Source organism: Herbaspirillum sp. Her2 (assembly GCF_057961375.1).
This window is the reverse complement of sequence record NZ_CM176331.1, coordinates 1,656,407-1,769,783: the sequence shown is the minus strand read 5'-3', so window position 1 is coordinate 1,769,783 and position 113,377 is coordinate 1,656,407. Positions and strand designations below refer to the sequence as shown.

Below are 113,377 nucleotides of genomic sequence, written 5' to 3'. Positions count from 1 at the left end.
AGAAGGAGCACGAAGTCCGCATCCGCAACGGCATGCTGGCCTATGCCGCACTGACGCGATTGAAGTCCGGTGACAAGTCGCCCGAGGCGCGTGCCGAGTTCGACAAACTCAAGAAGGACCTGGGCTATGGCCTGCTGCTCAAGAAGTACACCAACAACGTCGTCGATGCCACTCCAGAGCAGATAAGACTGGCCGTCGATGACACTATCCCGAAGGTGGCACCGCTGTTCTGGTCCTTCCGTGGCATGGTGGGCCTCGGCTTCCTGTTCCTGTTCATCTTCGCGGCCTCGTTCTGGTTCCTGGCCAAGAAGCAGTTGGCCCCGCAGCGCTGGCTGCTGCGCCTGGCCGTGATCTCGATTCCGCTGCCGTGGATCGCCGCCGAGCTGGGTTGGATCGTGGCCGAATATGGCCGTCAGCCATGGACCATCGCAGGCATCCTGCCGACGCATCTGTCGGCTTCCTCCCTGCAACCGGGCAGCCTCTACTTCAGCCTGGCCGGCTTCATCCTGTTCTACACCTTCCTGCTGGTGGTGGAGATGATCCTGATGGTCAAGTATGCGCGCCTGGGACCGAGCAGCTTGCACACAGGACGCTACCACTGGGAGAGCGGTGATCAGCAAGGTCTGCAGACGGACCGCTTGCAGCAGCACGAGCTTGGCAAGATTCCCACAGACACAGCCTCCTGAGACCACCGTGACGGAATAAGGAAATTTGAAATGATCTTCGACTACGAAACACTCAAGCTGATCTGGTGGGCCTTCGTCGGCGTGCTCATCATCGGCTTCGCCCTTACTGACGGCTTCGACTTCGGCGTGGGCATGATGTTGCCCTTTGCTGGCAAGACCGACGAGGAGAGACGGGTACTGATCAACTCGATCGGCCCGACCTGGGAAGGCAACCAGACCTGGTTCATCACCGCCGGCGGTGCTACCTTCGCGGCCTGGCCGCTGGTGTATGCCACGGCGTTCTCTGGCTTCTATATCGCCCTGATGATCTTGCTGTTCTCGCTATTCTTTCGTCCAGTGGGATTCGACTACCGCAGCAAGGTGGCCGATCCGCGCTGGCGCAATGCATGGGACTGGGGCCTGTTCATCGGCGGTTTCGTTCCGCCCCTGATCTGCGGCGTGGCCTTCGGCAATCTGCTCCTGGGCGTGCCCTTCCACTATGACGACACCATGCGCGTGGAATACACCGGCAGCTTCTTTGCACTGTTGAACCCCTTCGGTCTGCTGACTGGCCTCTTGTCGGTGGCCATGTTGTTGATGCACGGGGCCGCATTTGCCTTCGTCAAGACCGAGGCCGCCGTGGCAGAACGTTCGCGCAAGACCATCATCGGTGCGGCACTGGTGACAGCGCTGCTGTTCGTGGCTGGTGGCTTCTGGGTAGCACAGCTGCCGGGATATCGCATCACCGCCATGCCTGACGCCAATAGCGCCTTTACGCCCTTGGCCAAGACGGTGGAAGTGGTCGCCGCAGCCTGGTTCGACAACTACGTCAAGTGGCCCGTGACCAAGCTGTTCCCGGTACTGGGCGTGGCCGGTGCGGTGCTGGCGGCCTTGCTGGCGCTGGTGCGCAGCGCGCGCCTGGCATTCATCGCCAGTGGCTTGTCGGTCACCGGCATCATCCTTACTGCAGGCAGCTCGCTGTTCCCCTTCATCTTGCCATCGTCACTGGATGCCAGAAGCAGTCTGACGGTCTGGGATGCCGTCTCAAGCCATAAGACCCTGGGGCTGATGTTCTGGATGGTACTGATCTTCTTGCCGCTGATCATCATCTATACCGGCTGGGTATACCGCGTGGTGAGGGGGAAGGTCACCATCCGCGATATCAAACAAAACGAACACACGGCGTATTGATTTTTCGCGCCTTCATTTGAACAAGGAGAGCATCATGTGGTATTTCGCCTGGATTCTTGGCATCGGGCTGGCATTGGCCTTTGGCATCATCAACGTCATGTGGCTGGAAGCCAATTACGCCTTCGGCCGTCGCAAGGCCGAAGAAACGCATGCCCGCTTCGCTGATGCCCGGGCTGCCGACCAGCAACGACGGCAAAGGCGTGGTAACTGATCACGTCAACATCGCAGTTTAGGTGACGTGTCGCCCTGCCTGGCGCAAGGCGCTCCGGTCGTCTTCCTGACGGGGCCATCTCCGCAATATTGTGGAGATGGCCTCTTCTCTTTCAGGCAGCCAGCTTTTCAGTCTCCCACTGCGCCGGGATCCTGCCCTGCATGAGTTGTTCCAGGACTTGTGCCAGCCGTGTCATCCAGAGCCGTTTCAGAGCAGCGTGAGCTTGCCCGTCAGTAGACAGGCGCAGACGATTGCCGAGCTGCCCCTGCACTGCGGCAAGGATGTCCGGCGGACATTCCATCGTCTTGAGCAAAGCTACAGCGGCACGTCGAAGGTCATTGGGAGTCCAGTCCGAAATGGGCAGGCGTGGCCGCTGATATTCAGGGCGGGAGTCGCAGTCCTCCCGTGCATTCCAGACGGCCACGCCGACATTCTTGGGATCAAAGCGTCCGCCCTTGCGTCCTTCGAAAAGATAGCCTGTCCCGCTGGCCAGAAGGCGACGCTGTACGATTTCCAGCGCCCGGCCCACCAGGGGAACACGAAAATCGCTCGCGGCACCGCGTCGTTGGGGACGCAGCTTTTCCTCCGGGATCGTCCACCACCAGCCATCTTGCTCCTGGCTGATCTCGCGGGCGTGCATGGCGCAAATTTCCTTTCCGGGAGCGCATGTCCAGGCAAACAGCGTCAGGATATCTTCGTTGGCGCTGGTGAAATGATGGAGCCACGGCAATAGAACCGCGAGCTCATTGACCGACAGCAGACGCTTTACGGGGCCGCGATGCACGCCCTTGATACGAACGCCTTTGCTCTTGAACTCACCACGCATGACGCTACGCCACACATTGACGCATTTGGCAGGAAGCAATCCATGCGCAATGGCGTAGTCCCAGGCAGCACCCAGTTCGCGTCGCGTGATAGTGCCTTGCGTGGGTCGGTCCAGAAAGCCACGAAGAAAGTCAGCGGCCATGTCTGCATCGACAGCCTGTGCAGGCAGGTTACCGAATTCACCCAGCGTACGCGCGAAAATACGCCATACTTCCTTGGCCCCTCTTTCGCCCCAATGATGCTTGACGTGTCCCTCGTAATAATGAAAGCCGATTTGCTGCACCGTCAGTTGCGCAGCGGACTCGGGCGACATTGATATGGAATCACGTTGTGGGCGTTCCGATTGCCGATGCACCGTTGAGGGATCGATCCCCTGATCACGCAAACTCTTGAGTTGCCGCCATTGGCGAACGGCCGAGCTCAATGACATGTTGGGCCATTCGCCCAGTTTGACCTGGCGAATCCTGCCATCATCCGGATTCTTGTAGCGATAAATCCAGTTGTACATGCTTTCGTTGGCACGCAAGCGCAAGCCACGATGCTTGGGGATGGTGAGATGCTTGCCAGCGGGCAGAGATTGAACTGCGATTACATTGAACATGTTTTCTTCTCCGTCAGAGCTATTCAGATGTCAGCCAATTCATTTGGCTTTGCCGATCATGTAATCGACCGCCAGTTTGATTTCAGCGTCGGAACAACTCGCACATCCTCCCTTGGGTGGCATGGCGTTGAGGCCTTCAAGCGCATGCTGGTGCAATGCAGCCGCTCCTTGAGCCAGTCGTCCAGACCAAGCCGTTTTATCCGCCAGCTTGGGCGCACCTGCCGCGCCACTGGCATGGCAAGCCATGCAGACTGCGCCATAGACGTTCTCTCCCGAGCGCACAGCGCTTGCCGCCGGCGCTGCGCTTTCCTCGACGCTCACGGTAGCCACAGGTCGGATCCGTTCGAGGGTCTGCAACGCCAACTCCGCAGTCTGGCCATTTTTCATGCGGCCTTGAAGGCTGAAATAGGCAGCGATATTGCTGATGTCATTATCGGAAAGTGGCTTGGCCATGGCCGTCATGGTCGGGTTTTGCCGTCCCTGACCATCCCGATAAGCTTTCAGAGCGTTTTCCAGATAAGTGCGCTCCTGCCCGGCCAGATGAGGTGTGCCAGGAATTCTTGAAATACCGTCCGCGTTGTGACATGCAAAGCAGACGGCGGCGCGTTTCTTGCCGGCACCGATATCGGGTGCCGCTGTTGGACGCGCCTGTGCTGCAGCCAACACCGGGATGGCAAGCAGCATGATGACGATACGAAAGATGAGTGCTCTCATGATGTCCTCTCAAGCAAAACTGTTACGTAGCCAGATCACGATGCCGTAACTGAAAAACACGGCAATCCAGAGCGCCAAGACCGCGACCGCCGCTGTCCCCAGACGGGCCATCGTTCCATTGGCCTGGTAGACACCGGAGACGCGCCCGGCACGATAGAGCAGGCTGAGATAGAAGCCGCCGACCAGTCCACCTACACCGAGCAACGTAGCGAAGAACAGAATCGTGGATGGCCAATCCGCGTGAACCTTGTAGTCGCTGATGTCATATCCGAAATGCTGCAGATAATCGATGCGGATGACTTCGCGCCAGATTGCCAGCAGAGCCAATACCGCCAGACTCATGCCAAGCGGCAGATAGGTGTGGTGAGAGGGTGTCAACCGGTACAAGAAGAGCACCATGGCCAAGATCGATAACAACAGTAGCCAGCCAAGTGGATGAGTGCTTAACGAGCTTGCGGCGGGATGGCTCCCCTGCCATAAAAGTAACAACAGACCGGAGATGGCGAAGCCAAATCGGGCGAGCCGACGTCCCAGCGTCCAGCAAAATTCCCGGTAGGCCGGATCGCGATCAGACCGTTGGCTGAAATAGCCGCAATACGCGATCAGAAAGACACCAACAGCCGGTACCGACAAGCTCATGATGAACAGGAATCGCGGCCATTGGATCGCATGCAGAGTCGCTCCGCGCGTATCAGGCACACCATTGGGCGCATACCATGACATCCATTGATCCGGCAGCAACGCCTGGTAGGACAAGACGTGCATGATCAGGCCATCGAGGAAAAAGAGTGCCAGCGCTATCCATGCATAAATGCCGATGTAGCGGCGAGCTCCTGCGTGGTTTGCGTAATAGAAGGAGAACCACGCGCAGTAGGCGACGATCAGCGTGAGAATGAATGAGATGGCCCAACGACCAGACAGCACATTGGAGGCATACCACTGCGGATCGTAGATTACCTGAGTGAACAAGAGCGGAGCCACGCCCAGCACGATGAGCAGTGAGACGCCGACCTTTGCAACCTTGGTCATCGCCATCGAGAGTTGCGCCCACCATCCACCGGCAGCACGCCGATGAAATGCATAGATGGCGAGACTCGCTGCGCCCAACGTCAGCTGGACAAAGGCAATATGCAAGACCCAGGTTGATACCATCAATACCTGGAACAACACGGGATGCGCAGGGACTCCGGCCGGATCCCGCATGCTATTCATGACGATTCCGATATCCATGATTTATTCCTTGGCTAGCCGCGCATCACCAGCGGCCAATTGTTGTTGCGCGATAAGTTGATTCACATCCGCTCCCGTGTTGGTAACAGCCAGGAAGTGCGCGATGGCACGGATCTCCCGATCTGGCAGATCGATGCGTGGCATATAGACCTGCGTACCATGCCGCAACGGACCGGCCAGGAAGGAGGCAATGAGATCTTCATCGGTGGCGCCATGAAACTTGTCGGGCAGGCTGCGCAATGGGCCCCCCTGCTCCAGGGCATGGCAATTCGCACACGCAATTTTTGTCAACAGCCGCCCTGCTTCCAGCCGATTGCCATCGGTGATGATGCGGAGGCGATCAGGGATGAAGGGATGCACCTGAGTCAGCCCTTTCTGGGCGATCAAGTCGACCTCGGCGACAATCCCCTTGCCCGGTACGTCACGTGCGATGATCTGATTGCCGTAGATGTATTGCCCTGCCACGAATGGCTTGCGCATCGACTCGCGCATGCGTTCCTCCGGCCATACTCCCACTACCGAGATGAACGCCAACATCGCCAGCGCCAACGAGGTATAGATCCGCTGGGGCTTCCACCAAGCAAATATCAACCAGGCTGTCGCTACCAGAAAGACAGCAACCATCCCTTGCGCGTAGATGGGCAGCAGATGACTGTTGAGCATCACGATGGCGTTCTCAGGCAAGGTGCGCAGGTAGTACAAGAACATCATCACCGCGAACAGGCCACCCGCCAGTCCCACGGGAGCGAGCATTTTGACCACGCTGCGGCGCAGGGACAGATCATCGACCCGACTCGCGACCAGCAAGCCAACTACTGCCGCCATCACCAGCATTGAACCGGTCCGTGTCCCCAGATGCGCAAAGAAGTTCATGTTGTAGAAGGCATCGTTGGTGGAGCCGGTCTGATACCAGTTCTCATGGCCTGGCCACATCATGAAGGAGAGGATCCCCACGATCAGCAACATGGTTGCCCATGAGGCCAGCGCAAAAGACCAGGTGAGCTTGAGGTGCGTTTTTGCATCAATCTTCCCGATCAGGTAGACCAGCGCATAGACTCCGAGCACCTCCACCGTGAAGTAGACCCATTCTGCGGCCCAGACCCAGACGAAGTTATGAATTAGCCCACCCACTCCTCGTGGACTGGCCACCGTGATCGCATACCAGATACCGGGACCGGTAATGGATCCGATGATGTAGGAAAACACCAGCAAGAACATGCCGTACTTGCGAATGAATTCCATGAGTTGAGGCTTGTCTTCCTTGTAGCTCTTGGTCTCCAGCAAAGCGAAAAGGAAAGAGGCTCCCACCGACGTGTGAGAGGCCACGACGTGAATGACGCCGATGATGCCCATGACCCATGCCGTTCCCACGGCCGGGACGTAGAACGTCGGATACATGCCCAGCATGTCCATACGTTACTCCTCGATAGTTATTGTTATTCAGGTGCGCGGTTGCCTGGCGCAAGAGCATTGCGGCATCCCGGCCGACTGTTATTTCGGGCTGTACCGGTGCAATAGCCAATGACGCAAACCTCTGTTTGAGAGGATTGCGGCTGATTCATGGGCTATTGGGGCCGACATTTCCGCTCACACCGAGCACGCGCGTACAGCCCCGCACGAGTCCGCGAAAAGGGCGGGTACAACACGTGGAATCAAGGGAATTGCGGGTAACCGGGAGGAGCGCGACAGCGATGTGCCGTGAGCGCCAAGGTTTGGGCGAAGGTAACGTCAGGAATGACGAAGACAGGATGCACCAGCACCGCCACAAGCAAAGTGATATTGAGCGTTGCAGATGGCGGTGTCGGAGCGTGCTGCTGAAGAACACAATATCCACAGTGCGTTCCGTCAGCCGGCATTTTCTCCTGCCCTGCTGTACTGTTTCCTGGTACGGCTACACGCTTGACGCCACTCGTGCTGCAGACTTCCATCCAGGTGACTTGACTGGTGGTGGCGAGGGTTCGAGAAATGGTCGGAGCGGCAGCGCCAAAGACCATCACGCATAGCGCCAGCCATGCGAGCAGTCGATGAAAGCGTGGGCTAAAACTCATGTTCAGCGATCCGAAACGTAGGCCAAGTGACGGCGAGGATACGTCATGATAAGCCCGCTCTTGCGACCGACGAGCAGCCATTCTTCTGGCTGCGTCAATTTGCCGCAGTGACGACATGTTCAACTTGCAGAATGTCCATCAGCGACACATACCTCATGCGAGCACCCTGAAAAACAGTCCAGGTGCCGATTGCGGTGTGGCATGAGGGTATCAACAGGTGCGGGAAATTTTTCCATCATTGAGGCCCACGCTGCTTTCACCTCAGGGGCCTTCGAGCGTTCAAGATGAATGGCGATCAGGACGTGAGCAACCGGAATGCCCGTTAGCTGGGCCACCTTCACTGCTGTCGCATCGCCGATACCACTTTTTCCGCTTTTCATGTGGCTGATCGCACTGCGCGTCACACCCAGTACGTTTGCCAATGCGTGGTCGGACTGCAGGTCGAGCTTTCTCTTTACCAATTCCAAATAATCATTCGTTTGCATATGGCCTCCTGGGGCCGGACAGGCCGGGGTAACAAACCTCGTGATGGACGTCTCGATTGGAGATCATGCAATCGGACGTACGTGTGTTGCGGCATCCTGAACGGAGCGTTCGCTGAATGGATCGGGAGGGAAATGAGAAAGCCTCCGCGCTGACTGCGCTCGCTTTCCCATTGTGATGAGCCGATGGCATGCATCCCTGCCTGGATGCATGCTGCTTGCTCATGTTCTGCCTTGCTGAACATCTGTGGTTAGACTGGCCAGGCACACAAAGACCTGCACAAGTCTGCGAAAGAGACCTGTGCAACACACATGATCTAGGCGATTAAACGAGACCCGGAGGCGCTCGACTGCGATGTGCCGTGGGAGCCAGAACCGCGACCACGGTGACGTCAGCAATGAAGAAGACAGGATGCGCGAGCAACGCAATCAGCGAGGTGATGCCGGGGGCAACAGAGGGTAGTGTCGGTGCGTGCTGCTGAAGGACACAATAGCCGCAGTGTGCTCCGTCGATGGGCACTTTCTCCTGCCCTGTCGTACTGTTTCCCGGTGCCGCGACGCGCTTGGTGCCACTGGCACTACAGACTTCCATCCAGGTGAGCTGGCTATTGGAGGCCAGCGTCCGCGAAATGGTTGGAGCGGCAGCACCAAACACCATCACGCATAGCGCAAGCCATGCGAGCAGTTGATGAAAGCGTCGGCTCAAACTCATGTTCGGAGGTCTGGAAACGAGAGGCAAAAATAGGATTTGGCGTCAGCTATGATAAGCCCGCATTCGCAGGTGCTGACGCTGCATGGACCTGGCTGCGTCAATTTGCCGCAGCCAGGTCATGTGCCATGCGACTTCCGTAGCATTGCTTGGCGTTGGAATCTCCCCGTCGGTTACTGATCAAATTCTCGTCAAAACAATCACGCCGTCCATGAAGTAAATTTCTGAAAACCAGCTTGAAGAACTTCTCGACTGATATGATCTTCAGGCAGGCCATTTCTGGCACAGGCTGCGCGGAGAAGATTCAAGGGTTACGCCATTTTTTCCCTTCGCGAACCAGGCGATGCAGTTGGCATGGCTTTAAATTTCAATAAGGCAACATCCTCATGAATCGACGAGAATTCAATTTGGCACTGCTTGCAGCGGCCACGGTTTCCAAGGCCGCGTTTGCGCAGCCGATCCGAGAGAACCCGCAACTGCTGCTGGACACGGCGCATTACAAACAGCAACAGGTAACGGTTGATGGCCAGGTCATCCAGGTACGCGCCTTCGAGGGCATCCCCTACGTGGCGCGACCGGTCGAGCCGGAGTACCAGGTACTCAATCTGTACATTCCCGAGACCTACTTTCAAGGCGGCCGCATCGGTAGCTTCGACGCGCGTAGCGCCCCGATTTTCTTTCCCAATGCGGTAGGCGGCTACATGCCCGCAAAACCAGGGACTCTTGCCGGACGCGGCTTTCCACCGGGACCGCCGGGTGGCCAACCTGGGCAGCAACACAATCCGCCGCCAGACCTGCCTCCGGGGGCCTTGCCACCTCCCCCTATGGGCACAAATACCGTCAGCGCCAGTGCCGTGGCCCTGGCGCGTGGATTCATCGTCGCGGCCCCGGGTGCGCGGGGACGCACTCTGCAAGCGAGCGATGGCCGATGGACCGGCAAGGCGCCTGCCGCCATCGTCGATCTCAAGGCGGCAGTGCGCTGGTTACGCTACAACGCTGGCCGCTTCCCCGGCAACCCCGAACGTATCATCTCCAATGGCACCAGCGCGGGTGGTGCCTTGTCAGCGCTGTTGGGTGCCAGCGGCAATCACCCTGACTACGAGGCTGAGCTCAACAAGCTGGGGGCAGCGCCGGGGCGCGACGATATCTTCGCCGTATCTGCTTATTGCCCCATTACCAATCTGGCGCATGCCGATGAAGCCTACGAATGGCAGTTCGAGGGCGTGCGAGAGTATCGCAACGTGGCTATCTCGATGCTTGATTACAAAATTCAGCGTCAGGAAGTCGTGGGGCAGCTCAGTGATGCGCAGTTGCAGCTGTCGGCGCAACTGCGTGCGGCATTTGTCGACTATGTCAATGCATTGGGCCTGCGTTCGCCGGAGGGAGGCACGCTCAGCCTGCAGGCCGATGGTCACGGATCATTGCGTGATCATATCGCCGGGATGTTGCTCGACTCGGCCCGCAAGGCCCAGGCGGGCGGCACTGACCTGGGTCAGCTGGCATGGCTTCAGCGTCGCGATGACAAGGTGGTAGCAGTCGATTTCAGTGCCTATGCACGTAGTGTCGGACGCATGAAGAGTCAACCAGCCTTCGATGGCCTGGCCCTGGAAACCGGCGAGAATCAGCTGTTCGGCGATGCGAACACCGACAAGCGCCACTTCACCGCATTCTCGGCGCAGCACAGCAAGGTCTCCGGTGCTGGCCTGGCTGAGCCACAGACGGTCAAGGCCATGGATGCGATGCAGGAAATCGCTGATGCGCGCTCCGTAGTGGCGCAACGCTGGCGCATCCGACAAGGCACGATGGATCGGGACACCTCGCTGGCGGTGCCAACGCTGCTCGCTGCAGCCGCAAGTCAGCGTGGCGCACAGGTCAATCTGGAGTTCGCCTGGAACCGCCCACATAGTGGCGATTACGACCTGGAGTCGCTGTTTGCATGGATCCAGGCGCAGGTGAGTTAGGCTGGGGAGACCGGATATCTCGGAACGCAAGAGCATGTGCTCAAGACGTCACGCTGCGGCGCTTTGCCGCAGTGGCAGCATTTTCAATTTGGCTGCAACATTCCCAGCCATGCCAGCAACATCAACGCAAACCAGGAGAGCAAAATTTCCGCCAGGGTCAGACGGCGTATCTGTCGCAGGGCATTGCGATGATGACGCATCGACGGTACCAGTACATACCTGTTGAACACGGCAATCGCCATCATTGCGCCAGCCACCAGGATCTTCATGCTCAACAGCGCTTGGTAGCGAAAATGGAAGTCCAACGGCAGTCGTCCAAGAATGAGGATGGTATTGAGCAAGCCTGTCAGGAAAACCAATGCCACCACTGCATGGCCGATATTTGAAAAACGCCGCAAGATTGTACTGACCAGATCCGGATGCGCGCGGCGATATTGGTCTGACAGGATCATCAAGACGACAGGCAACGCGCCTATCCAAGCGCCAACGCTCCACACGTGGAGAACGTCGTTTGCCTGATGCAGTACTCCCGCCCCTCCCTCATGCATGACGGCATGACCGGTCAGCGCCAGGCTCGTCAGTATGATGCCGCTACCCGCGATGCATGCAAACAGGCCCACGCGATCCGATTGCGTCACGCTGAGCAGGAGCAGGCAAACGGCGACCAGCTGGGTCCACCATGCCGTACCGATTGAGGTCCCGTTGGCTACCGCAGCGAGCATGTCAAGGTGCCAGGCATCAGCCCAGCCATCGCCAAGAATACTGGCTTGCACGGGCAAACTGGCAAGCACGGCAGTCAACAGGAGTCCGAACAAAAGACGTCGCCATACGCCCAGGCGTTGCCATAGCACGCTCCTGAGCGGCTCTGCCACCAGCACAAACAAGGTCAGGCCGGAGCCCCACAAAAACAGTGCCGCACCATCGAGTGACAGCCGGCAAAGCCCCAACAGAAGCGTGGGAGAAATCAAGGCGCTACGGAAAAGCTATAGCTGCCCTCGGTCTTGTGTCCATCCACGGACAAGGCATGCCATTGCACCGTGTAGGTGCCCGGTGCCAGTCGTGCGGGGATCCCCACCATGAATGACTTTCCCTCGTCCATGAGCATGGCTTCACCCAATTTGACTTCCTTCTGATCGGGGCCTGACAGCCTGACGCCGCTGAATTTCAGATTCAATCCCTCTGAGAAAGTGAGTGTCAGCTCTGCTGGTGAAGCCACTACCGCCTGATCGCCAGGAATGGCCGTCTTCAGGTGGGCGTGCGCCCAGACGAATTGCGCCAGGAAAAGACTGGAAAGGATCACTAGTGACAGGAAGCGCTTAACATTTTTCATTATCTTCAATTCCACTATGGGATCGGCTGAGGGGATGTACCTACTTTGATCGGACCGGTGATTTGATTCATGGAAGCTGACTGAGCCCGCATCCGGGCGCACATCTTCGCGGGCGACAAGTTTGCCACGACCAAGGCGCAGCACATGCGACATATTGTCGCAGACAAGCCGAATGTGCATCTGAAGAAAATCTTACAAATCCTTTACAGGCAAGGACTTCCTGTCTTTTTCTCACAGGAAGGCTTGATTTCCGTGAGCGGCCCGATCGGCTCCTTGGGCGTTAGAATCTGCGCCCATGAAAACTCGCCTTCCCCGCATACGCATGATCGCGTGGCTCACCATTGCTGCCCTGCTGGCAATGATGTGGTCGGGAGTGGTGCAAGCACGCATCGGTACCAAGCTTGCCTTACCTTGGAATGACATATGTTCCGTCTCCGATGATCCAGCTCCGACTTCAGGTGGAGCCACTGGCAAAACCGGGAATGTAGCCCATGCAGGGCACTGCATGTTCTGCGCAAAGCAGGATCTTGCCCACGCATTGCCGTCGCGGTTGGACCTGTCACAGCCTCCATTGCGGATATCGCGGGCCGTCGAGCTTGTCCAGGGAGCGCGACGGACAAACATGGCCTGGGCAACTGCCGCCCCACGCGGCCCACCGGGTCCACGCTATTGATTGACCCGATGCGGTCACTGTAGCCGGCATCCCCACCCTGACGCCCTCAAGAGGCGTTGAAGATGCTGTGTGCCGCGCGTGACTGGGTCTTTCTCAGTCACTCCACGATACCTTCCCCGAGACACTGACATGACAAAAAAATCCCGACCACGCCCCCTCGCGTATCCTGCCCGTTCGCTGCCAGCCCAGTTGCGCCGCACGATTGCATATGCTCCCTATGCACTGCCCTTGCTCTGCCTCGCCGCTCCTGTCCAGGCCGAGGAATCCGCCAGTGCGCTGCCCGCCATCACGATCAATGCCCAGAGTCCATTGCCGCTGCAAAATCAGGTATCGGTCGGTTCCAATCTGGATCTGACACCATTGCAGACGCCAGCCAGCGTCACCGTCATCAACCGCCAACAACTGGAAGAGCGCGGCGACGCCAGCATCACCGATGCCATCACCCCCGCACCCGGCTACAGCGCCATGGGCCACCCGGGCAACAGCGGCAGCGCGCTGTCGGCACGCGGCTTCACCGATGCCACCTCCGTGATGCGTCTCTATGACGGACTGCGCCAATACGGTGGCGTGGGCGTGAGCTTTCCGTTCGACACCTGGAACATTGACCGTATCGAAGTCCTCAGCGGACCTGCCTCGGTGATCTATGGCGATGGTGCCATCGGCGGCGTGGTCAATGTGACCCCCAAAAAGCCCACACGCGGGAAGATCGAAAACGAAATTGAAACTACCATCGGCACCCACAACACCCGGCGCCTGGGACTGGGCAGCGGCGGCGCCATCAACGAGATGCTTTCCTACCGGGTCGACATCGCGGGAGATCGCTCGGATGGCTGGGTCGATCGCGGCAACACGAACAACCTGAGCCTGTCCGGTGCGCTGCGCCTGGATGTCAATCGCGATCTGTTCGTGCAGCTGAGTTATGCCCAGGGGCATCAGCGTCCGATGGCCTATTTCGGTACGCCCCTGATCAACGGTCAACAAGTCGATGCGCTGCGCGAACGCAACTACAACGTGGCTGACGGCACCATCGACTACAAGGACCGCTGGGCGCAACTGGAAGCCCAGTGGACACCCGACGCCGATACCACGCTGCGCACCCGTCTCTATCAGATCAACAGCAATCGCTACTGGCGCAACGCTGAAAGCTATGTCTACAACAACGCGACCGGACTGGTCGATCGTGGCGATGCCACCGAAATCCGTCATGACCAGTCTCAGACCGGGGTAACTACTGATGCGACTTTCAAGGGACATCTGGCAGGCCTGAAGAATCAGGTCTCGGTCGGCTTTGATATCAACTCGACGTCTTTTACGCACACCAACAACACCTACAGTGGCAGCTTCAGCTCAGTCAATCCCTATAGCTTCGACCCGGGCAGCTATGCCAGCGGCGTGGGGATTCCGGCTTTCCTGCCTCGCTTCCGCGCGCGCGCCTCGCAGTATTCAGTCTTCTCCGAAGACAAGCTGGACCTGACCGAAAAACTGAGTGTGCTGGCCGGTCTGCGCTTCGATCACGCTGATGTCTCCCGCACCGATCTTGCCGGTGGCACGGGTGGCTTCGATCAAGGCTTCTCCAACTTGGGCTGGCGCTTGGGAACGGTCTATGCCATTACCCCTGACCTGAGTGTCTACGGCCAATACTCGAAGGCTGCCGCGCCCGTGAGCAGCATGCTCTTCATGAGCAAGGCCAACAGCAAATTCAAGTTGTCGACCGGACGACAGATTGAGGCGGGCATCAAGCAGGTGTTCTGGGACAAGCGCGGTGAGTGGACGCTGGCGCTCTACGATATCCGCAAGATCGATCTGCTGACCCGCGATCCGGCCAATCCCAGTGTGAGCGTGCAGGTCGGACAGCAGTCCTCGCGAGGGATCGAAGCCAGCCTGTCGCTGGCCTTTGCAGAGCAATGGAGACTGAACGCCAATGCCACCGTGCTGCGCGCACGCTTCGATGACTTCACCGAATCGGTCAGTGGCGCGGCTGTCTCGCGTGACGGCAAGGTACCCACCAATGTCCCCGAGCGTCTGGCCAATGTCTGGCTGAGCTGGAACTTCCTGCCGGCATGGACCGCCAGCGGCGGCCTGCAGTATGTCGGCCAGCGCTATGCCGACAATGCCAATACGATCAGACTGCCCTCCTACACCACCACTGACCTGGCGCTGCAATGGAAGGCCACGCAGGCCACCACGGTCACACTGCGTGCCAACAATGTCTTCGACAAGCGTTATTTCACCACGGCGTATTACACCACCACGCAATGGCTGTATGGTCCCGAGCGCGAAGTTCAGCTGACGCTGAATCATCGCTTTTGAGCTTGATGAAGAAATTGACAGGCAGCCTGCGGCGCTGGACCTATCTCACGCACCGCTGGTGCGGTGTCGCCGGCTGCCTGCTGATGGCATTGTGGTTTGTCAGCGGCATGGTGATGCTGTTCATCGGTTATCCCAAGCTCACCCCTTGGGACCGATTGGCAGCATTGCCAGCGTTGAGTGCCGCACCACAATTGCCCTCGCAGGTCATGGGAGATGGGACGGTCAGCCGACTGGTCCTCAACGCCGCTTCCGGGCAAGCGCGCTATATCGTGCAGCGTGCGGATGGCAGCCTGACCAGCGTAGATGGGTCCAATGGTGTGCCAGCAGACGGCTACGGCAGCGCTGCGGCACTGCATAGCGCCAGGGTGTTCTCAGGCGGAGCCAATGTTCAATACCTGGGCAGCATCGATGAAGACCGCTGGACCCATTCCGGCAGCCTCAACCCGCATCGCCCCCTGCACATGGTGCAGGTCGGCGATGTTGCGCAGACCTTGCTCTACGTTTCCTCCCGGACCGGTGAGGTGGTGATGCAGGCCAGCCGCTCTCAGCGCATGTGGAATTATGTTGGCGCGTGGCTGCACTGGCTTTATCCCTTGAAGAACCAGTCGCGCGATCCGGTCTGGAGCTGGACCGTTATTACGCTCTCGGCCGGCTGCGTTCTGGTTGCCTGCAGCGGCATCGTCGTGGGGCTTTGGCGCTGGCGCTTTGCGCGACCTTACAAATCCGGTTCCCGCTCGCCCTTCGCCCCGGGATGGATGCGCTGGCACCATCTGCTCGGTTTGGGCTTTGCTGCCATTACGCTGACATGGATCTTCAGTGGTCTGATGTCGATGAATCCACTGGGTATTTTTTCACCGACGCAATCGCCGAACCTGGCGCGCTACGACGGGGCCATTGTCTCCCGGCAGCACATGGATCGCACGCCAACGGACATCCTGCAGGCACTGCAGCGGGATGGTTTCCAGGCCGTCGAACTGGAGTGGAAGAATCTTGGCGGCCATTGCTTCGTGCTAGCACGGGATGCCGCAGATGGCACGCGCATCGTCACCACGGATGCACAGGGTCTGCTGGTGCAGCGGCGATGGCCACAGGCCGTACTGCAAGAGGCCGCTGCAATGCTGCTGCCCGCCAAACTCATGCAGGCAGAGCTGCTCGATGGCGGTGATGCCTATTACTACCGCCGTGCGCCGGAAGCCATGATGGGCGGCGCCGAGCGTCGCCTGCCGGTGCTCAGGTTGCGTTTTGATGATGCGGGTAGCACCCTGGTCTATATCGATCCAGCCACCGGGCAGATCGCTCTCACCGCTGACCGCGCGCAACGCGTGGGGCGCTGGCTGTTCAGCTTCCTGCATAGCTGGGACCTGCATTTCATGCTGGCTGCGGTCGGCTGGAGGGAGGCTGTGCTGATCCTGCTCAGTCTTGGAGGACTGGGGCTTTCTCTCAGCGGGATTGTCATCGGGGTGCGTCGTGTCGATAGAAAGATGAGAAGTGGCAACTAGAACTCGTTGAAGTCCCAAGGACAGCGATCTTTTGCTTGGCTGGCGGCTGACAGTTCAGGTGTCGCAGATGATCTGCTTAAGTCGTTCTTTGCATTAGCAATGGTATTTTTCTTCGTTGAAAGCCGGCGCGCCAACGGACAGACTGCCGCCTTTGACCGTGAGCACCTTTGCTCATCGCGCCCCTCCTTGCCGGCTTTTTGCATGAACGACTTCTTCACTCCCATTACCGGCTCGGTGCTACCGCGCTTCGCCGGCATCCCCACGCTGATGCGGCTGCCGCCGCTAACACTGGAGGACGCGCGTCTGGCCGAGCTCGACATCGCACTCGTGGGCGTCCCTTGGGACGGCGGCACCACCAACCGTCCCGGTGCACGGCACGGTCCGCGCCAGGTGCGCGATGCCTCCACCATGGTGCGCAACGTCAACCGTGCCAGCGGCATCAATCCCTTCGCGCTGTGCCACTGTGCCGATCTGGGCGATGCCCCCGTCAATCCCGTGGACCTGATGGATAGCCTGCAACGCATCGAGTCCTTCTTTGCCAAGCTGCATGCCGCCGAGGTGGCCCCGCTGGCCATCGGCGGCGACCATCTGGCCAGTCTTCCCATCCTGCGCGCACTGGGCAAGGAGGGACCGGTGGGGATGATTCATATCGATGCCCATACCGATACCTGGGACACCTACTTCGGCGGCCACAAATACACCCATGGCACAGGCTTCCGGCGGGCTATTGAAGAAGGCGTGCTCGATGCGCGCCGTACGGTGCAGATCGGCATTCGCGGTGCGCTCTACCACGACGCCGAAGATACCTGGGGTCAGCAGCAAGGCATCCGGGTCATCGATATCGACGAGTTCCATCAGCTCGGACTCGACGCCGTCATCGCCGAAGCACGGCGTGTGGTGGGTGATGGCCCGACCTACATCAGCTTCGACGTCGATGGCCTGGATCCCGTCTACGCGCCCGGCACCGGCACCCCTGAAATCGGCGGCTTGACGACGCTGGAAGCCCAGCGCCTGCTGCGCGGCCTGCAGGGTTTGCATCTGGTCGGCGGCGACGTCGTGGAGGTGTCGCCGCCCTTCGACCCCAGCGGCAATACCGCACTGGTGGCCGCCACGCTCGCCTTCGAAATCCTGTGCGTGCTGGCGCACAGCGTGCAAGCTCGCAAAGAGTCATCCGCGAAATCCGCATAAGGAACCGCGAAAACGGTCGTTGTGCAAGCCATGCGCGCTTTGCATACTCATCAACGACGCAAGCTTGCGCGCCCATTAAACCAAGAACAGGAACAGACCATGCACATCACAAGAAGAGTATTCAACACCGCCATCGCCGCCCTGCTGCTGACCGGAGCCACAGCCGCAGGTGCAGCCGACAAGCCCATCGTCGTCGGCTACCAGAGCGATGCCCTGCCCTCGTCGCTGGCCATCGCCAACGGCGAATTCGAAAAGGCCACCGGCAAGAAGATCGACTTCCGCAAGTTCAATTCCGGTGCCGACGTGATCGCGGCCATCGCCGGTGGTGATGTGCAGGTGGGCTATGTGGGCTCGAGCCCGTTGGCTGCAGCGGCTTCGCGCGGACTCGACGTCAAGGCCTTTTACCTGGCCTCCATCTCCGGGACCGATGAGGCCTTGGTGGTGCGCAATGGTTCGGGCATCAACAGCGTTGCCGACCTGAAGGGCAAGAAGCTGGCGGCCGCGCCCGTCTCCACCGACCATTACCAGCTGCTGGCGCTCATCAAGAGCCAGGGCTGGACAGAGAAGGATGTGAAGGTCTTTGCCATTCCCCAACCTGAAATCGTGGCCGCCTACAATCGTGGCGACATCGACGGCGGTTTCGTCTGGGACCCGGCTCTGACCGAACTGAAGAAAAACGGCAAAGTCCTGGTGACCTCCAAGGATGTGGCCGACAAGGGCGCGCCGACCTTCTCGGCGTGGATTGCCACCGGCTCGTTTGCCAAGGAACAGCCTGAATTCCTGAAGACCTTCAGCGCCGTGATCGACAAGGCCAGCCTGTCCTTCCAGAACGACAAGGCTGCCTGGAACAAGGATAGCGAGAACGCACGCCTGCTGGCCAAGTTGCTCGGCGGCACCCCGGCCGACCAGGCTTCGGGCCTGCAGAACCTGAACCTGGTACCGGTCAGCGCCCAAGCCTCGCCGGCCTGGCTGGGTGGCGGTGAAAACTCGGGCCTGGCCAAGATCCTCAAGGAAACCGCCGTGTTCCTGAAGGAACAGAAGAAGATCTCGGACGTGCTGCCCAGCTATGCCGCCTTCGTCACCCCAACGGCGGTGACTGGCCTGAGGTAAGCCTCCCCGTCGATACCGTCTGCAAGCCCGCCGTGCCGATAGCCACCCTGTCGCACGGCGCTTGCGTTTGAACGGTTTGGAAAGAACACACATGTTGAAAGTAGAAAACGCCAGCGTCTTCTTTGCCGGCCGGGACAAACAGGTGGTCCATGCGCTGGACCGGGTCTCGCTGGAGATTCCCGAACGCGGCTTCGTAGTCGCGCTGGGCACCTCGGGCTGTGGCAAGTCGACCTTGCTCAATGCCATGGCAGGATTCCTGCCGCTCTCCGAAGGCAGCATCACCCTCGACGGTAGACCGGTCTTCCGACCTGGTGCCGAGCGTGGCGTAGTGTTCCAGAAGGACAGCCTGCTGCCCTGGAAATCGGTGCAGGACAACGTTGCCCTCGGTCTGAAGTTTGCCGGCGTGCCGCGCAATGAAAGCCGCGACCATGCGCAGGAGTTGTTGCGCCTGGTAGGACTGCAGGATTTTGCCAAGGCTGCTCCCTACGAACTCTCGGGCGGCATGCGCCAGCGCGTGGGCCTGGCCCGCGCTTTGGCTCCGGATCCCAAGATCCTGCTCATGGATGAGCCCTTCGGTGCGCTCGACAGCATGACCCGCGAACAGATGCAGGAGCTGCTGGTGTCGGTCTGGGCGCGCACGGGCAAGCAGGTTTTCTTCATCACGCACTCCATCGAGGAAGCGCTTTTCCTGGGCACCGAGGTGATCGTGATGTCACCGCGCCCGGGCCGCATCGTGGCGCGTTTCGAGACCAATTTCGTGCGCCGTTTTGCCGCCGAAGGCGATGCCCGGGCCATCCAGACCGAACCTGCCTTTGCGCAATTGCGTGAAGAGATTCGCGCCATCGTCCACCAGTCCGAAGACCTCGTCACATCATGAGCGACCAAGTCCAACCCCTCCCCTTGCTCGATTCCCTGCGCGCAGGGACATCGGCTCCCCCCACGGCCAGTGCGCCGCCGCGCCTGGTCAAGATGCGCAGCTTCGGCATCGGCGAAGGCTCTACGGTGCGCATCAGCGTGGCCGCCGGCATCGCCATCCTGGCGCTGTGGTGGCTCATCGCGCAGACCGGCTGGGTGCCGCACCTGTTCCTGCCTACCCCTTCCAAGGTCATCAATGTGGCCCGGAGCATCTGGGAAGACGGCTACGCCAATGCCACCCTGACCGAACACGTGGGCGCAAGCCTGCTGCGCATCCTGACCGCCGGCGTCATTGCGGTTTCGCTGGGTATTCCGGTGGGCCTGCTGATGGGGCTCAATCGCTGGGTCAAGGGTGTGCTCGATACCCCGATTGAATTCTATTGGCCCCTGCCGCCGCTGGCTTACCTGCCCTTGATGATCATCTGGCTGGGCATCGGTGAGGCCTCCAAGATCACCCTGCTGACCCTGGCCATGTTTGCACCCGTGGTGCTGTCGGCGCAGGCGGGCGTACGCTCGCTGCCGCTGGAGCGGGTCAATGCGGCGCTCTCGCTGGGCGCGACGCGCTGGCAACTGCTGGTCGAGATCGTCCTGCCCTCGGCCCTGCCGGAAATCCTGACCGGCATCCGCATTGCGCTGGGCGTGGGCTGGAGCACCCTGGTGGCAGCCGAACTGATTGCAGCCAATCGCGGTATCGGCTACATGATCATGTCGGCCTCCCACTTCCTGGCAACCGATGCGGTCTTTGTCGGCATCGCCTTGATTGCCACCTGCGCCTTCGGCTTCAGCTATGGGATGCGCCTGCTGGAACGCGCGCTGGTTCCCTGGAAGGGCAAGAGCTGAGGCCTGCAAAATACGTCATGTACGCGCATTCAAGGAGCGATGGCCGGCACCGGCGGATCTTGATACGCCCGATCAATGCGCGCGCCCTTGCGCTGCCACTCCGTTTCCTTCTGCTGCCGATCTGCCAGCTCCAGCGCGAGCGCTTCCGGAAGACGCGTCTTCCATTCGCGTCTGTTCTGAGGGCCTACGTAGGCGCGCATCTCCTCATTCTCGGCCACCAGGTCATAGGTTAGGAAATACGCACCCGGCTGGTGAATGTCCGTGCGGTTTTGATCCCGGGTCAGGTTGATTCTGAAGTACGCATGATCGGCGTAGAAACACCAGCTGCTGCCAGCACCCAGCTTCATCCACTCTTCCAGATCAGGGACATAGTCCGGATCCAGGCAGCCCACCAGCGCCGCCTGAACGTAGCGCAGCGTGTCCTTTCCCTTGAGACGGGGAGCACCCCGCGAGATCGCATTGCGCCATCCGGCATCGCGAATGGATTGAATCAACCGGAAGAAAGCTTGCCGCGCTTCGTCGTGGCCCATCAGTTCGGGCGCCGTCAGACCGGCATAAATGTGCCATTCGGAGATGTTCTCCTCCGGATATCCGGTATCGTCAGTTCCGCTGATGCCGAGAACATACGGGATGGTCACCGCGTGGTCCGGCTGACCGATGACGATGCTCGCCAGGGCGTCCCGTGGCCAATCCATGCTGTAGAAATTCAGCCCTGCAGGGTGTCTGGCGACTTCAAGCTGCTTCGGATATTTTTCCATGAGCTCATCAGCGGCTTGATTCACCCGGATGGCAATGCCCTCTCTCACGAAACCGTCTCTGGCATCGCGCTCGCTGCAAATGAGCCACAGGCCCGCCGACAACAAGAGCAACAGCATTGGCAACAGCAATTTCCATGACCGAAGACGCATGCCCCATTCAACCCGAGTTCCGCAAAAGCCCTGATCTTAAAGCTTCAATGGCCAGGCTGCCAGCCCGGCACCAGGACGGCTATGCACCCAGCGCGCAAGCTAAGAAGAATTTCGCAGTTTGGTCCGGCGCTGCATGACCCTATGATGCCCTCATCCTTGCCATCCGCTGCAAGGCCGATTCCCGGACCTCTTCAGACACGACCTCATGAGCACAATCTCTCCCGACCTCCTGCAACGCATCGCCGACGGCGCTGCCCAGCGCGACGCCCAGCGCGAACAACCCTTTGACGTCATCGCCGAGGTCAAGGCCACCGGTTTCGGTGCCGGCCGCCTCGACGCCGACTACGGCGGTGGCGGCGCGAGCTTCGTCGAGACCCTCGATACGGCCATCCAGCTGGGTGCGGCCGATCCCAACGTCGCCCACATCTGGCGCAATCACCACGTCGCCCTCGAACGCCTGCTCAATGCACCTCTGCAGCATGCGGGCGTGCAGCGCCTGCGCGAGCGCGTGCGGGCCGGAGATCTGGTCGGCGCTTCCCACACCGAACTGGGCCAGCCCCAGATCGGCGGCAATGCGCCGCTGGCCACGCGCCTGGTGCGCCAGGGCGATCACTACGTACTCAACGGCCAGAAGTTCTACTCCACCGGTTCGCTCTTCGCCGACTGGCTGCACGTGACCGTGTCAGTCGAGGATGGCCGCCGCGCCGTCGTACTGCTGCCGCGCCAGCGTGAAGGCGTACAGACTGTCGACGACTGGTTCGGCATGGGCCAGCGCCTCACCGGCAGTGGTACGACCGTCTTCGAAAACGTGGTGGTGGCCGCCGATGAAGTGGTCCTGCCGGATCAGGTACCGGCGCGCCAGGCCGTCTTCGGCTCGACCATCGCCCAGCTCTTCCTGACCTCGGTGATCGCCGGGGTGGTCAGCGCCGTTGCCCGTGACGGCGCCGCCCTGCTGGGCAAGCGCAAGCGCAATTACTACTACGCCCCTACGCCCTCGGCTGCACAGGATCCCATCCTCCTGACCGCCCTGGGCGAACGCGATGCCGATGCCTTCGCCACCCGCGCCGTGGTGCTGGCCGCGGCCGCTGAAGCCGACCGCGCCTACGCCGCCCTGAAGGCCAATGCGTCTGATGCCGATGATCGCCTGCAAGATGCGGCCGCTGCCGCCGCCCGCGCCAAGATCACGGTGGACCGCATCGCCCATCACGCCGCCACGGCGCTGTTCGATATCGCCGGGGCCTCGGCCACGCTCGCCCAGTTCAACCTGGATCGCCACTGGCGCAATATCCGTACCATCTCCACCCACAACCCGACCTCGCACAAGGCCTATGCGCTGGGCAACCTGAGCGTGAACCAGGTCCGGCTGCCCACGCAAGGTTTCTTCTGAGCCTGACCCTGCCCGTAATACCCTGCGCCCGCCAGGGTTTTCATTTGGTTAGTTGTCCTATAAAGTAGACAAAAAACCAAATCAGGGACAGGCGCGGGCAGCATGAATCAACCAGCACCCACTCTGGCTGCAACAGGGGAGAAACCGGCCAGCGGTCGTCAAGGCAAGCCGGCCAGCGGCAACGCGTGGCGGCTTCCCCGTTCGTGGCAATGCCTGCTGAAACGGCTCGCACTGCTGGGCCTGTTGGCCGCTGGCAGCGTCTGCATGACTGCGCACGCCCAGCCGCCAGGCGCATCTGCCAAGCTGTTGACGGTCGGCGTCTATCAGAATCCCCCCAAGATCTTCTTCGACGGCGAAGGGACGGCCAGCGGCCTGCACATCGACCTGATCCGGCTCATTGCCGAGCGCGAGCACTGGCAATTGCGCTTCGCCCCCTGTGAGTGGCAGGCCTGCCTGAAGCAGCTTGAGGAGGGCCGGATCGACCTGCTGCCCGACGTGGCCTGGACCGAGCAGCGCGACAAGGTCTTCCAGTTCCCTTCCGTACCGGCGCTCTACAGCTGGTCCATCCTTTATCGCAGCCGCTCGGTGGCGATCAATTCCGTCTTCGATCTCAAGGACAAGCGGATCGGCCTGCTCGAAAACTCGGTGCAGGCCAGTTATTTCCGCAACCTGATCGACAACTCCGGCATCAAGGTCCACCTGGTCATGCTGCACAACGTCGAGAGCGGTTTCCGGATGGCGGCGGCGGGCGAGCTCGATGGCATCGTTGCCAGCCAGCAAGCGGGCGACATGCTGGCCGATCGTTATCATCTGACCGATACCAGCATCGTGTTCCAGCCGGTCAAGCTGTTCTTCGTCAGTGGCAAGCAAGAGGACCCGGAAGTGCTGGCCGCGATCGACCGCGCGCTCAGCCAATGGCAGGCCGATCCTGATTCCATGTATTTCCAGATCCTGCGCAAGTGGGGGCGCGGCAATACCAGCCTGCCCGCCCATGTCTGGTGGCTGCTGTGCGGCGCGCTGGCCTTGCTGCTGTGTGCCCTGCTGATTGCCGCCTACCTGCGGCGCGAAGTGGCACGCAGTACGGCACGGCTGCAGCAGAGCGAGACCTCGCTGCGCATCGCGGCGGCGGCCTTTCATTCGTCCGAGGCGATCTGGGTGCTCGACGCCGGGCGCAACGTGCTCGATGCCAATGCCGCCTTCATCGCCCTGACCGGTTACCAGCTGCACGAGCTGCCTGCGGAGGGGATGCCGCCCTGCCAGCGCGAGCAGGACCAGAAGGATTTTCGTGCCCGGCTATGGACGCTGGTCCAGCGCAACGGCAAATGGCAGGGAGAGGTGCGGGTCTGGCGCAAGAACGGCGAAACCTTCTGCGCCATGCTGACCCTGACCGCCGTGGCCGATCCGGCCGGACACATCACGCACTACGTCGGCACCCAGATCGACATCAGCGACCAGAAGCGCCTGCAGGACGAAACCCGGCAACTGGCCTTCTATGATCCGCTCACCGGCCTGCCCAACCGCCGCCTGCTGCTCGACCAGATCGCCGCCGCCAGCTATCTCGGCCAGCCCTCAGCGCTGTTCTTCATCGACATCGACAATTTCAAGGATCTCAACGATGCCCTCGGGCATTCCATCGGCGACCGGCTGCTCTGCCGGATCGCCACACGCCTGCAGGAACTGGCTGGCGGGGCCCTGGTCGCCCGCCTGGGCGGTGATGAATTCGTGATCCTGCAGCAGCAGCCCCTGGCCTCGCCAGCCCTCATCGAAGAGAGCGCCTGCGGATTCGCACAGCGCATCGTGGCGGCCATGGAGCAGCGCTTCGACCTGGACGGACTCAGTCATTTCGCGACCTGCTCGGTCGGCATCGCCCTCATGCACGGACAAGGCGCCAGCGTCGAAGACCTGTTGCGCCAGGGCGACCTGGCGATGTATGCGGCCAAGCAGAAGGGGCGCAATACCAGCTGCCTGTTTGACCAGGCGATGGAACATGCGCTGCATTTCCGCACCGGTCTGGAAAGCGACCTGCGGCGCGCCATCGGCAGCAGCGAATTCCTGCTGCACTATCAGCCGCAGCGCGACCAGGCCGGCAACCTGATCGGGGTGGAAGCGCTGGCGCGCTGGAACAGTCCTTTCCGTGGCAGCGTCTCGCCGGCCATCTTCATTCCGGTGGCCGAAGCCTCGGGATTGATCCTGCCGCTGGGCCTCTGGGTGTTCCAGCAGGCCTGCCGGCAGTCGGTGCGCTGGAACCGCGAAGGCCGGCGGGTGCCGGTGGTCATCGCCGTCAACGTCAGTGCTGTCCAGGTCCGCCAGCCGGACTTCGTGAAGTCCATTCTGGAGACTCTGCAAGCGACCGGAGCCGATCCCTGCCACCTCAAGCTGGAGCTGACCGAGTCGGCCATGGTCGAGGATGTGCAGGCCACCATCGAAAAGATGATGGAACTCAAGCAGCACGGCCTGGCCCTGTCACTGGACGATTTCGGGACGGGATATTCGTCGTTGTCGCTGCTCAAGCGGCTGCCAATCGACCAGCTCAAGATCGATCAGTCCTTCGTGCGCGAATTGCTGTTTGCGCCCAGCGACGTGGCCATCGCCAAGAGCATCATCACTCTGACTGATGCGCTGGGGCTGGAAGTCATTGCCGAGGGCGTGGAAACCCGCGAGCAGCAGCAGTTCCTGGCGGCGCTGGGGTGTACGCGCTATCAGGGCTACCTGTTCGGCAGGCCGGTGCCTGCGGAACAGTTTGATGACGTGATGTGAGGCATGGGTTGTCGGCTCGAATGAACGCTTGAATGAACGCCCGAATTCATGCGCGAATTCATGCGTGATTTCACCCCTGAATTCGCGCGTGTTGCCTCATTCAATGAGTGGCGCGACGCTCCGCCATGGTCAGGTATTCCGCATGCAGGTGCGCCGCTTCCAGCACCTTGCGGCATTTGGCGCGCTCTGCCGGCAAGGCCGCCAGTTCATGCTGCAGCAACTGTTCGATGATTTCGGCGGCCTCCATCGGTTCGGTTCCCGCCGTCTGCATGGCCAGCAGGCAGTTGCGAACCGTGGAGCGCACCAGCTCGCCGATCGGTTCATCCTGTTCCGACATCTCACACAGCCGCACGATGATGCCCAGATGACGCCGCGCGATGCTCATGGCATTGGTACACATGTCTCCCTCCTTGTTATGCAAACCAAGATAGGACGTGGCGATCCACACTGCCATCAGGCGTTTCCTGATTTCAACATCGACAAGCAGCGCGCATTCCCGGGCGATGAAAAGCCGGCCTTGCCCAATCTGCTGCCGTGATTTTTTGCATCGCGCTGCCGCCACCCTAAACAAGAACACGTCTCATTCGTCAACCAGAGAGCGGGCCCTTCGGCTCGCGCCAGCATCGCTGGCGATCCCTCATTGCGACCACGCTCCTGACCATGACGACAAGAAAAACCTGCCGCACTTCCCCGCACGCCCGCGCTCTCCTGCCCTCTCCCGTGGCCCGTCCGCGCCTGATGGTGCAGGCGCTGCGCCTGGCCTTGCTGGGCCTGCCCGCCGCCGCCCCCGCCTGGGCGCAGACCACCACCGATGCCTCGCTGCCCCAGGTCACCGTCACCGCCGGCCAGGAAGAACAGGCTACCGGCCCGGTCCACGGCTTCGTCGCCAAGCGCAGCGCCACCGCGACCAAGACTGATACCCCCATCACCGAAACTCCGCAATCGATCTCGGTCGTCACGGCGGACCAGATCGCCACCCAGCAGGCGCGTTCCGTTTCGGAGGCCCTGGGCTACAGCAGCGGCATCCAGGTCTCCAATGGCGCCTTCGCCATTTCCGAAACGGCCTCGCTGCTGCGCGGCTTCCCCATCAACAATGGTGGCTCGCTCTATCGCGACGGCACGCTCACCGCCTCCAACGCCAGCTACAGCCGCTATGCGCCCGAACCCTACGGACTGGAACGCATCGAGCTGCTGCATGGACCGGCTTCGGTGATGTTCGGACAGAACGCGCCGGGCGGCCTGATCAACGTGGTCTCCAAGAAACCGACCACCACCACCCTGCGTGAGCTGCAGCTGCAGGCCGGCAGTTTTGATCGCAAGCAGGTAGCCGGCGACTTCGGTGGCGCGCTCGATGAAGGCGGGGTCTGGTCCTATCGCATCACCGGGCTGGCGCGTGACGCCGGGACCCAGGTCGATGGCACCGTCGATCGCCGCCTGTTCCTGGCACCGGCCATCACCTGGCGTCCGTCCGACCGCACCGAATGGACCGGGCGCTTCGAATACCAGCGCAGCGAAGGCCTGTCCAACAACGTCTTCCCCGCCAGCGGCACGGTCACGGCCAATCCCAACGGGCAGATCCCGACCAGCACGGCTGTGGGCCGCAGCGCCGACAACAGCGAGCGCTACGAGAACTGGTCGCTCAGCTCGCAGTTCTCGCATCAGTTCAACGAGGTGTGGAGCTTCCGCCAGAACCTGCGCTATACGGATTACAACGGCACCCGCAACAGCATGCGCTTCGCCGCCTTCTATCCGGCCACGCAGTCGGCGACCGCCGCCCTGCAGCGCTGGCGACTGAGTACCGAGTCCGATACCTTCACCGCCGACAACCAGCTGCAGGCCGACTTCAGCACCGGTGCCGTGCAGCACAAGGTGTTGATGGGGGTGGACTTCCATCACACCGCAGGCACGGTACGCGGTTATGTCAGTCCCAATACGCTGGCCGGTTATGTGCTCTCCAATCTTTACACGACCAGCTACGGCAATCTGCCCGCCGTATCCGAGAACTACAATCTGCGCACCGTGGATGACCAACTGGGCTTCTATCTGCAGGACCAGCTCAAGATCGCCGAACGCTGGTTTGTCTCCGCCGGCATCCGCCACGACCGCTCGCAACAGACCGTCAGCAATGCCATCGCGCGCACCCGGACCGAGCGCAGCGACCGCGCCAACACGCGCAACCTGGGGCTGGTGCATGAACTGGCCAATGGCGTCTCACCCTACCTGAGCTACACCGAATCCTTCACGCCCACCACCGGCACCAGTTTCGGCGGCGACATGCTCAAGCCTGAACGCGCCAAGCAATATGAAGCCGGCGTGAAATACGCACCCGTCAATACCAATGCGCTCTTCACGCTGGCGGTATTCGACCTGCGACGCCAGAACGTGGCGACCACCGACCTGGCCCATGCCGGCTACTCGGTGCAGACCGGTGCGGCCCGCTCCAAGGGCGTGGAGCTGGAAGGCAAGCTGTCCCTCACCGAGGGCCTGAGCCTGACCTCCAGCTACAGCTATACCAACGCCAAGGTCACCAGCAACAACGCCACCAGCAGCAGCACCAACACCGAGGGCAAGTCCTTGCCCGGCGCGGCCAGACACAATGCAGGCGTGCTGGCGGACTATGCCTTCCAGCGCGGTGCGCTGGCCGGTGCGCATGTGTCGGCAGGCGTGCGCTACGTCGGGCGTTCCTACGGCAATGCGCTCAACACCTTCGAGGTGCCTTCGGTCACGCTGCTGGACTTCGGCGCGCGCCTGGACCTGGGCCGCATCAATGCGGACTGGCGCAACTTCGAGCTGGCCTTCAAGCTCAACAACGTGACTGATCGCGTCTACGCCTTCTGCTCGGAACTCTGCGAGTATGGCGCGCGCCGCACTGGTCTCGTGCAGTTGACCACGCGATGGTAAGCACGCTGTCCGCCTGGCTGTGTCGCCGTGCGCCACGCCGCCACCACCTGGTCCTGCTGCATCGCTGGACCGGGCTGGCCATCGCCTTCTTCCTGCTGGTGGCCTGCCTCACCGGCAGCCTCCTGAGTTTCGAAGAGGAGCTCGATACCTGGCTGGCACCCGAGCTGCACCTGGCGCAGCCGGGGCCGGGCCAGGCGGCCACTGCGATGCTCGATCCTTACCAGTTGCGCGCACGGGTGGAACGGGCGCTGGGACCGCAGGCACAGGTGAACCAGTTGATCCTGCATCCGCAACCGGGACGCACGGTTCGCTTCATCGCGGAACCGGCGCTGGATCCGGCCAGCGGCAAGCCCTATCGGCTCAGTTATGACGAAGTCTTCGCCAATCCCTACGATGGCAACATCCAGGGCGTGCGGGACCGCAACGCGATCAGCCTGCGGCCCGCGCAACTGATGCCCTTCCTGTTCAAGGTGCATCATTCGATGGCCCTGCCGCGCGTGCCGGGCGCACTGTTGATGGGCATCGTGGCGCTGCTGTGGACCCTCGACTGCTTCGTCGGCATGATCCTCACCTGGCCGCGCGCGCGGCCCTTCCTGGTGAAATGGAAACCGGCCTGGCTCATCAAGTGGCAGGCCGGTTTCTATCGCGTCAATCTCGATCTGCATCGTGCCTGCGGCCTGTGGCTATGGGTGATGTTGTTGCTGATCGCATGGTCCAGCGTGATGTTCAACCTGCGCGACCAGATCTATCTGCCGGTGATGTCGCAGATCCTGCCCTTCGATACCAGCTGGCGCGGCCGCCCGCCACTGGCCAGGCCGCTGGCGCAGCCGCCGCTGGAATGGCCGCAGGCCCATGCCATGGCACGTGCGGCCATGGCGCGCTTCGCGCAGGAACGTGGCCTGAGCATCGACTTCGAAGAAAAACTGAGTATGGACCGTCGCAGGGGCTTGTATGCATACATGGTCCACAGCAATGCAGACATCCGCAGCGACGCCGGCAATACCGGCTTGCTGATCGACCCCGCCACCGGCGATATCCGTGGCCACTGGCTGCCGCAGGGCGACCGCAGCGGCAATACCTTCAGCAACTGGATCGGCGCACTGCACATGGGCCAGGTGTTCGGCCTGCCATGGCGTATCTTCCTGGCCGTGCTGGGCGTGCTGGTGAGCGTGCTCACCGTGACCGGCATCGTCATCTGGTGGAAGAAACGCGCGGCGCGCGCTCCACGTCCGGTCAGGGCGGCGGTGTCAGGGCGAGGCACTGGCGGCAGCTTGCCTGGGCATCGCGGATCAGGAAGTTGACCAGCGTGACCGAGATGCCCAGTTCGGCTGCGATCTCGCGCTGGCTCAGTCCGGTCAGGCGATACAGTTCGAAGGCCCGCCGGGTACGGGCAGGCAAGCCGTCCAGCGCCTGGCTCACCAGTGCCAGGGTCTGGCGGCCAATGGCGATGGCCTCGGGACCCTGCGCTTCTTCGTGGATGTCTTCGCCGGCTTCTTCCTCGGCAAAGACATCGCTCTCAAAGCGGCAGCGGCGATGACGATCAATGGCCAGGTTGCGCACGATGCGCATCAGGTAGGCCTGGGGCTGGCGGATGGCGCAGCTTTCCTGTTCCTGCACTTCGCCGATCTTGAGGTAGGCATCCTGCACGACATCATCGGCACGATGCGGACATCCCAGGATGCGCTGGGCGGCCTCGCGCAGTCGCTGGCGCTGGCCGATGAAGTGCTGTTGCAGGCCGGTGGGTGCGGTGGCGTGATGCATGCGTCCGGGTCTCCTCGTGAAGTGCTACCAGCGATAGCGGGCGCTGAGCACGGCGGTGCGCTCCTCGGCCCAGAAACAGGTCAGCGTCGGTTCGGCCAGGCAGGAAGTGCTGCGGCGATTGGCCAGGTTGCTGACGTTGAGGGCATAGCGCCAATGGCCCTGGTCCAGGCGCAACATCGCGTCGAGCAGCACCGTGGCGGCGTTGCGCACGCTGTTGTCGGCATTGGCGTAACTGGCCCCCGTATAGCGCGCGCCGGCACCCATGCCCAGGCCGGGCAAGTCCTCGCCCGGCGTGTAGTCCAGCCACAGGCTGGCGGCATGGCGCGGCACCAGCATCGGCGTCTTGCCGACCAACGCCGGATCGGCATGGGCCGTATTGATGGCCTGCGTCCAGGTGTAGGCCGCCAGCAGGTTCAGTCCAGGTGACAGCGCACCGCGCGCTTCCAGTTCCAGGCCGCGCGAGCGTACCTGGCTCTGGTCGATCGAGAAATTGGCGTTCTGCGGATCGCTGGTGAGGACGTGATCCTTGGTGGTCTGGAACAGCGCAGCGGTGTAGAGCGCCCGCCCCGCCTCGGGCTGGAACTTGATGCCGGCTTCGATCTGACGTCCGTGGCTGGGGGAGAACGGCCGGCCCGCCACATCCTGCCCAGGCTGCGGCAGGAAGGACGTGCTCACGCTCAGATACGGCACCAGCGACGGCAGCAGCTTCAACGACACACCGGCGCGATGACTGAGCGCATGGGCCCGCGTGTCAGTGCGCACTGCGTTGCTCAGGTTGCGGGTGGTGTCGGTGACGCGGTCGTAGCGGCTGCCCAGCGTCCAGACCAGTGAGCCGTCACGAATCTGGTCCTGCACGTAGAGCCCGGTCTGCTGCATGTCCTCCTGCAAGCGCGCGACCAGTTGCGAGGCCATGGCGATGGGCACGCCATACACCGGTGCGTCCAGGTCCAGACTGGGTGCGCTGCCGCGATAACGCTGCTCGTCCTGATGCAGGCGAGTCAGGTCCAGGCCCAGCACCACGGTGTGTTCAGCGTCACCCTGCTGCAACTGGCCCTGCAGGCGCGTATCGAGCTGGCTGCTTTGCAGTTGCGTGTCGTAGCGTGCCGCCATGCGGGTGAGCACGCTGCCACTGAGGCTGACCGGATTGAGGACCGAATACTGCGACCGCAAGCCGGCCTGGCGAAAATCCTGCAGCAACTGCCAGTTTTCATTCAGGCGATGCGCCAGCTGCCAGCCCAGCGACCATTGCTCGCCGCGCTGGCGGTCGATGCCGGGATCGCCCACCAGCGTGTGGGTGAGGCTGCCGTCGGCATTGACGGCGGTCCAGCGGCTGCTGCCGTTGCGGTCCTTGAGGTAGTCGGCCAGCAAGATGAGGCTGGTGTCGCGGCCCAGGCGCAGCTTGAGCGAGGGGGCCAGATACAGGCGGTCGTTCTCCACGGCGCGGCCATTGCCGTAACGGAACTGGGTATCGCTATCACGCACCAGCGCCACGAGGCGCGCCTGCGCCTGCCCATCCTCAGCCAGCGTGCCGCTGAGGTCAGCGGCCAGCTGGCGCGTGTTGAATGTTCCCGCCGACAGCACCAGTTCATCGGGCGACTCCGCGCCGGCCAGTTTGCTGATGCGGTTGACCACCCCGCCCGGATCGGCTTGGCCAATGGTGGCCGAGGCCGCACCGCGCAGCACTTCGACCCGCTCCAGTCCATAGGCTTCGGTGCGGAACATGCCGAAGCCCGCCACCAGCTGGCGCAGGCCATTGAGGTAGTTGCTGGTGTTCTGCGCATTGATGAAGCCGCGCAGGTTGAAGTAGTCGTAGCCGCGTGGGTCCACACCATGGGTCTGGGTGTTGGCCCCCGGCAGATAGCGCAGCGCGTCCATGACGCTGGCGGCTCCGCGTGCGTCCATTTCCTCACGCGTGACGACCGAGAGCGATTGCGGGATCTCCAGCAGCGGTGTGGCGGTGCGGGTTGCAGTCTGGCCGTGGGTGGCGGCGTAGTCTGGCTGCCCCTCGTGCATCGCCAGAGGGTCGGGACGGCCGATGATGACGACCTGTTTCAGGCGCTGGCCCTGCTCGGGGATGAGGTCATTGCCGGAGCGCGCCGGCCCCTGCCATTGCAGGCCATAGCCGCCGCCCGGGGTGCGCACGGCCCGCAGGCCGGATCCGGCCAGCAGCTGCGCGAGGGCATCTTCCACCGCCAGATCGGCGTCGAGGGCGGGGGCAGTTCGGCCCTGCACCATGTCCGGCGCATAGGAGAGCGTGATGCCAGCCAGACGCGCGAACCGGTTCAGGGTTTCGTCCAGCGGTCCGGCAGCGAGCTGGTAATGGCGATGCACTGCCCTCGCCTCCTGCGCCCAGGCGAATCCGCCGAAGCCCGGCACGGCACAGGCCAGCAGCAGCCCGAGCACGAGGCAGGGGCGGCGCAGACGGTCAGCGTGCAGTCGCGGCGGGATGAAGGCGGGCATGGAAAATGACAAGAACATTCACTGGTTTCATGAGGTATGCCGAAGCAGGCCCCCAAAACCCGCAATCCCTGCCAGAAAATTCTTATCGGCTGTTTAGCGCCGTCACCCGGACCCAGAAGCGGGTACGCTGTTCGATGCGCACCGGCAGCGCTTGCGCCAGCGATTCCAGCGCTGCATCGCCATCGCGCAGCTGGAACACGCCCGACACCTTCAGCGATGCCACACTGTCCTCGCAGACCAGCCACCCGTGGCGATAGCGTGCCATCTCGGCGACCACATCACCCAGGCGCATGTCGTGCGCCACCAGCGTGCCATCGAGCCAGGCCGTGGGGTCCATGGCGGCCGCCGGAATGGCCTGCCGCCGCAGCTCGCCGCGCGTATCGATCTCCACCGTTTCGCCGGGGACCATCACGGTGCGCGTGCCCTGCCCCGTGTCCACGGCCACCCGCCCTTCCAGCACGCTCAGGCGGGTCACGCCCTCTTGCTGGCGCACGGCGAAGCGCGTGCCCAGCGCCTGCAGGCGGGCCTGGGCGGTCTGGACCAGGAAGGGGCGATGGCGGGGCGAGAGTGCATCGCGCCCGGTATTGATGAAGATTTCGCCGTGTTCCAGCGCGATCAGGCGCTGCTCCGCATCGAACTGCAGGCGCACGGCCGTCGCGGTATTGAGGGCCAGCTGCGTGCCGTCGCCCAGGGTCACGCGGCGCTGGTCGCCGGTCCCGGTGGCGTAGCGCTGGCCGGCGAGGCTATCGAACAGCCCGGCCTGGCGTGCGGCCAGGCTGGCCAGGGCTACGCTGCCAAGGCTCAGCGCCACCCCGCCCAGCCAGCGACGGCGCGACTGGCGGCGGCTGCGCGAGCGGTTCAGCGCCGAGAGCGGCTGCTGCCATTGCGCAGGGGCGACCGGCAAGGCCACCAGCCGCTGAAATTGGGCTTCTGAGGCCATCAGCTCGGACCACACGCTTTCATGACGGCCATCTGCCGCGCGCCAGGCATCGATGCGGGCCTGCAAGGCGGGATCCGGCGCCACACCGGAGGGCTGCGCCCGCAGCTGAACCAGCCAGGCGATGGCTTGTTCCAGGACCGGATCAGGTGGGGCCGAAGGCATTGGATTGGCGGACATCAGCGTGAAAGGATGCGCTTCAGCTGGCTTGCCAGGCTTGCCGCATCAGGTAGCAATGGCGGATGGCGGCCGCCATGTATTTTTCGACGCTGCTCAGCGAGACGCCCATGCGTTGGGCAATCTCGGCATAGCCCAGGTCGTCCAGCCGGGACATCAGGAAAGCCTCGCGCGGCTTGGCTCCCAGGCCTTCCAGCATGGCGTCGATGGTGGCCAGCGCCTCCACCAACAGCATCCTGGCCTCGGGCGAGATCACTTCCGGTTCCGGCAGATGGGCGATGGCCTCCAGGCAGGCGCGTTCGACCTCGTCGCGCCGGACCTTGTCCACCACCAGGCCCTGCGCGATGCGGGTCAGCCAGGAGCGCGGTTCGCGTACTTCAGCCAGCGCTTGCGGCTTGCCCAGCACCCGCAGGAAGGTATCCTGGGCCAGGTCGGCCGCATCGCTGCTGCTGCCCAGCTTGCGTCGCAGCCACTGCTGCAGCCAGCCATGATGCTCGCGGTAGAGCGAGTCGATGCGCTGGGCGTCGGCGGAGTGCGGGACGGGCATGAGGGAGCCGGCAGTCTCTAAATAATAATAATTCTCATTTTAGCGGCGGATATGAAGTTTGACAACGGTGGGAAAGGTACGCTGCGTTGCGATGGATGTTTTAATGATGTATAAGTGCATCATTATTCTCTACATGATGCATTTATGCGCCATAACTCGGATTTCCTTACTGCGACAGTACACGACACGCTGACCCAGCTTGGACTGCGAATCCGGCGCGCGCGCAAAGCGCGCAAATTGTCGCTGTCGCAATTGGAACAGATCACCCGCATCCACCGCTCGACCTTGGGCAGACTGGAGTTGGGTGACCCGGGCGTTTCCATTGGCGGCTTCCTCGCCGTACTGGAAGCCTTGCAAGAGCTATCGGATGTCGAATTGCTGGTCAACCGCCCGGAAACTCCGCGGCACTTGCGCGATGCGCCGTCGCCAATAGTCGATCAGGACTTCTGACATGCGGCAAACAGCCTGCACTGTCTTCGATTGCTCCAATCCGGACGCGCCCCGCCCGGTGGCCGGTTTCGCGCTCGACGCCAACGGCGACGGCAGGCTGGGCTACGGCAAGCACTACGTTGCACACCCTGACGCGTTCTCGCTCGACCCGGTTCACTTACCGCTCCAGACTGACTTGCATACAGTGCGCCGACGCCGTGATGGCTCCTTCGGCGTGCTCTCCGATGCCGGACCAAACGCCTGGGGTGTGCGCCTGACCGCCAGCATCCATCGCCAGTACGGCCGCCCACAGCCCGAGACGCCGGTAGACTGGTTCATCCACTGCTGGCATTTCGGATCGGGCTGCCTGGGATTCTCCGAACACCATTCGGTGGTACCCGTGCCCGGTAACCGGCCCGAGCCGTTGTCGAGACTGGACGAGCGGCAGACCCATGCGATCGAGGCCCTGACGGGTGACCCGGATAGCGAATTGGATGAGGAAGCACTGCGCCTGTTCTTTCCCGGTGCCAGCCTTGGCGGTGTCCGGCCAAAGACCGTGGTGCTGCATGAAGGCCGGGAGGCCATCGCCAAGTTCAGCCGCCTCGACGATCGATTCGACGTTCCGACGGTTGAATACGCCACACTGCGTCTGGCGCACCAGGCCGGCATCGACGTACCCGACTTTGAACTCGTGACATTGGGGAGCCGTTCTCTGCTTCTGCTGACCCGATTCGACCGCACGGACGATGGACGCCGTCTTCATTATCTCAGCGCCAACAGCCTCATCGACATCGACCAGGTAAACCCCGGGCTCCTTCGAACCCGTTACTCCTATGCCGGTATCGCCGAAGCCCTGCGTCCGCTGGACGATTATGCCGTGCGGGACGCTCACGCCTTGTTCCGCCGGATGGTCTTCAACATCCTGATCGGGAATGTTGATGACCACATGCGCAATCATGCTCTGCTGCGTGATACGCGTGGCCGCTATCGACTCTCTCCCGCCTTCGACCTGCTTCCGCATCTGGATGCCGCCTATCTGCCGCAATCCATCGGCGTGGGGGACCATGGTGCTGCCAGCACGACCATCAACGCCCTGTCGCAATCCCGCCGTTTCCTTCTCACGCCGAAAGAAGCGCGGACGATCATCGAGGAGGTGCGATCTTGTGTTGCGGGCTGGCGCAGGCTCTTCGCGGAGTGCGGGGTAAGCCGTACCGATCTTCAGCTGCTGGGGACCTGCATCGATGCCGGCCGTTGAACGCTTCCATGCTCTGCGCCGCGCGCTCCGGAACGTAATGTGCGTGCCCTGACCAGTCCAAATGGACTAGTTTCATTCCCGGCAAGCCCCGTTAGAATGCCGCTGGTAGATGAGTCACCCTGGAGGGGGGAGAAAAGATCGGCCCGCATAGCGCGGCGTCGGCAGCTCGGGGGGGGGACTCATCTGCTTTCTTCTCGTGGCATCCTCTGCCGCTTCTTCCGGAGTTCCATCCCTGCCCCCGTTGTTGCCATGACTAAGGTCGCCGCTTGGCAAGCCTCTTTCCAGTACGCCTGCAACAGACTCACCATCTCGCGCCCGCCGGCTGAGGGCGGGCGCTCGGCGCTGGCCATGGCATAGGCGCTATAGCGCACCGGACGTGCCAGCGGCACCGCCACCAGCCGGGCATCCTTGAAACCAGCCACCGTCAGGTCGTCCACCAGCGCAATGCCCCAGCCATGCGCCGCCACACTGCAGGCGATATACGCGTAACGCACGTCCACCGCCGCCTTGCGCGCGCCCTCGCGGCTGCCCAGCAAGCCCTCCACCACTTTGCCATGCGCGGTTTCGGTTCCGAAGGAAATGACGTCGTAGGCGTGGATGTCTTCCAGTTTCAGGCGCGCCCGCGTGGCCAGCGGATGGTCCGCCGCCATCACGCACAGCACGTTGCCTTCGCCGATCAGGTGATGCGTCAACGCCGGATGCTGGTGCTGCACGAAGGCGGCCACGCCGATATCGCATTCACCGGTCAGCAACTACTCGGTGATCTGGGTCTGGGTGGCGATTTCCATGGCAATGTGCAGGCCCGGCATGCGGCGCTTGAGTTCGGCCACCGCGCGCGGGACCAGGTCCAGCGCCGGACTGAGATTGGTGCAGATACGCAGCGTATCGGAGACCCCATAACGCAGCTGCTCGGCCACCATCTTGACGCGGTCGATGCTGCGCCAGGCGCTGTCGATCTCGCGCATCAGCGCCATGGCTTCGGGCGTGGCATGCAGGCGGCCGCCGCTGCGCTCGAACAGCGCCACCTGCAGCTTGGCCTCCAGATAGCGAATCAGACGGCTTACCGCCGGCTGCGACACATGCAGCACGTCGGCTGCGCCGGACAAGGTCCCGGCCCGCATCACCGCGCGAAACACTTCGATCTGGCGTAAATTCATGGGTCTAACCTGATGTTATAGAAGCTGAATATTTTGGCATTGGCGATTATGGCTTGTCCATCTGATACTTTGCGCCATGCAGACCTCATCCACACGCCAGTCCCTTCCCTTCGAACGCATCGCCCTGTGCGGGGTCGGGCTCATTGGCGGCTCCATCCTCAAGGCCCTGCGGGCCAGCGGCTACCGGGGCAGCATCACGGTGTTCGACATCGATCGCGCCATGGCCGCACGGGTCTGCGAGGAGGGCTATGCGGATCTGGCCGCCGCCAGTCCCGAGCATTTTTTCCGCGATCATGACCTGGTGATCCTGTGCCAGCCGGTCGGCGTATTGCTGGATTACCTGCGGGTGCATCGGCGCGACATTGCCTACGGCGGCGCGCTGGGCATCGACGTTGCCAGCGTCAAAAGCCCGGTCTTGCAAGCACTGCAGCAGGACGGCAGCAGCGACGCCCTGGCGCGCTTCATCCCTTGTCACCCGATTGCCGGCAAGGCCACCCATGGCTGGATCTCGGCCGACGCCGATCTGCTGCAGGACAAGCTGTGCATCCTCACCCCGGACGCCGCCACGCCCCCGGCCGCACTGGCCCGCGTGGAGGAATTCTGGCAGCGGCTGGGTGCTCGTACCGCGTGCGTGGCCGCCGGGGAGCACGATGCCATCTATGCCAGCCTGAGCCATCTGCCGCAGCTCCTGAGCTATGCCTACCTGCACGGCCTGGCGCAACAGCCGCAGGCGCGGCAGTGGCTGGCCTATCGCGGTAGCGGGTTTACCGGCTTTACGCGCCTGGGATCGTCCGATCCTGCCCTGTGGGCCGACATTGCCGTGCATAATGCGGCACCGCTGCTGGCCGAGATCGATCGTTTCAGCGCCTCGCTGGCCGAACTGCGCGCGGCGCTGGCCGCCGGCGAGCGAACCAGTCTGGCCGCACATTTCTCCACGGCACGGGATTTGCATGCCGCCACGCAGCACACGGGCGGATCCTGATCGCAAGACTTGCAACGCCTTTTTGTCCACCCCACCACAAAAAACGAGGAGCCTCACCATGACCACCCACTCCACTTTGCGCAAGACCCTGTTCGCCCTCTCCGTCACGGCCGCCTGTATCGCGGCCACACCCGCCGCCCATGCCGACCAGTTGGCCGACATGAAGGCGCGCGGCACCCTGGTCTGCGGCACTCTGACCAGTACCGAACCGCTGGGCTACCAGGATCCGCAGACGCGCCAGATCGTCGGCTTCGACGTGGACATGTGCAAGGCCCTGGCCCAGCACATGGGGCTCAAGATGGAACACAAGGGCTTGTCCATCGAACAGCGCATCCCTGAACTGAGCGTGGGCCGGGTGGACGTGGTCTCGGCGGCGCTGGGCTATACGAAGGAACGTGCACAGCAGGTCGCCTTCAGCTCGGCCCACTACCAGGTGCCGATCCGCGTGATGGTGAAGAAATCCGCCAATATCGACAGCTTCGCCAAGCTGGCCGGCCTGCGCGTGAGCGCGGTCAAGAGTGCCACTACCGAAATCTACGCGCGTCGTGGCCTGCCCAAGACCGAGATCGTGACCTATCAGGACGGTCCTTCCGCCTTCCTGGCCTTCATGCAGGACAAGGTTGACGGTTTCTCCACCTCCGAGACCGCCGGTCTGCGCTATCTGGTCGAATCCAAGGGCCAGGCCACCTACGTCAACGATGCACTGGCCTGGGAGCCGACCGCGCTGGGCGTGAAGAAGGATGAGCCGGCCCTGCTGGCGGCGGTCAACAAGTCGCTGGAAGACATGGAAAAGGCCGGCGAGATCGATGCCATCTGGAACAAGTGGTACGGCCCCAACACCCGCTTCGCCTTCGCCCGCGAGAAGAAGCTCACGCCCATCTCGGCCTTCGCCCAATAAGCTTCACGCCACCGCAATGAGGATCGAGGGAAGCCCATGAAAGACCTGTTGCTGGCCAATCCGGACTACCAGACCCTGCTTGCGCACGGTCTGTGGGTCACGGTGAAGCTGTTCGTGACCAGCTGGATCCTGGCCATGCTGCTGGCCGCGCTGCTGACTGCCGTACGCAGTACCAGCAGCCGGCTGGGGCAGGCCCTGGTGGCCCTGTTTGTCGAGTACCACCGCAATGTGCCGGGCCTGGTGCAGATCTTCGTGTGGTACTTCGGCGTGCCGCAGCTGCTGCCGCGCGAGGTGCAGCGCTGGATCAACCACCATGACGGCGAGTTCTTCTTTTCATGCATCGCGCTCACGCTCTATGCCGCCGCTTACATGAGCGAAGACCTGCGCAGCGGCCTGCGTTCACTGCCGCGCGGCCAAGTCGAGGCGGCCCGTTCGCTGGGCATGTCGTATCGCCAGACGCTGCAGCACATCCTGCTGCCGCAGGCCCTGCGTGCAGCGCTGCCGCCGCTGGTGAACCAGACCCTGGCGCTGTTCAAGGCCACCAGCCTGGCCATGACCGTGGGCGTGGCCGACGTGATGCACGCCACGCGCCAGATCGAGAACGAAACCTATCGCACCTTCGAAGCCTTCCTGATGGTCTCGGTGGTGTATGTGCTGCTGTCGTGGCTCATCATGGGGGCCGGCGCTTACGCCAGCCGCCGCTTCAGCAGCGCGAGGAACTGACATGCTCGATATCCTGCACGACTATGGCCTGATCCTGCTGATCGGCGAGTATCCGCATGGCCCGCTGGGCGGGCTGGCCATGACCCTGATCCTGGCCGCCGCCGCCCTGCTGCTGTCGTTCCCGCTGGCGGTGCTGGTCGGCATCGGCCGCACCTCGCCGATCCGTCTTGTGTCGCGTCTGGCCGGGCTGTACGCCAACACGGTGCGTGGCCTGCCGCTGCTGCTGCTGGTGTTCTGGTCGTATTTCGCCGTGCCGATGCTGTTCGGCAAGAGCATCAATGCCAGCCTGGTGATGCTGGTGGCGCTGGTGATCTACGAGAGCGCCTATCTGGGCGAGATCGTCAAGGCCGGCATCCAGGCCCTGCCGCGCGGCCAGACGGAAGCGCCGCGCACGCTGGGCATGGGGTACTGGACCACGCTGCGCAAGGTGATCCTGCCGCAGGCGCTGTTCAACATGATCCCGAGCATGATGAACCAGTTCGTGGTGGTGGTGAAGAACACCTCGCTGGCCTACGTGATCGGGGTCGATGAACTGACCAACGCCGCCTACCAGGTCAACAGCCAGCTGCTGACCAAACCGTTTGAAGTGTATGCCTTGCTGGCGATGACGTATTTCGTGGTGTGCTTCGCCCTGAGCCGTGCCGTGGCCGCGCTCGAACAGCGCATCGCCCGGACCCGCCGCAGCCGCCCCGCCTGAGGAATGACCATGCTTGAATTCATCAATGTCCATAAATCCTATGGCAACACGCCCGTGCTCAAGGGCATTTCCGAGACCGTCGCCAGCGGCGAAGTGGTGGTGGTGTGCGGCCCTTCCGGGTCCGGCAAGTCGACCCTGATCCGCACCGTCAATCGTCTCGAAGAGATCGATCGCGGCAGCATCCGCGTGGCCGGCCAGGATGTGCACCAGCCGGGGCGCGACATCAATGCCCTGCGGGCCGGCATCGGCTTCGTGTTCCAGCAGTTCAACCTGTTCCCTCACCGCAGCGTGCTGGACAACGTCATGATGGCCCCCACGACCGTGCGCGGCATGCCGCGTGCCGAGGCGCGCGAGCGTGCCCATGCCCTGCTGGAACGGGTCGGCCTGGCGCACAAGGCACAGGCTTTCCCGACCGAACTCTCCGGTGGCCAGCAGCAGCGTGTGGCGATTGCCCGCACGCTGGCCATGGAGCCGCCGCTGATCCTGTTCGATGAACCCACCAGCGCGCTCGATCCGGAAATGGTCGGCGAAGTGCTGGCCGTCATGAAGGACCTGGCGCGGCAAGGCATGACCATGGTTTGCGTGACGCACGAGATGGGCTTTGCCCGCGAAGTGGCCGACCGCGTCTGGTTCATCGATGCCGGCCAAGTGCTGGAACGCGCGACGCCCGAGGATTTCTTCCACCGCCCGCAGCATCCGCGCGCGCAGAAATTCCTGTCCGACACCCGCCACTGAATGCCGGAGGCCGCCAGTATCCGGCCTCCTCCAGATGACATACTGACTCACCGCAGCGGCCGCTGGCCGCTTGCGGAAGGTCTCGCGCAGCCTGCGCATCCGCCCGCCATTGATCCTGACCCATCCCGAGGAGAAGACCATGCCCGACCTGTTTGACAATCCCATGCAATTGATGGGCTTCGAGTTCGTCGAATTCGCCGCCCCCGATCCGACCGTGCTGCACCAGGTGTTTTCCATGATGGGATTCACCAGGGTCGCCAGCCACCGCTCCAAGGCGGTCAGCCTGTATCGCCAGGGCAGCATCAATTTCATCCTCAACAGCGAACCCGGCAGCGCCGCGTCCTACTTCGCCAGCGAGCACGGCCCCAGTGCCTGTGGCATGGCCTTCCGCGTCAGGGATTCGCATCACGCCTACGCACGCGCCCTGTCGCTGGGCGCGCAACCGGTGGAGATGCCGACCGGCCCGATGGAATTGCGCCTGCCGGCGATCAAGGGCATCGGCGGTGCGCCGCTGTACCTGATCGACCGCTTCGAGGAAGGCAAGTCCATCTACGACATCGATTTCACCTTCATCGACGGGGTGGACCGCCAGCCCAAGGGCGTCGGCCTCAAGGAAATCGACCACCTGACCCACAATGTCTATCGTGGCCGCATGGCCTACTGGGCCGGCTTCTACGAGAAGCTGTTCAACTTCCGCGAGATCCGCTATTTCGACATCAAGGGCGAATATACCGGCCTGACCTCCAAGGCCATGACCGCGCCCGATGGCAAGATCCGCATTCCGCTCAATGAGGAATCCTCCAAGGGCGCCGGCCAGATCGAGGAATTCCTGATGCAGTTCAATGGCGAAGGCATCCAGCACATTGCCCTGTCCACCGATGACCTGATCGGCACCCTGGACCAGCTCAAGGCCGCCGGCCTGCCGCTGATGACCGCCCCGCCCGCGACCTACTACCAGATGCTGGAAGGCCGCCTGCCCGGCCACGGCGAACCGGTGGCTGAACTGCAGTCGCGCGGCATCCTGCTCGATGGCAGCAGCGAAGGCGGACAGCGCCGCCTGCTGCTGCAGATTTTCTCCAAGACCTTGCTGGGACCGGTGTTCTTCGAATTCATCCAGCGCAAGGGCGATGACGGATTCGGCGAGGGCAATTTCAAGGCCCTGTTCGAATCCATCGAGCGCGACCAGATCGAACGGGGCGTGCTGGCGGCCTCGTGATGAGAACGCGCAGGCGCGGATTCCCGGCCTGCGGAAGAGGCCGGGAGCGGCTGCTACAGCGTGCTGTAGCAGCCGTCCAGAAAAAAATTCTGTGCGGTTTGAGTGTCCCTTTTTGCATCAAGCTCCGGCACGCGCGCCCGTATTCTGGACCCACTGGCCCCCGCGCAGCCATTCGTGGCCAGGTCCCCCACTCTCATCGTCATTCCCTTTTTTCTGGAGCAAGACATGCCTCTGAAGGATTTCAAGGTACTCACGTTTGACGTCGTCGGCACTCTCATCGATTTCGAAGGCGGCATGCTCGCCTACCTGCGCAAGGCCGCTCCCGGCAGCAAGATCACGGACGAAGATTTCCTCGCGGCCTATCGCGCCGCGCGCAGCGATGGCAATACCGGCTGGTATCCGGATGACCTCGAGCGCTGCTGGCATGTCATCGCCCCGGGGCTGGGTCTGCCCGACACCCCGGAACTGGCGCGCGGCCTGCGCGATTCGGTGGCCGACTGGCCGGCCTTTGCCGATTCGGTCGAGGCGCTGCAACGCCTGCGCAAGCATTACAAGCTGGTCACCATGACCAATGCGCAAACCTGGGCCCTGCAACACTTCGCCCGCACCCTTGGCGAACCGTTTGACCTGCTGCTGAGCTGCGACGACGCCCTCTGCGAGAAACCCGACCCGCAATATTTCTCCTACGCCCGTGGCCGCTTCGAAGGCGCATGGGGCTATCGCCAGGCCGACAACCTGCATGTGGCGCAAAGCCAGTATCACGACATCGGCGTCTCCAAGCGCCTGGGCATCACCACCTGCTGGATCGAGCGCCGTCACGGCAAGTCCAGCTCGGGCGGCACCATCGCCTCCGAGCACACCGTCCCCGATTACCACTTCCACACGCTGGCGCAACTGGCCGATGCGGTAGAAGCGGGGCAATAAGCTTCACCCTCACAGCGGACCGCAGAGTCCGCATTCACCGGCACGCAGCGCCGTGCCGGCTTGCATCAGTGCATCCGAGTCCAGGCGGGCCGCCATCGCCCCGCCGGTCTTCTCACGCCTCAACCACACAGGGAGCTGCACCATGGATCACAACGACAACACCGAACTCGACCTCCTGAGCGCCAGCGACACCGCCGGCCTGATGGATTGCCTCAAGCGCGGTGCCAGCCGGCGCGACATTCTCAAAATGCTGCTGGCCGGGGGCATGCAAGCCACGCTGGCGGGCGGTCTTGCCACCAGCGCCGCCAGTGCCTACGCCCAGACCCCGCGCCGCGGCGGCAAGCTGCGCGTGGGCGGCGACACGGCATCGGTCAGCGACACGCTCGATCCCGCCAAGCAATCCAACAAGACCGATTACTCGCGCGGCACCATGCTCTACAACGGCCTGACCTCGCTGGATGCCAGCCTCACGCCGCAACCGGCGCTGGCCGAGTCCTTCAGCAGCAAGGATGCCAGGGTGTGGGTGTTCAAGCTGCGCCGGGGCGTGAGCTTCCACGACGGCAAGGCGCTCACGCCGGCCGACGTGGTGTTCTCGCTGATGCGCCACAAGGATCCGGCCACCGCCTCCAAGGCCAAGACCCTGGCCGACCAGATCGAGAGCGTCAAGGAAACCGGCCCCAATGAAGTGACCGTCACGCTGACCGCGCCGAATGCCGACCTGCCGGTCATCGTCGGCACCTTCCACTTCCACATCGTGAAGGCCGGGACCACCGACTTCAGCGCCGGCATCGGTACCGGTCCCTACAAGCTCAAGGAATTCACTCCCGGCATCCGCTCGGTGGTGGTACGCAACGACAATTACTGGAAACCCGGCAAGCCCTACCTGGACGAGATTGAGTTCGTCGGCATCGGCGACGAGAATGCGCGCGTCAACGCCCTGCTCTCGGGCGGACTCGATCTGGTGGCCAACCTCAATCCGCGCTCCATCGAGCGCGTCAAGGGCAGTGCCGGCTTTGCGGTGCTGGAAACGCCATCCGGGGCCTATACCGACCTGATCCTGCGCAAGGATGTGGGCCCCGGCAGCAACCCCGATTTCGTGCTGGCCATGAAGTACCTGATGGACCGTGAGGTCATGCGCAAGAACATTGCGCGCGGCCATGCGGTGCTGGGCAATGACCAGCCGATCGATCCGACCAACCCCTTCTACCTCGCCGGCCTGCCGCAGCGCCAGATGGATCTGGACAAGGCCAAATACCACCTGCAGAAGTCCGGCGTGACCGGCAAGATACCGCTGGTCTGTTCGGCGGCGGCCATGTATTCGGTAGACATCGCCACGGTGCTGCAGCAGACCGCACAGCGCGTCGGACTGGACCTGGAACTCAAGCGCATGCCACCGGAAGGCTACTGGTCCAACCAGTGGCTCAGCAATCCGGTCGGCTTCGGCAACGTCAACCCGCGCCCCAGTGCCGACGTGCTGCTCACCCAGTTCTTCCAGTCACAGGCGGCATGGAACGAGTCGCGCTTCAAGAGCGAGAAGTTCGACCAGCTGCTCACGGCCGCGCGGGCCGAGATCGATGTCGGCAAGCGCAAGCAGATGTATGGAGACATGCAAACCATCATCCATGAGGAAGCCGGGATCGGCATCCCCATGTTCCTCGCCCTGCTGGATGGCTACAGCAGCAAGGTCAAGGGCCTCTCGCCGATTCCGCTGGGCGGCATGATGGGCTACTCCTTTGCCGAGCATGTATGGCTCGATTCATGATTTGATCCATACAAGCTGGAGGGCTTGTCCGACGGCGGCCTGGCTCACTTTTACGCAGTCACTCGCGCTTTTGCCTTAGACTCTGGCACCATCCGATGGCCGGATGCATTGAAGGAGGCATGGCAAGCGATGCGAATACTGCTGGTGGAAGATGACGCCATGATCGGCGAGGAAGTCCGCGCGGCCCTGCGGGAGGCCAGCTACGCGGCGGACTGGGTGCGCGACGGCAACGCCGCGCACGCCGCCCTGGACCAGCAGGACTACGACGCCGTCCTGCTGGATCTGGGCCTGCCTGGTGCTGATGGCTTGTCGGTACTGCGCCAGATGCGCCGGCACGCCACCACGCCAGTCCTGATCCTGACCGCCCGCGATGGCGTGCAGGACCGCATCGACGGACTCGACAGCGGTGCCGACGACTACATCCTCAAGCCTTTTGCCATGGGCGAATTGCTGGCGCGCCTGCGCGCGGTGATGCGGCGCAAGTCGGGGGCGGCTACGGTGGTGCTGGACAATGGCGAACTGTCTCTGGATCTGGCCGACAAGACCGCCCGCTGGCAAGGCCAGGCGCCGGTGACGCTGTCGGCCCGCGAATTCGCCCTGCTGCAGGCACTCATGCATCGCCCTGGCGCGATCCTGTCGCGCAGCGAACTGGAAGAACGGATTTATGGCTGGGGCGAGGAAGTGGAAAGCAATGCGGTCGAATTCCTGATCCATGCATTGCGTAAGAAACTGGATCGTACGGCCATCAGGAATGTGCGTGGCATGGGCTGGATGGTCGCGCGCGGAGCAAGCGCGTCATGACACCCCTGCAACGCTCCCTGCAAGCACGGCTGTCGCTGGCGCTGACGCTGGCCATTCTGCTGGTGGCCCTGGGTGCCGGCGTCTTCGGCTTCCTCAGCGCCTATCGCGATTCGATCCGGCAGCAGGACGACCTGTTGCTGCAGGTCGGCACACTCATCGCCCGCCTCGGCGGTACCCTGCCCGCGGATGGGGCGGAGGGCAGCTATCCCGGGGCCGATCATGAATCGCGCATCAGCGTGCAATGGCTCCCCGAGCCAGGCCAGAGCCTGCCGGCTGCTACCGCCTTGCCGCTGCCGGCAGGCTTGCAGGACGGTTTCCAGACGGCCGTCATGTTTCATGAGAATTTCCGCGTCTATGTCCAGCCGCTTGCTTCCGGCCGCCGCATCGCGCTGGCGCAGGAGACCGATGTGCGCGATGGCATTGCTTCGCGCAGCGCCTGGCGCGCAGTGATTCCCGTCCTGCTTCTGGTACCGGTGCTGCTGCTGGCACTCCGGCATATCATGCGCACGCTGTTCGCGCCGCTGGCACAACTGCGCCGCGAGATCGACCAGCGGCGCGATGACCAGCTCGATCCCTTGGCCACCCAAGGCCTGCCCCTTGAAATCAGCCCCTTCGTCGACGCCATCAATCGCCTGCTGGCGCGTGTACAAGGCGCGATGACGGCACAGCGCCGCTTCGTGGCCGATGCCGCGCACGAATTGCGCACGCCCTTGGCCGCACTCTCGCTGCAGGCAGAAGGACTGCAGCAGAGCGAGCTTTCCGATACCGCCCGCACACGCTTGCAGCGTCTGGAACAAGGACTGGAGCGCGCGCGCATGCTGGTCACCCAATTGCTCGCCCTGGCCCGCGCCCAGAATCAAACGGCATCCTCGGCTCGCACACGGCTGCTGCTGCGCGAGGCCGTGCGGCCGGTGCTGGAGAACCTGCTGCCGCTGGCTCAGCAAAAGGACATCGACCTTGGCGTGGACGGACCGCTGACGGCCGAGGTGGACAGCAATCCGGTAGAACTCGGCTTGCTGCTGGGCAACCTGATCGACAACGCGATCCGCTATACGCCGCCGGGTGGCTGCATCAGCCTGGCGCTGGCCGCAGCGGCTCAGACACCGCCGGGTCGCGTGCGTCTTGAGATCACCGACAATGGTCCCGGCATTCCGGCCAGCGAGCGTGAGCGCGTGTTCCAGCCCTTCCATCGACTCGATCCCGCAGCCGCTCCCGGTGCTGGCCTGGGGCTGGCCATCGTGCAGTCGGTGGCAGCGCGGCTGGATATCATGATCGAGCTGGCGGCAACGGATGAGAAATCACAGACCGGATTGCGCGTGATCCTCGACATTCCTGCGCCGGGCCAGGACTGAGTCAGGTTTGGTCAGCAGTTTCTTGCGCCAGGCTAATGCTGAACTAAGTTTCCTGACTTACCATGCAGGCTCATTTTTCCAATGGGAACCCAGATGAACAAAACCAATAATGCCCTCGGGCAAGGCACCCGCTACCACCCCCTCTACGCCGCGCTGCACTGGCTGATGTTCATCCTGTTCGTGGTGGCGCTGGCCACCATCGAATACCGCGACGACATCCCCAAGGGCGACCCGCTGCGCGACCTGCTGCGCACGGTGCACATGCATGCCGGTCAACTGGTCCTGATCTTCGTCGTGGTGCGCCTGATCGCCCGCAAGCTGCTGGGCGTGCCGCCCGAACTGCCGCTGCCGCGCCTGCAGCAGCTGGGCGCGAGCGCCGTGCACCTGCTGCTGTATGCCGTGATGATCGGCCTGCCCATCACCGGCATCCTGTTCACCCAGGCCGGTGGCCGTGATGTGGTGTTCTTCGGCATGACGCTGCCGGTGATTCTGGCCAAGGACATGGCCGTGCGAGGTCCCATCAAGGAAGTGCATGAATTCATGGGCAATGCGGTGTATTTCCTGGTCGGGCTGCATGTGTTGGGTGCGCTGTGGCACCAGTTGTTTGATCGCATGCCCATCCTGCAGCGCATGTCCTTGCGCTCGCCACGCAAGTAAGCGGATTTGCCACCCGCGCAGCGAATGCTGCGCCGCCTTCGTCGACCACGCCATCCGGACATTTCGGGTGGCGTTTTTTGTTGTGAAAGGCCGGTTTGTGAAATCCATCAAAAACCTGACAGAGGCCGCGCCAGCGGTCTTTGCGGAAGATCAAACGGCTTCCGATCAGCGCATCGATGTGGTCACAGTGCAAGGTTTAAATGGGGCAGGTTTCACTCTCGGAATAACGATCCGGACCCATCATGACAACACTTCACCGCCCCCTTCTTCCCCTGATTTTTCTCTTGCTCGCCACGCTGATGCTCTGGTCACCGCTGGCCAGTGCTGCACCGGCCGTCGCCATGCCGACGAGCGCGGCCAACCTGAGCGACGATCTTCCTTCCGACTTCAGCGACGCGCTCGATGCCACTACCCGCGAGCAAATTCTGCGCGGCCGCTATGTCGCCCGGCTGGGCGACTGTGTGGCCTGCCATACACCGCGGGGTATCGGCATGCAGGAAAAAACCATGAGTGAATCCGGCAGCAATGGCCCGCTGTTCCTCTCCGGCGAGACGGTAGAGAATTGGCGCGCGCTCGACCTTCGCGGCCGCTGGCAGCCCGCGGATGTGGCCGGGCTGCTGCGCACCGGCAGCAATCGCTTCGGTACGGTGGCAGGCAACATGGTCGACGTGGTCCAGCACAGCACGCAATACATGAGCGACGAGGATCTGCTGGCCATCGGCACGTATCTGGCCAGCCTGCCCTCGCCCGCGCGCCAGCGCCCGCCGCAGGCCACCGCCGCACCCGTCGTCGCCGCCATCCCGGCCGACCTCTACCTCTCGCGCGGCGGGCTGGGTTACGTGCAGTTCTGTGCCACCTGTCATCGTAGCGACGGCAACGGGGTGCAGGGGCTGTTCCCGCCGCTGGCGGGCAATCCGACCCTGCAAAGCCATGAGCCCGCCTCGCTGATCCACATCATGCTCACCGGTTGGCGGGCGGCGCGCACCCATGCCCAGCCCAAGGCAATGAGCATGCCGGCGTTTTCCGCGTTGAGCGATGGCGAGATTGCCGAGATTCTCAACTTTGCGCGGACCAGCTGGGGCGGCCGTCAACAGGCGGATATCAGTGAGCGCCAAGTCGCACGGCTGCGTGTCGAACTGGGCGCGCAGCCGGCAAATACGGTGGGGCCGCGCTTCGAAGCGCCGCGCCTGGCTGACATGCTGAAAGAAAAAAATGCCGCACAGCTCATCCTTGGTGCCCGCCTCAATATCGAGACGGGACGCCTGCTGCCGCAGCACGTCGGCAACGGACTGAACTGTGCCAGCTGCCATCTCAATGCGGGCACCGTCGGCGGCGGGTCGCCCTATGTGGGCGTGTCGGCCGCCTTCCCGACTTATGCGGCACGGGCCGGGCGTGTCATCACGCTGGAAGATCGCATCAATGGCTGCTTCCCCCGCTCCATGAATGGCAAGCCACTGCCGCCGGGATCGCAGGACATGCAGGCCATGCTGGCCTACATCGAGTGGATGCGCCGTGACGCGCAGCCCGGTGAAAAAGTACCGGGACGCGGCATCGGCAAGATCGATCAGAAACTCAAGCCCGATCCGGTCAATGGCGAACGCATCTACCACGCCCAGTGTGCCGCCTGCCATGGCGCGCAGGGCGAAGGCATCCGCAGCCCGTCCGGCCAGTGGGTCTACCCGGCGCTGTGGGGCGCGCAGTCCTTCAACATCGGTGCCGGCATGGCGCGCACTTACACCGCTGCGGCCTTCGTCAAACGCAACATGCCGATCGCCCTGCATGACCGTTTCCCGCTAGGCCAAGGCGGCCTGTCGGACCAGGAAGCGGTGGATGTGGCGGAGTTCTTCACGCATCAGCCGCGTCCCGACTTCGCACCCAAGACCAGGGACTGGCCGCGGGACAAGAAACCGGCCGATGCGCGTTACTGAGGTGCCGCCACGCGATCCGGGAAGTGCAGCCGGCAGGCTGCCCCCATGCCATCGCTGCGATTGCTCAGGGTAATGCTGGCGCCATAGCCGTCCAGCACGGCACGCACGATGGCCAGTCCCAGTCCGGCGCCGCTGGTCTGCCCCTGCTGCGAGGCGCGACCGCGATAGAAGCGCTCGAACAGTTGCGGCTGGTCGCCACTGGCGATGCCGGGGCCGCGATCGAGCACTTCCAGCGTGGCCCCGCCCCCCTCGGCAAACACGCGGATCTCCACCGCCGAATCGGGCGCGGAAAATTTGATGGCGTTGTCCAGCAGATTGTTCAACACCAGCAAGGCAGCGCGCTCGCCCACGCTGGCGTGGACCGCCTCCGGTGCGTGCAGCTCAAGCCGGATGCGGCGCGCAGCGGCCGTGCCTTGCCATCTGGCGATGGCCTCGCGCATCACCGCATCCAGCGCAATGCGCTCGGGTTGTCGGCTTTCCTGACCGGCATCGAGGCGCGCCAGCTGCAGCAGCTCCTCGACCATGCTGGTCAGCCCGGCCACTTCCTCCAGGCAGGATTGCAGTGTGGCGACCTGCTCCTGCACCGAACGGGGCCGCCGCAGCGACAGCTCGATCTCGGTGCGCAGGCGCGACAGCGGCGAGCGGATCTCATGGGCGGCATTGGCGGTGAAGTTGCGCTGCAGTTCAAAGGCGCGCTGCAGCCGTGCCAGCATGGAATTGAGGGTGTCCACCAGATGCCCGATCTCGTCATCGCTGCCCGGATGCGCGAGCCGCTCGCCCAGGCTGGCATCGCTGATGCGGCGCGCCTGCGCGGCGATGCGCTCGACCGTGCCGAACAGGCGGCCGGTGAGAATCGCCCCCGCCGCCGCCAGCGCCAGCAGCAGCGCCACGGCCAGGCCGCCGAACAGCAAGGCGGCTGATTCGACGATATGGTCCGCATCGTCCAGCGACCCGGCCACCAGCACCGCAAACCGGCGCTCGCCCAGCTTGACCGGGACCGCCGCCATGCGCAAGGGTTCTTCGCTGGCCTTGGGCAGGGTTTCAAAGACGGTCTGTCCGCCCTCCAGGCGCTTGAGCAGGCCGGCCGAGACCGGCAGGGTTCCCGCACCCAGGTTGTTGCTGCGCGCGAGCACCTTGCCATCGGCATCGATGATCTGTACCAGCCGGTCCAGCCGCACCAGCGAAGGCGGCGCCGTACCGGGGCGCGGTTCGTGGACGTGGATGGCATCGGGCGCACCTTCCGCCAGCAGACCCGCCTCGGTCTCGCCCAATGCCAGCAGCGCCGCATCGAGCTGGCCCAGCACGGATTGCGAGAGCAGCCACCAGCCCGCTGCCGCCGCACACGTCACGATCAGCACTACGGCCAGCATATGCACCAGCAGCAGCCGTTTGCGAAAACCCATGCTCATGGCGCGCCGTCACCGCGCATGCGAAAGCCCTGCCCGCGCAAGGTTTCGATCAGCGCCGGCCGGCCATCGGCTTCGATCTTGCGGCGCAGGTTCTTGATGTGGACGTCCATCAGGTTGTCGATGGCGATCAGGTCGGCATGCCAGACTTCTTCCGCCAGTTGCTGGCGGCTGACCACCTGGCCGCTGTTGCGCACCAGCAGCACCAGTACGGCGTATTCCTTCTGCGTCAGGTCCAGCCGCTGGCCGTCGCGCATCACCTCATGCGCCAGCAGGTCGATGCGCAGATCGGCCAGCTGCAGATGCAGGACCTGCAGCTGGCGCGGACGGCGCAGCAAGGCATGCAGGCGGGCCAGCAATTCCTCGAAGGCGAAGGGCTTGGCCAGGTAATCGTCAACCCCGGCATGCAGGCCCTCGACCTTCTCGCCCAGTGCATCGCGCGCGGTCAGCATGAGGATGGGCCACAGCACCTGCGACTGGCGCACGCGCCGGCACAGCGCCAGACCGTCGATGCCGGGCAGCATGCGGTCGAAGATGGCCACGTCGAAGGGACGATCCAGCAGCGCCAGCGCCTCTTCCGCACTGTGCGCCACCGTCACCGCGAAACCTTCTTCCTGCAAGCCCTGGGCCAGCAGTCGCGCGGCTTTCATGTCGTCTTCCACCAACAGGAGTTGCATACCATTCCATTCACGTGCGTCATCGAGATCGGGATTAAACCATGGGCTGGCGGCCCGTTTCCTGAAGAAACATTCAGAAACCCCGGAAACCAGGCCCCCTATCATAGCGACGTTTTCTGCAGCGCGGCCCACGGCGACGGCCCGGCGGCGCGGCTGCAAGACACAGCGGCGACTTCGCCACGCGGACACCCGTCCCTCCCCCCAACCGCACAGTCCACGGTGCCACCATGAAAACCAGAATCTCCACGCGCAGTGGCGTCCTCGCCCTGCTCGGCGCAGCCGCTTTGCTTGTCATCGCCGTACGCGGCACCCTGCCGCTCATGGCCGGCGAGCTCAAGCCGAATCCGGCCGTCAGTCCCACGCTGACCCACGAAGGCGAGGCCATCGTCGTTCCTGCGGGCTCGGCGCTGCGCAGTACCCTCAAAACCGCCACCATCGAGGCCCGTCCGATGGCCATCCCCTTCAGCCTGCCGGCCGTGGTGGAGGCTGATCCGGCCAAACTGGCCAGGATCCTGCCCCCGACGACCGGGCGCATCGTGCTGCTGCACAAGCGCCTGGGCGATGCGGTCAAGGCCGGCGAAGTCTTGTTCGAAATCGATTCCTCCGACCTGGGCCAGGCCGTCAGCGATGCGCGCAAGGCGCAGGCAGCGGTGCAGCTTGCACGACGCAATCTGGAACGCCAGCGCAGCCTGGACCAGGCCAACATTTCCGCGCGGCGCGACCTGGAACAGGCGCAGAGCGACTATGAGCAGGCCGACAGCGAAGCCGCCCGCGCCCAGGCGCGCGTGGCCGCACTCGGCGGCACAGCCAGCAGCAGCGGTGCCGCGCGGCTGGCGGTGCGCTCGCCCGTGACTGGCCACGTGATCGAACTCAACGCCGCCGCCGGCAGCTTCTGGAACGACGCCACGGCCTCGGTGATGACGGTGGCCGATCTGTCCTCCGTCTACGTCACCGCCAGCGCCCAGGAGAAGGACCTGGCGCGCCTGCGCCCCGGCCAGGATGCCGATCTGACGCTGGACGCCTATCCCGGCCAGGTGCTGCCATCGAGGGTGCAATCGGTGGCCCAGGTACTGGACCCGGATACCCGGACCGTGAAGGTCCGCATGCGCGCCGCCAATCCCGATGAACGGCTCAAGCCGGGCATGTTCGCCCAGGCCACCCTGCACGAGCCGGCCCGGCCCGGTCTGCTGGTGCCCATGACGGCGGTGGTGCAAAGCGGCTTTGCCAATCGCGTCTTCGTGGAAGTGGCCCCGTGGAAATTCGCCGCCCGCAAGGTCAGCCTCGGCGCGCAGATCGGCGATGCGGTCGAAGTGACCGCCGGTCTGGCATCGGGCGACCGCGTCGTCACCCAGGATGGAGTGCTGCTCAATGATTGAACGTCTCGTCAACCTCTGCTTCCAGCGCCGCGGCATCGTCCAGCTGGTGTTCCTGCTGGCCGCCCTGTACGGCTGGTATTGCTGGAACCAGCTGCCGCTGGAAGCCTATCCCGACATCGCCGACGTCACCTCGCAGGTGGTCACCCAGGTCAACGGCCTGGCCGCCGAAGAGGTGGAACAGCAGATCACCATTCCGCTGGAGCGCCAGATCATGGGCACGCCGGGCATGCACGTGATGCGCTCGGAGAGCACCTTTGGCCTCTCGCTCATCACGGTGGTCTTCAATGATGGTGCCGAAGACTACTGGTCGCGCCAGCGCCTGCAGGAGCGCATTGCTGCCGTCAGCCTGCCCTATGGCGCGCAGCCGGGGCTGGATGCGCTGACCTCGCCCATCGGCGAGATCTACCGCTATACCCTGCAATCGAAGACGCGCGACCTGCGTGAACTCTCCGAGCTGCAGTTCTGGAAGGTGATTCCGCGCTTGAAGCAAGTCTCCGGCGTGGTGGATGTGTCCAATTTCGGCGGGCTCACGACGCAGTTCATGCTGCAGCTGGATCCGGCCAAACTGGTCAAGTACAACACCTCGCTGAGCCTGATCAGCCAGGCCATCTCGGCCAACAATGCCAATGCCGGCGGCAGTATCATGAAACGCGGCGAACAGGGCCTGGTCATTCGCGGCGTCGGACTCATCCGCAGCCTGGACGACCTGGGCAATATCGTGGTGTCGCAAAAGAATGGCGTGCCGGTGCTGGTCAAGGATCTGGGCCAGGTGGTGCTGGGCAACCAGGAGCGCCATGGCGTGCTGGGCATCGATGGCCAGTCCGATGCCATCGAAGGCATCACCCTGCTGCTGAAGAACGAGAATCCCTCGCGCGTGATGGAAGGCGTCCATGCGGCCGTGCAGGACCTCAACGAGCACATCCTGCCCAAGGACGTGAAGATCGTGCCCTACATCGACCGCAGCAAGCTGGTGGACGCCACCGTGCATACGGTCGGCAAGACGCTGGTGGAAGGCATGCTGTTGGTGTCGCTGGTGCTGCTGCTGTTCCTGGGCAGTGCGCGCGCAGCGGCCATCGTGGCCATGACCATTCCGCTGTCGCTGCTGACGGCCTTCATCCTGATGCATCATTTCAAGATCCCGGCCAACCTGCTGTCGCTGGGGGCGATTGACTTCGGCATCCTGGTCGATGGTGCCATCGTGCTGGTAGAAAGCGTGCTGCGCCTGCGCGAAGAACGTCCGCAAGGCGAGATTACCGGTGCCGACATCCAGCAGCTGATGCGCCAGCTGGCGCGGCCGATCTTCTTCGGCATGCTGGTCATCATCATTGCCTACCTGCCCCTGTTCGCCTTCCAGCGCATCGAGTACAAGCTGTTCGCGCCGATGGCCTTTGCGGTCGGCTTCGCCCTGCTGGGCGCGCTGCTGGTGGCCTTGCTGCTGACGCCCGGCCTGTCCTGGCTGGCCTATCGCAAGCCGGTGAAGATTTTCCATAACCCGGTGCTGGCCTGGCTGGAGCCGCGTTACCGCCAGGTGCTGGGACGACTGGTCGGCAAATCCCGCTTCGTGCTGGTCGCCACCGCCCTGACCCTGGCCGCCATCGGCGTGCTGGGAGCGACCATCGGGCGCGACTTCCTGCCGTATCTGGATGAGGGCTCGATCTGGCTGCAGGTGCAATTGCCGCCGGGCGTGTCGCTGGACAAGGCCAGCGAGCTGGCCGACCGGCTGCGTGCCGCGACCCGCGAGTTTCCCGAGGTCGAGCACATCGTGACCCAGGTGGGCCGCAATGACGATGGCACCGATCCGTTCACGCCCTCCCACATCGAGGCTGCGGTGACGCTGCATCCCTATTCCGAATGGGCTTCCGGCTGGACCAAGCAGGAACTGATCGCGCACATGGCCGAGCGCTACAAGAAGCTGGCCGGCATCGATGTCGGTTTCACGCAGCCCATGATCGATGGCGTGCTGGACAAGCTTTCCGGCTCGCACAGCGACCTGGCCGTCAAGATCTACGGCAACGACTTCGGCGAGATGCGCGTGCTGGCCACGGCCGTGCAAGGCGTGCTGCAGGACGTGCCGGGCGCGGCCGACGTGGTCATCGACCAGGAGCCGCGCCTGCCCCAGGTGCGCGTGAATGTGGACCGTGCTGCCGCCGCCCGGCTGGGCATCAACGTGGCCGACATCATGGCGCTGATCCAGACCGGCATCGGCGGCAGTCCGGTGACCCAGGTCTTCATCGAGGAACGCAGCTACAACGTGGCCGCCGTCTTCAATGGCCGCGCCCGCTCCACGCCCGAGGCGCTGGGCAACCTGACGCTGGTGGCCGCCAACGGCGCGCACATCGCACTGGCGCAGGTGGCGCACATCAGCATGGAAGATGGCGAGACCACCATCACCCGCGAGATGAACCGCCGCCACCTGACGGTGCGCCTGAACCTGCGCGGCCGCGACCTGGCCTCCTTCCTGGAGGACGCCAAGGCACGCATCGCGCAGCAGGTGCAGTACGACCACGGCCGCTACCAGATCGCCTGGGGGGGCCAGTTCGAGAACCAGCAACGCGCCCAGGCGCGCCTGGCGCTGATCCTGCCGATGGCGCTGGCCCTGATGTTCGTGCTGCTGTTTGCCGAGTTCAAGAACCTGCGCCAGCCTGCGCTCATTCTGCTGTGCGTTCCGCTGGCCACGCTGGGCGGACTGGTGGCGCTGCATCTGCGCGGCATGACGCTCAACGTGTCCTCGGCGGTGGGCTTCATTGCCCTGTTCGGGGTGGCCGTGCTCAACGCCATCATCATGATGTCGAACCTGAATCGCTGGGTTGCCCGGTCCGGCCTGCCGTTGCGCGAAGCCGTCATCAGCGCTGCGCTCGAACGCATGCGGCCAGTGCTCGTGACCGCTACGGTTGCCGCGCTCGGCCTGGTCCCGGCCGCCATTGCCCACGGCCTGGGCAGCGACGTGCAGCGGCCGCTGGCCACGGTAGTGGTGGGCGGCCTGATGAGTGCCACCCTGCTGACCCTGGTCTTGCTGCCCGCCTTGTACTACCTGGTCGAATCGAAGCTGGCGCGGCCTGCGCAAGCGCCTTCCGATGACCCTGCCAACGCCCGATGAGGATGACTTCACCATGTTCCTGACTCCTGTCACTCCCCGCCTGCTGCGCTGGCCCTGCCTGGCCTGCAGCACCGCGCTCGCGCTGACCCTCGGCGGCTGCGCCGTCGGTCATGACTTCAAACAACCCGCTGCTCCGACGGTCAGCAGCTACACCGCCGAGAAGGTGGAAACCACAGCGTCTCTCGATGGCCAGCATTTCGTGGCCGGGCAGGATGTGCAGGCGCAGTGGTGGAAGGTCTTTGGCTCGCCGGCGCTGGATGCGCTGGTCGACCAGGCCCTGGCCCACAACGCCGACCTGGAAGCGGCGCAGGCCGCCCTGCGCGCGGCGCGCGAGTCCGCCGCAGCCCAGGGCGGCGGGCTCTGGCCCAGCGTGGACCTGCATTTCATGCCCACGCGCCAGAAGGTCGCCGATACCCTGGCCAGTCCGCTGGCCGACAACAGCTACATCTACAACCTGCACATCGCCCAGCTCAATATCGCCTATGCCCCGGACATCTTCGGCGGAACACGCCGCCAGATCGAGGCGGGCCGGGCGCAGGCCGAGGTGCAGCGCTTCCAGCGCAATGCCACCTACCTGACGCTGGTCTCCAATGTGGTGCTGGCCGTGGTCAACGAAGCGGCGCTGCGTGAGCAGTTGCAGGCCGCTGAACAGGCCGCCACACTGGCTGCACGGCAGCTGGAACTGGTGCGCCAGCAACGCGCGCTGGGGGCGCTGGGACTGGCTGACGTGGCCGCCCAGGAAAGCCAGCTGGCGCAGGCCCAGGCGGCCTTGCCGGCCCTGCGCAAGCAACTGGCCCAGCAGCGCGACCAGATCGCCGTGCTGGCGGGACGCTTCCCCGGGGAAGGCGGCAGCCCGCAACTGCCGCTGTCGGCCCTGACTTTGCCAGCCGAACTGCCGCTGAGCCTGCCGTCCACGCTGGTCCAGCAACGCCCCGACGTGCGCGCCGCGCAGGCGCAACTGCAGGCGGCCTCGGCTCAGGTCGGCGTGGCCATTGCGAACCGGCTGCCCAGCTTCAACATCACCGGCACCATCGGCAGCTCGGCGCAGGAGTTCTCCAAACTGTTCACCTCGGGACCCGGCTTCTGGACCTTGGGGCTGGACCTGGCCACGCCCCTCTTCCATGGCGGCAGTCTGCAGCATCAGCAGCGCGCGGCCGAGGCCGGGCTGGATCAGGCCGGCGCGCAGTACCGCAGTGTGGTGCTGGGCGCGTTCCAGAACGTGGCCGACACCTTGCATGCCATTGCTGCCGACGCCGACGGGCTGGCAGCTGCCACACGCGCCGAGAGCGCGGCCCAGCGCAGCTTCGATGCCGCGCAGGCGCAATGGAAGGCCGGCATCGCGGGCTATCCGCAGGTCCTGCTGGCACAGCAGAACCTGCTGACGGCCAGCCAGTCGCGGCTGCAGGCGCAAGCCGCGCGCCTGGCCGATACCGTGGCGCTGTTCCAGGCACTGGGCGGCGGCTGGTGGCATCAGGACCTGTAACAGCGCACACCACGACAATCTCACGGAGGGCGCGGCCGGCATGCCGCCGCTCTCCGTCATCCGGAGACCCCATCATGAAACTGCCCCCGACCTCTTTGCTCTTGCTGCTGAGCGCGCTGGCCCTGACGGCCTGTGCCTGGACGCCATCATCTCCGGCCCACCGAGCCAGCAACACGCCCGGTGTGGTGGAAGGCTTCATCGATCCGGACACGCCGGCCGACCAGTTGCCACCCTGCGTGGCAAAACAACTGGCCAAGCTGCGTGGCGGCACGCGCTTTGCCGCCATCGGCTATCGCCATTGGGCCAGCCATTTCCATGGCACCGCCTACACCGCGCTGGCCGACGGCACCGCTTTGCAACTGCATCAGAAGGTGCTGATTGTTCCCGGAGACTGCAATCGCGGCGAGCTGGCGCAACTACTGGAACCGACCTGGATTCCCGTCATGAACAACGCCACCCCGTAATGCTCAGAACCAGTGATTGGCCTGCTTGAGATCGCTGCGCAGCTCGCGGAAGCAGTGATCGGTCCAGTGGCTGCGGCTGACCTCATTGCGGCGCATGAGAACGATCTTGCGTTTCAGGGTCGGCTGCCGCAGCGGGGCCACGTGCAGGCTGTCATCGCGCAGATACGTGGTGTAGAGGCTGGGCATGATGCCGATGGCAATGCCCGAGCGCACCACGCCGTAGAGTGATTCGCTGTGCACGACCTGATAGCGCCGCGAGGACGCCAGCCCGTGCTGCATCAGCGCTGCGGAAGCAAATTCCCATACGCTGCCCTGCGTGAACAGCACGATCTCTTCCCCCGCCATCTGCCGCCACTGCACTTCCTTGGCCCCCGACAGCGGATGGCGGCGCGAGACGATCAGCACCAGCTCATCTTCGAACAGGGTCACCGTCTCCAGCGTCTGCGAGGACAGCGAATCGGGCGGCTTGATGCCCACGCAGAAATCCAGCTTGCCCGAATGCAGCGCGTCCAGCAGGGCATCGTTGGGCATGTCCTGTAGCAGAATTTCCACATGTTCGTCATGCGCCTGGTTGTAGCGCGCGATCACCGCCGCCGTCAGCGTCACCGCCGAGGGAATCGCCCCGACCCGGATGCGATGGCGACCGGTGCCGATGGCGTGCTCGATGTCGTCGAAGATGTTGCTGGCCGTATTGAGGAGATGGCGGGCGTATTCCAGCACCACGCTGCCCTGCGCGGTCAGGCTGATCTGATGCGTGGTGCGGTCGAAAAGCCGCGTGCCGAGCTGGTTCTCGAGCTGCTTGATGGAAGCCGACAGCGCCGGCTGGGTCACCGCCAGGGCATCCGCAGCGCGGCTGAAGCTGTTGGTGTCAGCCAGGGTGACCAGCGCCTGCAGATGGCGCAGGGTGACTTTCTGATTCAGTTTGATCATGGCAAGCCCGCAAAACAAGTTGGCAATCCCCCAGTCCATGCAGAATCAGCTGACGGGAAACGCGGCATCGTTATAAATTGAATTTATGAAATTATAAATATAAACAAATTATATTATTTAACGTCTTGTCCTATCCTCCACACCGTTCGCAGCGAATTCCAACAATGAACGGTCGCAAGGCCATCTTCAATACCACAGGGGCAGGCATGAAAAAACACTGGATGATAGGCGCGCTGGCCATTCCGGCAGCGCTGGCAGGCGCACAGGCACAGGCGCAGAGCAAGGTCGAGATCTACGGTCTCATCTCGGGCGGCGTCGGTTATCTCACCAACCAGGGCGGTCCGCACAACTTCGAGGCGCTCTCGGGCACCAACCAGAATCCGCGCATCGGCTTCCGCGGCCAGGAAGACCTGGGCGGCGGCACTCGCGCCATCTTCACGCTGGAAAACGGCTTCAACATGATGACCGGCGCGGCCTCGCAGAGCGGCCGCCTGTTCGGCCGCCAGTCCTGGGTCGGCCTGGCCTCCAACAGCATGGGTACCGTGACCCTGGGCCGCCAGTACGAAGCGGTCAAGGACTACCTGGGTCCGGTGGTCATCGCCAGCAACGGCGTGCACATCGGCGACAACGACAACGGCTACAACAACCTGCGCGTGCAGAACTCGGTCAAGTATGTCAGCCCGATGTTCAACGATTTCAACGTCACTGCCTTGTATGGATTTGGCGAAGCCGCCGGTGATGCATCGGTCAACCGCGTCATGAGCATCGGCTCCGGCTACAAGGGCGGCAACTTCCGCTGGGCCGTGGCCTTCACCCAGATGGACCAGCCCAACAGCACCAAGAGCCCCGATGGCGCCATGGGCAACGACTACGCCAGCTCGCTGCTGATCTTCAACAAGAGCGCGGTCAACAGCTCGGCCGGCGTACGCCGCCAGCGCATCGCCGGTACCGGCGGTTTCTATACCGTCGGCAAGACCGACTTCGGTGCCATGTACAGCAACGTCAAGTACGAATACCTGGACAACACCAGGCTGACGCTGCAGAACTTCGACATCAACCTGGTGCACCACTACACGCCGGCCCTGAACCTGGGCGCGTCCTACTTCTATACCACCGGCAAGTACGACACCATCAACAAGAACCCGAAGTGGCATCAGATCAACCTGCAGGCGGATTACTTCCTGTCCAAGCGCACCGACGTGGCCATTACCTACAGCTACCAGCTGGCGGCAGGTGATGCGACCAAGGCCACCATCTTCGGTTTCCCCTCGTCCAGCGACAAGAAACAGGCCGTGCTGATGCTGGGCATGCGTCACGTGTTCTAAGTTTCATCTGCTCTCCCCCGGCCTGGCCAGTGGCTCCCGCGCTGGCCGGGCCTACAATATGCAGTCTTTTTACCGGTATCAAGGATCGCCATGTTCAAGCCCGCTCGTTGCTCTCGTCCCCTCGCCGCCCTGGCCATGACCGGCCTCGGCCTGTCCCTGCTGGCGGCCCCGGCCCACGCGGAAAAGCGCACGCTGGTGCTGTCGGCGTATCCGATTTCCCAGCCGCTGTTCAACAAGCTGGTCTATGCGCCCTTCAAGGAAAAATGCGGCTGCGAAATCGTGGTGGAAACCGGCAACAATGCCGACCGCATCGCCAAGCTCGACGCCCGCCGCAACAATCCGGTGGTGGACCTGGTGCTGCTGTCGGACTTCGGCATGCTCGAAGCGGCGCGCAAGGGCCTGGTGCAGCCGCTGGACTATGCCATGCTGAAGAATTACAGCCAGATCTATCCCTTCGCCCGCAATCCCATCGGCGGCAATTACGCGGTCGGCTACACCATCTATTCGGTCGGCCTGGTCTACCGCAGCGACAAGACGCGCGCCCCGCAATCCTGGAAAGACCTGTGGAGTCCCGAACTGAAGGGCCGCCTGGCGCTGCCCGACGTGAGCACCACGCAAGGCCCGTTGGCCCTGCAGATGGCTGACCTGGCCTGGGGTGGCAAGGGCGGCGACTATGCCGCCGGCATGCAGAAGATCCTCTCGATCAAGAACAACGTGGTGACCTTCACCAAGAACAGCGCGCAGTTGTCGTCGCTGTTCGCCCAGGACGAGATCTGGGTGGCACCGGTAGCACGCTTCACCTGGTCGCAACTGATGAAGACCGGCATGCCGCTGAAATGGGCCATCCCCGCCGAGGGCCAGGCCGCCGGCATGAACGTGATGGGCATCGTCGCCAAATCGAAGAATGCCGACCTGGCCTACCAGCTGATGGACTTCTGGCTCTCCAAGGAGGTGCAGACGGCCCTGGCCATGGAACTGGTGGATTCGCCGGTCAATACCCAAGTCGTGCTGCCCAAGGACAAGGCCGAATTCAATACCTATGGCGGTGAACACATTGCCTCGCTCAAGTTCGTCAAGCCGGAAGACCTGCTGAAGTACCGCTCGGGCTGGCTGGAACAGTGGAACAAGGGCATCAGCAAATAAGCGAAATCCTTCATGTCGTGGCGACGCCTGCCGGGTGCAGTGCGCCGCCCTTTTCTTTCCGGACCCCGTTAGCGCCCCATGCTCGCCTCTTCCAAATCACGCCTCGGACTGATGCTGGTCACGCCTGCGCTGATCTTCACATCGGTCTGTTTCCTGCTGCCGGTGGCGGCTTTGCTGCTGGATGCCTTCCGCATCGGCGGACCCGACAGCCTCGATGGCGGCCCGCTGCAATGGAGCCTGGCCCGCTTCGCCGATTTCTTTGCCGAGCCGCTGCACCTGCAGGTGCTGTGGCGCACCCTGCGCATTGCCGCCCTGGTGACGCTCTGTTCGGCCCTGCTCTGCTATCCCGCCGCCCAGGCCATCGTGCGCGTGCATGCGCGCTGGCGCGGGCTGGTGCTGGGCATGATGATCCTGCCGCTGATGGTCTCGCCCATTGCGCGCACCTATGCCTGGATCGTGCTGTTCGGACGCAATGGCGCGGTCAACGCGGTGCTGTTGCATCTCGGGCTGACCGATGAGCCGCAACGCCTGCTCTTCACCGAGATGGCGGTCTTCGTGGGCCTGCTGCAATTGCTGTTGCCGCTGATGCTGATGTCGCTGGTCAGCGCCATGGAAAACATTTCCGCCGACCTGGCGCTGGCTGCCTCCACGCTGGGCGCCAATGCCTGGCAGGTGTTCACCCGCGTGACCCTGCCGCTGACGCAGGAAGGCTTGATCGTCGGCGGCACCCTGGTCTTTACCGGCAGCGTCACCGCCTACGTCACTCCGGCCCTGCTGGGCGGGCCCAAGGTCCTGATGCTGGAAACCCTGCTTTACCAGAAGGTCAGCGTGGAAAGTGATTTCGGCACCGCCAACGTGATTGCGGTGATCCTGGTGGCGATGACGCTGGCCGTCAACGCCGGTCTCAAACGCATTGCCGCTCCCCGGAGGACGACATGAAACAAGGACTCTTCCCGCGCGTGGTGCTGTGGGCCGTGATGCTGTTCCTGCTGGGCCCCTTCATCATCGTCTTCCTGGCCGGGTTCAGCGGCGGCGAAACGCTGGCCTTCCCGCCGCCTTCGTATTCCCTGCGCTGGATCGTCTCGGTGCTGCAGGCCGATGAATTCCGCCAGGCCTTCGGCACCAGCCTGCAGATCGGCTTGCTGGCGACCGTGATCGCGCTGCTGCTGGGCGTGCCGGTGGCTTATGCGATGTCGCGCATGCCGCCGCCGGGCATGGCGGTGATCAAGCAGGTGCTGACTTCGCCGCTGATCATCCCGGCCATGCTGGTCGGTCTGGGCCTGTTGCGCCACTTCGTGCTGCTGGTCGATGCGCCGGTGTTCCTGGGCCTGCTGATCGGCCACGTCGGGCTGCTCACGCCCTATGCGGTGCGGGTGGTCTATTCCAGCTTGGCCAACCTGCGGGTCGATATCGAGGAAGCCGCCATCACGCTGGGGGCCACGCGCCTCCAGACCTTCCGGCTGGTGGTGCTGCCCAATATCCGGGGCGCGGTGATTGCGGCCTTCTTCCTGGCCTTCGTGACCTCCTTCAACCAGGTGCCGGTGTCGCTGTTCCTCACCGGCCCGGGCATCAGCACCCTGCCCATCGAGATGCTGGGCCACATGGAAAACAGTTTCGATCCCTCCATTGCGGCGCTGTCCACGCTGCTGGTGCTGTTCACCATGGCCTTCGTGCTGGTCACCGAGAAGGTGCTGGGCATTTCCAAATACATGTGATGTGAGAATCTGATGAGTTACCTGAATCTGCAGCAAGTGGCGCTCGGCTACGGCAACGCCAGGACCGCCGTGGAAGGCCTGGACCTGGCCGTGCAACGTGGCGAACTGATTTCGCTGCTGGGCCCCAGCGGCTGCGGCAAGACCACCACCATGCGCGCCATCGCCGGCCTGATCGACCTGCGCGCCGGGCGCATCACGCTCGATGGCCGCGACATCAGCCGCCTGCCGCCCAACAAGCGCGACATCGGTCTGGTGTTCCAGTCCTATGCACTGTTCCCGCACCTGAACGTGTTCGACAACGTGGCCTTCGGCCTGCGTCTGCGCAAGGTGCCGGCCGCCGAACTGCGTCAGCGCGTTGAGAAGGTCATCGCAGCGGTCGGCCTCGCCGGTTTTGAGGCGCGCTTGCCGGCGCAGATGTCGGGCGGCCAGCAACAGCGGGTGGCGCTGGCGCGCGCCATCGTGATCGAGCCCAAGCTGCTGTTGCTGGATGAACCGCTGTCCAACCTCGATGCCAAGCTGCGCGTGCAGATGCGCGCCGAGCTGCGCCGCATCCAGCGCGAACTGGGCATCACCATGCTCTACGTCACGCACGATCAGGATGAGGCGCTGGCCATGTCGGACCGTATCGTGGTCATGAACAGCGGCAAGATCGAGCAGCTCGATACACCCGAGCAGCTCTTCAATGCGCCACGCACGCGTTTCGTGGCCAACTTCATGGGCTTCGAGAACCTGTTCGATTATCGCGACGGCCAGTTGCACGGCGCGGCGGGACAATTGCCGCTCTCCGGCCTGCCCGCCAACACCGCCTGCGCCGGCTGGCGAGTACAGCAGGTGCAGGTCGGCAGCGGCCCCTACGAAGGTCGCGTTCTTTCGCGCGGCTTCCTCGGCGAGCATGTCGAATACCTGCTGCAGACCGCCCTGGGCGAGGTACGCGGCATGGCCCCGGCGGCGCAGGCATCGGCACGTGAAGGCGACACCGTCCGCTTCGACCTGCCGGCGCAGGACGCGCTGGCGCTGGCCGCCTGAGCCTTTCCCCTGGACCCTTGAAGAAGAAGACAAACATGCACAAGATCTGGCTCGATACCGACCCCGGCTTTGACGACTGGCTGGCCATGCTGATGCTGTCGGCCAACCTCGAAGTGAACTGGCTGGGCGTCTCCGTGGTGGCAGGCAATGCCCCGCTGGTCACCACCTACGACAATGCGCTGCGGATCAAGCAGCATTACCAGCTCGACGTGCCCGTCTATGCGGGCTGCGAGCGACCACTCGCCGGCGCCGTGGAAACCGCGCAAGCCATCCTCGGTGAATCCGGCATGGCCACCACCGGCGATGCCCTGCCCCAGGTTGACATCGCCGACCTCGAAGCACGCCAGTCGCGGCAACTGCAACGCGACCCGCTGCCGCATGCGGTGGATGCCATGATCGAGGCGATCCGCCTGCATGCGGGCGAGATCACGCTCATGTGCATCGCCCCGCTGACCAATGTGGCCGTGGCCCTGCAGCGTGCGCCCGAGATCGCGGGCATGGTCAAGGAAATCATTCTCATGGGCGGCTCGGCCGACCAGGGCAATCACACCGCTGCCGCTGAATTCAATATCTATGCCGATCCGGAAGCGGCCGATGTGGTGTTCCGCTCCGGCATCCCGCTGCGCATGTTCGGCCTGAACCTGTGTCGCCAGCTGCTGGTGACCGCCGCTGAAGTGCAGCAGGTCCGCGCCTTGGGCACGCCGCGCGCGAAGTGGCTGGCGGGCTACTTCGATGCCTACCTGCGCATCCGCAGTCCCGAAGGATCGGTGCCGATGCCGATGTATGACCCGGCGGTGGCCATCTGGCTCAAGCGTCCGGAATTGTTCAGCTTCCAGCCGGCACGGGTGGACATCGAATTGCAGGGCCGTCTCACGCGTGGCATGACCGTCTGCGAATTCCGCGTGCCGCGCCGCGCCCCGGCCAACACCGAGGTCGCCATGACGGTCGATGGCCCGCGCGCCATGCAATGCATGATGCAGGAATTGCTGGGCAGCCTCTCCTGAAGATGGCGCCCTCCCAGCACACCGGCCCCGGCCCTCTCCACTGATTTGCGTTTCATGACCTTCGACAACCAACACCAAGACGACACCGGCCCGCTCACGCTCGAACGATTCGTGCGCGCGCTACCCAAGGTCGAACTGCATTGCCACCTGTTCGGCGCGGTGCGCCGCGAGACCTTCAGCGATCTCTCCGCCCGCGCCGGTCATCCGGTCTCGCCGGAAGAGATCGAAGCCTTCTATACCCGTGGTGAAAAACCGGTGGGCGTACTGCGCGTACTGCGCGCGCTGGATGCCGAGCTGATCCGACAGCCCGACGATCTCTACCGCATCACCTACGAATACCTGCAGGATGCCCACGCCCATGGCGTGGCCTGGAGCGAATTCTTCTGGAATCCGACCGGTACGGTGCGCGTGTCCGGCATCCCCTATGCCGATGCGCAGGACGCCATCGTGCGCGCCATCGTCGATGCCGAACGCGAGATCGGCATCATCGGCCGCCTTATTCCCAGCATCGACCGCGAGGCCAGCCCCGAGGAAGCCGTGGCCATGGTGCAGTGGATGCTGGCGGCCCGCGTCCCGCAGGTGCCGGGCATCGGCATGGATTACCGTGAGAACGACCGCCCGCCGGAACTGTTCGAAGCCGCCTACCGCCTGGCGCGCGAAGCCGGCCTGAAGACCACCGCCCATGCCGGTGAATTCGGCATGCCCTGGCACAACGTGGCCACGGCCATCGACCTGCTGCAGGTGGACCGCATCGACCACGGCTACACCATCGTCGACAATCCCGATCTGATGCAGCGCTGCATCGGCCGCGGGCTGGTCTTCACGGTGGTGCCGACCAATTCCTACTACCTGCGCACGCTGCCCCCGCAGCGCTGGGCGCAGGATCACCCGATTCGCCAGATGCTGGCGGCCGGGCTGCGCCTGCATCCCAACACCGACGATCCGACCTTGCATCTGGTGACCCCGACCGGGGCCTGGATGATGATGCTGCAGCTCGGGGCCACGGTGGAAGACTTCCGGGACTTCATGCGCAATGGGCTGGATGCGGCCTGGATGGATGAGGGCTTGCGCAGTCAGTGGCAGCACGCCTGGAGCGAGCGCTATGATCAATTGCGCGGGCGCCTGCAGTCCTGATCGCCGGGAGCATCAACGGGACATGTCGATGACCAGCTCACCCTCGCTGGTACCCTCGCCGGTCTCCAGGCGGAAGCGAGCCATCAGTGCGGCCATGCGTTCGGTCGCCAGGCGCATGGCTTCTGCGGCGGCTGACGATTGCTGCACCAGCAGCACGTTGCGCTGCGTGGCCTGATCGATGGCGCTGACCGACTGGCTGATGCGGCGCGCCCCGGCCGATTGCTGGCTGCTGGCGCTGGCCACCTCGCCGATGAGCTGATTGAGCCGTCCCACCTGCGCCACTACTTCCTGCATGCTGCGACCGGCCGTTTGCGCGCGTCGGCTTCCTTGATTGATGCGCGCCATCGCATCGTTCAGCAAGACCCTGATCTCCTGCGCCGCATCGGCGCTGCGGCGGGCCAGCTGCCGCACTTCATCAGCCACCACGGAAAAAGCCTGGCCATGGGTGCCGGCATGGGCCGCCTCGACTGCTGCATTCAGCGCCAGCAGATTGGTCTGGGAAGAAAGGCCATCGAGTTTGGCCACGATCTCTTCGATACGCCCGGCCGCCAGGTGCACCGCGTGCATGTTGCCGACCATCTCGCTGACCGCCACGCCGCCCTCCAGCGCCGCTTGCGCCGCCGACCGGGTCAGGCTGCAGGCTTGCTGCGCGCGGTCGGCGCTCTGCTGCACGGCCTGATTCAACTGTTCCATGGCGATAGCCGCCCGCTGCAGGGAACCGGCCTGCTGGGTGGCCCGTCTGGTCAGATTGAGCGCCCCCTCGGCGATCTCCCCGGCGGAACCCCGCATGACCCGCGCCCCGTGCCTGACCTCCCGCACCAGATGGCTCAAGCCCTGGCGCATGTCTTGGAGGGACGACAGCAGTTGCCCGGTTTCGCCCTGGAAGCCCCGATCGATGCGTCCGCACAGATCGCCCTTGGCCACCCGCGAGGCCACCTGGGCCGCCTGCGACAGCGGACCGGTCACCAGCCGGTACAGACTGGCCACACTCACTATCATCACCAGCAGCAGCAAGCCGCCCACTGCGGCCACCACGGTATCGAGCCGCTCCCTGGCCTGGCGCGCCTGCAGGATGTCAGCCCGGGTGCGGGTGTCCAGCATGGCCTGCAGTGCTTCCAGCGGGCGCATCATGGCGGCTCTCGCCAATTCGTAGCGCGGATCGTGGAGCAGGCGGCGAGCCTGTTCCAGCGAGTCTTCGCGCAGGGCCGCATCAATCAGGACGCGGTCCCGCGTATGCCGGCGCACCAGTTCCATGGCGCGCAACTCGATGGCCAGTACCGCACCGGACCGGCTGCGCACTTCCTCCACCTTCGCCATCTCGTCGCGGCTGAAGCCGGCCTGCTGCATCAGCTCGCCAAGCGGCACGATGACAGCGCTGTCCGGTCGCGGCGGCCGGCCATCCGCATCCACCAGGTCCCAGTAGATGCGCTCGTAGTGTTCCGGGCGGGGACGGCGGCCGTCACGGATTTCCGCAATGGCCTGATATTGGCGTTCGGCCTGGTATTCACCGGTAGCCACGAAGCTGCGCGCCAGGCGGCTCAGGTCGTCGGCACCCTGGCGCAGCTCGGCCACCAGCCGCTGTGCCTGTTCGCGCCGCTCACTGGCGATAGCCACGCGGTCTTCGGCTTCCGATGCTGCCACTGACAGGGCAATGAGCAGCGCCAACAGCAAGGCGACCACCACGCTCAAGGCGGACACGATCTGCCGCATGGAAAAATATTTGTAGATGGACATGCTCCCCTCGCTGATTCGACTGAAGATGCCGGGCCCGGGCCTGCGCGCCTGGCGGCGGCGTCTCGGCGGGAACGGCAAGCGGACGATACGTGGGGAGCCCGTCCTTGTGCGCGAGGGGCTAGATATGCTGAACGAATCTCGAATTACTTCGTTTTTTATCTCGAAATTATTTGAATTTCTCTCTAAAACTATCCGTTTACTTGCCAAATTATTCGGCTCTTTTTTCTACTATCGGAGACAGTCTTCCAACGAAAGAGCGAGCGCCAGCAGAAAAACGCACCAAGGTTCACAATAGCGGTCTTTGCCATGCAGCATCCGCTCTCCATGAACCCTGTCAGTCCCGCCACACGACCTGTGCCGCGCCATCCGCCGAATCACCCTAAGTTCCTGCTGTTCCTGATCTGTGCCTTTGCCTCGGCGGGCCAGCTGGCCATCGACTTGTACGTGCCGGCCCTGCCGCAGATGGCGATCGACTACGGCACCTCGGCCCAGGCCATCCAGACCAGCGTGACCGGCTACCTGATCGCCTACGCCTTTGGCCAGCTGGCGTTCGGACCGCTGGCCGATGCCTGGGGTCGCAAGCGCGTCCTGATGCTGGGGCTGGGCCTGTTCACGCTGGGATGCGTGCTGACGCTGCTGGCCCCCAACCTGGAAACCTTCGTCGCGGCACGGGTGCTGCAGGGCTTCGGCATTGCCGCCACCAATTTGCTGGCCAAGGCCATCATCACCGATTCCTTCGTCGGCCAAACCCTGGTGCATGCCTACACCTACATGGCCATTGCCTGGGGCCTGGCACCGATCATTGCACCGGTGATCGGGGCGCACTTGCAGGAAGCCTTCGGCTGGCGTTCCTGTCTGGTGTTCCTGCTGCTGTATTCGTTCGCGATGTGGGCCATCCTGTGGCGCTATCGGGAAACTTTGGCCGAGCCGGTGCACCTGCATCCGGCGACCCTGCTCAAGAATGCGCGCATGGTGCTGGCCAGCCCGGTGTTCCAGAGCTGTTTCCTGGCCCAGGGGCTGTGCTACAGCATCCTGCTGGTGTTCAACATCGTCGGTCCCTTCATGGTGCAGAACACGCTGCGCCAGCCGCCGACCTTCTTCGGCTACCTGGCGCTGGCGATCGGGATGATGTATTTCCTGGGCGGCATCTCCAACCGCATCCACCATCGCCGCCTGCCCTCGGCCGAACAGCGGCTGCGCATCGGGGCGCGGGTGATGACGGCGGCGGCCTTTGCCATGCTGGCCCTGGCCTTGCTGGTGGGGCTGACGGTGTGGACCCTCATCACGCCGGTGCTGGTGATGGCCTTCTGCGCCGGGGCCATGTATCCCACGCTGATGGCCAAGGGCAATTCGATCTTTCCGCACATTGCCGGACTGACCAGCGCCATCCTGGGCTTTGCGCTGCTGCTGGTGTCCTCGGGCATGATGGGGCTGGCCGGGTTCGTCTCCATCCACAGCCTGACGCCGCTGGCGGTCTTCTTCTGCATCGTCGGCCTGACCGTGATTGCCATGGTGGGCAAGCTGCTGCAGCACCTGCAGGTGCCGGCGGCTGCGGCGACGTTGCAAGTCAGACCATCAGAAAAAACCTGATATCCGCCGCCTCCCGGCAGGCATACGATGTGGCCATCGACACTGATTCATTCCCGGGAGGACCCCATGGCCATCATCCAGACCTTGCTGCACTACGGTAGCTATCTCGCCGCGTTCTACGCCGTTTATCTGCTGGCGGGCAGCCTGGCGTTCGGGCTGGTGCTCTGGCAGAAGGTCTACGGCAAGGCGCAGCGCCAGCCGGTGCCGGTGCGCGTGCGTGTGCATTCCGAGCGGATGGACGGACGCGAGCGCGATTCGTATTACCGCTGAAGCGTGAATACAGTGATGCGTCGAACGTAGACAATCGCTGTTCGCCTGCAGGTCAGCCAAGGGCTGGATTCGTGGAATCCGGCCCTTTGTCTTTGGTGATGCTCCCCATCCGTTCAGAACAACTCCTGCTGCGGCGAGGTCACCGCCGCAAAACTGTCGCCCACGAAGACCAGGATGGCATCGGCCACCGGGGCCAGCTGGCGTTCGAGGTAATGGCCGTAGTCGATGGCGGCGCGGCGTTTTTCCAGGGGTTCCGGTCCGGCCGTGGTCATGACGTAGTTGATCCAGCCGCCTTGCTGGTATTGCAGCGGACGCCCGCCTTCCTCGTTGACCTGGTCGGCCATGCGCGCAGCGCGCACGTGGGGCGGGACGTTCTTTTCGTAATGGTCGAGCTGGCGGCGCAGGCGCTTGCGATATACCAGCAGATCATCCAGCCGCCCGGCCAGCAGGTCGGCCACGTAGCCGGTGATGAAGTCGCGGTAAGACTCGCCACGGAAGATGCGCAGATACAGTGCCTGCTGGAACCGCTGCGCCAGCGGCGACCAGTCGGTGCGCACCGTTTCCAGTCCCTTGTAGGTGACCTTGTCCTCGCCGTCACTGGTAAGCACGTAACCGGCGTAGCGCTTCTTGCTGCCGGTCTCGGCCCCACGTACATGCGGCATCAGGAAACGCTGGTAATGCACCTCGAACTGCAGTTCCAGCGCGCTTTCCAGCTGATACTGCCCGGCCAGATGGCGACGCCACCAGTCATTGATGCGCGCGGTCAGCTGCAGACCGATCTGGCGCGCCTCGTCGTCGCCATGCGGCCGGCGCAGCCAGACGAAGGTGGAATCGGTATCGCCATAGATGACTTCGTAACCCGCCTCCTCGATCAGCTCGCGCGTGCGATGCATGATCTCGTGCCCGCGCCGGGTGATGGACGAGGCCAGGCGCGAATCGAAGAAGCGGCAGCCAGTCGACCCCAGCACGCCGTAAAAGGAATTCATGATGATCTTCAGCGCCTGCTGCAACGGCTTGTTGCCCTGGGCCTTGGCGGCTTCGCGCCCCTGCCAGATCTGCTCGATGATGGCCGGCAGGCTGTGGCTGCGGCGTGAGAAGCGCGCGCCGTTGTAGCCGGGCACGGTCTCGCTCTCCGGCTCATTCAGGGTGCCATCGACCAGCCCGACCGGGTCGATCAGGAAGCTGCGGATGATGCTGGGATACAGGCTCTTGTAGTCCAGCACGATCACCGAGTCATACAGCCCCGCGCGCGAATCCATCACGAAGCCGCCCGGACTGGCCAGTGCCTCGGCATCCCCGAGATTGGGGGCGACGTAGCCCTTGCGATGCATGTGCGGCAGATACAGATGCGTGAACGCCGCCACCGAACCGCCACTGCGGTCGACCTGCAAGCCGGTCACGCTGGCGCGTTCCAGCAGGAAGGAGAGAATGTCGGTCTTGGCGAAGATGCGCGTGACCAGTTCGCAGTCCTTGAGGTTGTAGGTGGCCAGGGCTGCCTTGTCCTCGTTGAACATGCGATCGATCTCGTCCATGCGCTGATACGGCGTGGCAATGGCCTTGCCTTCGCCCAGCAGCGATTGCGCCACGTTCTCCAGACTGAAGGACGGGAAATTCCAGAACGCACCGCGCAGGCTTTCAATGCCGTCGATCACCAGTCGGCCCGCTGCGTTGACCAGCAGGTGATTGGCGCGCATGCCGTGTTCGCGCCACTCAAGCGTCCGTCCGGCGCGGCCCAGGCGCAGCGTGGTGTGGTACTTCTGCGCCTGCTTCTGCAGCACGTTGAGGTCGAACTGCACCAGGTTCCAGCCGATGAGCGCATCCGGATCGTGGCGTGCCACCCAGTCATTGAGGCAGTCGATCAGTTCCTTGCGGCTCTGGCAGAACTGCAGTGCGAAATCCACCGACGCCACCGCACCACTGGGCGGCCCCAGCGCATAGACGCTGCGCTGGCCGCAGCCTTCGATGGCGATGCTGTAGAGCTCGCCCTCCCAGCTGGTTTCGATATCCAGCGACGCCAGCCTGAGCGGCGGACGATAGCCCGGCAAGGCACGAATGCGGGCTTCTGCCAGCACCCCGTGCCCATCATCCACGCCCTGAAAGCCCAGCGGGGCATTGATGAAACGCTCCATCAGATAACGTTCGGGCGGACGGATATCGGCTTCATAGACACTGATGCCAGCGGCGATCAGGGTCTTCTCCATCTTCAGCAGCTTGCGGTACTGGCGCGCATACAAGCCCAGCACCGGGCGCTGGCTGACATCCTTGAGATGTTCCAGCGCACGCAGTTCCATACCGGGTTCGCGGGCGATCAAGGCCTGCACGCGTTCGGCCTCGGCTTGCGGCACGAAGGCCACCGCTGTCTGCGGCGGCAGGCGCAGGCATTGCGGACCGTCATCAGTGGCCACCCACAGCTCGATCTCCACCCCGGCCGGGGTATCGCGCCAGTGCCGGGACAACAGGAAGCCTGCGCGTTCGCCTGGGCGCAAGGCGGTGGAGGAAAGAGGAGCGGCTGAGTCGGTCACCGTCAATAGCGGGCTGGTGCGGATGGAGACGGGATTGTAGAACTCATTTCATCAATAGGCGAGAGTGCGAGCGAGTCCCGTTTGGGATGAAGTGCAAGGCGCGAATTTGGGTCAAGACTGGGCGTCTTGACCCAAATTCGTAACGCAGCAATTCGCCCAAACGGGCCGCTCCCTCCGGGTTCTGCCCAGAAAGGGCGCTGGCAAGGCGCGCGACGCGTCGTGTGGCGGTGCCACACGCAAGGAGCGCAACGCGGCCAGCGCCCTTTCTGGGCAGAACGCATCTCACGCCTATTGATGAAATGAGTTCTACTTGGATGTAGGCGAGCTTGCGCGACTGCGCACGGGCAATTGTGAAGAACGGCCAACATGCTTTTTCAGCTGCAAAGATTTTTAAAAAATTCCGTTTCTTCTCCGCGTTTTGGGCAGCCCATGGCAGTGCGATGCTGGCGCCCATCACGTCCCCGCAATACGGAGAGTCTCGCCATGAAAACCCTGCCCCTCATCCTCCTGCTCAGCAGCGCCAGCCTGTTGGGTGCGCTGGAACTTCCGTCGGCGCGTGCCGCCAGCTTCGACTGCAGCAAGGCCGGTTCGGCCAATGAAAAGACCATCTGCCGGGATGCCGAGCTGTCCGCGCTGGACGATCAACTGGGCCACGCCTACCGCCGCGCGCGCCAGGCCGCAGTCGATCAACGTGCCTTCCGCACCGCCAGCGATGCGCAATGGCGCTGGCGCGAAGACAACTGCCGCGACCGCGCCTGCCTGCTGGCCTGGTATCAGCGTCGCCAGACCGAACTTGAGGCACAAGCCGCACCGGCCATCGCAGCGGCCCTGCTCACCGCCAAAGGAAATGCGACTTCACCTGCGCCCGCCCTGCTCGCAGTGCCCCCTGCCCAGGCCCCGCTTGCGGCACCGGCCGCCCCGGGCTTGCGGCTGGGCCTGGACGCGCGCCAGATCGACCACCTGGCGCCGGCAGGCAGCACGCCCTGGCCGCATTACGCGCGGGCCGAACGCGGCCAGTATTTCTATCGCGACCCCGAGGCCGGCGAGACCCAAGCGCTGGTGGCCGTGCGCTATTACGGCATCGAAAACGGCCAGTACATCCTGGAAGCCGTGCGCGGCCAGACCGTGCTGCGCTACACCTGCAGCGCTGACTGCCGCTACATCGCACAACTGGCCCTGCCGGGCGACGTGGAAAAGGATACGGTGATCGTCAGCAATGACCGCGCCTCCCTGCCTGGACTGATCGTGAGCGATGCGGTCAACGGCTTGCTGGCACCGGTGCAATCGCGCTAGCGCGGCGTCACGGATGAGATTGCGTTCTTGTCCTACACGCCTTTGCGAAGGCGGATGACAGGCAGGAGAACACGCCAGCGGCATACTGCGCAACATCGAGCATGGTGCGCATGCTCCCCTTGCCCTGGCGAGAAGCTCCTATGAAGAAAATCGAATTCGACGGTTACCTGCTGGTCTATCAGGCCGATGATAGCGAAGGCCGCTGGAAAGGCTCCTACGCGATCCTGAAGGATCGTGCAGAAATCACCCGGGGCTCCCTGCCCCTGTCCGCCCATTCGGAGGACGAAGCCGTCGGCGAGATTCTGGCAGCCGCGCGCCGCCAGACCAGTCTTGCCATCGCGGCCTAGGTTCTCACACCACCTACACTACTGTTTCGCGCAGGCTGCGGCGATGGGCCAGCTCCATCAGCCGCCGCAAGGCGTGGACCAGTTCAAAGCGGCTGCGCGAACGCCCCAGCGAGAGGCGAATGTGCGGCGCACCGCTGCGCGCGGGTTCGCCGTCACCGGCCTGGAAACTGTCCTGCGCAACCACGTTGAGCCCAGCCTCCCTGGCCTTGCGGACGAAGTCCTGCCCCTTCCAGTGTTCCGGCAAGGCCTTCCAGAGATGGATGCCGCCGCTATCGGCCGGCCCTTCCTCACCCAGGGTACGCAAGGCCAGCGCCTGACGCGCCCAGGCTTCCTGCCGGATGCCTTCGGCTAGCATGGCGGCAGTGCCATCGTGGATCCACTGCGTTGACAGTGCCGTGGTCAGCGGCGTGGACATCAATACGAAAGACCGCAGTGCAGCCAGCACTTCGTCCTGTGCCTGCCCCTCAGGGGTGAGCACATAGGCGGTCCGCAATCCGGGGAGCAGGCACTTGGCCAGCGTGGACACGTAAAACACATGCCGCGGTGCGTAGTGCGCCAGCGGCCTGGGCGCATGGGCCGCAAAGCGCCAGTAGGGGTCATCCTCGATGATGCGCAGATCGAGCCGGGTGGCGACGGAAGCGATCTCGGCGCGGCGCGCGGCCGGCATGGTGCGGGTGGTCGGATTCTGTAGCGTGGGATTGAGATAGACCAGCCGCGCGCCATGCTTGCGCACCATGGTCGTGAGCAGATCCGGGCGCATGCCTTCGTGATCCACGCCGACCGCGACCACGCGGCGCCCGAGCTGGGCTGCCGCCGCCAGCAGCCCAGGATAGGCCAGCGGTTCGGTCAGCACGGTTTCACCCGGCCGGGTCTGCGACAGCAGCAAGGCGGCCAGGGCCGACTGCGCCCCCGGACAGGCCAGCACCCGGTCATCTTCCACCGGGCCCAGCATGTCCTGCAGCCACATCGCACCGGCGGCGCGGTCGGCTCTGCTGCCACCGCCCAGGTGATACGTCATCAGCAGATCGACATCGCTGTGCATCAGCACCTGCGACACGCCCTGGCGCAGCAGGTCATCCAGATCGATACCGGCCGGCGGCGGCGGGATGTTCATCGACAGGTCGATCACCTGGCTCAGGTCCACCTTGGGCGCGGCCACGAAACTCCCGGCGGCGCCGCGTCCTTCCAGCAACTGGCGGCGGCTCGCTTCGCCGTAGGCGCGGGTGACGGTGGTGAGATCGACGCCGAGGCGATCAGCCAGCATCCGCTGCGGCGGCAGGCGATCGCCGGGCTTGAGGCGTTCATCGGCGATGGCCTGCTCCAGAAAGCCCACGATCTGCAGATAACGTGGACCGCCATGAGCAGTGAAGCGGCTGATCCAGTCCAGGGAGGAATCTGCGGTGTGTGAAGGGTTCGGTCGGGCCATGGAGAATCCTGATGAAGAAGCGAGCCTGCGGATGTGCAGACAGGCGGGCGTCTAGTATGGATCCATGCCTTTCAAAAATCCATACATTGCAACTGCCCTTTGTGCCAAGCCTCTCCTTTCTTTCCGGCATATTTCACGAGCAGCGCCCCCCGAATCAGCAGTGATGTATGGCTTTCATTCATATATTTATACATACATAAGAACAAGAACACACGCGCGCTACGCGGCCACGAAGCCGACCCGTTCCATGGTTCCGATGTGCATGCTCAGCAGCTGCACGGCACGGTCGGTCTTCTTGTCGCGCAGGGCTTCGATGATGAGGCGGTGATCGTGATCCGAACGCGGCTGCCAGCCGCGCTTGAAGCCGGTCGAGAACAGGTAGCGTGAATTGGTCAGCTGCAGTTGCTTCAACACCGCCAGCAGGCGCGGCATGCCACATTCGCTGGAGAGGATGTCGTGGAACAGGTTGTTGGCGGCATCCCATTCGATCAGCGATGCGGCCTGGGCACAGGCCTCCTGGGCGGCTTCCAGGCGGGCGATATGTTCGGGGCCGAACTTGCGGATGCTGTGGCGCAGGGCCAGGATTTCCAGCGAGCCGCGCATCTCGGCATTTTCCTTGACCGCCGCCCGGTCCACCTGCGTGACCCGCACCCCGCGACGGGGCAATGTGAGCACCAATCCCTCGGCTTCCAACTGGCGAAACGCTTCCCGTACCGGCACGTGGCTGGACTGGAATTCCTGCGCCACGTGATCCTGCCGAAGCGCCGCCCCGCCTGCGATTTCGCCGCGGATGATGCGCGTGCGCAGGACCTCCGCGATGCGTTCGACGGTGCTTGGATGCTCGGAATGATGCGCCATATTTTTATAGATAATCTATGAAAAAAGAAATTGTTGAACGAATTTGAGCGAAGTTAGAATCCGCCGAAGCTGAATTCTAAGCCTTTTCACTCACGGACCGGATTTTATCGATGAGCCAGTGCCCTTCCCCCGCCGCTGCCCAAGCCAGCGCTCCCCTGCATTTCCACCGCCCTTTGGCCGCCATCGACAGCAGCGCGGCCGAGCAGCTGTTTGAACTGCCCTTCCTCGATCTGCTGTACCGCGCACAGACCGTGCATCGCCAGCACCACCGCGCCAACGAAGTCCAGCTGTCCAGCCTGCTGTCGATCAAGACCGGGGGCTGCGCGGAAGACTGCGGCTATTGCTCGCAGTCGGCGCATCACAAGGAAGCGGGGGTGCCGGCCGGCAAGCTGATGGGCGTGGACGAGGTAGTGCAGGCCGCACAGGCCGCGCGCGACCAGGGCGCGACGCGCTTTTGCATGGGGGCGGCGTGGCGCAATCCCAAGCAACGTGACATGGCCGCGCTCACCGAGATGGTCAGCCAGGTGCGCGCACTCGGGCTGGAAACCTGCATGACCCTCGGCATGCTGGAGCAAGCCCAGGCCGAGGCACTCAAGCAGGCCGGACTGGACTACTACAACCACAACCTCGATACCGCGCCCGATTTCTATGGCCAGGTCATCTCCACCCGCAGCTACCAGGATCGGCTGGACACCCTGCAACGCGTGCAGGAAGCCGGCCTCAACGTGTGCTGCGGCGGCATCATCGGCATGGGTGAGACGCGCGCCCAGCGTGCCGGCCTGATTGCCCAGCTGGCCAGCCTGCCGGTGCCGCCGCAATCAGTGCCGATCAATCACCTGGTGCCGATCGCGGGCACGCCGCTGCAGGATGTGGCACCGCTGGACGAATTCGAATTCGTGCGCACCGTGGCGGTGGCCCGCATCGCCCTGCCGCACGCGGTGATCCGCCTCTCCGCCGGGCGCGAGAGCATGAGCGAAGCGACCCAGGCACTGTGCTTTGCAGCGGGTGCGAACTCCATCTTCCTCGGGGCCAAACTGCTGACCACGGCCAATGCGCCGGTCTCGGCCGACCTCGACCTGCTGCAGCGCCTGGGCCTGCAAGCGGCACCTGCGGCCGCCTGATGCCACTGCACTGGAGCACCGCCCACTGCGGCGGAGCCTGGGTCATCACCGGTTACGAGGAAGTGGCAGCGGCCTTGCGCGATCCCCGCTTCTCCGTAAGGCGTGCAGCGCGCTGGATCAACAGCGGGCTAGGTGAAAGCGGTAACGGACAGCAGGACGAAGCGCAGCGTGAGTTCAAGCGCCTGTTCTCGCGATCCTTGCTGTTCCTGGACGGCCGCGCCCATCGCCGCCTGCGCGGCGTACTCAATCCGGGATTCAAACCGGCTGACCTGCAAGCCCGGCGTAGCGACATCACCGCACTGGCGCAGCGGCTGGCCGATGCCATCGTGGCCGATCCGCAGGCAGCACGCGGCTTCGATTTCATCGCGCGCTTTGCACGTCCCCTGCCCGCCCTGGTGATTGCGCAACTGCTGGGATTGCCCGACCGCGTACCGGCGGAATTCATCGACTGGGCGGCCGATCTGGCGGCCTTCATCGGCAGTCCGACGCCGGACGCCACGCAGACCCTCGCGGCGCAACAGTCCATGCGCAGTCTGTGTGATTTCTTCAGTCAGGCATTGGCGCGAGCGGGCGAGCTGCCTGAGGGTTGTCTTCTGCGCGGCCTGCTGCAAGCCCATGCAAGCGGACAACTGAATCGCAACGAACTGCTGGCCCAATGCTGCATCCTGCTCTTTGCCGGCTACGAGACCACCCGCAATCTGCTGGGCAATGGCGTGCTGGCCCTGCTGCAAGATCCCGCGCAATGGGCAGCGCTCAAGGCCCGCCAAGCGGACCCCGCCGCCCTGCGGCTGGCCGTGCGGGAGATGCTGCGCCATGACAGCCCGGTGCAGTACACCGGCCGCCGCCTGTTGCAGGACGTGACGCTGGCCGGTCAACGCCTGCAGCGCGGTCAGCTGGCCATCCTGCATATCGGGCAAGCCAATCACGATGCGCGCCGCTTCCGTGATCCGCAGCGTTTCGATATCCGGCGTGACGAAGGCATGCACCTGTCCTTCGGCCAGGGGCCGCACGTCTGCCTGGGGGCGGCACTGACGCAGCTGGAAGCCGAAATCGCTTTCAGCGTGCTGATGCAGCGCCTGCCCACGCTGTCGCTCGCTGACGAAACGCCGGTGTGGCAAGGCAATGCCGCCTATCGGGCGCTGGATCGCTTGTCCGTATTTTTCTGAAAGCCCCTCCATGCAAGATTTCACCCGTGAGCTGGACGCCCTCGCCAGCCAGAGCCTGCTGCGCACGCGGCGTGTGGTCGACGGTCCGCAGGGACCGCTGCTGCAGGTCGATGGACACGACGAATTGTCCTTCTGCAGCAATGATTACCTTGGCCTGGCCAACCATCCGCAGCTCATCGCCGCGGCCGCCGAGGCCTTGCAGCGCTATGGCGTGGGTGCGGCGGCCTCGCCTCTGATCAGCGGCCACAGCCGCGCTCATGAAACGCTGGAAGCCGAACTGGCGGCCTTTGTCGGCATGCCTTCGGCGCTGGTGTTCGGCAATGGCTACATGGCCAACCTGGGGGTCGCCGCAGCGCTGGCCGGCAAAGGGGATACCGTCATCGTGGATCGCCTGGCCCATGCCTCGCTGATCGATGGCGCACGCTTGTCCGGGGCCAGCCTGAAGGTATTTCCGCACAACGATGTGAGCCGTCTGGAGCAGGTGCTCTCCCGCTGCAGCAGCCCTCGCAAGCTGGTGCTCACCGATGCCGTGTTCAGCATGGATGGCGACCTGGCCCCGCTGGCCGAACTGGCGGCAGTGTGCGCCCGGCATGAGGCCTGGCTGCTGGTGGATGACGCCCATGGCCTGGGCGTACTTGGCCCGCAAGGACGAGGCAGCCTGGCCCTGGCGGGCGTGCAGGCGCCGCACGTGCTGCTGATGGGCACGCTGGGCAAGGCGGCCGGGGTGGCCGGCGCTTTCGTCGCCGGTGACGCCGGCGTGCTTGCATGGATCCTGCAGCGCGCCCGTACCTACATGTTCAGCACGGCGCATCCCCCCGCGCTGGCCGCCGCCACCTCGGCCAGCCTGCGCCTGATCGCCCGCGAAGAGTGGCGGCGCGCGCATCTGCAGGTACTGGCCAAGCAATTGCGCAGCGGACTGGCGGGGCTGCCGTGGACACTGCTGCCCTCCCCGACCGCCATCCACCCGCTGATCGTGGGCGACAATGCGGCCGCCCGCGCCCTCTCGGCGGCCCTGCGCGTCAGGAGCATCTGGGTGCCGGCGATCTGCCCGCCCACGGTCCCCAAGGGGACAGCCCGGTTGCGCATCAGCCTGTCAGCCCTGCATACCCCGGCCGATGTGGCGCGCCTGGTGGCGGCACTGAGATCACTGGCCCAAGGAGAATCCGCATGACCATGGCAAGCCCGCTGGCCGCCCGCAGCCTGCGCAGCGTGTGGCATCCCTGCACCCAGATGCGCCAGCATGAGCGCACGCCTCCCATCGCGCTGGCTCGTGCGCACGGTGCATGGCTGGTCGATACCGAGGGACGGCGCTATCTGGATGCCATCAGTTCCTGGTGGGTCAATCTGTTCGGCCACACCAATGCGCGCATCAATGCGGCCCTGATCGACCAGTTGGGCCAGCTGGAGCACGCCATGCTGGCAGGCTTCACGCATGAGCCGGTGGTGCAGCTCTCCGAGCGGCTGGCGGCGCTGACGGAGCATGCGCTGGGCCATTGCTTCTATGCCTCGGACGGAGCCTCGGCGGTGGAGATCGCGCTGAAAATGAGCGTGCATGCATGGCGCAATGCCGGGCATGCAGACAAGAATGAATTCATCTGCATCGCCGGCGGCTATCACGGCGAGACCGTGGGGGCGCTCGGCGTGACCGACACGCCGCTCTTTCGCAGTGCCTATGAATCCCTGCTGCGTCCGGCACATATCGCTGCCTCGCCCGATGCGCGACAGGCTGCACCGGGCGAGACGGCCGCCGATGTCAGCCGGCGCGCGCTGGCCGATGTGGAAAGGCTGCTGCAGGAACGCAGGGGACGCATTGCCGCCCTCATCGTCGAACCGCTGGTGCAATGCGCTGCGGGCATGGCCATGCATGATCCACAGTATGTGCGCGGACTGCGCGGGCTGTGCGATGCCTACGGCGCGCACCTCATCGCCGACGAGATCGCGGTCGGCTGCGGGCGTACCGGCCGCTTCTTCGCCTGTGAGCAGGCGGGCGTGTGGCCGGATCTGCTGTGCCTGTCCAAGGGCATCAGCGGTGGCTACCTGCCGCTGTCGCTGGTGATGGCCAGCGAGGCCATCTATGCCGCTTTCTACGATGACGATGTGCGGCGCGGCTTCCTGCATTCGCACTCCTATACCGGCAATGCACTGGCGTGCCGTGCTGCGCTGGCGACGCTGGACATCTTCGCGCAGGAACAGGTGCTGGACCGCAATGCCCGGTTCGCCCCGGTGCTGGCCGAGGCCCTGCAGCCGCTGGCGCAGGATGCGCGGGTGCGGCACGTGCGACAGTGCGGCATGATCTGGGCTTGTGATGCGCGCATCGATGATGCCGCCGTCACGGCAGGTTTTTCGCGCCGGCTCGCCGACGAGGCCGCGCAACGCGAACTGCTGGTGCGTCCGATCGGCAAGACGCTTTACGTGATGCCGCCCTACATCCTCGATGCGGCCCAGGCGCAATGGATGGGCGAGCGTCTGCATGCGGCCTTCGATGCGGCGATGCGCGCGGAGCATCGCCCATGAGCGGCCGCAGCTATTTCGTCACCGGTACCGATACCGGCGTGGGCAAGACGCTGGTGGCGTCCGCGCTCATCCACCTGCACGCCGCGCGAGGCGTGCGTGCCGGCGGCATGAAGCCGGTGGCGTCCGGGGCTTTCCTGCAGGACGGCGTCTGGTGCAACGAGGATGTGCAGGCCTTGCAGGCCGCGGCCAATGTGGATTTGCCGCTGCACCTGGTGAATCCCTACCTGCTGCGGCAGGCCACGGCACCGCACATTGCGGCGGCGGAAGAAGGCGTGCAGATTGCACTCGATCACCTGGCGCTATGCCATGCGCAATTGCAGTCGGCGTGTGACGTACTGATTGTGGAAGGTGCGGGTGGCTTCATGGTGCCGCTCGATGCGGACCACAACAGCGACGATCTGGTGGCCCGGCTGGGCTTGCCCGTGATCCTCGTGGTCGGCATCCGCCTTGGCTGCATCAATCATGCCTTGCTCAGTGCGCTGGCCATCCGCGCGCGCGGGCTGCGCCTGGCTGGCTGGGTGGCCAATCATGTCGATGCGCGAGAGACGCAGGCCGGCGCCATGGTGAACACGCTGGTGCAGCGGCTGCAAGCGCCGCTGCTGGGGCGTCTGCCCTGGTCACCTGAAATGACGGCGGCCCAAGTGGCTGGTCTTCTTACTTGGCCAGATCCATCTTGACGACGTTGGACGTGCCACTGCGCACGGCCGTGATGTGCTTGTCGTGAATCGTGCGATAGCTGGCCAACCCCAGTTCTGCCATGGAGTTGGACAATTCCACCAGGTCGGTGACGGCCTCTTCTGAATACATGGCATCGACCTCGTTGGCATCGAGCCAGTGACGGATGCGGCGCTCGCCGGAGAAGACGAAATCGCTCAGCCGCACCCAGTGGCCACCAAGGATGGCAGCCTCCTGGCCGTCGCGGCCGGCCAGCACGCTGTCAACCTGCGTGACCAGCTGGCGCATGCTCTTGCCGCTGCCGTCGACCAGGAACCGCGTGAGCTCCTCTTCGCTGGCGCAGTACCACAGCCACAGGGCATTGAAGGCGGCCTCGATCTGGTGCCCGATGAGGGCAAAGGCCGAGGCGTGGACCGGCATGTCATCACGCAGCAGCAGGATGATGCCGCAGTGATGTTGCTGGGCCACAGTGAGACAACCGATGGCGGCGCAGGCGCGCCGGTCATCGGGCAAAGGCTGGCCGTTGAATTCGGCCGAAATGCGATAGGCAAGGGACTGCGCCCTGGCCAACAGGTGATCCAATTGCATGGGACGACTCCCCTTCGTGTGAGGGCACGTGTACGGACGACTTGTTGTTATTCTTTTCAGCTCACGCCAGTGGCGCCGTCGAGGACAATGCGGATCTTGCGGGCCAGCTCATCGTGGCGGTAAGGTTTGTCGAGGACGGGAAATTCGCCATCGGCACCATGCCGCTCTATCGATTCACTGGCATAACCGGTAGTTAATAAAATTTTGATGGAAGGTATCATGCGCCGGGCCTCTCGCGCCAGTACCACGCCATTCATGCTGCCCGGCATGATGAGATCGGTGAAAAGCAGATCCACCTTCGGTTCGGAACGCAACACCTGCAAGGCTTCCGTCGGTGAATTCACCATGCTGACGCGATAGCCCAGGCTTTCCAGCATCGCCTGGGCCAGCTCGGCGACCTCGATTCTATCGTCAACCACCAGAATGTGCTCGTGACCGCCTTGGGTATGCGTGCGGTTGTCATACTCGAAGGCCCCTCCGACCTGGTCCTGCGTGGCCGGGAAGTAGATCGAGACGGTCGTGCCGCGCTCTGCGCTGGAGACGATGCGCACGGATCCGCCGGACTGCTTGACGAAGCCATACACCATCGACAGACCGAGGCCGGTGCCCTTGCCTTCGTCCTTGGTAGTGAAAAACGGGTCCATCACGCGCGGGAGGATGTCCGCAGGAATGCCGGGGCCGTTGTCCGTGACCGCGATGCAGACATAGAGACCGGGTTTTACGCCCAGCTGGATGGCACGATCTTCCGAGCTCAGGTCTTCATTGCTTGTATGGATTTTTACCGTTCCCTTGCCGGACATCGCATCGCGCGCATTGATGAGCACGTTCAGCAATGCCACTTCCATCTGGGTCGGATCGAGACGGCAATTCCACAGGCCCGAGGCCAGGTCGGTTTGGACCTCGATATCGCCACCGAGCGTGCGTTGCACGAGATCGGTGAAACCTTCCGTGAGCGAATTCAGGTTGATGGTGCGCCCCTCCAGCCGCTGCTTGCGGGCGAAGGCCAGCAATTGCTGGGTCAGCATGGCCGCCTTGCCGGAAGCCTTGCGGATGCTGTCGGCGCTGCGCGAGACACGCCCGAGGTCGGGCGTATCGCTGCGCAGCGCAAGATTGATGATGTCCAGGTAGCCGCTGATGACCTGCAGCAGGTTGTTGAAGTCATGCGCAATGCCGCCGGTGAGCTGGCCCAGCGCTTCCATCTTGCGCGCCTGGCCCAGGGCCTGTTCGGCGTCGCGGCGGCGGCTGATGTCCAGTTGCGAGCTGAAGAAGTATTTCAGTTCGCCATGCTGGTCATAGACCGGTGAAATGAAGAGCGCATTCCAGAACGTCGAGCCATTCTTGCGGTAGTTCAGCAGCTCGGTGGCGAGCTCGCGCTTTTCCGCCACGGCCTGGCGCACTTGTGCGACCACTGCGCGGTCGGTCTCCGGGCCTTGCAGGAACCGGCAGTTCTTGCCCACGACCTCGGCCCGGCTGTAGCCGGTCATGTTCATGAAGGCGTTGTTGACGAAGATGATCGGATTGTCCGGCTTGTTGGGATCGGACACGATCATCGGCATGCGCGTCATTTCGACGGCTGCGAAGAAGATATCGTTGGCGTCATCGCCTACCGCGACCTTGGCGTGGTCGTTGCGCATTCCTGCATCATTGAAGTCGTCGGCAGGCCAATGCACCGTGGGGTGCTTGGCGGTGTTGGGCATTGTATTTTTCTCCAGTGGGCTGGGCTCGGTTGCAGTGAGGCAACGGGAAGCGAGCTGCTTTCAGGAGTTTGGACACGGACGACCTCAACGGTTCCCGGCCCAATTGCAACAAGAATGCGAGTGTCCTGTTACATGTTGAGATGCATTTTGCGCAGCCCTTGCTGCAGGCCGGATTGCCATGGATGAGCTTGCCGGGATGGCGTGCTGTCCTACGGCAACATGCGGCCCTGATCCAGTGTGTAGCTGCGGTCGCTGACCAGGCCGGCGAAGTGCGTATTCTGTTCGCAGAGGAGGATGGACATGCCGCGCCGTTTCAATTGCAGGATCATGTTCGCCATCTGCTCCACAATCACCGGGGCCACGCCTTCGGAAGGCTCATCCAGCAACAGCAGGTGCGGATTGCCCATGAGCGTGCGGGCAATGGTCAGCATCTGCTGTTCGCCGCCGCTCATGCGCCCGCCGGGGCGATGCGGCATGGCGCCCAGGTTGGGGAAGAGCGCGAAGAGCGCCTGCGGCGTCCATGCCGGCTCGCCCGCGCGCGCAGGCTGCCGACCGGTTTCCAGATTCTGCAGCACGCTCAGTTCGGTGAAGATGCGCCGGTCCTCGGGCACGAAACCGAGTCCCAGGCGGGCGCGCTGGAACGGGGCCAGGCGCGTGATGTCGCGGCCCTCCAGCGTGACCTGGCCCTGCGTGCCTTCCAGCAAGCCCATCAGCGCCTTGAGCGTAGTGGATTTTCCCGCGCCGTTGCGCCCGGTGAGCGCGACCACTTCGCCGCGCCCCACTTCCAGCGAGAGATCGAACAGGATATGCGCCTGCCCGTAGAAGGCATGCAGTCCCTCGACCCGCAACAATGGCCCACTCATGCCGGGCTCCCGAAGCTGGCACCCGAGCCGAAGTAGACCTCGCGTACCCGCGCGTCCTGGCGCACTTCCTCGGGTGCGCCTTGCGCGATCAACTGGCCGCGCGCGAGCACGATGATGCGGTCGGCAAACGCGAATACCACATCCATGCTGTGCTCGGTGAAGAGTACCGACAAGCCGCGTTCGCTGACCAGGTGGCGCGTCAGGGCCATCAGCTCCTGACGCTCATACGGGGCCATGCCGGCGGTCGGTTCATCCATCAACAGCAGACGCGGCGCATTGGACAGCGCCATGGCCAGCTCGACGCGCTTGATGTCGCCATAGGCCAGCACGCCGCAGGCCCGTCCGGCCTGATCAGCCATGCCGACCTGCGCCAGCAAGGCCATCGCTTCATCGCGCAGGCAAGCCGCAGCGGGACGCCATAGCTGCCACAGCCGGCGACGATGCGAGAGCAAGGCGGCCTGGACGTTTTCGAGCACGGTCAGGGATGCGAAGGCGGCCGACACCTGGAAAGTCCGCCCCACGCCGCGCCGCCAGATGCGGCGTGCATCAAGGCCGGCAATGTCCTCGCCATCGAGCAGCACGCGCCCGGCATCCGGACGCAACTGGCCGTTGATGAGATTGAAGCAGGTGGACTTGCCGGCACCGTTCGGTCCGATCAGCGCCAGCATCTCGCCGGCCGGCAGCGTAAAGGAAACGTCATCCAGCGCGGCGACACCGCCGAAGGATTTGCGCAGGCCATCGATCTGCAGCAGGCTCATGCGCCCTCCTCCCGCTTCAACGGCGCACGCAGGCGGCTGAACGCGCCTGCCATGCCGCCGGGGAACAGCAACACCAGCAGCAGAATCACGCCGCCCAGCAAGGCACGCCAATAATCGGTCTCGCGCGCCACCAGGTCTTGCAGCCAGGTGAACAGCGCTGCGCCCAGCAGCGGACCGAGCAGGCTCTGCACGCCGCCCAGCAAGACCATCACCAGGCCATCCACCGAGCGCCCCACGCTGGCCACCTCGGGCGAGATGCTGCCCTTGGAGAAGGCGAACAATACACCGGCCAATCCGCAGAACAGCCCGGCGATGGCGAAGCCGCCCCATTGCAGGCGGCGCACATCCATGCCCAGCGACTCGGCGCGCACGGCCGCGTCGCGGGCGGCGCGCAAGGCCAGTCCGAATGGCGCATGGATCACGCGCCGCAGGAGAATGACGCCAAGCGCGGCACAGCCCAGGGCCAGGTAGTAGTAGGCCAGCGGCGAGGCCAGCGCTTCAGCGGGACGAATGCCGACCAGCCCGTTGCTGCCTCCGGTCAGGTCATCCCACTGGAAAAAGGTGGCCCAGACAATCTGGGCGAAAGCCAGCGTCAGCATGGCCAGATACACGCCCGACAGCCGCACGCAGAACCAGCCGAACAGGATCGCGCCAGCCATCGCCGCGAGCGCGCCGGCGAGCATGGCCAGCGGCATCGGCCACTGCAGTTTGAGCGTGACCAGTGCGGCGGCATAGGCCCCCAATCCGAAATAGGCGGCGTGACCAAAGGACACCATGCCCCCCGGCCCCATCAGGAAATGCAGGCTGGCGGCGAAGAGGACGGCGATCAGGATTTCCACCATCAGCACCGGCAGATAAGGGAAGCGGCTCGCCAGCAAGGGCAGCGCCAGCAAAGCCAGCAGCGCGGTCCATCCCGCCAGGCGTGCCTTGCGCCCGTGTGTGCGCACCGGCGCGTCATGGCCGGCACCGCTGCGCACCAGCGCCAACGGCTTGCCGAACAGGCCCCACGGGCGCATCACCAGGATGGCCGCCATCACCAGAAATTCCACCACCAGCGTGAGCCGCGAGAGCGAGACCTCGATGCCGAACAAGGAGACATTGCCCAACGCAATGCACAGCGCCTTGACCTCGGCGATCAGCAAGGCAGCGGCGAAGGCACCGCCGAGCGAGCCCATGCCACCGACCACCACCACCACGAAGGCGTTGCCGATGGTATCGAGATCCAGTGCCAGGTTGGCCGGCATGCGTGGCCCTTGCAGCGCGCCGCCCAATCCGGCCAGGAAGCAGCCCAGCGCGAAGACGGCCGTGAACAGCCAGGCCTGATTGACGCCCAGCGCACCGAGCATCTCGCGATCCTGCGTCGCGGCGCGGATGAGCGTGCCCCAGCGCGTGCGGTTGAGCAGCAGCCACAGCAGCCCGAACACCAGCGGACCGATGACGATGAGCAGCAGATCGTATTGCGGCAGCCGACGCCCCAGCAGATGTACGGCGCCGGAGAGCCCTGGCGCACGCGGGCCGAACAGGTCTTCCGGCCCCCAGATCCAGAGCGCGGCATCCTTGATGATGAGGACGAGGGCAAAGGTGGCCAGCAGCTGGAACAGTTCCGGCGCACGATAGATGCGACGCAAGACCACCACTTCCACCACGGCACCCAGCGCGGCCACGGTGAGCGCGGCCAGCAGCAGCGCGCCCCAGAAACCGAGCACCGTGCTGCCCAGCCGCTCCACCAGGCTGTAGGCGACATACAGCCCCAGCATGTAGAACGAGCCATGCGCAAAATTGACGATGCGGGTAACGCCGAAGATCAGCGACAGGCCTGCCGCCACCAAAAACATCGCGGAAGCATCGGCCAGGCCATTGAGCAGCTGGACGGTGAGGCTGGCAAGCGTCATGGCATCAGCAACGGCCGCATTGGAACGTGAGCAAGATCAGCGTGGCAGGTCAATCCGCCGGACGCAGCTTCTTGACCTCGGCATCCGGCAACTGCAGGCTGGCGCCGTCGACATAGCTGAAGCTGGTCATGATGCCCTTGCCGTCCTTGATGCCGGTACGGCCGACGAAAGCGCCCAGCGTGGACTGGTGATCCTGCGGGCGATAGACAATGGAGGCCACCGGCGTCTCCACCTTCAGGCCCGAGAAGGCCGCAGCGAGCTTGTCGGCATCGGTGCTGCCGGCCTTCTTGATGCCGGCGGCAATCGACATCAACGCGCTGTAGCCGACCAGCGAACCATTGCGCGGGTAGTCGTTGAATTTCTTGCGATAGGCGTCCACGAATTTCTTGTGTTCGGGGGTGTTGATGGCGTACCAGGGATAGCCGGTGACGATCCAGTTCTGCGGGGCTTCGTTCTTCAGCGGATCGAGGTATTCAGGTTCGCCGGTCAGCAGCGACACCACCTCCACCTGATCGAACAGACCACGCGTGTTGCCTTCACGCACGAACTTGCCCAGATCGGCGGCGAAGAGTGCATTGAAGATGGCATCCGGCTTGGCATCGGCCAGCGCCTGCGTGACCGCGCCCGCATCGATCTTGCCCAGCGGCGGCGCTTGTTCGGCGACGAATTCCACATCCGGCTGGGCTTGCTTGAGCAGGGTCTTGAAGCTGGCGACGGCGGACTGGCCGTATTCATAGTTGGGATAGACGATGGCCCAGCGCTTTTTCTTCAGCTTGGCGGCTTCCTTCACCACGGACGCCACCAGCATGTAGGTGGACGGACGCAGGCGGTAGGTGTACTTGTTGCCGTTCTGCCAGACGATCTTGTCGGTCAGCGGCTCGGCCGCCAGGAAGAAGACCTTGTGCTGCTTGGCGTAATCGGTGAGCGCCAGGCCGGTATTGGAGAGGAAGCCGCCAAAGAGCAGCGCCACGCGTTCGCGCGCCATCAGTTCTTCGGCCACGCGTACTGAATCGCCGGGGTTGCCATTGTCGTCGCGGGCGATCACTTCCAGCTTCTTGCCCAGCACGCCACCGGCGGCATTGACTTCATCCAGGGCCATCTCCCAGCCCCGGCGGTACGGTTCCAGGAAGGCAGGCTGCGCCTTGTAGCTGTTGATCTCGCCGATCTTGATGGTCTCCTGGGCCTGGGCTGCGCCTGCAGAAAGATTCACGATGGTCGCGGCGCACGCCCACAGCAGGCCGCGCTGGAAGTTGAAATGGTTCACGTCATTCCCTTCTGGTGAGAGTGCCCCGGCCGTTGCGGCGCGCGGGGCGGGCGTAATGATAACCGCTGGCGCGGCCGTGTGCAGATTACTTCACACGCTGTTTTTCCAGCTTGCGCGCCAGGGTACGGCGGTGCATACCGAGGCGGCGCGCGGTTTCGGAGATGTTGAAATCGGTTTCCACCAGCACCTCGTGGATGCGTTCCCATTCCAGGGTCTTGATGGAGGTGGCGCGCGCGGGCAGTTCGACGTCGGAGGCACCGGCCACGTGGCCGAAGGCGGCTTCGATGTCGTCGGTATTGGAGGGTTTGGCGAGGTACTGGCAGGCACCCAGCTTGATGGCTTCCACCGCCGTGGTGATGCTGGCGAAGCCGGTCAGCACGACGATGAGCATGGCCTCATCGTGGGCATGCAGCATCTGCACGCAGGCCAGGCCGGAGGCGTTGCCGCCCAGTTTCAGGTCGACCACGGCATAGCCGGGACTGTGTTCTTTCAGGTGGGCCGCCGCTTCCTCCTGGCTGGCGGCCAGCAGGACGGTGTAGCCGCGACGCTCGAAGGAGCGTCCCAAGGTGCGTGCGAAGGCGGCGTCGTCCTCGATGATCAGAAGCAGGCGATCAGCCGGCATGTGCATTTCCTATTTTTCTACTTTGCCAAAGCCGGTATTGTAAGGCGAGACGGCGCCGGACATCGCCAGCACATGAAGAAAAAGGAAATGATCACGGTCAATGCCGCGTCAGGCGCGGCTTGCGGCACATCAAGCGCCCATCGGATAGTCCGGTGGTTCGCTGCCAGGCTCCGTTTCGGTCAGCGGGGCCAGGCTGATGGCCGACAGCGGCAGCTCAAGCGTCACGCGCGCACCACCCGCGGCACGATTGCTGGCCCAGACGCGTCCGCCCAGCTTGCGCGCCACGTTGACCACGAAGAACAGGCCCAGCCCGCGTCCCGGCTTGCCTTTGGTGGACTGGTAGGGCTTGCCGATCTGGTTGATCATCCAGTCGGGGAAGCCGGGGCCGCGATCGCTCACTTCCATGAGCAGCAGATCCCCTTCCCGCCTCACCTCCAGCGCCAGCCATTGGGGCGAGACCTCGAAGGCGTTGTCCAGCACGTTGCCCAGCATCTGCTTGATGGCCGAGTCGAAGGCGACCGGCACATCCTGCCCGATCAGGTTGCGGTATTCGAAGATCTCCACCGGCCGCGTCTTGCGCCAGTCTTCGGCGACGCTATCGAGGAAGGTGTTGATCGTGGTCTTGATGGACGATTCGCCGCGCGCCTCGCCGGCCGACAGCAACACGCCGCTGACGATGGATTTGCAGCGCTGCAGCTGGGCTTCCATCTCGGCGATGTCTTCCAGCATGTCGGCGCGCTGGCTGATTTCGGGCATGCGCTTCCAGTCACCCAGGATCACTGACACTGTCGCCAGCGGCGTCCCCAGTTCATGGGCTGCTCCGGAAGCCAGCAGGCCCATGCGGACGATGTGGTCTTCCTCGGCGGCACGCTGGCGCAGGTCGGCCAGCAAGGCATCACCGGCGCGCAGGTTGCTGCTGATGCGGGTGATGAAGAACACCATCAGCCCGGCATTGAGCAGGAAGCAGATCAGCGTGCCCTCCACATACAGGCTCAGCAAGCCCGCGTTGTGGTCCGGCGGCAGTGCCAGCGGCTCGGAAAACAGTGCCAGTCCCGCCAGGCAGGCCATGGTCACGGCGACGATGGCCCAGCTCGACCAGGGCTTCAGGAGCACGGCCGAGAGGATGATCTGCATCAGGTACAGGAAGGCGAAGGGATTGGTGATGCCGCCGCTCAGGTAAAGCTGGAAGGTCAGCACCGCCACGTCCACCAGCAAGGCCAGGAACAGTTCGGCATTGGTGGCGATGCGCCGCTCATGCCAGCGCAGGTGGCTGGCAATGTTGAAGGCAATCAGGCAGGACAACACCTCCAGCATGTGCGGCAGCGGCAGGTGCAGGTCGAACACCAGCACCACGAAGGCAATCGTGGAGACCTGCCCCAGCACCGCCAGCCAGCGCAGCTGGATCAGCAGCAGCATGTTCTGGTGGCCGGCCGGGTTTTGCTCGCCCTGGCGCAGGCGCTGCCAGCGCTCGCGCAGGGTCTTGCGCTTGGCGACGGTGTCGGAGGCGGTCATCGCTCAGCCCCTGGCTTGCGCATCCTGGATGCGCTGGCGCCAGCGGCGTTCGTCGCGGATCACCCAATAGCCCGCACCCAGCGACATGAGCGCCAGGGCGTACCAGGTCAGGGCATAGACCAGGTGGCTGTTGTGGAAGGCGATCACGGTCAGGCCACCGACGGGTTTCTGCGCATCAGGAGCGCTGGCGGCATTGGCTTCTGAGGAGGCTTTATCAGCATCGACAAAATAAGGGGCGACCTGCCCTGCTGGCAGAGTTCGGGCTTGTGCAATCGCCTTCACATCGCGCGAATACCAGCGGTTCTGAGCCGCGTCGTTGCTGCGCAGGAAGCCGCCGCCCTGCTCGCTCATGCGCAACAGGCCGGTCACTTCGTTCATCTGCCCCGCTGGCGCATCCGGCAACTGCGTGTCCGCCAGCTTGAGCGGCGAGACCGGTACGAAGCCGCGATTGATCAGCACCAGGCTGCCATCGGCCATCTGCAAGGGCGTCAGCAGCCACGCTCCGCTGCCCAGGTCGGTGCTGGCCTGCACGGCCACCGTCTTGCTGTACAGGTAGCGGCCGCTCAAGGCCACGCGCTTGTATTCATCGCGCTCGGCGGTCACGTTCGGCCAGTCCTGCGCAGCGGGTGGCGCCACCGGCGCGGCGTGCACCCGGGCGTCGACCTTGGCGATCAGGTCCAGCTTCCATTGCAGGCGATAGACCTGCCAGGTTCCCAGCGCAGCGAAGACCAGAAAAGAAAAATCCCGCCAAAAGCGTCAGCAGCAACAAGCTGGCCTTTGTGCGGGATACCGGGGGCGGCTTGCGCCGCCCCGCTTTCTTTGCCTTGCGTCACGCCATCAGTTGGCGTCGGGCTCATTTCGATGGGGCTGCGCCGTGTTGCATGCCTTGCATACCCTGCATCGACTGCGGCACGGTTTCGGTCGGCATGTTTTCAGGCGACATGGTCGGCATCATGTTGTGGTTCAAGTGATACATGACCCACAGCGAACCGGACAGTGCGATCACCACGATGACGACGGTGAAGATCATCGCCAGCATGTTCCATCCACCTTCGGACTTGCTGTTCATGTGCAGGAAATACTTGATGTGCACCACGATCTGCACTGCCGCGAAGACCAGCAATACGATGCCCAGAGTTGCCGGGTTCGCGATGGTCTTGTTCATGACCATCCAGAACGGGATCGCGGTGAGGATCACGGCCAGCACGAAGCCGGTGACGTAATCCTTCATCGTGCCGTGTGCGGCGTGGTCGCCATGACCATGACCGTGGCCATGGTCGTCTTGATGGCCCATCGGTCGGGCCGGGTGTTCTTGGTGGCCGCGGCTCATGGCAGGACTCCCATCAGATAGACAAAGGTGAAGACGCCGATCCAGACCACGTCCAGGAAGTGCCAGAACATCGACAGGCACATCAGGCGACGGCCGTTGGCTTCGGTCAGGCCGTGCTTGTTGATCTGGAACAGCAGCACGATCAGCCAGATGATGCCGAAGGAAACGTGCAGACCGTGGGTGCCGACCAGCGCGAAGAACGAGGTCAGGAAGCCGCTGCGTGCCGGACCTGCGCCTTCGTGGATCAGGTGCAGGAACTCGTACAGTTCGAAGTAGATGAAGCCGGCACCCAGCAGACCCGTGATGATCAGCCAGATGATGGTGTTCTGCTGCTTCTTGGCCTGCATGGCCAGCATGGCGAAACCGTAGGTGATCGACGACAGCAGCAGCAGCGCGGTGTTCAGCGCCACCAGCGGCAGGTCGAACAGCTCGGCGCCGGTCGGACCGCCTGCATAGTTGCGGCCCAGGACGGCGTAGCACGCAAACAGGCAGGCGAAGATCAGGCAATCGCTCATCAGGTAGATCCAGAAGCCCAGCAAAGTGCCGTTCTCCGGATGGTGATGGCGGACGAAATAGCGCGAGCTAGGCGTCGCGTCGGCCGTGTGGTTGATTGCTTCAGACATGGCTATTCAACAGACGTGTGCGCTCTGCTTCGACACGGACGACTTCGTCGGCCGGGATGTAGTAGTCGCGGTTGTAATTAAAGGTGTGCACGATGGTGGCCACGCACAGGGCGACGAAACCAGCCACGGCGGGCAACCACATGTGCCAGATCATGGCGAAGCCAACGGCAGCGGACAGCGCGGCGATGATGAAGCCGGCACCGGTGTTCTTGGGCATGTGGATTTCCACGAAATCACCCAGCGGACGCTGATAGTTGTTCTTCTTCATGTCAGCCCAGGCGTCGTTGTCATGCACGACCGGGGTGAAGGCGAAGTTGTAAGCCGGCGGCGGCGACGAAGTCGACCATTCCAGGGTACGGCCGTTCCACGGGTCACCGGTCACATCGGCCAGCTTCTTGCGGTCGCGGATCGAGACAGCGATCTGGATGATGAAGGAACCGATGCCCAGGGCGATCAGACCGGCACCCAGTGCAGCGACCACGAACCAGATCTGAAGCGACGGATCATCGAAGTGGCTCATGCGGCGGGTCACGCCCATCAGGCCCAGTACATACAGCGGCATGAAGGCCAGGTAGAAGCCGACCAGCCAGAACCAGAACGAGCACTTGCCCCAGAATTCGTTCAGCTTGAAGCCGAAGGCCTTCGGGAACCAGAAGTTGATGCCGGCGAACATGCCGAACACCACGCCGCCGATGATGACGTTGTGGAAGTGGGCGATCAGGAACAGCGAGTTGTGCAGCACGAAGTCAGCCGGGGGAACGGCCAGCAGCACGCCGGTCATGCCACCAATGACGAAGGTGACCATGAAACCGATGGTCCACAGCATCGGCACTTCGAAGCGGATACGGCCGCGGTACATCGTGAAGAGCCAGTTGAAGATCTTGGCACCGGTCGGGATCGAAATGATCATCGTGGTGATGCCGAAGAACGAGTTCACGCTGGCACCCGAACCCATGGTGAAGAAGTGGTGCAGCCACACCAGGTAGGACAGGATCGTAATCACGACGGTCGCATACACCATGGAGGTGTAACCGAACAGGCGCTTGCCGCTGAAGGTCGACACGATTTCCGAGAACACGCCGAAAGCCGGCAGGATCAGGATGTACACCTCGGGGTGGCCCCAGATCCAGATCAGGTTCACGTACATCATGGCGTTGCCGCCCATGTCGTTGGTGAAGAAGTTGGTACCGAAGATGCGGTCCAGAGACAGCATGCCCAGCACGGCGGTCAGCACCGGGAAGGCAGCCACGATCAGGACGTTGGTGCAGAGCGAGGTCCAGGTGAAGACCGGCATCTTCATCATGTTCATGCCCGGGGCGCGCATCTTGACGATGGTCACCACCAGGTTGATGCCGGAAAGCAGTGTCCCTACCCCGGCCACCTGCAAGGCCCAGATGTAGTAATCCACCCCCACGTCAGGGCTGTACAGGATGCCCGACAGCGGCGGGTAAGCCAGCCAGCCGGTGCGGGCGAATTCGCCCACGAACAGCGAGGCCATCACCAGCAGTGCGCCGAAGGTGGTCATCCAGAAGCTGAAGTTGTTCAGGAAGGGGAAGGCCACGTCACGTGCACCGATCTGCAGCGGCACGACGTAGTTCATCAGACCGGTCACCAGGGGCATGGCCACGAAGAAAATCATGATCACGCCGTGGGCGGTGAACACCTGGTCATAGTGGTGCGGCGGCAGGAAGCCGGCATTGTCGCCAAAGGCGATGGCTTGCTGCGCACGCATCATCAGCGCATCGGCAAAGCCGCGCAGCAGCATGACGATGGCCAGCACGATGTACATGATGCCGATGCGCTTGTGGTCGATACTGGTGAACCAGTCGCGCCACAGCATGCCCCACAGGCGATATTTGGTGAGCAGGCCGAGTACTACTATGCCGCCCAGCGCCACCATGGCGAAGGTACCGATCAGGATCGGCTCATGGTATGGAATCGCTTCCAGACTGAGACGACCGAAGATCAGCTTTATCAGGTCAAAATTGTCAGACATCTTTACTTCCCGGGGAAAAAGGAAATGGGGGCGCAGCGGTGTTCTGCTGCGCTGATACGGCTACCAGGCAAGGAAATCATTCGGCCTTTTGCTGGCCCGGTTTCACGTTCAGGTCGGTGGCCATCATCTTGTCCATGCAAACCGTGTTGGGTGCGACGCAACGATTCACGATGGCGTGGAACAGTTCGGGCTCGACGCTGCCGATCAGGCGGGCAGGTTCACGTTCGCTCGGCTGTTCCAGCTTCAGGTATTCGGCACGGTCCAGCTTGCCCGCGCCCGCCTTGGCCTTCTGCACCCAGGCGTCAAAGCCGGCCTGGTCCAGGCCATGGAACTTGAAGCGCATGTGCGAGAAGCCGGCACCACTGTAGTTGGCGGAGAAGCCGTCATATTCGCCGGCCTTGTTGATCACGGCGTGCAGCTTGGTTTCCATGCTCGGCATCGCGTAGATCTGGCCTGCCAGTGCCGGGATGTAGAACGAGTTCATCACGTTGGAGGCAGTGATCTTGAACTGGATCGGGGTATCCACGGGTGCGGCCAGTTCATTGACGGTAGCGATGCCCTGCTCCGGATAAATGAACAGCCACTTCCAGTCCAGCGCCACGACTTCCACCACCAGCGGTTTGACCTGGGGCGACAGCGGACGCTCGGCGTCGATGCGCGAGAGCGGACGGTACGGGTCCAGGGTGTGGGTGGTGATCCAGGTCAACAGGCCCAGGGCGATGATGATCAGCAGGGGTGCGCCCCAGATGACCAGTTCCAGGCGGGTCGAGTGATCCCAGTCCGGCTCGTAGGGAGCGGAAGTGTTGCTCTTGCGATAACGCCATGCGAACAGCAGCGTCAGGATGATCACCGGGACGATGATGAGCAGCATCAACGCGGTCGAGATGACGATCAGGCGTGCTTGCTGGTTAGCGATGTCGCCGGAAGGATTCATCACGACGGTGTTGCACCCAGCCAACAGAAGCGCAGGAAGCAGGAGCAATCCGCGACGGAGGATTTGAGAAACCATGAAGGAAAATTCCAGTCGTATGTATCAGAGCGTGGTAATGTAACGCCAATAAAGTGTGTTGGCGATTGGACGTTTTGTCCCACCCTGTCACTTGCCACCTGCCAGGTTGGGATTTGTAGCACGTACTGCGACTAAACCTCTAACAGTGGGAGACAAAGCCATGGCAAGCACCAGCATCCACAATGGTGAAGGTTCCGGTCAACTCCGGCCTCAATCCAGCAATCCTTCCACTCACCACGAGCACGGCACGATCGAACCCGGCGAGATCGCGGTGGGCGTGGTGATCGGACGCGCGTCCGAATACTTCGACTTCTTCGTTTATGCACTGGCTTCAGTGCTGGTGTTCCCGGCGGTCTTCTTTCCCAACGAACCGAAACTGGAAGGCACGCTCTACGCCTTCGTGATCTTTGCCTTCGCCTTCCTGGCCCGCCCCATCGGGACCACGATCTTCATGGCGATTCAAAAGCACTACGGCCGAGAGGTGAAACTGACGCTGGCGTTGTTCATGCTCGGCTTTTCGACTGCGGGCATTGCGTTATTGCCAACTTACGAACACATTGGTGTGTGGGCCATCATCTTGCTCTCGCTCTTGCGTGTCGGTCAAGGGGTGGCGCTGGGCGGTGCGTGGGACGGCCTGCCTTCGCTGCTGGCGATGAACGCCCCGCCGAACAAGCGCGGCTGGTATGCCGCACTGGGCCAATTGGGCGCGCCGCTGGGCTTCGTGATCGCCGCCAGCCTGTTTGCCTACATGCTGGCCACGCTGACCACGGCCGACTTCCTTGACTGGGGCTGGCGCTTCCCCTTCTATGTGGCCTTTGCCATCAACGTGGTGGCCCTGTTCTCGCGCCTGCGCCTGGTGTCGGCGCCGGAATACGCCAAGCTGCTCGATGAACGCGAACTGGAGCCGGCCGGCGTGGTTGAGCTGGCCACCACCCAAGGCCGCAACATCATCATCGGCGCCCTCGCCGCCCTGGCCAGCTATGCGCTGTTCCACCTGGTGACGGTATTCCCGCTGTCGTGGATCAAACTGTATTCGCTGCGTGAAGCCTCGGCTTTCCTGGTGATCCAGATCTGGGGCGGTGTGATCATGGCAGCTGGCATTGTGGTATCGGGCCTGATTGCGGATCGCTTCGGGCGCCGCAATACCCTGGGTTCGATGGCATTGCTGATCGCTATCCTGTCGGCCTTCGTCCCGAGCTTGATGAATGGCGGCGAATCCGGCCAGAACACCTTTATCCTGATCGGCTTTGCGCTCCTGGGCTTGTCTTACGGCCAGGCTGCCGGCGCCGTGACGGCCAACTTCAAGACCCGTTATCGCTACACCGGCGCGGCCCTGACGTCAGACCTGGCCTGGCTGGTCGGTGCCGGTTTCGCACCGCTGGTGGCGCTGGGCTTGTCTGCGCACTTCGGGATGGCTTACGTGAGCTTCTATCTGCTGTCCGGCGCTGTGGGTTCGCTGGCTGCGCTGAGCCTGAACCGTGCGCTGGAAGGGCGTGATGACTGAAACAGCCTGAACTCCACGTCACTGCTTGCCTGATGAAGAAAAAACCCGGAAGGAAACTTCCGGGTTTTTTAATGGGCGAGGCGCATGTGAGTGAACAATCCTGCGAGCCTCAAGCAGGCGCGCCGCCATTGACCACCTCATGCACGAAGCGCAATTTCTGCAGCACCGGCGTAGACAAGGTGAAGGGATAGGAATCCGGCATGCCAATGCTGCGATTGAGGCTGTTGAGCACATAGGTCAGCGCAAACCACTCGCGGGCCAGTTCGTCAAAGGAACCGGCCGCCACCGGCGGCGCCTTGATGACCAGCTTCTGCTCGCCCTCATGGCGCGGCCGCAACTGCACGCCGCAGGCATAGGCAGTCTCCAGCGTATCGAACATATGAAGATAATGGGCCCAGGTCTCCGCCCAGTCTTCCCAGGGGTGGCTGCTGGCGTAGGCACTGACGAAGTTTTCTTCCCAGTCGGGGCGCGGGCCATTCTCGTAATGAGCCTTGAGCGCTTCGCCATAGTCCTGGCGCTCGTCACCGAACATCTCCCGGAACGGTGTGATCCAGTCGGTTGGCGCCACCAGCCGGTCGAAATAGTAATGGCCGCTCTCATGCCGGAAATGCCCCAGCAGCGTGCGATACGGCTCGGCCATCTGCTCGCGCGCCTGTTCGCGGTAGGCGGGATCGGCTTCGGCAATGTTGATGGTGATGACGCCATCGGCATGCCCGGTCAGCACCCGCTCGCCATGCGGAAGGTCTTGCAGGAATTCGAAGGCCAGGCCGGCTTCTTCATCTTCCATCTTCGGTACCGGCTGCAATTGCAAGGTCCAGAGAGAATGCAGCAGGCGCCGCTTGGCCGTCTCCAGGCGGCTCCACAGCACCCGGTTGTTGCCTTCGTCGAGATTGGGAATGACGCGCGTGAGGCGGCAGGAGGCACACAGTTCGTGCGGCTCGCGCTCATCGAGCATCCAGTTGCAGATGTTTTCGCGCCAGTAGTTGACGCACTGCTTGAACACCAGACCCTCATTCTGCGGCTTGACGCTGCGCCAGCGTCCCGGCCCGGCTTCAGGGACGACGGCGTTGGCGTCCGGCGCCGGTGGGGCTGCCGGCTCCAGCGGCGAAAAGCTGGCAATGGCCTGCAATTGTGGCTGATAACCCAGCATCCAGCCGCAATTGCCACATACGGTGTTTTCGAAGAAGACTTGCGCGCTGCAATTGTCGCAGTGAAAGGTTTTCATGGGCTCCCCCGTTGTTTATCGTCATTGCCAACGAAGCATTGTCGTCGGCATCTGGCGTTTGAAGGGGAAAACCGAGATACGTTCCTGCATGCAGGAACGCAGAAAAGTGAAGCCTGGTGCAAGTTACTGCGCCAGGCCGATGCAAGGGTGAGGCCGGCCGTTCAGCCGGTCAGCCAATCACGCGCAAGGAAAAATCGGTCGCCTGGATATCCTTGGTGAGGCTGCCAATCGAGATGCGATCCACGCCGGTCTCGGCAATGGCGCGCACGGTCTGCATGTTGATGCCACCGGACGCTTCAAGCAAGGCGCGCCCCGCATTGACGGCTACGGCCTCGCGCATCATGTCCAGGGAAAAGTTGTCCAGCAGAATCGATTCGGCACCAGCCTGCAGGGCTTCATTGAGCTCGGCAATGCTTTCCACCTCGACCTGGATGGTCACACCTGCGTTGAGCTTCAAGGCGGCAGCCACAGCCGCAGTGATGCCGCCGGCGGCCGCGATGTGGTTTTCCTTGATGAGGATGCCGTCATACAGCGCCAGCCGCTGGTTGGCGCCACCGCCCACGCGCACCGCGTATTTCTGCGCCAGGCGCAGACCGGGCAAGGTCTTGCGGGTATCGAGAATGGCCGCACGCGTACCCTGCACTACTTCCACGTAACGACGGGTAGCGCTGGCCACGCCCGAAAGCAGTTGCAGGAAATTGAGCGCACCGCGCTCGGCGGTCAGCAAGGCACGAGCCGGGCCTTCGATGGTGCAGACCTCGCTGTCGGCGGCCATCAGGTCGCCTTCGGCATAGCTCCAGCTGACCTGCAGGCGCGGGTCGAGCCGGGTCATGACGGCCTCGAACCAGGGTGCACCGCACAGCACGGCAGCTTCGCGCACGATGACGCGGGCCTTCACGAATTCGTTTTCCGGTACCAACAGGCCCGTGTAGTCGCAGTCGCCCACATCCTCGGCGATGGCCTGGTTGACGTTGGCATCGAAAGCCGCATGCAGCGCGGCATCGAAAGGACCGAAGGGATTGCGCAGGTTGCTGGCAGCGATGGTCGAGGCAGTCTTGAGGGCGTGGAGCGTCATGCGGGGCCGATTCCTGCAAACAGTTGCTGTTCGTCTTCAAGGCGCGCCGAGGGGCGGACCTTGGCCTTGCGCTGGGCGGCGAAGTCCAGCATGCGGTCGATGCAGACCACGGCCTTCTGGCCGATGGCCGGGTCGACGTGGATCTCATTGGCGCCGGTTTCCAGCACGTGCAGCAGGTTCTGCAAGCCATTCATGGCCATCCACGGGCAGTGCGCGCAGCTCTTGCAGGTGGCGCTGTTGCCGGCGGTGGGGGCATCGATGAAACGCTTGCCAGGAGCCGCTGCGCGCATCTTGTGCAGGATGCCATTGTCAGTAGCCACGATGAAAGCCGGCGCATCGGACGATTGCACCGCCGCGATCAGCTGCGAGGTCGACCCGATCACATCGGCCTGCGCCACCACCGCTTCGGGCGACTCCGGGTGCACCAGCACCAGCGCGTCCGGATGTTCGGCGCGCATCAGTTCCAGCTCGACACCCTTGAATTCGTCATGCACCAGGCAGGAACCCTGCCACAGCAGCATGTCGGCGCCGGTCTGCTTCTGGATGTAGCTGCCCAGGTGCTTGTCCGGTGCCCACAGGATCTTCTTGCCCTGGGCGTGCAGGCGCTGGACGATCTCAAGACCGATGCCGGAAGTCACCATCCAGTCGGCACGGGCCTTCACGGCCGCACTGGTATTGGCATAGACCACCACGGTGCGGTCCGGATGCTGGTCGCAGAAGGCCGCGAACTCATCGGCCGGGCAACCCAGGTCCAACGAGCAGGTCGCGTCCAGGTCGGGCATGAGGATGCGCTTTTCGGGGCTGAGGATCTTGGCCGTCTCGCCCATGAAACGCACGCCGGCCACGACCAGGGTCCGGGCGACATGGTCACGGCCAAAACGCGCCATCTCCAGCGAATCCGAGACGCAGCCGCCGGTTTCCTCGGCCAGGTCCTGCAGGTCGCCATCGACGTAGTAGTGCGCCACCAGCACCGCCTGCTTTTCCTTGAGCAGCTGGCGGATGCGCGCTTTCAATTGCGCGCGTTCCTCGGGGCTGGGCGTGGCCGGTACCTTGGCCCACGCATTGGCGGTACAACTGCCGCCGGTCTCCATTTGCGGTCGCTCGAATTCGACGACCTTGGTTGCTGTTGCTTGCATGGCGGTCAACAATGCTGTGCTGATGCGGTTGGGGGAATTATTCGATGCCCTGGCTGGCCAGGTAGTCTTCGTAGCCGCCCTGGAAGTCGATCACCTGGCCGTCCTTCACTTCGAGGATACGGGTGGCCAGCGAGGACACGAATTCACGATCGTGCGAGACGAAGATCAGGGTACCCGCGTACTTTTCCAGCGCGATGTTGAGCGACTCGATGGATTCCATATCCATGTGGTTGGTCGGTTCATCCATCAGCAGCACGTTGTGGCGGCCCAGCATGAGCTTGCCGTACATCATGCGGCCCTTTTCGCCACCGGAGAGCACCTTCACCGATTTCTTCACGTCGTCGCCCGAGAACAGCAGACGGCCGAGGATGCCGCGCACGGCCTGGTCATCGTCGCCTTCCTGGGTCCACTTGCCCATCCAGTCGGTCAGGGTCTCGCCGCCGGCGAATTCCTCGGTCGGATCCTGGGGCATATAGCCTACGTTGGCGTTTTCCGCCCATTTCACCTCGCCCGAATCCGGATGCAGGCCGGTCACGTCGCCGCCGATGCTGCGCAGCAGAGTGGTTTTACCCGCGCCGTTGGCACCGATGATGGCGATCTTCTCGCCGGCTTCGACCATGATGCTGAAGTTCTTGAAGATGTCGCGGTCGTAGGTCTTGGTGATGCTTTGGGTTTCCACGGCCAGGCGATGCAGCTTCTTCTCGCCTTCGAAGCGCACGAACGGGTTCACGCGGGAAGACGGCTTGATGTCCTCGACCTTGATCTTGTCGATCTGCTTGGCGCGCGAAGTCGCCTGGCGGGCCTTGGACTTGTTGGCCGAGAAGCGGCGCACGAAGTCCTGCAGTTCGGCCACTTTTTCCTTGGCCTTGGCGTTGACGGCCAACTGCTGCGCTCGCGCCTGCGATGACGCCAGCATGTAGTCGTCATAGTTGCCGGGATAGATCTTCAGCGTGCCGTAATCCATGTCGGCCATGTGGGTACAGACCTGGTTCAGGAAGTGGCGATCGTGGGAAATGATGATCATGGTGGAATTGCGCTCGTTGAGCACTTCTTCCAGCCAGCGGATGGTGTCGATGTCCAGGTTGTTGGTCGGTTCGTCCAGCAGCAGGATGTCCGGGTTGGAGAACAGGGCCTGGGCCAGCAGCACGCGCAGCTTCCAGCCGGGTGCCACATTGCTCATCGGGCCGGTGTGCTGTTCGATGGGCACGCCCACGCCCAGCAGCAGCTCGCCGGCACGCGCTTCGGCGGTGTAGCCGTCGTATTCGGCGAACTTGGCTTCCAGGTCGGCGGCCTTCATGTAGTCGTCGTCAGTGGCATCCGGATTGGCGTAGATCGCATCGCGTTCGGACATGGCCGCCCACATTTCCACGTGGCCCATCATGACCACATCCAGCACGCGCATTTCTTCATACGCGAACTGATCCTGGCGCAGCTTGCCCAGGCGCTCGTTCACGTCCAGGCTGACGTTGCCGCCCGACGGCTCCAGGTCGCCGCCCAGAATCTTCATGAAGGTGGATTTGCCGCAGCCATTGGCGCCGATCAGGCCGTAGCGATTGCCATCGACGAACTTGACGGAAATGTTCTCGAACAACGGCTTGGCGCCGAACTGCATGGTGATGTTTGCGGTGGATAGCACTGCGAAAACCTTTTCAAAAATGTAACTTGCGTACGCCGGTCAACAACGAAACCACGACGAAACTGCGGCACGCGAAACCCGGCATTTTACCACCGCGAGCCTGCTGCGGCTTGCCTTGCGGGCGGGAGAGCCGGTAAAAAATTGCCAACAACCAATCTTTGTGCGCCTCAGGAGACCACGCACGCTTACAATTGCCCGGAATTTTCGCCCGTCGAGGGCGCTCTGACCCAATTTGCCACTCTGGAAACTGCAAGCATGAAGCGAGTCCTTCTTCCCGCCGCCGTCCTCACCCTGTCCGCTCTGGCCTTGCCGCTGATGCCAGCGCAGGCCGCCGACACCGGTTACAACGTCTGGACCAATGAATACACCGTCTCCAGACAGCAACTGCAGACGGCCATCGCCCCGCAATTCCCGCGCAAGATGCGCTACATGGACATCTTCGACGTGACCTTCAGCAACCCGCGCCTGGGCATGCTGCCGTCCGAAAACCGCATGAATACCGTGGTCGACGCCCAGATTGCCAATCCCCTGCTCCTGCAGCGCCCGGTCAACGCGGTGCTGACCCTGAGCAGCGCATTCAAGTACGATCCGACCACGCGCTCGCTGCGATTGGATGCCCCGAAGGTGGACAAGGTCGACAGCACCGACCTGCCGCCGCAATACGCGCAGCAGCTGACCACCCTGGGCAATGCCGCCGCCGACCAGTTCCTGCGCGACTACGCGCTCTATACCTTCAAGCCGGAACAGCTGCAGATGAACGGCAAGACCTTCGAGCCCGGCAAGATCACGGTCGAACAGGACGCGGTCAAGGTGGAAATCAAGGAAAAGTGACGATTCCTTCACTGAGCACGCAAGCAGCCCGCCGGGCCGCGTGCAGTCTCAGCGACGGGCCAGGGTCGGATAATCCGAGAGAGTCAAGGTGAAGCCTTCTGCGCCGCGGGCATCCAGCTCCGCGTGCGCGCCCAGCGGCAGGGTCACCAGATCACGCACATGGCCGAAAGGCAGGCCGGTCACGATGGGGGTGGCGATGCGCTGGCGCAGGAAGGCCAGCATTTCAGTGAAATCGTAGCCGTTGTCGATCTCGGCCAGGCGGTAGGCCGAGAAGTCGCCCAGCAGAATGGCCTTCTGCCTGGCCAGCACGCCAGCCTGCTCCAGTTGCAGGATCATGCGTTCCACCCGGAACGGATGTTCATTCACATCCTCCACGAACAGAATCCCGCCGTCGATCGCGGGAAACTGCGGATGGCCAACCATATGCGCCATCATCGCCAGATTGCCGCCCCACAGCTTGCCCGAACACTGCAGCACCGGACTGAGCGGATCGGTACGGCGGTCTCCATTGGGGGCACGATCTGCACCTGCCAGCCCATCATAGTTGTGGACCACCACCTGCGATGAAGTCAGTGTGCGCCACAAGGTCGCCAGCGCTGCCCAATTGGGCGATTCGGCGCCAAAGTCACCGGAGAGCATCGGCCCCTGGAAACCGGCGTAACCGGATTGCGCCAGCAGGCAGCACTGCAGGGCCGTGAAATCGCTGTAGCCCACCAGCAGCTTGCCACTGGCCGCCAGCGTAGGAATATCCAGCGCGGGCAGGATGCGGCTCATGCCGTAGGAGCCACGCAGCCCCATGATGACGTCAATTTCCGGGTCGGCTGCCGCTTCCATCAGTTGCGCCGCGCGCTGCTCATCGGTGGCACCGAAGCGCTGGTAGCGCCGGGCATGGTCGTAGAAATTGCGCACCCGGCAGCCCAGCGATTCCAGCAAGGCCACGCCACGCTGCACACCGAGCGGGTCCAGCCCGGCATGGCCACACGGTGCCACAATGGCCACCCCCGTTCCCGGCGGGACCAGTCCTTCCAGCAATTCACGGCCAGCAGTTGCCATCGTCATGTTGGTTCACCTGATGCTTGTGCATCGCCTTGCGTGGCGGCGTCCAGCAGGCGTTGCTGCTTCACTTGTTCGCGTCGCATGGCGAAGAATTCTTTCAGTAACTGGCCACATTCCTCGGCCATCACGCCGCCCAGCAGTTCGGTGTGATGGTTCAGCTTGTCCTGCTCAAACAGGTTCACCACCGAGCCGCACGCACCGGTCTTGGGATCGGCCGCGCCATAGACCACGCGCGCCAGGCGGGCGTGCATCATGGCACCGGAACACATCACGCAGGGCTCCAGCGTGACGTAGAGTTCACATCCGGGCAGGCGATAGTTGCCCAGCTTCTCGGCCGCCCGGCGCAGCGCCATGATCTCCGCATGGGCGGTCGGATCGTGCTTGCCGATGGGCTGGTTGAAGCCGGTGGCGATGACCACGCCATCCTTGACCACCACCGCACCCACCGGCACCTCGCCCAGCGCCCAGGCATTGTTGGCCTGGTCGAGCGCGGCGCGCATGTGGCGCAGGTCGGCCTCGGTGATGGCTTGCGGGAGGACAGCGCCGTCCATCAGTCGGCCGTGATTTCAGCCCAGCAATTGGGCGTTTCGTGCAGCACCAGCTTCTGCAGATGCAGGCCGGTGCCGTAGCGGTCCTTGTAGGCTGCCTTGAGGATGGCGAAGGCTTCGCGGGCCAGGTTTTCGACCGTCGGGATGCTGCCGATGATGACCGTCTTGTGGCCCGGCAGGCTGGCCAGGAAGTCGCGGACCGGCGCGTCCTTTTCATACACCAGGAAGGCATGGTCCCAGACATCGACCAGGTGCTCCTTGGCCAGGGCCTTGATGTCGGAGAAGTCCATGATCATGCCGTTGTCGGAATTGCCCTCGATGTCGATGACCGCGCCGGTCAGGGTGATTTCCAGCGTATAGCGGTGGCCGTGCAGGTTGCGGCACTGGCTCTTGTGGTCCGGAATGCGGTGGCCGGCGTCGAATTCGAGTTTGCGGGTAATGGTGAGCATGAATGTTTCTTCGAGATGGCCGCCGCACAAGCCGTGCAGCAGGCCGGGTGAAGCCATTGTAATCACGCGGCGCAGCGCCGCATGAAGAAAAAAGCAAAAAATCGGTCAGGGGATATTGAGCAGCTTGTGGGTCTGGATGCTCAGTTTCCACTTGGGGTTGTTCTTGACCATCTCGATGGCCAGGCGCGTATTGGCGGCCGCCTGCAGGCCATCCATGGGTTGCAGCAGGAAGTGCTGGAAATCCAGCTTTTCATATTCGTCCAGCGGCTGGCCAGGCTGCGGCACCACCACTTTGAGTTCGCTGCCGCGTTTGACCTTCAGTTCCGAGCCCATCTTGGGGCTCACGCAGATCCAGTCCACGCCCTGCGGCACCTCGATGGTGCCATTGGTCTCAATGGCGATCTCAAAGCCGACCGCATGCATGGCCTCGATCAGGGCCGTATCCAGTTGCAGCAGGGGCTCGCCGCCGGTGAAGACGACGTATTTGCTGGCCGTATGGCGGGCCGGCCAGAAGCTGTTGATCTTGTCGGCCAGCTCAGCCGCCGACTTGAACTTGCCGCCGTTCTCGCCATCGGTGCCGACGAAATCGGTATCGCAGAACTGGCAGATGGCGCGGGCGCGGTCTTCCTCGCGGCCGGTCCAAAGGTTGCAGCCCGAAAAACGGCAGAACACCGCCGGACGGCCGGCGTGCGCGCCCTCGCCTTGCAAGGTATAGAAGATTTCTTTGATGCTGTAAGTCACGATATGAAGGCGAAAGGCAGGCGCAAGGCCGCACCGGGATGAATTCACGCGGCGGGCTACAGCAATTCAGCAAACTTCACTAAGTCACTGATATTGCAGCCCATTTTGTCCGCATCAGGGGCAGTATTATAGCCGCTCCTCGAGGCCGGTTCACCTCATCGATCCTCATCGAGCATGTGGCCGGGCGGCGGCAAGTCCAGCTTCAGGCCCAGGCGGTCGATCAGGCGGCGCGCGTCAAAGGGGGCCTTGACCTTCATATCGTTATCAAAATAACAGTAAATGTCGCGACTGGCCCGCTTGCGCGGCGCGCTCCCCGAGATGCGCGGCCCATCTTCCGGCTGACCGCCGCTGGCCCAGGCCCGGATGCGCTCGGCCCAGGCGTCGACGGCTTCATCGCTGTAACCGCTCTGGTACAGGCGCTTGTCGCCATGCAGGCGCAGGTACATGAAATCAGCCGTCACGTCCTCCTGATAGGGCCATTTCTTGGGCGCATCCGCGACGACCAGCGCGACCTTGTATTTGCGCAGCAGCTTGATGAAGGATTCATCCACGAAGCTGTCATGACGAATTTCCATGGCATGGCGCAGCTTGCGCTTGCGGTCGACATCCAGCGCCACCCTGCCCTCCATGCGCGGCTCATGGCCACGCGCCAGCCGCTGCGCCGCCTCGGTATCGTGCGGCAGCAGGCTAAGGAAGTGTTCCAGTGGCTCCGGGTCGTAGCGAAAGCTGGGCGGGAATTGCCACAGGAAGGGGCCGAGCTTTTCTTTCAGGTTCAGTACGCCGGAGGCGAAGACATTGGCCAGAGCGCCATCAATATCCTGCAGCCGGCGCGTGTGCGTGATGAAGCGATTGCCCTTGTGGCTGAAAAGGAAGCCGGGCGGCGTGTCTTCGTACCAGCGCTGGTAGCTTTCCGGGCGCTGCAGGGCGTAGAAGGAACCGTTGAGTTCGATGCTAGGCAGTACCCGCGAGGCGTAGTGCAGTTCGTCGTCCTGACGCAGCCCCTCGGGATAGAAACTGCCGCGCCACGGCGCATAGCGCCAGCCGGAAATGCCGATCCAGATCTTGCCCATGATGCTCTCCTCGTTCAGATTCTCCTGTCCCGATGTGACCCAAGGCATCCCGCTTGGTGCCAGCCAGCGCGACTGTAGCGGGCCTGCTGCTGTTACACTGCTGGCCTCGCCGTTGACCGCTGCCTGCCCACTTCTTCATCATGTCCGCCACCCCTGCCATCACCCAGTTCCGCCTGAATTCCCCTGCGCCCGAATACGACCACCCACGCGAAGACCGCCGCCTGGAGGGCAATCCGCTGCGCACCACGTGGAATCACTTCACCAATGCCAGCGGAGAAATGAACGCCGGCATCTGGGCCTGCGAAAAAGGCAGCTGGCGCATCGCCTTCGCCCCCAACAAAGATGAATATTTCTGCGTCCTCGAAGGCCGCTGCCGCGTCATCGACGAACAGGGCCATGCGGCCGAAGCGGGTCCGGGCGATGCGATGGTGATTCCGGCAGGCTTCAAGGGCGTCTTTGAAGTGCTGGAGCCGGTGCGCAAGCATTACGTCATCGTCGAACGCGCCGCTGGCTGAACAACCACCTGCCCGCGCCATGTCCGCCTCGCCAGCCGCTCCCGACCAGATCATGGGCGCCGCCCTGCAGCACTACAATGCCGGACGTGCCGCAGAAGCCGAACAAGCCTGCCACGCCTTGCTGGCGCTGGTGCCGCAGCATCCGGCGGCCCATCAGCTGCTGGCCATGCTGGCGCTGGACCGGCAGGCGCTGGCGCAGGCGCGGCAACATATCCTGCTGAGCCTGGCACCGCGGCCGGAGCATGTGCCCTCGTTGCTCATGGCCGGTCGAATAGCGCTGGCCGAAGGCGATCCCGCCACGGCCGTCCAGTATTTCGACGCAGCGGCACGACATCAGCCTGGACTGAGCCAGGCGCATTTCCACCTCGGCACCAGTTTGTCGGCAGTGGGGCGGCATGCGGAGGCCGTAGCGGCTTTGCGCCAGGCCGTCGCGCTGGCGCCGCAAGCCATGGAAGCCGTCCTCAACCTGGGGAGCGCCCTGCGCGAACTGGGCGCGCTGCCCGCCGCCCGTGAGGCCTTTGAACAAGCGTGCCGGCTGCGTCCCGAGGTAGCCGAGACCTGGTTCAACCTCGGTCTGACGCTGCAGGATATGAAGGAAGGTGCCGCCGCCGTCGACGCCTTTGCCCGCGCGCTGCAACTGCGTCCCGGCTATGCCGATGCCGCGCTCAACCTGGGTGTGGCCCTGCAAGAGATACATCGCATGGACGATGCCCTGCAGGCCTTCCGCACGGCGCTGCGGCTGCAGCCGCAGTGGTTCGGCCGCATCGCCCACGCCCTCACGGCAGGCAGCAGCGGCCGGCTTTGGCTGCACTTGCGTGACCTGGAAGCGGCCCTGCGTGGATGATTGACCTATGCACTGTCTGCAACAGACAACGCGCCGTTGTCGATGAGCTTCAATCTTGCTACTATCGGGGTCAAGGAGATGGCATTCCTCCTTCAACCGCCACCAACGTCCTGTTGGGGCTGATGATGCCTACAGTGACCTGGCAATCCGGGGCTGTAGGCGTTCGCCTTTCTGCTTCGCGCGCGCTGCACCCGGTGTGCCAGGATGTTCATTCAGCACTCTGGTCACATGAAAAATCATAAACTCCCCGAACAGCTGCACCTGCTGCCTTACATCATCAAATGGTGTCTGATCGCCAGCCTGATCGCCGCCCTTGCCGGATCGGCATCGGCCTTCTTCCTCTTCGCGCTGGACTACGCCACGCACTGGCGTGAAACCCATCCGTGGATCATCTGGCTGCTGCCGCTGGGCGGTTTTGCGGTCGGCTGGCTGTACCTGAAGACCGGCAAGCCGGTGGAAGCCGGCAACAACCTGCTGATCGATGAAATCCACGATCCGAAAAAGGTGATCCCGCTGCGGATGGCGCCGCTGGTGTTGTTCGGCACCGTGATGTCGCACCTGTTCGGTGCTTCCGTGGGCCGTGAAGGCACGGCCGTGCAGATGGGCGGCGCGCTGGCCGATCAGCTGACCACGGTGCTGCGACTGCGCACGGAAGACCGGCGCATTCTCCTGATGGCCGGCATCAGCGCCGGGTTTGCGTCGGTCTTCGGCACGCCGATGGCCGGTGCATTGTTCGGACTGGAAGTGCTGGCCATCGGCCGCATGCGCTATGACGCCATCCTGCCCTGCTTCGTGGCGGCCATTGCGGCCGATCAGGTCGGGCTGGCCTGGGGCGTGCATCACACCCACTACCACATGGGCGGCGTGGTACCGGTCGCGCTGTGGAGCGTGGCGGCGGTGATCGCGGCCGGTGTGGTCTTCGGGCTGGTCGGCATGGTGTTTGCCAACAGCACGCACCGGCTGTCGGCCTTCATGAAGCGTCACGTCAGCTATGCGCCGCTGCGACCGTTCATCGGCGGCGCCATCGTTGCGGTGGCGGTGTGGGCGCTGGGTACGCAACGCTACATCGGCCTCGGCATCCCGGTGATCGTGGAAGTCTTCCAGCAACCGCTGGCCCCTTGGGATTTCCTGGGCAAGATGGTCTTTACGGTGACCTCGCTGGGCACCGGTTTCAAGGGCGGCGAAGTCACACCGCTCTTCTATATCGGCGCGACAGTGGGCAATGCGCTGGCCCCCCTGCTGCATCTGCCATTTTCGATGCTGGCCGGGATCGGCTTCGTGGCGGTCTTTGCGGGCGCGGCCAATACGCCGATTGCCTCCACCATCATGGCCGTCGAATTGTTCGGGCCGGAGATCGGTCCGTTTGCGGCGCTGGCTTGCGTGGTGGCCTATCTGTTCTCCGGACATACCGGCATCTATCATGCGCAACGCGTGGGACAGGGGAAGGTTCTGTCGCTGCCGGAAGGCTTGAAGATCGGCGAGATTGGCGCCTACAAGGCGCGGCGCCAGGCGGAGCGGGAGCAGGAGAGTATCGGCGAGAAGTGATGTGAGGCCGGGCCGGCATCCTGTCTCGTGCAGCGGGAGGCGGACAGCTTAACTGTACAGTGAGCTGTATCGGGACTGTAATGGTCATTTCCTCCATCTGTACTGCTGATCGAGCCAGAGGTGTCCGCAGAAGTGTCAGCACTCATTGTGAGTGACCATATGCAGTTGCAAACTTCATCTGCGTGCTGACGGATTAAAAACATTCACCGCAACCCCGCCACCGAACGCGCGATAATCCCCGAACTCAACCAGCCCCGACGGCCCCTCAAAGCCGCACCGCCCGCAGCCCAGCTGCCAAGGAGACCGCATGTCAGCCACACCCGCCTTCGCCCGCACCGTCCGCCACCCCGGCCCGCCCGACCCGCAGCGCATCGTTACCCTGTCCGGTCCGGCGATGCATCTCGATTTCACCCTCGAAGCCGGCATGAGCCTGCGTGACGCCATCAGCATTCCGCTGGCACGCGCGGGCCTGGATGGCGGTACCGTGCGCTTCGCCAACCTCCCTGTCTCCCCCCTTCACTTCCTCATGCCTGCACTGGCGGTGGATGACCAGCACGCCGCTTTCTACAGCGCGCCACAGGCGATGGAAGAAGGAACGGTGATCGAATACGCCTGCGCCACCGCCGGACGCAAGGACGGCGAGCCTTTCGTGCACTGTCACGCCATCTGGCGCGGCCGCGATGGCCAGCGCCAGGGTGGTCACCTGATGATGGAAAAAACCGTGGTCGGCGCCAGTACGCCCGCGCAAGCGTGGGGTCTGCACGACGCCACCATGGCGACTCGCTACGATCCGGAGACCAATTTCACCCTGTTCTACCCTACCCGGCTGAGCGACCAGCCCCTCTCAGCGAGTGGAAAACGCTTGGTACTGGCACGCATCCGCCCCGACCAGGATCTCACCATCGCCGTCGAACAGGCCTGCGCGGAGCACGGCATGCGCAATGCCATCGTGCGCGGCAGCGTGGGCAGCATCATCGGGGCGGAATTCGAAGACGGGCGCGTGCTGGAAGACCGTGCCACTGAAATCCTGATCCGCTCGGGCGAAGTGCGTGATGGAGTCGGCCGCCTGGACATCGGCCTCATCAATCCCCAAGGTCAGGTCTGTGAAGGCGTGCTCAAGCGCGGCAGTAATCCCGTGCTGATCTGTTTCGAACTGGTGCTGGAAGAGAAGTGATTCGAGCCAGCTTGTGCTGCGCCAGCCACTCCCGCAGATCTGCCACGTCCGCCCTCCGGACGCATCGCTGCGAACTGCTCCGCCGTGAGAAGCTGCGTGTCCGGGTCGGCCAGAGCAGCCTTTGTGAGGGCGGCGTTTTCGCGGCGGCCGGGCAGAATCGTTCCTTGCTTGAGTTTCGGCATATCGCTCGGTTTGAAACGGATTGGATCATGAACGGACGATCATTGTAGCCACGTCAAATCACCCAGGACCGTAGTAACGCCGGAAATGAAAACGGCTCGCAAACAAGCGAGCCGATCAAGAATCATGCTGCAGGATCATGAGTTCTCTTTAGCTATCTTATCGACTCAAACACCCACCAGCTTCTTGAACGTCGGCAACACCGCCTCCCCCTTGAAGGGCTTGACGATCCAACCCTTGATACCGGCCGCCTTGCCACGTTCCTTCATGATGGGCGAATTCTCGGTAGTGAGCATGATGATGTTCACAGTGGCATTGCCCAGTTCGCTGCGGATCTTCTCGGCCATGGTCAGGCCATCCATGTTGGGCATGTTCACGTCGGACACCACCAGCTTGATGGCCGGATCGCTCTTGAGCTTGGCCAGGCCATCGCGGCCATCCACGGCCAGGGCCACGTCCAGGCCATTTTTCTTGAGGAAGTCACCGACTTCGGCGCGCACGGTGCTCGAATCGTCCACTACCAGGATTTGTGCCATCTTGAATTCTCTCTTTGCTTGATTTGCGTAATTGCTTGAGGGGAAGGTAAATCAATGCCGGGGTGCTGCCCCGGCCTCAGAACAGTTCCAGCTCGCCAGATTCGAACAGCTCTTCCACCGAGGTCTGGTTCTCGGTGAAATCCTCCGGCGACCACGACAGGTTGAAGATGAAGCGCTGCAGCAGCACCAGCGGTGCGCCGTCGTCACGACGCAGCAGGTACTTGAAGCACAGCTGCGCATCCTCCGAACCGAAGGAAATGTAGCGATGCTGGTGATTGATGATGATCGGCACCTGGCTCAGTTGATGAATGGGCTGGCTCTGGTTGATGAAGCGGTTCTTGAACCAGCCCCAGATCAGGTTGGTCAGTTCGCCCAGCGCATTGTTGAGATGGCGGAAATCGCCCGATTCGTCCGGTGCCAGCGCCTGCAGCGTCTTCTGTTCCGCCTGCAGCATCATGTAGCCACGGCACCAGCTGCTCTCCACCGGAATGAGCGTGAACACTTCCCCGAAGATGATGCGGTCGCGCACCAGGTAAGGCTGCTCGATCTCGACCTGCATGCCGGGGAACTGGCTCTCCAGCACCATGCGGCTGATCTCGGCAATGCCGCGCACCAGTGCATTGGGGTATTGCTGGCTGAAAATCGACGAGGCCACCGCCGGTGCCAGCGCATCGATGTGCTCGATGCGATAGACGGCGCTGAAAAGTTCGCTATCGCGTTCGGACAATTCGACATCAGCAGCTTCCCGGCGGCGGCGCAGGAAGATCGGCAATTCCGGACGCACCTCGCGGATGCGGCGCGCCAGGCCCCGCCCGCCCTCGCCCAGTCCGGCCAGGCTTTCCGAGAGCATGATGCCGCCCAGGTCGACGTTGCTGCGCAAGACCGCCATCACATGTTCTTCATGCGCCTTCAGCCCGACCAGGTTGTGGCGCTCGCAAAAGGATTTGATGGTGTCGTAGCAGTCGGCGTCGCGGTCCAGGACCAGCATCTTGCTGGTGATGGCGTTGTC

Annotated in this window: 103 protein-coding genes, 1 pseudogene and 1 riboswitch (2 of these 105 cut by a window edge); of the genes and pseudogenes, 56 read left to right on the top strand and 48 right to left on the bottom strand. The window is 63.4% G+C overall.

The window, feature by feature from the left end; genetic code table 11:
- The 3 genes in view from ACWHXP_RS08050 to cydX are tightly spaced (at most 34 nt apart) and all read left to right on the top strand, a layout consistent with a single transcriptional unit that may run on beyond the window.
- Positions 1-686, top strand: the 3' portion of a protein-coding gene (locus ACWHXP_RS08050) for a cytochrome ubiquinol oxidase subunit I (protein ID WP_489622871.1). Its footprint begins 940 nt before the window's first position; the window shows 686 of its 1,626 coding nt (coding positions 941-1,626); its start codon lies beyond the left edge, outside the window; its stop codon occupies positions 684-686.
- Positions 687-716: 30 nt separating this feature from the next.
- Positions 717-1,856 carry a cytochrome d ubiquinol oxidase subunit II gene (cydB, locus tag ACWHXP_RS08045; RefSeq protein ID WP_489634060.1) on the top strand — a complete coding sequence of 380 codons (1,140 nt, stop codon included), beginning with the start codon at positions 717-719 and terminating at the stop codon, positions 1,854-1,856.
- 34 nt (positions 1,857-1,890) lie between these two features.
- Positions 1,891-2,067: a cytochrome bd-I oxidase subunit CydX gene (gene cydX, locus ACWHXP_RS08040; protein ID WP_489622873.1), complete on the top strand. Its 177-nt coding sequence runs from the start codon at positions 1,891-1,893 to the stop codon at positions 2,065-2,067.
- Between the two features lie 112 nt (positions 2,068-2,179).
- Here the strand turns inward: cydX and ACWHXP_RS08035 are convergent, their stop codons facing one another.
- The 7 genes from ACWHXP_RS08035 to ACWHXP_RS08005 form a co-directional block, all read right to left on the bottom strand.
- The gene (locus ACWHXP_RS08035; protein WP_489634061.1) at positions 2,180-3,493 is read right to left on the bottom strand and encodes a tyrosine-type recombinase/integrase; all 1,314 of its coding nucleotides are present in this window, start codon (positions 3,491-3,493) and stop codon (positions 2,180-2,182) included.
- A gap of 39 nt (positions 3,494-3,532) precedes the next feature.
- On the bottom strand, positions 3,533-4,207 hold the full coding sequence (locus ACWHXP_RS08030) for a c-type cytochrome (protein ID WP_489622875.1): 675 nt from the start codon (positions 4,205-4,207) through the stop codon (positions 3,533-3,535).
- Positions 4,208-4,216: 9 nt separating this feature from the next.
- Complete coding sequence (locus ACWHXP_RS08025) at positions 4,217-5,437, bottom strand: hypothetical protein (RefSeq protein WP_489634062.1); 1,221 nt, start codon at positions 5,435-5,437, stop codon at positions 4,217-4,219.
- A 3-nt stretch (positions 5,438-5,440) separates the two neighbouring features.
- A complete protein-coding gene (locus ACWHXP_RS08020; protein WP_489634063.1) occupies positions 5,441-6,850 on the bottom strand; it encodes a c-type cytochrome in 1,410 nt (469 codons plus the stop codon).
- A 239-nt stretch (positions 6,851-7,089) separates the two neighbouring features.
- Positions 7,090-7,485 carry a DUF2946 domain-containing protein gene (locus tag ACWHXP_RS08015; protein ID WP_489634064.1) on the bottom strand — a complete coding sequence of 132 codons (396 nt, stop codon included), beginning with the start codon at positions 7,483-7,485 and terminating at the stop codon, positions 7,090-7,092.
- 119 nt (positions 7,486-7,604) lie between these two features.
- The gene (locus tag ACWHXP_RS08010; protein ID WP_489634065.1) at positions 7,605-7,970 is read right to left on the bottom strand and encodes a helix-turn-helix domain-containing protein; all 366 of its coding nucleotides are present in this window, start codon (positions 7,968-7,970) and stop codon (positions 7,605-7,607) included.
- A 322-nt stretch (positions 7,971-8,292) separates the two neighbouring features.
- The gene (locus ACWHXP_RS08005) at positions 8,293-8,679 is read right to left on the bottom strand and encodes a DUF2946 domain-containing protein (protein ID WP_489634066.1); all 387 of its coding nucleotides are present in this window, start codon (positions 8,677-8,679) and stop codon (positions 8,293-8,295) included.
- A 383-nt stretch (positions 8,680-9,062) separates the two neighbouring features.
- Between ACWHXP_RS08005 and ACWHXP_RS08000 the strand changes: the two genes are divergently transcribed.
- The gene (locus ACWHXP_RS08000) at positions 9,063-10,637 is read left to right on the top strand and encodes a subtype B tannase (protein WP_489634067.1); all 1,575 of its coding nucleotides are present in this window, start codon (positions 9,063-9,065) and stop codon (positions 10,635-10,637) included.
- 83 nt (positions 10,638-10,720) lie between these two features.
- Here the strand turns inward: ACWHXP_RS08000 and copD are convergent, their stop codons facing one another.
- Complete coding sequence (gene copD / locus ACWHXP_RS07995; protein ID WP_489622878.1) at positions 10,721-11,605, bottom strand: copper homeostasis membrane protein CopD; 885 nt, start codon at positions 11,603-11,605, stop codon at positions 10,721-10,723.
- The gene (gene copC, locus ACWHXP_RS07990; RefSeq protein ID WP_489634068.1) at positions 11,602-12,120 is read right to left on the bottom strand and encodes a copper homeostasis periplasmic binding protein CopC; all 519 of its coding nucleotides are present in this window, start codon (positions 12,118-12,120) and stop codon (positions 11,602-11,604) included. The genes copD and copC overlap by 4 nt, the downstream gene beginning before the upstream one ends.
- A gap of 142 nt (positions 12,121-12,262) precedes the next feature.
- Here copC and ACWHXP_RS07985 point away from each other — a divergent pair, with 142 nt between their 5' ends.
- From ACWHXP_RS07985 to ACWHXP_RS07955, 7 genes are all read left to right on the top strand, one after another.
- Positions 12,263-12,640 carry a DUF2946 family protein gene (locus tag ACWHXP_RS07985; protein WP_489637767.1) on the top strand — a complete coding sequence of 126 codons (378 nt, stop codon included), beginning with the start codon at positions 12,263-12,265 and terminating at the stop codon, positions 12,638-12,640.
- A 129-nt stretch (positions 12,641-12,769) separates the two neighbouring features.
- A complete protein-coding gene (locus ACWHXP_RS07980; RefSeq protein WP_489634069.1) occupies positions 12,770-14,950 on the top strand; it encodes a TonB-dependent receptor in 2,181 nt (726 codons plus the stop codon).
- Between the two features lie 5 nt (positions 14,951-14,955).
- A complete protein-coding gene (locus ACWHXP_RS07975; protein WP_489634070.1) occupies positions 14,956-16,449 on the top strand; it encodes a PepSY domain-containing protein in 1,494 nt (497 codons plus the stop codon).
- 201 nt (positions 16,450-16,650) lie between these two features.
- The gene (gene speB, locus ACWHXP_RS07970) at positions 16,651-17,637 is read left to right on the top strand and encodes an agmatinase (RefSeq protein WP_489634071.1); all 987 of its coding nucleotides are present in this window, start codon (positions 16,651-16,653) and stop codon (positions 17,635-17,637) included.
- A gap of 99 nt (positions 17,638-17,736) precedes the next feature.
- Positions 17,737-18,747, top strand: coding sequence for a taurine ABC transporter substrate-binding protein (tauA, locus tag ACWHXP_RS07965; RefSeq protein ID WP_489634072.1), 1,011 nt, complete (start codon positions 17,737-17,739; stop codon positions 18,745-18,747).
- Between the two features lie 91 nt (positions 18,748-18,838).
- Positions 18,839-19,624: a taurine ABC transporter ATP-binding protein gene (locus ACWHXP_RS07960; RefSeq protein WP_489634073.1), complete on the top strand. Its 786-nt coding sequence runs from the start codon at positions 18,839-18,841 to the stop codon at positions 19,622-19,624.
- On the top strand, positions 19,621-20,502 hold the full coding sequence (locus tag ACWHXP_RS07955; protein WP_489634074.1) for an ABC transporter permease subunit: 882 nt from the start codon (positions 19,621-19,623) through the stop codon (positions 20,500-20,502). Before ACWHXP_RS07960 ends, ACWHXP_RS07955 begins: the two co-directional genes overlap by 4 nt.
- Before the next feature lie 29 nt (positions 20,503-20,531).
- On the opposite strand, the gene ACWHXP_RS07950 is transcribed toward ACWHXP_RS07955, so the two are convergent.
- The gene (locus ACWHXP_RS07950; RefSeq protein ID WP_489622885.1) at positions 20,532-21,377 is read right to left on the bottom strand and encodes a hypothetical protein; all 846 of its coding nucleotides are present in this window, start codon (positions 21,375-21,377) and stop codon (positions 20,532-20,534) included.
- Between the two features lie 238 nt (positions 21,378-21,615).
- On the opposite strand from ACWHXP_RS07950, the gene ACWHXP_RS07945 reads away from it, so the two are divergent.
- The gene (locus ACWHXP_RS07945; protein ID WP_121045516.1) at positions 21,616-22,797 is read left to right on the top strand and encodes an acyl-CoA dehydrogenase family protein; all 1,182 of its coding nucleotides are present in this window, start codon (positions 21,616-21,618) and stop codon (positions 22,795-22,797) included.
- 102 nt (positions 22,798-22,899) lie between these two features.
- Entirely contained in the window at positions 22,900-25,554 is a 2,655-nt protein-coding gene (locus ACWHXP_RS07940) for an EAL domain-containing protein (RefSeq protein ID WP_489634075.1), read from the top strand.
- Between the two features lie 100 nt (positions 25,555-25,654).
- On the opposite strand, the gene ACWHXP_RS07935 is transcribed toward ACWHXP_RS07940, so the two are convergent.
- Positions 25,655-25,954: a hypothetical protein gene (locus ACWHXP_RS07935; RefSeq protein ID WP_134222435.1), complete on the bottom strand. Its 300-nt coding sequence runs from the start codon at positions 25,952-25,954 to the stop codon at positions 25,655-25,657.
- 260 nt (positions 25,955-26,214) lie between these two features.
- Between ACWHXP_RS07935 and ACWHXP_RS07930 the strand changes: the two genes are divergently transcribed.
- Both ACWHXP_RS07930 and ACWHXP_RS07925 read left to right on the top strand, forming a co-directional pair.
- A complete protein-coding gene (locus ACWHXP_RS07930; protein WP_489634076.1) occupies positions 26,215-28,455 on the top strand; it encodes a TonB-dependent siderophore receptor in 2,241 nt (746 codons plus the stop codon).
- Positions 28,449-29,756, top strand: coding sequence for a PepSY-associated TM helix domain-containing protein (locus ACWHXP_RS07925; RefSeq protein ID WP_489634077.1), 1,308 nt, complete (start codon positions 28,449-28,451; stop codon positions 29,754-29,756). Before ACWHXP_RS07930 ends, ACWHXP_RS07925 begins: the two co-directional genes overlap by 7 nt.
- On the opposite strand, the gene ACWHXP_RS07920 is transcribed toward ACWHXP_RS07925, so the two are convergent.
- The 4 genes from ACWHXP_RS07920 to ACWHXP_RS07905 form a co-directional block, all read right to left on the bottom strand.
- Complete coding sequence (locus tag ACWHXP_RS07920; RefSeq protein WP_134222438.1) at positions 29,689-30,216, bottom strand: RNA polymerase factor sigma-70; 528 nt, start codon at positions 30,214-30,216, stop codon at positions 29,689-29,691. The genes ACWHXP_RS07925 and ACWHXP_RS07920 overlap by 68 nt on opposite strands.
- A 24-nt stretch (positions 30,217-30,240) precedes the next feature.
- Positions 30,241-32,694, bottom strand: coding sequence for a TonB-dependent siderophore receptor (locus ACWHXP_RS07915; protein ID WP_489634078.1), 2,454 nt, complete (start codon positions 32,692-32,694; stop codon positions 30,241-30,243).
- Between the two features lie 64 nt (positions 32,695-32,758).
- Complete coding sequence (locus ACWHXP_RS07910) at positions 32,759-33,793, bottom strand: FecR family protein (protein WP_489622891.1); 1,035 nt, start codon at positions 33,791-33,793, stop codon at positions 32,759-32,761.
- A gap of 19 nt (positions 33,794-33,812) precedes the next feature.
- A complete protein-coding gene (locus tag ACWHXP_RS07905; RefSeq protein WP_489634079.1) occupies positions 33,813-34,337 on the bottom strand; it encodes a sigma-70 family RNA polymerase sigma factor in 525 nt (174 codons plus the stop codon).
- A 144-nt stretch (positions 34,338-34,481) separates the two neighbouring features.
- Here ACWHXP_RS07905 and ACWHXP_RS07900 point away from each other — a divergent pair, with 144 nt between their 5' ends.
- Positions 34,482-34,787 carry a helix-turn-helix domain-containing protein gene (locus tag ACWHXP_RS07900; protein ID WP_209535871.1) on the top strand — a complete coding sequence of 102 codons (306 nt, stop codon included), beginning with the start codon at positions 34,482-34,484 and terminating at the stop codon, positions 34,785-34,787.
- Position 34,788: 1 nt separating this feature from the next.
- A complete protein-coding gene (locus ACWHXP_RS07895; protein ID WP_489634080.1) occupies positions 34,789-36,021 on the top strand; it encodes a type II toxin-antitoxin system HipA family toxin in 1,233 nt (410 codons plus the stop codon).
- Between the two features lie 179 nt (positions 36,022-36,200).
- Here the strand turns inward: ACWHXP_RS07895 and ACWHXP_RS07890 are convergent, their stop codons facing one another.
- Both ACWHXP_RS07890 and ACWHXP_RS07885 read right to left on the bottom strand, forming a co-directional pair.
- Positions 36,201-36,773, bottom strand: coding sequence for a LysR substrate-binding domain-containing protein (locus ACWHXP_RS07890; protein WP_489637766.1), 573 nt, complete (start codon positions 36,771-36,773; stop codon positions 36,201-36,203).
- Complete coding sequence (locus ACWHXP_RS07885; protein WP_489634082.1) at positions 36,774-37,178, bottom strand: LysR family transcriptional regulator; 405 nt, start codon at positions 37,176-37,178, stop codon at positions 36,774-36,776.
- A 76-nt stretch (positions 37,179-37,254) separates the two neighbouring features.
- Here ACWHXP_RS07885 and ACWHXP_RS07880 point away from each other — a divergent pair, with 76 nt between their 5' ends.
- From ACWHXP_RS07880 to ACWHXP_RS07825, 12 genes are all read left to right on the top strand, one after another.
- Entirely contained in the window at positions 37,255-38,160 is a 906-nt protein-coding gene (locus ACWHXP_RS07880) for a prephenate dehydrogenase (RefSeq protein WP_489634083.1), read from the top strand.
- A gap of 58 nt (positions 38,161-38,218) precedes the next feature.
- Complete coding sequence (locus ACWHXP_RS07875) at positions 38,219-39,058, top strand: ABC transporter substrate-binding protein (protein WP_259435199.1); 840 nt, start codon at positions 38,219-38,221, stop codon at positions 39,056-39,058.
- Positions 39,059-39,094: 36 nt separating this feature from the next.
- Positions 39,095-39,781, top strand: coding sequence for an amino acid ABC transporter permease (locus ACWHXP_RS07870; RefSeq protein ID WP_489622896.1), 687 nt, complete (start codon positions 39,095-39,097; stop codon positions 39,779-39,781).
- 1 nt (position 39,782) lies between these two features.
- Positions 39,783-40,478 (top strand): amino acid ABC transporter permease, encoded by a 696-nt coding sequence (locus ACWHXP_RS07865; protein ID WP_489634084.1) that lies wholly within the window; start codon positions 39,783-39,785, stop codon positions 40,476-40,478.
- Between the two features lie 9 nt (positions 40,479-40,487).
- A complete protein-coding gene (locus ACWHXP_RS07860) occupies positions 40,488-41,213 on the top strand; it encodes an amino acid ABC transporter ATP-binding protein (protein WP_209582015.1) in 726 nt (241 codons plus the stop codon).
- 139 nt (positions 41,214-41,352) lie between these two features.
- Positions 41,353-42,429: a 4-hydroxyphenylpyruvate dioxygenase gene (hppD, locus tag ACWHXP_RS07855; protein ID WP_259435202.1), complete on the top strand. Its 1,077-nt coding sequence runs from the start codon at positions 41,353-41,355 to the stop codon at positions 42,427-42,429.
- A gap of 225 nt (positions 42,430-42,654) precedes the next feature.
- Positions 42,655-43,353 carry an HAD-IA family hydrolase gene (locus tag ACWHXP_RS07850; RefSeq protein WP_489634085.1) on the top strand — a complete coding sequence of 233 codons (699 nt, stop codon included), beginning with the start codon at positions 42,655-42,657 and terminating at the stop codon, positions 43,351-43,353.
- Positions 43,354-43,495: 142 nt separating this feature from the next.
- A complete protein-coding gene (locus ACWHXP_RS07845) occupies positions 43,496-45,115 on the top strand; it encodes an ABC transporter substrate-binding protein (protein WP_489634086.1) in 1,620 nt (539 codons plus the stop codon).
- Between the two features lie 129 nt (positions 45,116-45,244).
- On the top strand, positions 45,245-45,916 hold the full coding sequence (locus ACWHXP_RS07840) for a response regulator transcription factor (protein ID WP_311433750.1): 672 nt from the start codon (positions 45,245-45,247) through the stop codon (positions 45,914-45,916).
- Complete coding sequence (locus ACWHXP_RS07835) at positions 45,913-47,268, top strand: sensor histidine kinase (protein WP_489634087.1); 1,356 nt, start codon at positions 45,913-45,915, stop codon at positions 47,266-47,268. Before ACWHXP_RS07840 ends, ACWHXP_RS07835 begins: the two co-directional genes overlap by 4 nt.
- Before the next feature lie 93 nt (positions 47,269-47,361).
- Positions 47,362-47,925 (top strand): cytochrome b, encoded by a 564-nt coding sequence (locus ACWHXP_RS07830; protein ID WP_134222444.1) that lies wholly within the window; start codon positions 47,362-47,364, stop codon positions 47,923-47,925.
- A gap of 242 nt (positions 47,926-48,167) precedes the next feature.
- The gene (locus ACWHXP_RS07825) at positions 48,168-49,853 is read left to right on the top strand and encodes a c-type cytochrome (RefSeq protein ID WP_489634088.1); all 1,686 of its coding nucleotides are present in this window, start codon (positions 48,168-48,170) and stop codon (positions 49,851-49,853) included.
- Here the strand turns inward: ACWHXP_RS07825 and ACWHXP_RS07820 are convergent.
- Positions 49,847-51,256, bottom strand: a complete 1,410-nt coding sequence (locus tag ACWHXP_RS07820; protein ID WP_489635866.1) for a sensor histidine kinase — start codon at positions 51,254-51,256, stop codon at positions 49,847-49,849. The genes ACWHXP_RS07825 and ACWHXP_RS07820 overlap by 7 nt on opposite strands.
- Positions 51,257-51,258: 2 nt before the next feature.
- Positions 51,259-51,936 (bottom strand): response regulator transcription factor, encoded by a 678-nt coding sequence (locus ACWHXP_RS07815; protein ID WP_204726415.1) that lies wholly within the window; start codon positions 51,934-51,936, stop codon positions 51,259-51,261.
- 227 nt (positions 51,937-52,163) lie between these two features.
- Here ACWHXP_RS07815 and ACWHXP_RS07810 point away from each other — a divergent pair, with 227 nt between their 5' ends.
- The 4 genes from ACWHXP_RS07810 (at position 52,164) to ACWHXP_RS07795 (ending at position 58,356) form a co-directional block, all read left to right on the top strand.
- A complete protein-coding gene (locus ACWHXP_RS07810; protein WP_489634089.1) occupies positions 52,164-53,312 on the top strand; it encodes an efflux RND transporter periplasmic adaptor subunit in 1,149 nt (382 codons plus the stop codon).
- Positions 53,305-56,409, top strand: coding sequence for an efflux RND transporter permease subunit (locus ACWHXP_RS07805; protein ID WP_489634090.1), 3,105 nt, complete (start codon positions 53,305-53,307; stop codon positions 56,407-56,409). The genes ACWHXP_RS07810 and ACWHXP_RS07805 overlap by 8 nt, the downstream gene beginning before the upstream one ends.
- On the top strand, positions 56,387-57,892 hold the full coding sequence (locus ACWHXP_RS07800; protein ID WP_489634091.1) for an efflux transporter outer membrane subunit: 1,506 nt from the start codon (positions 56,387-56,389) through the stop codon (positions 57,890-57,892). The genes ACWHXP_RS07805 and ACWHXP_RS07800 overlap by 23 nt, the downstream gene beginning before the upstream one ends.
- Positions 57,893-57,966: 74 nt before the next feature.
- Complete coding sequence (locus ACWHXP_RS07795; protein ID WP_489634092.1) at positions 57,967-58,356, top strand: hypothetical protein; 390 nt, start codon at positions 57,967-57,969, stop codon at positions 58,354-58,356.
- 3 nt (positions 58,357-58,359) lie between these two features.
- On the opposite strand, the gene ACWHXP_RS07790 is transcribed toward ACWHXP_RS07795, so the two are convergent.
- Positions 58,360-59,286, bottom strand: a complete 927-nt coding sequence (locus ACWHXP_RS07790) for a LysR family transcriptional regulator (protein WP_034330341.1) — start codon at positions 59,284-59,286, stop codon at positions 58,360-58,362.
- Positions 59,287-59,492: 206 nt separating this feature from the next.
- Here ACWHXP_RS07790 and ACWHXP_RS07785 point away from each other — a divergent pair, with 206 nt between their 5' ends.
- From ACWHXP_RS07785 to ACWHXP_RS07755, 7 genes are all read left to right on the top strand, one after another.
- A complete protein-coding gene (locus ACWHXP_RS07785) occupies positions 59,493-60,611 on the top strand; it encodes a porin (protein ID WP_209569751.1) in 1,119 nt (372 codons plus the stop codon).
- A gap of 90 nt (positions 60,612-60,701) precedes the next feature.
- Positions 60,702-61,754: an ABC transporter substrate-binding protein gene (locus ACWHXP_RS07780; protein WP_489634093.1), complete on the top strand. Its 1,053-nt coding sequence runs from the start codon at positions 60,702-60,704 to the stop codon at positions 61,752-61,754.
- Positions 61,755-61,832: 78 nt separating this feature from the next.
- The gene (locus tag ACWHXP_RS07775) at positions 61,833-62,693 is read left to right on the top strand and encodes an ABC transporter permease (protein WP_209569748.1); all 861 of its coding nucleotides are present in this window, start codon (positions 61,833-61,835) and stop codon (positions 62,691-62,693) included.
- The gene (locus tag ACWHXP_RS07770) at positions 62,690-63,469 is read left to right on the top strand and encodes an ABC transporter permease (protein ID WP_121045541.1); all 780 of its coding nucleotides are present in this window, start codon (positions 62,690-62,692) and stop codon (positions 63,467-63,469) included. Before ACWHXP_RS07775 ends, ACWHXP_RS07770 begins: the two co-directional genes overlap by 4 nt.
- 12 nt (positions 63,470-63,481) lie before the next feature.
- Complete coding sequence (locus ACWHXP_RS07765) at positions 63,482-64,495, top strand: ABC transporter ATP-binding protein (protein ID WP_438602546.1); 1,014 nt, start codon at positions 63,482-63,484, stop codon at positions 64,493-64,495.
- Positions 64,496-64,530: 35 nt separating this feature from the next.
- On the top strand, positions 64,531-65,499 hold the full coding sequence (locus tag ACWHXP_RS07760; RefSeq protein ID WP_489634094.1) for a nucleoside hydrolase: 969 nt from the start codon (positions 64,531-64,533) through the stop codon (positions 65,497-65,499).
- Positions 65,500-65,553: 54 nt separating this feature from the next.
- Entirely contained in the window at positions 65,554-66,633 is a 1,080-nt protein-coding gene (locus tag ACWHXP_RS07755) for an adenosine deaminase family protein (RefSeq protein ID WP_489634095.1), read from the top strand.
- A 12-nt stretch (positions 66,634-66,645) separates the two neighbouring features.
- Here the strand turns inward: ACWHXP_RS07755 and ACWHXP_RS07750 are convergent, their stop codons facing one another.
- The gene (locus tag ACWHXP_RS07750) at positions 66,646-68,367 is read right to left on the bottom strand and encodes a methyl-accepting chemotaxis protein (protein WP_489634096.1); all 1,722 of its coding nucleotides are present in this window, start codon (positions 68,365-68,367) and stop codon (positions 66,646-66,648) included.
- Between ACWHXP_RS07750 and ACWHXP_RS07745 the strand changes: the two genes are divergently transcribed.
- The 3 genes from ACWHXP_RS07745 (at position 68,360) to ACWHXP_RS07735 (ending at position 70,227) form a co-directional block, all read left to right on the top strand.
- Entirely contained in the window at positions 68,360-68,662 is a 303-nt protein-coding gene (locus ACWHXP_RS07745; protein WP_134136390.1) for a hypothetical protein, read from the top strand. The two genes, ACWHXP_RS07750 and ACWHXP_RS07745, sit on opposite strands and share 8 nt — an antisense overlap.
- A 29-nt stretch (positions 68,663-68,691) precedes the next feature.
- Complete coding sequence (locus tag ACWHXP_RS07740; protein ID WP_489634097.1) at positions 68,692-69,957, top strand: multidrug effflux MFS transporter; 1,266 nt, start codon at positions 68,692-68,694, stop codon at positions 69,955-69,957.
- A 66-nt stretch (positions 69,958-70,023) separates the two neighbouring features.
- The gene (locus ACWHXP_RS07735; RefSeq protein WP_039785818.1) at positions 70,024-70,227 is read left to right on the top strand and encodes a hypothetical protein; all 204 of its coding nucleotides are present in this window, start codon (positions 70,024-70,026) and stop codon (positions 70,225-70,227) included.
- Positions 70,228-70,340: 113 nt separating this feature from the next.
- Here the strand turns inward: ACWHXP_RS07735 and ACWHXP_RS07730 are convergent, their stop codons facing one another.
- Positions 70,341-72,749, bottom strand: coding sequence for a DNA polymerase II (locus ACWHXP_RS07730; protein WP_489634098.1), 2,409 nt, complete (start codon positions 72,747-72,749; stop codon positions 70,341-70,343).
- A gap of 483 nt (positions 72,750-73,232) precedes the next feature.
- Here ACWHXP_RS07730 and ACWHXP_RS07725 point away from each other — a divergent pair, with 483 nt between their 5' ends.
- Together ACWHXP_RS07725 and ACWHXP_RS07720 are read left to right on the top strand one after the other, a co-directional pair.
- Positions 73,233-74,042, top strand: a complete 810-nt coding sequence (locus ACWHXP_RS07725) for a lysozyme inhibitor LprI family protein (RefSeq protein WP_489634099.1) — start codon at positions 73,233-73,235, stop codon at positions 74,040-74,042.
- Positions 74,043-74,182: 140 nt separating this feature from the next.
- Positions 74,183-74,389: a hypothetical protein gene (locus ACWHXP_RS07720; protein WP_166675067.1), complete on the top strand. Its 207-nt coding sequence runs from the start codon at positions 74,183-74,185 to the stop codon at positions 74,387-74,389.
- A 13-nt stretch (positions 74,390-74,402) separates the two neighbouring features.
- On the opposite strand, the gene ACWHXP_RS07715 is transcribed toward ACWHXP_RS07720, so the two are convergent.
- Positions 74,403-75,815: an aminotransferase-like domain-containing protein gene (locus ACWHXP_RS07715; protein WP_489634100.1), complete on the bottom strand. Its 1,413-nt coding sequence runs from the start codon at positions 75,813-75,815 to the stop codon at positions 74,403-74,405.
- 219 nt (positions 75,816-76,034) lie between these two features.
- A complete protein-coding gene (locus ACWHXP_RS07710; protein WP_039785832.1) occupies positions 76,035-76,673 on the bottom strand; it encodes a GntR family transcriptional regulator in 639 nt (212 codons plus the stop codon).
- A 110-nt stretch (positions 76,674-76,783) separates the two neighbouring features.
- Here ACWHXP_RS07710 and bioB point away from each other — a divergent pair, with 110 nt between their 5' ends.
- The 5 genes from bioB to bioD are packed head-to-tail and all read left to right on the top strand — an operon-like array spanning position 76,784 to position 82,151.
- The gene (bioB, locus tag ACWHXP_RS07705; RefSeq protein WP_276841010.1) at positions 76,784-77,794 is read left to right on the top strand and encodes a biotin synthase BioB; all 1,011 of its coding nucleotides are present in this window, start codon (positions 76,784-76,786) and stop codon (positions 77,792-77,794) included.
- A complete protein-coding gene (locus ACWHXP_RS07700; RefSeq protein ID WP_489634101.1) occupies positions 77,794-78,960 on the top strand; it encodes a cytochrome P450 in 1,167 nt (388 codons plus the stop codon). Before bioB ends, ACWHXP_RS07700 begins: the two co-directional genes overlap by 1 nt.
- 10 nt (positions 78,961-78,970) lie before the next feature.
- Complete coding sequence (bioF, locus tag ACWHXP_RS07695) at positions 78,971-80,131, top strand: 8-amino-7-oxononanoate synthase (RefSeq protein ID WP_489634102.1); 1,161 nt, start codon at positions 78,971-78,973, stop codon at positions 80,129-80,131.
- Positions 80,128-81,474: an adenosylmethionine--8-amino-7-oxononanoate transaminase gene (gene bioA, locus ACWHXP_RS07690; RefSeq protein WP_489634103.1), complete on the top strand. Its 1,347-nt coding sequence runs from the start codon at positions 80,128-80,130 to the stop codon at positions 81,472-81,474. Before bioF ends, bioA begins: the two co-directional genes overlap by 4 nt.
- Positions 81,471-82,151 carry a dethiobiotin synthase gene (gene bioD, locus ACWHXP_RS07685; protein WP_489634104.1) on the top strand — a complete coding sequence of 227 codons (681 nt, stop codon included), beginning with the start codon at positions 81,471-81,473 and terminating at the stop codon, positions 82,149-82,151. Before bioA ends, bioD begins: the two co-directional genes overlap by 4 nt.
- On the opposite strand, the gene ACWHXP_RS07680 is transcribed toward bioD, so the two are convergent.
- The 13 genes and pseudogenes from ACWHXP_RS07680 to cyoA all read right to left on the bottom strand — a co-directional run bounded on the left by ACWHXP_RS07680 (position 82,129) and on the right by cyoA (position 96,303).
- The gene (locus ACWHXP_RS07680) at positions 82,129-82,737 is read right to left on the bottom strand and encodes a DUF6988 family protein (RefSeq protein ID WP_039785847.1); all 609 of its coding nucleotides are present in this window, start codon (positions 82,735-82,737) and stop codon (positions 82,129-82,131) included. The two genes, bioD and ACWHXP_RS07680, sit on opposite strands and share 23 nt — an antisense overlap.
- Before the next feature lie 56 nt (positions 82,738-82,793).
- Positions 82,794-84,434 carry a histidine kinase famiy protein gene (locus tag ACWHXP_RS07675; RefSeq protein WP_489622924.1) on the bottom strand — a complete coding sequence of 547 codons (1,641 nt, stop codon included), beginning with the start codon at positions 84,432-84,434 and terminating at the stop codon, positions 82,794-82,796.
- A 209-nt stretch (positions 84,435-84,643) separates the two neighbouring features.
- Positions 84,644-85,297, bottom strand: coding sequence for an ABC transporter ATP-binding protein (locus ACWHXP_RS07670; RefSeq protein WP_134136411.1), 654 nt, complete (start codon positions 85,295-85,297; stop codon positions 84,644-84,646).
- On the bottom strand, positions 85,294-86,055 hold the full coding sequence (locus ACWHXP_RS07665; protein WP_489622925.1) for an ABC transporter ATP-binding protein: 762 nt from the start codon (positions 86,053-86,055) through the stop codon (positions 85,294-85,296). Before ACWHXP_RS07665 ends, ACWHXP_RS07670 begins: the two co-directional genes overlap by 4 nt.
- Entirely contained in the window at positions 86,052-87,947 is a 1,896-nt protein-coding gene (locus ACWHXP_RS07660) for an ABC transporter permease (RefSeq protein ID WP_489634105.1), read from the bottom strand. The genes ACWHXP_RS07665 and ACWHXP_RS07660 overlap by 4 nt, the downstream gene beginning before the upstream one ends.
- A gap of 49 nt (positions 87,948-87,996) precedes the next feature.
- On the bottom strand, positions 87,997-89,184 hold the full coding sequence (locus tag ACWHXP_RS07655) for an ABC transporter substrate-binding protein (RefSeq protein WP_245202040.1): 1,188 nt from the start codon (positions 89,182-89,184) through the stop codon (positions 87,997-87,999).
- Between the two features lie 112 nt (positions 89,185-89,296).
- Entirely contained in the window at positions 89,297-89,833 is a 537-nt protein-coding gene (locus ACWHXP_RS07650) for a response regulator transcription factor (protein ID WP_121045563.1), read from the bottom strand.
- A 129-nt stretch (positions 89,834-89,962) separates the two neighbouring features.
- Positions 89,963-91,345: an ATP-binding protein gene (locus tag ACWHXP_RS07645; protein WP_121045564.1), complete on the bottom strand. Its 1,383-nt coding sequence runs from the start codon at positions 91,343-91,345 to the stop codon at positions 89,963-89,965.
- A 3-nt stretch (positions 91,346-91,348) separates the two neighbouring features.
- Positions 91,349-92,202, bottom strand: a pseudogene (locus ACWHXP_RS07640) (SURF1 family protein).
- Positions 92,199-92,675, bottom strand: a complete 477-nt coding sequence (gene cyoD, locus ACWHXP_RS07635; protein ID WP_039785863.1) for a cytochrome o ubiquinol oxidase subunit IV — start codon at positions 92,673-92,675, stop codon at positions 92,199-92,201. The pseudogene ACWHXP_RS07640 and the gene cyoD overlap by 4 nt, the downstream one beginning before the upstream one ends.
- Positions 92,672-93,298, bottom strand: a complete 627-nt coding sequence (cyoC, locus tag ACWHXP_RS07630; protein ID WP_034329230.1) for a cytochrome o ubiquinol oxidase subunit III — start codon at positions 93,296-93,298, stop codon at positions 92,672-92,674. The genes cyoD and cyoC overlap by 4 nt, the downstream gene beginning before the upstream one ends.
- Positions 93,291-95,294, bottom strand: a complete 2,004-nt coding sequence (cyoB, locus tag ACWHXP_RS07625) for a cytochrome o ubiquinol oxidase subunit I (protein ID WP_134222475.1) — start codon at positions 95,292-95,294, stop codon at positions 93,291-93,293. The genes cyoC and cyoB overlap by 8 nt, the downstream gene beginning before the upstream one ends.
- A gap of 76 nt (positions 95,295-95,370) precedes the next feature.
- Positions 95,371-96,303 carry a ubiquinol oxidase subunit II gene (cyoA, locus tag ACWHXP_RS07620; RefSeq protein WP_034331667.1) on the bottom strand — a complete coding sequence of 311 codons (933 nt, stop codon included), beginning with the start codon at positions 96,301-96,303 and terminating at the stop codon, positions 95,371-95,373.
- 160 nt (positions 96,304-96,463) lie between these two features.
- Here cyoA and ACWHXP_RS07615 point away from each other — a divergent pair, with 160 nt between their 5' ends.
- On the top strand, positions 96,464-97,807 hold the full coding sequence (locus ACWHXP_RS07615) for an MFS transporter (RefSeq protein WP_121045569.1): 1,344 nt from the start codon (positions 96,464-96,466) through the stop codon (positions 97,805-97,807).
- Positions 97,808-97,916: 109 nt separating this feature from the next.
- Here the strand turns inward: ACWHXP_RS07615 and ACWHXP_RS07610 are convergent, their stop codons facing one another.
- The 4 genes from ACWHXP_RS07610 to ACWHXP_RS07595 all read right to left on the bottom strand — a co-directional run bounded on the left by ACWHXP_RS07610 (position 97,917) and on the right by ACWHXP_RS07595 (position 102,879).
- Entirely contained in the window at positions 97,917-99,032 is a 1,116-nt protein-coding gene (locus ACWHXP_RS07610) for a zinc-binding metallopeptidase family protein (RefSeq protein WP_489634107.1), read from the bottom strand.
- A gap of 169 nt (positions 99,033-99,201) precedes the next feature.
- Positions 99,202-100,107: a carboxylating nicotinate-nucleotide diphosphorylase gene (gene nadC, locus ACWHXP_RS07605; protein WP_121045571.1), complete on the bottom strand. Its 906-nt coding sequence runs from the start codon at positions 100,105-100,107 to the stop codon at positions 99,202-99,204.
- On the bottom strand, positions 100,104-101,243 hold the full coding sequence (nadA, locus tag ACWHXP_RS07600; RefSeq protein ID WP_489634108.1) for a quinolinate synthase NadA: 1,140 nt from the start codon (positions 101,241-101,243) through the stop codon (positions 100,104-100,106). Before nadA ends, nadC begins: the two co-directional genes overlap by 4 nt.
- Positions 101,244-101,280: 37 nt before the next feature.
- Positions 101,281-102,879, bottom strand: a complete 1,599-nt coding sequence (locus ACWHXP_RS07595) for an ABC-F family ATPase (protein ID WP_489634109.1) — start codon at positions 102,877-102,879, stop codon at positions 101,281-101,283.
- Positions 102,880-103,134: 255 nt separating this feature from the next.
- Here ACWHXP_RS07595 and ACWHXP_RS07590 point away from each other — a divergent pair, with 255 nt between their 5' ends.
- Positions 103,135-103,710, top strand: coding sequence for a DUF1439 domain-containing protein (locus tag ACWHXP_RS07590; protein ID WP_489634110.1), 576 nt, complete (start codon positions 103,135-103,137; stop codon positions 103,708-103,710).
- A 48-nt stretch (positions 103,711-103,758) separates the two neighbouring features.
- On the opposite strand, the gene ldcA is transcribed toward ACWHXP_RS07590, so the two are convergent.
- The 5 genes from ldcA to ACWHXP_RS07565 form a co-directional block, all read right to left on the bottom strand.
- A complete protein-coding gene (gene ldcA, locus ACWHXP_RS07585) occupies positions 103,759-104,763 on the bottom strand; it encodes a muramoyltetrapeptide carboxypeptidase (protein ID WP_489635867.1) in 1,005 nt (334 codons plus the stop codon).
- A 2-nt stretch (positions 104,764-104,765) separates the two neighbouring features.
- Complete coding sequence (gene tadA / locus ACWHXP_RS07580) at positions 104,766-105,317, bottom strand: tRNA adenosine(34) deaminase TadA (protein ID WP_413456671.1); 552 nt, start codon at positions 105,315-105,317, stop codon at positions 104,766-104,768.
- Complete coding sequence (gene queD / locus ACWHXP_RS07575; RefSeq protein WP_034332336.1) at positions 105,317-105,763, bottom strand: 6-carboxytetrahydropterin synthase QueD; 447 nt, start codon at positions 105,761-105,763, stop codon at positions 105,317-105,319. The genes tadA and queD overlap by 1 nt, the downstream gene beginning before the upstream one ends.
- A 105-nt stretch (positions 105,764-105,868) precedes the next feature.
- Positions 105,869-106,504 carry a 7-carboxy-7-deazaguanine synthase gene (gene queE / locus ACWHXP_RS07570; RefSeq protein ID WP_489622931.1) on the bottom strand — a complete coding sequence of 212 codons (636 nt, stop codon included), beginning with the start codon at positions 106,502-106,504 and terminating at the stop codon, positions 105,869-105,871.
- 155 nt (positions 106,505-106,659) lie between these two features.
- On the bottom strand, positions 106,660-107,574 hold the full coding sequence (locus tag ACWHXP_RS07565; RefSeq protein ID WP_489634111.1) for a DUF72 domain-containing protein: 915 nt from the start codon (positions 107,572-107,574) through the stop codon (positions 106,660-106,662).
- A gap of 140 nt (positions 107,575-107,714) precedes the next feature.
- Here ACWHXP_RS07565 and ACWHXP_RS07560 point away from each other — a divergent pair, with 140 nt between their 5' ends.
- The 4 genes from ACWHXP_RS07560 (at position 107,715) to ACWHXP_RS07545 (ending at position 111,652) form a co-directional block, all read left to right on the top strand.
- Positions 107,715-108,089 carry a cupin domain-containing protein gene (locus ACWHXP_RS07560; RefSeq protein WP_134222486.1) on the top strand — a complete coding sequence of 125 codons (375 nt, stop codon included), beginning with the start codon at positions 107,715-107,717 and terminating at the stop codon, positions 108,087-108,089.
- Between the two features lie 19 nt (positions 108,090-108,108).
- Complete coding sequence (locus ACWHXP_RS07555; protein ID WP_489634112.1) at positions 108,109-108,933, top strand: tetratricopeptide repeat protein; 825 nt, start codon at positions 108,109-108,111, stop codon at positions 108,931-108,933.
- Positions 108,934-108,998: 65 nt separating this feature from the next.
- Positions 108,999-109,072, top strand: a riboswitch (Fluoride riboswitch).
- 89 nt (positions 109,073-109,161) lie between these two features.
- Entirely contained in the window at positions 109,162-110,478 is a 1,317-nt protein-coding gene (locus ACWHXP_RS07550) for a voltage-gated chloride channel family protein (RefSeq protein ID WP_489634113.1), read from the top strand.
- 307 nt (positions 110,479-110,785) lie between these two features.
- The gene (locus ACWHXP_RS07545; RefSeq protein ID WP_489634114.1) at positions 110,786-111,652 is read left to right on the top strand and encodes a PCC domain-containing protein; all 867 of its coding nucleotides are present in this window, start codon (positions 110,786-110,788) and stop codon (positions 111,650-111,652) included.
- Positions 111,653-111,999: 347 nt separating this feature from the next.
- On the opposite strand, the gene ACWHXP_RS07540 is transcribed toward ACWHXP_RS07545, so the two are convergent.
- Together ACWHXP_RS07540 and ACWHXP_RS07535 are read right to left on the bottom strand one after the other, a co-directional pair.
- A complete protein-coding gene (locus tag ACWHXP_RS07540; RefSeq protein WP_039787057.1) occupies positions 112,000-112,368 on the bottom strand; it encodes a response regulator in 369 nt (122 codons plus the stop codon).
- Positions 112,369-112,444: 76 nt separating this feature from the next.
- Positions 112,445-113,377: the 3' portion of a chemotaxis protein CheX gene (locus tag ACWHXP_RS07535; protein WP_489634115.1), read on the bottom strand. It continues 21 nt past the right edge of the window; only the last 933 of its 954 coding nucleotides appear in the window; its start codon lies off the right edge, out of view; it ends in the stop codon at positions 112,445-112,447.

What these genes read in the sequence shown, in the direction of transcription:
- cydB (WP_489634060.1), top strand. Translation starts at nt 717, where the DNA reads ATGATCTTCGACTACGAAACACTCAAGCTGATCTGGTGGGCCTTCGTC.
- cydX (WP_489622873.1), top strand. Translation starts at nt 1,891, where the DNA reads ATGTGGTATTTCGCCTGGATTCTTGGCATCGGGCTGGCATTGGCCTTT.
- ACWHXP_RS08035 (WP_489634061.1), bottom strand. Translation starts at nt 3,493, where the DNA reads ATGTTCAATGTAATCGCAGTTCAATCTCTGCCCGCTGGCAAGCATCTC.
- ACWHXP_RS08030 (WP_489622875.1), bottom strand. Translation starts at nt 4,207, where the DNA reads ATGAGAGCACTCATCTTTCGTATCGTCATCATGCTGCTTGCCATCCCG.
- ACWHXP_RS08025 (WP_489634062.1), bottom strand. Translation starts at nt 5,437, where the DNA reads ATGGATATCGGAATCGTCATGAATAGCATGCGGGATCCGGCCGGAGTC.
- ACWHXP_RS08020 (WP_489634063.1), bottom strand. Translation starts at nt 6,850, where the DNA reads ATGGACATGCTGGGCATGTATCCGACGTTCTACGTCCCGGCCGTGGGA.
- ACWHXP_RS08015 (WP_489634064.1), bottom strand. Translation starts at nt 7,485, where the DNA reads ATGAGTTTTAGCCCACGCTTTCATCGACTGCTCGCATGGCTGGCGCTA.
- ACWHXP_RS08010 (WP_489634065.1), bottom strand. Translation starts at nt 7,970, where the DNA reads ATGCAAACGAATGATTATTTGGAATTGGTAAAGAGAAAGCTCGACCTG.
- ACWHXP_RS08005 (WP_489634066.1), bottom strand. Translation starts at nt 8,679, where the DNA reads ATGAGTTTGAGCCGACGCTTTCATCAACTGCTCGCATGGCTTGCGCTA.
- ACWHXP_RS08000 (WP_489634067.1), top strand. Translation starts at nt 9,063, where the DNA reads ATGAATCGACGAGAATTCAATTTGGCACTGCTTGCAGCGGCCACGGTT.
- copC (WP_489634068.1), bottom strand. Translation starts at nt 12,120, where the DNA reads ATGTCGCATGTGCTGCGCCTTGGTCGTGGCAAACTTGTCGCCCGCGAA.
- ACWHXP_RS07985 (WP_489637767.1), top strand. Translation starts at nt 12,263, where the DNA reads ATGAAAACTCGCCTTCCCCGCATACGCATGATCGCGTGGCTCACCATT.
- ACWHXP_RS07980 (WP_489634069.1), top strand. Translation starts at nt 12,770, where the DNA reads ATGACAAAAAAATCCCGACCACGCCCCCTCGCGTATCCTGCCCGTTCG.
- ACWHXP_RS07975 (WP_489634070.1), top strand. Translation starts at nt 14,956, where the DNA reads ATGAAGAAATTGACAGGCAGCCTGCGGCGCTGGACCTATCTCACGCAC.
- speB (WP_489634071.1), top strand. Translation starts at nt 16,651, where the DNA reads ATGAACGACTTCTTCACTCCCATTACCGGCTCGGTGCTACCGCGCTTC.
- tauA (WP_489634072.1), top strand. Translation starts at nt 17,737, where the DNA reads ATGCACATCACAAGAAGAGTATTCAACACCGCCATCGCCGCCCTGCTG.
- ACWHXP_RS07960 (WP_489634073.1), top strand. Translation starts at nt 18,839, where the DNA reads ATGTTGAAAGTAGAAAACGCCAGCGTCTTCTTTGCCGGCCGGGACAAA.
- ACWHXP_RS07955 (WP_489634074.1), top strand. Translation starts at nt 19,621, where the DNA reads ATGAGCGACCAAGTCCAACCCCTCCCCTTGCTCGATTCCCTGCGCGCA.
- ACWHXP_RS07950 (WP_489622885.1), bottom strand. Translation starts at nt 21,377, where the DNA reads ATGCTGTTGCTCTTGTTGTCGGCGGGCCTGTGGCTCATTTGCAGCGAG.
- ACWHXP_RS07945 (WP_121045516.1), top strand. Translation starts at nt 21,616, where the DNA reads ATGAGCACAATCTCTCCCGACCTCCTGCAACGCATCGCCGACGGCGCT.
- ACWHXP_RS07940 (WP_489634075.1), top strand. Translation starts at nt 22,900, where the DNA reads ATGAATCAACCAGCACCCACTCTGGCTGCAACAGGGGAGAAACCGGCC.
- ACWHXP_RS07935 (WP_134222435.1), bottom strand. Translation starts at nt 25,954, where the DNA reads ATGTGTACCAATGCCATGAGCATCGCGCGGCGTCATCTGGGCATCATC.
- ACWHXP_RS07930 (WP_489634076.1), top strand. Translation starts at nt 26,215, where the DNA reads ATGACGACAAGAAAAACCTGCCGCACTTCCCCGCACGCCCGCGCTCTC.
- ACWHXP_RS07925 (WP_489634077.1), top strand. Translation starts at nt 28,449, where the DNA reads ATGGTAAGCACGCTGTCCGCCTGGCTGTGTCGCCGTGCGCCACGCCGC.
- ACWHXP_RS07920 (WP_134222438.1), bottom strand. Translation starts at nt 30,216, where the DNA reads ATGCATCACGCCACCGCACCCACCGGCCTGCAACAGCACTTCATCGGC.
- ACWHXP_RS07915 (WP_489634078.1), bottom strand. Translation starts at nt 32,694, where the DNA reads ATGTTCTTGTCATTTTCCATGCCCGCCTTCATCCCGCCGCGACTGCAC.
- ACWHXP_RS07910 (WP_489622891.1), bottom strand. Translation starts at nt 33,793, where the DNA reads ATGTCCGCCAATCCAATGCCTTCGGCCCCACCTGATCCGGTCCTGGAA.
- ACWHXP_RS07905 (WP_489634079.1), bottom strand. Translation starts at nt 34,337, where the DNA reads ATGCCCGTCCCGCACTCCGCCGACGCCCAGCGCATCGACTCGCTCTAC.
- ACWHXP_RS07900 (WP_209535871.1), top strand. Translation starts at nt 34,482, where the DNA reads ATGCGCCATAACTCGGATTTCCTTACTGCGACAGTACACGACACGCTG.
- ACWHXP_RS07895 (WP_489634080.1), top strand. Translation starts at nt 34,789, where the DNA reads ATGCGGCAAACAGCCTGCACTGTCTTCGATTGCTCCAATCCGGACGCG.
- ACWHXP_RS07885 (WP_489634082.1), bottom strand. Translation starts at nt 37,178, where the DNA reads ATGAATTTACGCCAGATCGAAGTGTTTCGCGCGGTGATGCGGGCCGGG.
- ACWHXP_RS07880 (WP_489634083.1), top strand. Translation starts at nt 37,255, where the DNA reads ATGCAGACCTCATCCACACGCCAGTCCCTTCCCTTCGAACGCATCGCC.
- ACWHXP_RS07875 (WP_259435199.1), top strand. Translation starts at nt 38,219, where the DNA reads ATGACCACCCACTCCACTTTGCGCAAGACCCTGTTCGCCCTCTCCGTC.
- ACWHXP_RS07870 (WP_489622896.1), top strand. Translation starts at nt 39,095, where the DNA reads ATGAAAGACCTGTTGCTGGCCAATCCGGACTACCAGACCCTGCTTGCG.
- ACWHXP_RS07865 (WP_489634084.1), top strand. Translation starts at nt 39,783, where the DNA reads ATGCTCGATATCCTGCACGACTATGGCCTGATCCTGCTGATCGGCGAG.
- ACWHXP_RS07860 (WP_209582015.1), top strand. Translation starts at nt 40,488, where the DNA reads ATGCTTGAATTCATCAATGTCCATAAATCCTATGGCAACACGCCCGTG.
- hppD (WP_259435202.1), top strand. Translation starts at nt 41,353, where the DNA reads ATGCCCGACCTGTTTGACAATCCCATGCAATTGATGGGCTTCGAGTTC.
- ACWHXP_RS07850 (WP_489634085.1), top strand. Translation starts at nt 42,655, where the DNA reads ATGCCTCTGAAGGATTTCAAGGTACTCACGTTTGACGTCGTCGGCACT.
- ACWHXP_RS07845 (WP_489634086.1), top strand. Translation starts at nt 43,496, where the DNA reads ATGGATCACAACGACAACACCGAACTCGACCTCCTGAGCGCCAGCGAC.
- ACWHXP_RS07840 (WP_311433750.1), top strand. Translation starts at nt 45,245, where the DNA reads ATGCGAATACTGCTGGTGGAAGATGACGCCATGATCGGCGAGGAAGTC.
- ACWHXP_RS07835 (WP_489634087.1), top strand. Translation starts at nt 45,913, where the DNA reads ATGACACCCCTGCAACGCTCCCTGCAAGCACGGCTGTCGCTGGCGCTG.
- ACWHXP_RS07830 (WP_134222444.1), top strand. Translation starts at nt 47,362, where the DNA reads ATGAACAAAACCAATAATGCCCTCGGGCAAGGCACCCGCTACCACCCC.
- ACWHXP_RS07825 (WP_489634088.1), top strand. Translation starts at nt 48,168, where the DNA reads ATGACAACACTTCACCGCCCCCTTCTTCCCCTGATTTTTCTCTTGCTC.
- ACWHXP_RS07820 (WP_489635866.1), bottom strand. Translation starts at nt 51,256, where the DNA reads ATGGGTTTTCGCAAACGGCTGCTGCTGGTGCATATGCTGGCCGTAGTG.
- ACWHXP_RS07815 (WP_204726415.1), bottom strand. Translation starts at nt 51,936, where the DNA reads ATGCAACTCCTGTTGGTGGAAGACGACATGAAAGCCGCGCGACTGCTG.
- ACWHXP_RS07810 (WP_489634089.1), top strand. Translation starts at nt 52,164, where the DNA reads ATGAAAACCAGAATCTCCACGCGCAGTGGCGTCCTCGCCCTGCTCGGC.
- ACWHXP_RS07805 (WP_489634090.1), top strand. Translation starts at nt 53,305, where the DNA reads ATGATTGAACGTCTCGTCAACCTCTGCTTCCAGCGCCGCGGCATCGTC.
- ACWHXP_RS07800 (WP_489634091.1), top strand. Translation starts at nt 56,387, where the DNA reads ATGACCCTGCCAACGCCCGATGAGGATGACTTCACCATGTTCCTGACT.
- ACWHXP_RS07795 (WP_489634092.1), top strand. Translation starts at nt 57,967, where the DNA reads ATGAAACTGCCCCCGACCTCTTTGCTCTTGCTGCTGAGCGCGCTGGCC.
- ACWHXP_RS07790 (WP_034330341.1), bottom strand. Translation starts at nt 59,286, where the DNA reads ATGATCAAACTGAATCAGAAAGTCACCCTGCGCCATCTGCAGGCGCTG.
- ACWHXP_RS07785 (WP_209569751.1), top strand. Translation starts at nt 59,493, where the DNA reads ATGAAAAAACACTGGATGATAGGCGCGCTGGCCATTCCGGCAGCGCTG.
- ACWHXP_RS07780 (WP_489634093.1), top strand. Translation starts at nt 60,702, where the DNA reads ATGTTCAAGCCCGCTCGTTGCTCTCGTCCCCTCGCCGCCCTGGCCATG.
- ACWHXP_RS07775 (WP_209569748.1), top strand. Translation starts at nt 61,833, where the DNA reads ATGCTCGCCTCTTCCAAATCACGCCTCGGACTGATGCTGGTCACGCCT.
- ACWHXP_RS07770 (WP_121045541.1), top strand. Translation starts at nt 62,690, where the DNA reads ATGAAACAAGGACTCTTCCCGCGCGTGGTGCTGTGGGCCGTGATGCTG.
- ACWHXP_RS07765 (WP_438602546.1), top strand. Translation starts at nt 63,482, where the DNA reads ATGAGTTACCTGAATCTGCAGCAAGTGGCGCTCGGCTACGGCAACGCC.
- ACWHXP_RS07760 (WP_489634094.1), top strand. Translation starts at nt 64,531, where the DNA reads ATGCACAAGATCTGGCTCGATACCGACCCCGGCTTTGACGACTGGCTG.
- ACWHXP_RS07755 (WP_489634095.1), top strand. Translation starts at nt 65,554, where the DNA reads ATGACCTTCGACAACCAACACCAAGACGACACCGGCCCGCTCACGCTC.
- ACWHXP_RS07745 (WP_134136390.1), top strand. Translation starts at nt 68,360, where the DNA reads ATGGACATGCTCCCCTCGCTGATTCGACTGAAGATGCCGGGCCCGGGC.
- ACWHXP_RS07750 (WP_489634096.1), bottom strand. Translation starts at nt 68,367, where the DNA reads ATGTCCATCTACAAATATTTTTCCATGCGGCAGATCGTGTCCGCCTTG.
- ACWHXP_RS07740 (WP_489634097.1), top strand. Translation starts at nt 68,692, where the DNA reads ATGAACCCTGTCAGTCCCGCCACACGACCTGTGCCGCGCCATCCGCCG.
- ACWHXP_RS07735 (WP_039785818.1), top strand. Translation starts at nt 70,024, where the DNA reads ATGGCCATCATCCAGACCTTGCTGCACTACGGTAGCTATCTCGCCGCG.
- ACWHXP_RS07725 (WP_489634099.1), top strand. Translation starts at nt 73,233, where the DNA reads ATGAAAACCCTGCCCCTCATCCTCCTGCTCAGCAGCGCCAGCCTGTTG.
- ACWHXP_RS07720 (WP_166675067.1), top strand. Translation starts at nt 74,183, where the DNA reads ATGAAGAAAATCGAATTCGACGGTTACCTGCTGGTCTATCAGGCCGAT.
- ACWHXP_RS07715 (WP_489634100.1), bottom strand. Translation starts at nt 75,815, where the DNA reads ATGGCCCGACCGAACCCTTCACACACCGCAGATTCCTCCCTGGACTGG.
- ACWHXP_RS07710 (WP_039785832.1), bottom strand. Translation starts at nt 76,673, where the DNA reads ATGGCGCATCATTCCGAGCATCCAAGCACCGTCGAACGCATCGCGGAG.
- bioB (WP_276841010.1), top strand. Translation starts at nt 76,784, where the DNA reads ATGAGCCAGTGCCCTTCCCCCGCCGCTGCCCAAGCCAGCGCTCCCCTG.
- ACWHXP_RS07700 (WP_489634101.1), top strand. Translation starts at nt 77,794, where the DNA reads ATGCCACTGCACTGGAGCACCGCCCACTGCGGCGGAGCCTGGGTCATC.
- bioF (WP_489634102.1), top strand. Translation starts at nt 78,971, where the DNA reads ATGCAAGATTTCACCCGTGAGCTGGACGCCCTCGCCAGCCAGAGCCTG.
- bioA (WP_489634103.1), top strand. Translation starts at nt 80,128, where the DNA reads ATGACCATGGCAAGCCCGCTGGCCGCCCGCAGCCTGCGCAGCGTGTGG.
- bioD (WP_489634104.1), top strand. Translation starts at nt 81,471, where the DNA reads ATGAGCGGCCGCAGCTATTTCGTCACCGGTACCGATACCGGCGTGGGC.
- ACWHXP_RS07680 (WP_039785847.1), bottom strand. Translation starts at nt 82,737, where the DNA reads ATGCAATTGGATCACCTGTTGGCCAGGGCGCAGTCCCTTGCCTATCGC.
- ACWHXP_RS07675 (WP_489622924.1), bottom strand. Translation starts at nt 84,434, where the DNA reads ATGCCCAACACCGCCAAGCACCCCACGGTGCATTGGCCTGCCGACGAC.
- ACWHXP_RS07670 (WP_134136411.1), bottom strand. Translation starts at nt 85,297, where the DNA reads ATGAGTGGGCCATTGTTGCGGGTCGAGGGACTGCATGCCTTCTACGGG.
- ACWHXP_RS07665 (WP_489622925.1), bottom strand. Translation starts at nt 86,055, where the DNA reads ATGAGCCTGCTGCAGATCGATGGCCTGCGCAAATCCTTCGGCGGTGTC.
- ACWHXP_RS07660 (WP_489634105.1), bottom strand. Translation starts at nt 87,947, where the DNA reads ATGACGCTTGCCAGCCTCACCGTCCAGCTGCTCAATGGCCTGGCCGAT.
- ACWHXP_RS07650 (WP_121045563.1), bottom strand. Translation starts at nt 89,833, where the DNA reads ATGCCGGCTGATCGCCTGCTTCTGATCATCGAGGACGACGCCGCCTTC.
- ACWHXP_RS07645 (WP_121045564.1), bottom strand. Translation starts at nt 91,345, where the DNA reads ATGACCGCCTCCGACACCGTCGCCAAGCGCAAGACCCTGCGCGAGCGC.
- cyoD (WP_039785863.1), bottom strand. Translation starts at nt 92,675, where the DNA reads ATGAGCCGCGGCCACCAAGAACACCCGGCCCGACCGATGGGCCATCAA.
- cyoC (WP_034329230.1), bottom strand. Translation starts at nt 93,298, where the DNA reads ATGTCTGAAGCAATCAACCACACGGCCGACGCGACGCCTAGCTCGCGC.
- cyoB (WP_134222475.1), bottom strand. Translation starts at nt 95,294, where the DNA reads ATGTCTGACAATTTTGACCTGATAAAGCTGATCTTCGGTCGTCTCAGT.
- cyoA (WP_034331667.1), bottom strand. Translation starts at nt 96,303, where the DNA reads ATGGTTTCTCAAATCCTCCGTCGCGGATTGCTCCTGCTTCCTGCGCTT.
- ACWHXP_RS07615 (WP_121045569.1), top strand. Translation starts at nt 96,464, where the DNA reads ATGGCAAGCACCAGCATCCACAATGGTGAAGGTTCCGGTCAACTCCGG.
- ACWHXP_RS07610 (WP_489634107.1), bottom strand. Translation starts at nt 99,032, where the DNA reads ATGAAAACCTTTCACTGCGACAATTGCAGCGCGCAAGTCTTCTTCGAA.
- nadC (WP_121045571.1), bottom strand. Translation starts at nt 100,107, where the DNA reads ATGACGCTCCACGCCCTCAAGACTGCCTCGACCATCGCTGCCAGCAAC.
- nadA (WP_489634108.1), bottom strand. Translation starts at nt 101,243, where the DNA reads ATGCAAGCAACAGCAACCAAGGTCGTCGAATTCGAGCGACCGCAAATG.
- ACWHXP_RS07590 (WP_489634110.1), top strand. Translation starts at nt 103,135, where the DNA reads ATGAAGCGAGTCCTTCTTCCCGCCGCCGTCCTCACCCTGTCCGCTCTG.
- ldcA (WP_489635867.1), bottom strand. Translation starts at nt 104,763, where the DNA reads ATGGCAACTGCTGGCCGTGAATTGCTGGAAGGACTGGTCCCGCCGGGA.
- tadA (WP_413456671.1), bottom strand. Translation starts at nt 105,317, where the DNA reads ATGGACGGCGCTGTCCTCCCGCAAGCCATCACCGAGGCCGACCTGCGC.
- queD (WP_034332336.1), bottom strand. Translation starts at nt 105,763, where the DNA reads ATGCTCACCATTACCCGCAAACTCGAATTCGACGCCGGCCACCGCATT.
- ACWHXP_RS07565 (WP_489634111.1), bottom strand. Translation starts at nt 107,574, where the DNA reads ATGGGCAAGATCTGGATCGGCATTTCCGGCTGGCGCTATGCGCCGTGG.
- ACWHXP_RS07560 (WP_134222486.1), top strand. Translation starts at nt 107,715, where the DNA reads ATGTCCGCCACCCCTGCCATCACCCAGTTCCGCCTGAATTCCCCTGCG.
- ACWHXP_RS07555 (WP_489634112.1), top strand. Translation starts at nt 108,109, where the DNA reads ATGTCCGCCTCGCCAGCCGCTCCCGACCAGATCATGGGCGCCGCCCTG.
- ACWHXP_RS07550 (WP_489634113.1), top strand. Translation starts at nt 109,162, where the DNA reads ATGAAAAATCATAAACTCCCCGAACAGCTGCACCTGCTGCCTTACATC.
- ACWHXP_RS07545 (WP_489634114.1), top strand. Translation starts at nt 110,786, where the DNA reads ATGTCAGCCACACCCGCCTTCGCCCGCACCGTCCGCCACCCCGGCCCG.
- ACWHXP_RS07540 (WP_039787057.1), bottom strand. Translation starts at nt 112,368, where the DNA reads ATGGCACAAATCCTGGTAGTGGACGATTCGAGCACCGTGCGCGCCGAA.